90 protein-coding genes, 1 tRNA gene and 2 pseudogenes (1 of these 93 cut by a window edge) are annotated in these 115,343 nt (G+C 36.7%); 62 read left to right on the forward strand and 31 right to left on the reverse strand.

The features are described 5' to 3' along the window. Window positions 1-3: 3 nt before the first annotated feature. The 12 genes from WH188_RS19755 (at window position 4) to WH188_RS19810 (ending at window position 14,337) form a co-directional block, all read left to right on the forward strand. Window positions 4-465 carry a hypothetical protein gene (locus WH188_RS19755; RefSeq protein ID WP_168126346.1) on the forward strand — a complete coding sequence of 154 codons (462 nt, stop codon included), beginning with the start codon at window positions 4-6 and terminating at the stop codon, window positions 463-465. Between the two features lie 169 nt (window positions 466-634). Next, window positions 635-1,405, forward strand: coding sequence for a hypothetical protein (locus WH188_RS19760; protein WP_168126347.1), 771 nt, complete (start codon window positions 635-637; stop codon window positions 1,403-1,405). Window positions 1,406-1,604: 199 nt separating this feature from the next. After that, window positions 1,605-2,504 carry a helix-turn-helix domain-containing protein gene (locus WH188_RS19765; protein ID WP_168126348.1) on the forward strand — a complete coding sequence of 300 codons (900 nt, stop codon included), beginning with the start codon at window positions 1,605-1,607 and terminating at the stop codon, window positions 2,502-2,504. Between the two features lie 192 nt (window positions 2,505-2,696). After that, a complete protein-coding gene (locus WH188_RS19770) occupies window positions 2,697-3,854 on the forward strand; it encodes an efflux RND transporter periplasmic adaptor subunit (RefSeq protein ID WP_168126349.1) in 1,158 nt (385 codons plus the stop codon). A 22-nt stretch (window positions 3,855-3,876) separates the two neighbouring features. Beyond that, the gene (locus WH188_RS19775; protein WP_168126350.1) at window positions 3,877-7,041 is read left to right on the forward strand and encodes an efflux RND transporter permease subunit; all 3,165 of its coding nucleotides are present in this window, start codon (window positions 3,877-3,879) and stop codon (window positions 7,039-7,041) included. A 32-nt stretch (window positions 7,042-7,073) separates the two neighbouring features. Beyond that, window positions 7,074-8,492 carry an efflux transporter outer membrane subunit gene (locus WH188_RS19780; protein ID WP_168126351.1) on the forward strand — a complete coding sequence of 473 codons (1,419 nt, stop codon included), beginning with the start codon at window positions 7,074-7,076 and terminating at the stop codon, window positions 8,490-8,492. A 221-nt stretch (window positions 8,493-8,713) separates the two neighbouring features. Continuing rightward, a complete protein-coding gene (locus WH188_RS19785) occupies window positions 8,714-10,039 on the forward strand; it encodes an inositol-3-phosphate synthase (protein ID WP_168126352.1) in 1,326 nt (441 codons plus the stop codon). A 65-nt stretch (window positions 10,040-10,104) separates the two neighbouring features. After that, complete coding sequence (locus WH188_RS19790) at window positions 10,105-10,818, forward strand: nucleotidyltransferase family protein (protein WP_132840354.1); 714 nt, start codon at window positions 10,105-10,107, stop codon at window positions 10,816-10,818. After that, window positions 10,815-11,723, forward strand: coding sequence for a hypothetical protein (locus WH188_RS19795; protein ID WP_132840352.1), 909 nt, complete (start codon window positions 10,815-10,817; stop codon window positions 11,721-11,723). Before WH188_RS19790 ends, WH188_RS19795 begins: the two co-directional genes overlap by 4 nt. Then, window positions 11,716-12,651, forward strand: coding sequence for a CDP-alcohol phosphatidyltransferase family protein (locus WH188_RS19800; RefSeq protein WP_168126353.1), 936 nt, complete (start codon window positions 11,716-11,718; stop codon window positions 12,649-12,651). The genes WH188_RS19795 and WH188_RS19800 overlap by 8 nt, the downstream gene beginning before the upstream one ends. Further along, window positions 12,632-13,633, forward strand: coding sequence for a lysylphosphatidylglycerol synthase transmembrane domain-containing protein (locus WH188_RS19805; RefSeq protein WP_168126354.1), 1,002 nt, complete (start codon window positions 12,632-12,634; stop codon window positions 13,631-13,633). The genes WH188_RS19800 and WH188_RS19805 overlap by 20 nt, the downstream gene beginning before the upstream one ends. Continuing rightward, window positions 13,630-14,337, forward strand: coding sequence for an HAD family hydrolase (locus WH188_RS19810; RefSeq protein ID WP_237682718.1), 708 nt, complete (start codon window positions 13,630-13,632; stop codon window positions 14,335-14,337). The genes WH188_RS19805 and WH188_RS19810 overlap by 4 nt, the downstream gene beginning before the upstream one ends. 74 nt (window positions 14,338-14,411) lie before the next feature. Here WH188_RS19810 and WH188_RS19815 read toward each other — a convergent pair whose 3' ends face one another. Continuing rightward, entirely contained in the window at window positions 14,412-16,529 is a 2,118-nt protein-coding gene (locus tag WH188_RS19815) for a hypothetical protein (RefSeq protein WP_168126355.1), read from the reverse strand. Between the two features lie 378 nt (window positions 16,530-16,907). On the opposite strand from WH188_RS19815, the gene WH188_RS19820 reads away from it, so the two are divergent. Then, window positions 16,908-20,045: a GH92 family glycosyl hydrolase gene (locus WH188_RS19820; RefSeq protein WP_339424580.1), complete on the forward strand. Its 3,138-nt coding sequence runs from the start codon at window positions 16,908-16,910 to the stop codon at window positions 20,043-20,045. 84 nt (window positions 20,046-20,129) lie between these two features. Here the strand turns inward: WH188_RS19820 and WH188_RS19825 are convergent, their stop codons facing one another. The 3 genes from WH188_RS19825 to WH188_RS19835 are packed head-to-tail and all read right to left on the reverse strand — an operon-like array spanning window position 20,130 to window position 22,674. After that, the gene (locus WH188_RS19825; protein WP_168126357.1) at window positions 20,130-20,759 is read right to left on the reverse strand and encodes an NAD(P)H-dependent oxidoreductase; all 630 of its coding nucleotides are present in this window, start codon (window positions 20,757-20,759) and stop codon (window positions 20,130-20,132) included. Then, complete coding sequence (locus WH188_RS19830; RefSeq protein WP_206368239.1) at window positions 20,756-21,712, reverse strand: alpha/beta hydrolase; 957 nt, start codon at window positions 21,710-21,712, stop codon at window positions 20,756-20,758. Before WH188_RS19830 ends, WH188_RS19825 begins: the two co-directional genes overlap by 4 nt. A gap of 14 nt (window positions 21,713-21,726) precedes the next feature. Continuing rightward, window positions 21,727-22,674: an NADP-dependent oxidoreductase gene (locus WH188_RS19835; protein WP_168126358.1), complete on the reverse strand. Its 948-nt coding sequence runs from the start codon at window positions 22,672-22,674 to the stop codon at window positions 21,727-21,729. A gap of 83 nt (window positions 22,675-22,757) precedes the next feature. On the opposite strand from WH188_RS19835, the gene WH188_RS19840 reads away from it, so the two are divergent. After that, complete coding sequence (locus tag WH188_RS19840; RefSeq protein WP_206368241.1) at window positions 22,758-23,591, forward strand: AraC family transcriptional regulator; 834 nt, start codon at window positions 22,758-22,760, stop codon at window positions 23,589-23,591. A gap of 88 nt (window positions 23,592-23,679) precedes the next feature. Here WH188_RS19840 and WH188_RS19845 read toward each other — a convergent pair whose 3' ends face one another. Beyond that, the gene (locus tag WH188_RS19845; protein ID WP_168126359.1) at window positions 23,680-24,180 is read right to left on the reverse strand and encodes a hypothetical protein; all 501 of its coding nucleotides are present in this window, start codon (window positions 24,178-24,180) and stop codon (window positions 23,680-23,682) included. A 120-nt stretch (window positions 24,181-24,300) separates the two neighbouring features. Further along, the gene (locus WH188_RS19850; RefSeq protein ID WP_259192630.1) at window positions 24,301-24,426 is read right to left on the reverse strand and encodes a hypothetical protein; all 126 of its coding nucleotides are present in this window, start codon (window positions 24,424-24,426) and stop codon (window positions 24,301-24,303) included. A 42-nt stretch (window positions 24,427-24,468) separates the two neighbouring features. Between WH188_RS19850 and WH188_RS19855 the strand changes: the two genes are divergently transcribed. From WH188_RS19855 to WH188_RS19870, 4 genes are all read left to right on the forward strand, one after another. Next, window positions 24,469-26,223 carry a sensor histidine kinase gene (locus WH188_RS19855; protein ID WP_168126360.1) on the forward strand — a complete coding sequence of 585 codons (1,755 nt, stop codon included), beginning with the start codon at window positions 24,469-24,471 and terminating at the stop codon, window positions 26,221-26,223. A 4-nt stretch (window positions 26,224-26,227) separates the two neighbouring features. Further along, entirely contained in the window at window positions 26,228-26,986 is a 759-nt protein-coding gene (locus WH188_RS19860; RefSeq protein ID WP_168126361.1) for a LytR/AlgR family response regulator transcription factor, read from the forward strand. Then, on the forward strand, window positions 26,983-28,518 hold the full coding sequence (locus WH188_RS19865) for a TlpA family protein disulfide reductase (protein WP_168126362.1): 1,536 nt from the start codon (window positions 26,983-26,985) through the stop codon (window positions 28,516-28,518). Before WH188_RS19860 ends, WH188_RS19865 begins: the two co-directional genes overlap by 4 nt. Before the next feature lie 117 nt (window positions 28,519-28,635). Further along, window positions 28,636-28,872 carry a hypothetical protein gene (locus tag WH188_RS19870; protein ID WP_132767691.1) on the forward strand — a complete coding sequence of 79 codons (237 nt, stop codon included), beginning with the start codon at window positions 28,636-28,638 and terminating at the stop codon, window positions 28,870-28,872. Window positions 28,873-28,961: 89 nt separating this feature from the next. On the opposite strand, the gene WH188_RS19875 is transcribed toward WH188_RS19870, so the two are convergent. Beyond that, the gene (locus WH188_RS19875; RefSeq protein ID WP_168126363.1) at window positions 28,962-29,516 is read right to left on the reverse strand and encodes a tetratricopeptide repeat protein; all 555 of its coding nucleotides are present in this window, start codon (window positions 29,514-29,516) and stop codon (window positions 28,962-28,964) included. 448 nt (window positions 29,517-29,964) lie between these two features. Between WH188_RS19875 and WH188_RS19880 the strand changes: the two genes are divergently transcribed. Further along, window positions 29,965-30,828: a GLPGLI family protein gene (locus WH188_RS19880; protein WP_168126364.1), complete on the forward strand. Its 864-nt coding sequence runs from the start codon at window positions 29,965-29,967 to the stop codon at window positions 30,826-30,828. Between the two features lie 14 nt (window positions 30,829-30,842). Here WH188_RS19880 and WH188_RS19885 read toward each other — a convergent pair whose 3' ends face one another. After that, window positions 30,843-31,202 (reverse strand): bleomycin resistance protein, encoded by a 360-nt coding sequence (locus WH188_RS19885; protein ID WP_132767697.1) that lies wholly within the window; start codon window positions 31,200-31,202, stop codon window positions 30,843-30,845. Between the two features lie 209 nt (window positions 31,203-31,411). Between WH188_RS19885 and WH188_RS19890 the strand changes: the two genes are divergently transcribed. Together WH188_RS19890 and WH188_RS19895 are read left to right on the forward strand one after the other, a co-directional pair. Continuing rightward, complete coding sequence (locus WH188_RS19890; protein WP_168126365.1) at window positions 31,412-33,715, forward strand: WG repeat-containing protein; 2,304 nt, start codon at window positions 31,412-31,414, stop codon at window positions 33,713-33,715. A gap of 53 nt (window positions 33,716-33,768) precedes the next feature. Then, complete coding sequence (locus WH188_RS19895; RefSeq protein WP_168126366.1) at window positions 33,769-36,249, forward strand: WG repeat-containing protein; 2,481 nt, start codon at window positions 33,769-33,771, stop codon at window positions 36,247-36,249. Between the two features lie 130 nt (window positions 36,250-36,379). Here WH188_RS19895 and WH188_RS19900 read toward each other — a convergent pair whose 3' ends face one another. Together WH188_RS19900 and WH188_RS19905 are read right to left on the reverse strand one after the other, a co-directional pair. Then, window positions 36,380-37,006 (reverse strand): sulfatase-like hydrolase/transferase, encoded by a 627-nt coding sequence (locus tag WH188_RS19900; protein WP_260291964.1) that lies wholly within the window; start codon window positions 37,004-37,006, stop codon window positions 36,380-36,382. A gap of 28 nt (window positions 37,007-37,034) precedes the next feature. Further along, a pseudogene (locus WH188_RS19905) lies at window positions 37,035-37,817 on the reverse strand (sulfatase-like hydrolase/transferase). Between the two features lie 263 nt (window positions 37,818-38,080). Between WH188_RS19905 and WH188_RS19910 the strand changes: the two are divergent. Then, on the forward strand, window positions 38,081-38,953 hold the full coding sequence (locus WH188_RS19910; RefSeq protein ID WP_168126367.1) for a hypothetical protein: 873 nt from the start codon (window positions 38,081-38,083) through the stop codon (window positions 38,951-38,953). A gap of 104 nt (window positions 38,954-39,057) precedes the next feature. On the opposite strand, the gene WH188_RS19915 is transcribed toward WH188_RS19910, so the two are convergent. Further along, complete coding sequence (locus WH188_RS19915) at window positions 39,058-40,125, reverse strand: DUF6688 domain-containing protein (RefSeq protein WP_168126368.1); 1,068 nt, start codon at window positions 40,123-40,125, stop codon at window positions 39,058-39,060. A 257-nt stretch (window positions 40,126-40,382) separates the two neighbouring features. Here WH188_RS19915 and WH188_RS19920 point away from each other — a divergent pair, with 257 nt between their 5' ends. Next, the gene (locus WH188_RS19920; RefSeq protein ID WP_132767706.1) at window positions 40,383-40,775 is read left to right on the forward strand and encodes a hypothetical protein; all 393 of its coding nucleotides are present in this window, start codon (window positions 40,383-40,385) and stop codon (window positions 40,773-40,775) included. Window positions 40,776-40,938: 163 nt separating this feature from the next. After that, window positions 40,939-42,354 carry an aminotransferase class I/II-fold pyridoxal phosphate-dependent enzyme gene (locus tag WH188_RS19925; protein WP_168126369.1) on the forward strand — a complete coding sequence of 472 codons (1,416 nt, stop codon included), beginning with the start codon at window positions 40,939-40,941 and terminating at the stop codon, window positions 42,352-42,354. Between the two features lie 115 nt (window positions 42,355-42,469). Here WH188_RS19925 and WH188_RS19930 read toward each other — a convergent pair. The 3 genes and pseudogenes from WH188_RS19930 to WH188_RS19940 all read right to left on the reverse strand — a co-directional run bounded on the left by WH188_RS19930 (window position 42,470) and on the right by WH188_RS19940 (window position 46,463). Continuing rightward, window positions 42,470-44,119, reverse strand: a pseudogene (locus WH188_RS19930) (FAD-binding dehydrogenase). 142 nt (window positions 44,120-44,261) lie between these two features. Next, on the reverse strand, window positions 44,262-45,083 hold the full coding sequence (locus WH188_RS19935) for an aminotransferase class IV (RefSeq protein WP_168126370.1): 822 nt from the start codon (window positions 45,081-45,083) through the stop codon (window positions 44,262-44,264). Window positions 45,084-45,434: 351 nt separating this feature from the next. After that, entirely contained in the window at window positions 45,435-46,463 is a 1,029-nt protein-coding gene (locus WH188_RS19940; protein ID WP_168126371.1) for a hypothetical protein, read from the reverse strand. 438 nt (window positions 46,464-46,901) lie between these two features. Here WH188_RS19940 and WH188_RS19945 point away from each other — a divergent pair, with 438 nt between their 5' ends. After that, entirely contained in the window at window positions 46,902-47,777 is an 876-nt protein-coding gene (locus WH188_RS19945) for a helix-turn-helix domain-containing protein (RefSeq protein ID WP_206368247.1), read from the forward strand. Window positions 47,778-47,842: 65 nt separating this feature from the next. Continuing rightward, window positions 47,843-49,009: an iron-containing alcohol dehydrogenase gene (locus tag WH188_RS19950; RefSeq protein WP_168126372.1), complete on the forward strand. Its 1,167-nt coding sequence runs from the start codon at window positions 47,843-47,845 to the stop codon at window positions 49,007-49,009. A gap of 143 nt (window positions 49,010-49,152) precedes the next feature. On the opposite strand, the gene WH188_RS19955 is transcribed toward WH188_RS19950, so the two are convergent. Both WH188_RS19955 and WH188_RS19960 read right to left on the reverse strand, forming a co-directional pair. Next, window positions 49,153-50,031 (reverse strand): AraC family transcriptional regulator, encoded by an 879-nt coding sequence (locus tag WH188_RS19955; RefSeq protein ID WP_168126373.1) that lies wholly within the window; start codon window positions 50,029-50,031, stop codon window positions 49,153-49,155. Window positions 50,032-50,751: 720 nt separating this feature from the next. Beyond that, on the reverse strand, window positions 50,752-51,348 hold the full coding sequence (locus WH188_RS19960) for a GrpB family protein (RefSeq protein ID WP_168126374.1): 597 nt from the start codon (window positions 51,346-51,348) through the stop codon (window positions 50,752-50,754). A 211-nt stretch (window positions 51,349-51,559) separates the two neighbouring features. On the opposite strand from WH188_RS19960, the gene WH188_RS19965 reads away from it, so the two are divergent. From WH188_RS19965 to WH188_RS19990, 6 genes are all read left to right on the forward strand, one after another. Beyond that, complete coding sequence (locus tag WH188_RS19965; protein ID WP_168126375.1) at window positions 51,560-54,808, forward strand: SusC/RagA family TonB-linked outer membrane protein; 3,249 nt, start codon at window positions 51,560-51,562, stop codon at window positions 54,806-54,808. A 13-nt stretch (window positions 54,809-54,821) separates the two neighbouring features. After that, on the forward strand, window positions 54,822-56,342 hold the full coding sequence (locus WH188_RS19970; protein WP_339424581.1) for a RagB/SusD family nutrient uptake outer membrane protein: 1,521 nt from the start codon (window positions 54,822-54,824) through the stop codon (window positions 56,340-56,342). Window positions 56,343-56,361: 19 nt separating this feature from the next. After that, window positions 56,362-57,597 carry a YdcF family protein gene (locus WH188_RS19975; RefSeq protein WP_168126377.1) on the forward strand — a complete coding sequence of 412 codons (1,236 nt, stop codon included), beginning with the start codon at window positions 56,362-56,364 and terminating at the stop codon, window positions 57,595-57,597. Window positions 57,598-57,695: 98 nt separating this feature from the next. Then, window positions 57,696-59,756 (forward strand): glycoside hydrolase domain-containing protein, encoded by a 2,061-nt coding sequence (locus tag WH188_RS19980; RefSeq protein WP_168126378.1) that lies wholly within the window; start codon window positions 57,696-57,698, stop codon window positions 59,754-59,756. Window positions 59,757-60,002: 246 nt separating this feature from the next. Further along, entirely contained in the window at window positions 60,003-60,410 is a 408-nt protein-coding gene (locus tag WH188_RS19985; RefSeq protein WP_168126379.1) for a hypothetical protein, read from the forward strand. 615 nt (window positions 60,411-61,025) lie between these two features. Continuing rightward, window positions 61,026-62,198, forward strand: coding sequence for a peroxiredoxin family protein (locus WH188_RS19990; protein ID WP_168126380.1), 1,173 nt, complete (start codon window positions 61,026-61,028; stop codon window positions 62,196-62,198). 147 nt (window positions 62,199-62,345) lie between these two features. Here the strand turns inward: WH188_RS19990 and WH188_RS19995 are convergent, their stop codons facing one another. Both WH188_RS19995 and WH188_RS20000 read right to left on the reverse strand, forming a co-directional pair. After that, the gene (locus WH188_RS19995) at window positions 62,346-63,032 is read right to left on the reverse strand and encodes a DUF6624 domain-containing protein (RefSeq protein ID WP_168126381.1); all 687 of its coding nucleotides are present in this window, start codon (window positions 63,030-63,032) and stop codon (window positions 62,346-62,348) included. A gap of 71 nt (window positions 63,033-63,103) precedes the next feature. After that, window positions 63,104-63,916, reverse strand: coding sequence for a helix-turn-helix domain-containing protein (locus tag WH188_RS20000; RefSeq protein WP_168126382.1), 813 nt, complete (start codon window positions 63,914-63,916; stop codon window positions 63,104-63,106). A gap of 427 nt (window positions 63,917-64,343) precedes the next feature. Between WH188_RS20000 and WH188_RS20005 the strand changes: the two genes are divergently transcribed. The 8 genes from WH188_RS20005 to WH188_RS20040 all read left to right on the forward strand — a co-directional run bounded on the left by WH188_RS20005 (window position 64,344) and on the right by WH188_RS20040 (window position 77,031). Next, window positions 64,344-66,824: a phosphocholine-specific phospholipase C gene (locus WH188_RS20005; protein ID WP_168126383.1), complete on the forward strand. Its 2,481-nt coding sequence runs from the start codon at window positions 64,344-64,346 to the stop codon at window positions 66,822-66,824. Between the two features lie 207 nt (window positions 66,825-67,031). Further along, window positions 67,032-67,496: a GyrI-like domain-containing protein gene (locus WH188_RS20010; protein ID WP_168126384.1), complete on the forward strand. Its 465-nt coding sequence runs from the start codon at window positions 67,032-67,034 to the stop codon at window positions 67,494-67,496. Between the two features lie 465 nt (window positions 67,497-67,961). Next, entirely contained in the window at window positions 67,962-68,513 is a 552-nt protein-coding gene (locus WH188_RS20015; RefSeq protein WP_168126385.1) for an RNA polymerase sigma factor, read from the forward strand. A 55-nt stretch (window positions 68,514-68,568) separates the two neighbouring features. Next, a complete protein-coding gene (locus WH188_RS20020) occupies window positions 68,569-69,648 on the forward strand; it encodes a FecR domain-containing protein (RefSeq protein WP_168126386.1) in 1,080 nt (359 codons plus the stop codon). A gap of 131 nt (window positions 69,649-69,779) precedes the next feature. Continuing rightward, window positions 69,780-73,274, forward strand: a complete 3,495-nt coding sequence (locus WH188_RS20025; RefSeq protein WP_168126387.1) for a SusC/RagA family TonB-linked outer membrane protein — start codon at window positions 69,780-69,782, stop codon at window positions 73,272-73,274. A 10-nt stretch (window positions 73,275-73,284) separates the two neighbouring features. Beyond that, on the forward strand, window positions 73,285-75,111 hold the full coding sequence (locus tag WH188_RS20030) for a RagB/SusD family nutrient uptake outer membrane protein (RefSeq protein ID WP_168126388.1): 1,827 nt from the start codon (window positions 73,285-73,287) through the stop codon (window positions 75,109-75,111). A 10-nt stretch (window positions 75,112-75,121) separates the two neighbouring features. After that, a complete protein-coding gene (locus WH188_RS20035) occupies window positions 75,122-75,505 on the forward strand; it encodes a BACON domain-containing protein (RefSeq protein WP_168126389.1) in 384 nt (127 codons plus the stop codon). Beyond that, window positions 75,502-77,031: a sulfatase family protein gene (locus tag WH188_RS20040; RefSeq protein WP_168126390.1), complete on the forward strand. Its 1,530-nt coding sequence runs from the start codon at window positions 75,502-75,504 to the stop codon at window positions 77,029-77,031. The genes WH188_RS20035 and WH188_RS20040 overlap by 4 nt, the downstream gene beginning before the upstream one ends. A 443-nt stretch (window positions 77,032-77,474) precedes the next feature. Here WH188_RS20040 and WH188_RS20045 read toward each other — a convergent pair whose 3' ends face one another. From WH188_RS20045 to WH188_RS20060, 4 genes are all read right to left on the reverse strand, one after another. Then, complete coding sequence (locus WH188_RS20045; protein WP_168126391.1) at window positions 77,475-78,314, reverse strand: DUF5694 domain-containing protein; 840 nt, start codon at window positions 78,312-78,314, stop codon at window positions 77,475-77,477. Window positions 78,315-78,623: 309 nt separating this feature from the next. Next, window positions 78,624-79,316 (reverse strand): 3-keto-disaccharide hydrolase, encoded by a 693-nt coding sequence (locus WH188_RS20050; RefSeq protein ID WP_168126392.1) that lies wholly within the window; start codon window positions 79,314-79,316, stop codon window positions 78,624-78,626. A 138-nt stretch (window positions 79,317-79,454) separates the two neighbouring features. Beyond that, complete coding sequence (locus WH188_RS20055; protein WP_168126393.1) at window positions 79,455-80,477, reverse strand: hypothetical protein; 1,023 nt, start codon at window positions 80,475-80,477, stop codon at window positions 79,455-79,457. Window positions 80,478-80,549: 72 nt separating this feature from the next. Further along, window positions 80,550-81,164, reverse strand: coding sequence for an MCP four helix bundle domain-containing protein (locus WH188_RS20060; RefSeq protein ID WP_168126394.1), 615 nt, complete (start codon window positions 81,162-81,164; stop codon window positions 80,550-80,552). Window positions 81,165-81,384: 220 nt separating this feature from the next. On the opposite strand from WH188_RS20060, the gene WH188_RS20065 reads away from it, so the two are divergent. The 5 genes from WH188_RS20065 to WH188_RS20085 all read left to right on the forward strand — a co-directional run bounded on the left by WH188_RS20065 (window position 81,385) and on the right by WH188_RS20085 (window position 86,991). Beyond that, entirely contained in the window at window positions 81,385-81,879 is a 495-nt protein-coding gene (locus tag WH188_RS20065) for a hypothetical protein (RefSeq protein WP_168126395.1), read from the forward strand. A 952-nt stretch (window positions 81,880-82,831) separates the two neighbouring features. Next, window positions 82,832-83,953: a vWA domain-containing protein gene (locus WH188_RS20070; RefSeq protein WP_168126396.1), complete on the forward strand. Its 1,122-nt coding sequence runs from the start codon at window positions 82,832-82,834 to the stop codon at window positions 83,951-83,953. Between the two features lie 59 nt (window positions 83,954-84,012). Further along, window positions 84,013-85,479: a sigma 54-interacting transcriptional regulator gene (locus WH188_RS20075; protein ID WP_168126397.1), complete on the forward strand. Its 1,467-nt coding sequence runs from the start codon at window positions 84,013-84,015 to the stop codon at window positions 85,477-85,479. A gap of 279 nt (window positions 85,480-85,758) precedes the next feature. Continuing rightward, complete coding sequence (locus WH188_RS20080) at window positions 85,759-86,283, forward strand: hypothetical protein (protein ID WP_132767736.1); 525 nt, start codon at window positions 85,759-85,761, stop codon at window positions 86,281-86,283. Window positions 86,284-86,439: 156 nt separating this feature from the next. After that, window positions 86,440-86,991, forward strand: coding sequence for a hypothetical protein (locus WH188_RS20085; protein ID WP_168126398.1), 552 nt, complete (start codon window positions 86,440-86,442; stop codon window positions 86,989-86,991). 284 nt (window positions 86,992-87,275) lie between these two features. Here WH188_RS20085 and WH188_RS20090 read toward each other — a convergent pair whose 3' ends face one another. The 3 genes from WH188_RS20090 to WH188_RS20100 form a co-directional block, all read right to left on the reverse strand. Beyond that, the gene (locus tag WH188_RS20090) at window positions 87,276-87,509 is read right to left on the reverse strand and encodes a TIGR04139 family peptide modification target (RefSeq protein WP_021189922.1); all 234 of its coding nucleotides are present in this window, start codon (window positions 87,507-87,509) and stop codon (window positions 87,276-87,278) included. 365 nt (window positions 87,510-87,874) lie between these two features. Then, complete coding sequence (locus WH188_RS20095; RefSeq protein WP_168126399.1) at window positions 87,875-88,903, reverse strand: helix-turn-helix transcriptional regulator; 1,029 nt, start codon at window positions 88,901-88,903, stop codon at window positions 87,875-87,877. Beyond that, window positions 88,903-89,883, reverse strand: coding sequence for a helix-turn-helix transcriptional regulator (locus WH188_RS20100; protein WP_021190293.1), 981 nt, complete (start codon window positions 89,881-89,883; stop codon window positions 88,903-88,905). The genes WH188_RS20095 and WH188_RS20100 overlap by 1 nt, the downstream gene beginning before the upstream one ends. A 404-nt stretch (window positions 89,884-90,287) precedes the next feature. On the opposite strand from WH188_RS20100, the gene WH188_RS20105 reads away from it, so the two are divergent. Beyond that, window positions 90,288-90,776 carry a hypothetical protein gene (locus WH188_RS20105; RefSeq protein WP_168126400.1) on the forward strand — a complete coding sequence of 163 codons (489 nt, stop codon included), beginning with the start codon at window positions 90,288-90,290 and terminating at the stop codon, window positions 90,774-90,776. A gap of 81 nt (window positions 90,777-90,857) precedes the next feature. Here the strand turns inward: WH188_RS20105 and WH188_RS20110 are convergent, their stop codons facing one another. Next, window positions 90,858-91,082, reverse strand: a complete 225-nt coding sequence (locus WH188_RS20110) for a DUF1456 family protein (RefSeq protein WP_232789260.1) — start codon at window positions 91,080-91,082, stop codon at window positions 90,858-90,860. A 331-nt stretch (window positions 91,083-91,413) separates the two neighbouring features. Continuing rightward, window positions 91,414-91,731 carry a hypothetical protein gene (locus WH188_RS20115; protein ID WP_156169723.1) on the reverse strand — a complete coding sequence of 106 codons (318 nt, stop codon included), beginning with the start codon at window positions 91,729-91,731 and terminating at the stop codon, window positions 91,414-91,416. 314 nt (window positions 91,732-92,045) lie between these two features. Between WH188_RS20115 and WH188_RS20120 the strand changes: the two genes are divergently transcribed. The 6 genes from WH188_RS20120 (at window position 92,046) to trxB (ending at window position 98,564) form a co-directional block, all read left to right on the forward strand. Continuing rightward, window positions 92,046-93,050, forward strand: coding sequence for an NAD(P)H-dependent glycerol-3-phosphate dehydrogenase (locus tag WH188_RS20120; protein WP_168126401.1), 1,005 nt, complete (start codon window positions 92,046-92,048; stop codon window positions 93,048-93,050). 6 nt (window positions 93,051-93,056) lie between these two features. Further along, window positions 93,057-93,956 carry an oxygen-dependent coproporphyrinogen oxidase gene (gene hemF, locus WH188_RS20125; protein WP_168126402.1) on the forward strand — a complete coding sequence of 300 codons (900 nt, stop codon included), beginning with the start codon at window positions 93,057-93,059 and terminating at the stop codon, window positions 93,954-93,956. Between the two features lie 19 nt (window positions 93,957-93,975). Beyond that, window positions 93,976-95,229 carry a M16 family metallopeptidase gene (locus WH188_RS20130; RefSeq protein ID WP_153197844.1) on the forward strand — a complete coding sequence of 418 codons (1,254 nt, stop codon included), beginning with the start codon at window positions 93,976-93,978 and terminating at the stop codon, window positions 95,227-95,229. Next, window positions 95,219-96,523, forward strand: coding sequence for a M16 family metallopeptidase (locus tag WH188_RS20135; RefSeq protein ID WP_168126403.1), 1,305 nt, complete (start codon window positions 95,219-95,221; stop codon window positions 96,521-96,523). Before WH188_RS20130 ends, WH188_RS20135 begins: the two co-directional genes overlap by 11 nt. A gap of 92 nt (window positions 96,524-96,615) precedes the next feature. Continuing rightward, a complete protein-coding gene (locus WH188_RS20140; protein ID WP_021190300.1) occupies window positions 96,616-97,566 on the forward strand; it encodes a 3'-5' exonuclease in 951 nt (316 codons plus the stop codon). Window positions 97,567-97,613: 47 nt separating this feature from the next. Then, a complete protein-coding gene (gene trxB, locus WH188_RS20145; RefSeq protein WP_021190301.1) occupies window positions 97,614-98,564 on the forward strand; it encodes a thioredoxin-disulfide reductase in 951 nt (316 codons plus the stop codon). 71 nt (window positions 98,565-98,635) lie between these two features. Here the strand turns inward: trxB and rnhA are convergent, their stop codons facing one another. Beyond that, window positions 98,636-99,139: a ribonuclease HI gene (rnhA, locus tag WH188_RS20150; RefSeq protein ID WP_021190302.1), complete on the reverse strand. Its 504-nt coding sequence runs from the start codon at window positions 99,137-99,139 to the stop codon at window positions 98,636-98,638. Between the two features lie 107 nt (window positions 99,140-99,246). Here rnhA and WH188_RS20155 point away from each other — a divergent pair, with 107 nt between their 5' ends. From WH188_RS20155 to WH188_RS20200, 10 genes are all read left to right on the forward strand, one after another. Then, window positions 99,247-101,088 carry an alpha-L-fucosidase gene (locus WH188_RS20155; RefSeq protein WP_168126404.1) on the forward strand — a complete coding sequence of 614 codons (1,842 nt, stop codon included), beginning with the start codon at window positions 99,247-99,249 and terminating at the stop codon, window positions 101,086-101,088. A 42-nt stretch (window positions 101,089-101,130) separates the two neighbouring features. Next, the gene (locus WH188_RS20160) at window positions 101,131-101,577 is read left to right on the forward strand and encodes a hypothetical protein (RefSeq protein WP_156169724.1); all 447 of its coding nucleotides are present in this window, start codon (window positions 101,131-101,133) and stop codon (window positions 101,575-101,577) included. A gap of 14 nt (window positions 101,578-101,591) precedes the next feature. After that, the gene (locus tag WH188_RS20165) at window positions 101,592-102,293 is read left to right on the forward strand and encodes an SIR2 family NAD-dependent protein deacylase (RefSeq protein WP_168126405.1); all 702 of its coding nucleotides are present in this window, start codon (window positions 101,592-101,594) and stop codon (window positions 102,291-102,293) included. Between the two features lie 177 nt (window positions 102,294-102,470). After that, window positions 102,471-104,096, forward strand: coding sequence for a beta-N-acetylhexosaminidase (locus tag WH188_RS20170; protein ID WP_168126406.1), 1,626 nt, complete (start codon window positions 102,471-102,473; stop codon window positions 104,094-104,096). A 10-nt stretch (window positions 104,097-104,106) separates the two neighbouring features. Next, entirely contained in the window at window positions 104,107-105,609 is a 1,503-nt protein-coding gene (locus WH188_RS20175; protein WP_168126407.1) for an alpha-L-fucosidase, read from the forward strand. 86 nt (window positions 105,610-105,695) lie between these two features. After that, window positions 105,696-106,820 (forward strand): DUF2891 domain-containing protein, encoded by a 1,125-nt coding sequence (locus WH188_RS20180; RefSeq protein ID WP_132767765.1) that lies wholly within the window; start codon window positions 105,696-105,698, stop codon window positions 106,818-106,820. A gap of 4 nt (window positions 106,821-106,824) precedes the next feature. Then, window positions 106,825-107,685 carry an energy transducer TonB gene (locus WH188_RS20185; RefSeq protein ID WP_165905818.1) on the forward strand — a complete coding sequence of 287 codons (861 nt, stop codon included), beginning with the start codon at window positions 106,825-106,827 and terminating at the stop codon, window positions 107,683-107,685. 129 nt (window positions 107,686-107,814) lie between these two features. Beyond that, entirely contained in the window at window positions 107,815-109,704 is a 1,890-nt protein-coding gene (gene htpG, locus WH188_RS20190) for a molecular chaperone HtpG (protein ID WP_132767769.1), read from the forward strand. A 115-nt stretch (window positions 109,705-109,819) separates the two neighbouring features. Further along, a tRNA-His gene (locus tag WH188_RS20195) sits at window positions 109,820-109,893 on the forward strand. A gap of 243 nt (window positions 109,894-110,136) precedes the next feature. Next, entirely contained in the window at window positions 110,137-110,823 is a 687-nt protein-coding gene (locus WH188_RS20200) for a hypothetical protein (protein ID WP_132767771.1), read from the forward strand. A 139-nt stretch (window positions 110,824-110,962) separates the two neighbouring features. Here WH188_RS20200 and bglX read toward each other — a convergent pair whose 3' ends face one another. The 3 genes from bglX to WH188_RS20215 form a co-directional block, all read right to left on the reverse strand. Next, a complete protein-coding gene (bglX, locus tag WH188_RS20205; protein WP_132767773.1) occupies window positions 110,963-113,251 on the reverse strand; it encodes a beta-glucosidase BglX in 2,289 nt (762 codons plus the stop codon). Window positions 113,252-113,284: 33 nt separating this feature from the next. Continuing rightward, complete coding sequence (locus tag WH188_RS20210) at window positions 113,285-114,631, reverse strand: glucoamylase family protein (protein ID WP_021188400.1); 1,347 nt, start codon at window positions 114,629-114,631, stop codon at window positions 113,285-113,287. A gap of 86 nt (window positions 114,632-114,717) precedes the next feature. Next, a protein-coding gene (locus tag WH188_RS20215) for a RagB/SusD family nutrient uptake outer membrane protein (protein ID WP_021188399.1) crosses the window boundary here: on the reverse strand, window positions 114,718-115,343 show its end. 802 nt of this gene lie beyond the right edge of the window; only the last 626 of its 1,428 coding nucleotides appear in the window; its start codon lies beyond the right edge, outside the window; it ends in the stop codon at window positions 114,718-114,720.

Genomic DNA, 115,343 nt, shown 5'->3' on the forward strand with positions numbered 1-115,343 from the left:
TATATGAAAAGCATATTTTTTTTGGCAGTTTTGCCATTGTCCATTTTAGCAAGTTGTACGTCTGGTAGCAAGGGGAGTGAAAAAACTAAAACGGGTGATTCACTAACGGTAGAATTTATTGGTTCAGCACCGTTAGATATAAAAAATCCAGAAGGTAAAGTACAATTATATGCTGTTGCAGAGAATATAGCTGATGTACCAGCAACACTGTTGGAAGAGAAAAATATTCAACAGTCTGGTGTTCCTTTCACAATTGATTTTGTTTTACCAAAAGATCATAAATCGCATATAAAGCCTGCGGTAGCCGCACATGAAGCAGTCAAATATTATGTTACTGTTAAATGGGATTCGGATGGTAACGGAAAAGTAGAAAAAGGAGATATTATGATTGACTATGACAAACAGTTCCCAAATGTAAAACTAGGAGCAGGAAAGCAACAGGTTTATTTGACCGTTATTAAATAATAGTGAGGTAGCACCGATCGCATGTATATATCCATTAATGCTATTTTAAATTTAAAATGATTAGTTTCTAACTGCTTTTCAGAGTAAATAGTAGCTATTTTTATGAATTGTGATTTTTAGGAAGTATCATTATTTTAAAAAAATTGATGACCATTTAACGCTAGAAAATATGAAAAAAATAATCACATTATCGTTTGTTATGTTGACAATGATAAGTTGTAGAAATAGGGATTCAAAAACTGAAAACCGTAATGCTGCTTTTGAAGAAATGACAGGCAAAACAGTTACTTTCTCAGAACCGGCATGTTATACTTACAATGACGGCAATAATCATATTTCGTTGGAATTTACTGATATAGGACCAACTCTTAAAGGAAACCTTACGTACGCTTTCGCCGAGAAAGATAAGAATACTGGAACTTTCGTAGGGCAGCTGAAGGATAATGTGCTGCTCGCAGATTATACTTTCCAGTCAGAAGGAGTAACTTCTGTTAGGCAGGTTGCATTTAAAGTAAGTAAAGACACATTGATTGAAGGATATGGTGATATGAATGCTGAAGGTACGGCTTTCAAAGATATAAAGCACTTGAATTTTACTTCAACCATGCCCTTGATAAAAGGAGATTGTGTTGAAAAAAAACAAGGTTGCCTGTTTGAAGATGGAAAATCATACTCAGAATTGGAACAAAGGTGCATTACATTAGCCACTTTAAAAACAATCTTAAATCCTTTGAAGGATGGGGCAAGAACGGAAGGTAAACAAGCCTATGTGTACTTTAGTTCGGACAATTCTAAAGCTGAAGTTTTTTTGCCCAATTCTAATAATGGTATAGTATTGGAAAAAAAAGGTGAAGGAAACTGGGTTTCTGGAAATTACATCCTCATGGCATGGAAGGGATATGTGTTACAGGATAAAGGTGTAGCTGTATACGGCGGATAATTATTTCAGTTTAAAATACAAACAATTACAGCAACCTTGCATGAAAGATTGCTGTTTTTTTATGCTCATCGTTGTAGTATAACAACTAACCAATATGTATGTTTGACTTTTGACAGAAAATTGTCAAAAAACAAAAAGAGTAAAACAAAGATTATTTTAAATTTTAACTTAGACATGCTATTTGTTAGCGTTTAAGATTATGGATCGTCGAATTACATTTTTTACTTTAAAGGAGTTTGTTGCCGAGCAGATGAACAAACAACAGTATGAGGGATTTACTATCTGTCATTTACAGAAAAGTAATATGACTGACATTCGCTCTTATGAGCCTATGCGAACTGACAGCTTTGGAATGAGTATTATCCTAAAAGGAACGCTCGGTATGCGGATTGGTTTTTCTGAACAGAAAATCCAGGAAAATATGGCATTCTTACATTCACCGACTACAATTATTGAGTTTTTGGAAAGGAGTGATGATCTTGAAATGATTAGTTTCATGTTTTCTTTAGATTTTGCTAAAAAAATAGGCATGTTTTTTCAAGGCAGATCGTCCTTAGATTTTTTGTTTGACAATTATTTAAAGGTATTTTCCTTACGTGAACCTGTAGTTAAGCGATTTGTAGTTTATCTAGAACATTTAAGAGAAGTTAATCTGAGTCCTACACCAACTAAACATCAGGCGGAAATTATTAAAAGTACTTTTGCACTACTCAACTACGAAATAGAATCCGAACTTATGGATCATGTTATCGGTCAGGTCGTACTCAGTGGCCGAAAAGAGAAATTATGTTTGGATTTCATTACGCTGGTGGTAGATCAATTTCATGTTCACCGTTCAGTCCAGCATTATGCCGATTGCTTATTTGTGAGTCGAAAATACCTCAGCAGGGTTATAAAAGAAGTTACAGGGTTAAGCCCGCTGCAGATTATTGAACAAACGTTGATGGCTGAAGTGACAGCTAAATTACGGTCTAATTTTTACTCAATCTCAGATATCATGCAACAATTGAATTTTAGTGATTTACCAACTTTTAGCAAATTTTTTAAAAAGAATACAGGTCAATCCCCGATTCTGTATCGTAAAGAATTATTAACTTAAATTTATCCCGAACTTAATTTAGTGTCTTTTTGACAAGTTAAAGCTCCCTTTAGACTTTTTAACCGATTTAGTCAGATATATATTTGTATTAATTGTACATGAGGAGAAAAGATGGGGTCTGAAGTCCAATATTTTAGTGACTAACCCTTCTTTTCGAATCTTTAAATATAGCGAGAACATAATATATTTTAAATGAATCGGAAATTAGTTGTTCAATCAACATTGCTTGGCTTAAGCCTAGGATTCCTAACAAGTTGTGGTCAAAAACCAAACCAGGAAGGGGGGGCACCCGCAGCCTTAGAAGTTCCAGTGATGACACTTCAAGAAGAAAATGGAATATTAACAAAAACTTATGCAAGCAGCATTGAAGGAGTTGTAAATGTTGAAATCCGTCCACAAGTTTCCGGTTATCTGGCTAAGATCTTTGTTGATGAAGGTGCATTTGTCAGGGCTGGGCAGACTTTATTTCAAGTGGATGATCGTACCTACAAAGAGCAGTATAAAAATGCGCAAGCATCTATTTTAGCAGCTAAAGCGAATCTGTCCAATGTTAAAATAGATTTAGATAGGAAAAAAGAATTAGTAAGTAATAAACTCGTATCTAATCTACAGGTTGACCAAGCACAGGCAACGTACGAAGGTGCGCAAGCGGCTTTAGCGCAGGCAAATGCCGTTTTTGAAACAGCGAAAATTAACCTTGAATTCTGTACAATCAAAGCTCCGGTCAGTGGCACTATAGGTCGTATTCCTTATCGATTAGGAAGTCTCATTAATCCTGCTGCAGTCGAGCCCTTAACGCTCTTATCAGATACGCATGCCGTATTTGCATATTTCTCAATGAGTGAAAACGATTTTGTTAATTTTCAGGCAGCATTACCGGGAAACTCTGTTGCTGAAAAGTTGAAGCAAGCCGCTCCTGTAACTTTAAAAACAGCTAATGGACAGGACTTTCCACATTTAGGGAAAATTGATGCTATTGAAGGTCAATTCGACAAGAATACAGGTTCGATCAGTCTTCGGGCAAAATTTGAAAACCCGCAAGGACAATTACGAACAGGTAACACAGGGAAAATAGCATTAGATCAACATATTGAGCAGGTTGTTGTAGTTCCGATAACAGCAACGACAGCCATTCAAGATAAAATTTATGTATTTACGATCAGTAAAGAAGGAAAGGCGGTACAGACGCCAATTGAAGTAAGCGGTAAACAAGAATCTCAATACTTCGTCAAATCAGGTGTTACAGCAGGTGATCAGATAATTACAAATGGACTTAGTTTCCTTCAGAATGGTATGCCTGTTAAGGTGAAATCCGCAACCACAGTAAAAGATAGCGTGAATAAATCTTAACAACCATTTATCCTTAGTCATTATGTTAAAAAAAATAATTAAAAGGCCAGTATTGGCTACAGTTATATCCATATTGCTGGTTATTCTGGGAGTCGTGGCTATGCTCGGTTTACCCATTACCAAATTTCCTGAAATCGCCCCACCAAGTGTTACCGTAATGGCGACTTACCCAGGTGCCTCTGCCGAAGTAATTGCTAAGGCAGTAGCACCGCCATTAGAAAATGCCATCAATGGTGTAGAAAATATGGACTTTCTTACTTCTACATCCAGTAATGACGGTAGTTTGATGATTACTGTTGTTTTTAAATTAGGAACAGATCCGGATCAGGCTGCAGTAAACGTACAGAACCGAGTATCGCAAGCAACCAGTATGTTACCTGCAGAGGTTAATCAGATCGGTGTAAGCACACTAAAAAGACAGAATAGTATGGTGGCCATGGTTACGCTATACTCCGATGATAATAAATCAGACGAACTTTTTATAGAGAATTATGCTAAGATTAATATTGTTCCAGAGCTAAAGCGTATTACAGGAGTCGGTGATGCACAGGTATTCGGTAACAAAGATTACTCGATGCGCGTTTGGCTCAATCCTGCTCAGATGGCTTCCTATGATATCACGCCGCAAGAAGTGTCTGCTGCGATCCAGACTCAGAATATTGAAGCTGCTCCAGGAAGATTTGGAGAGAGTACCAAGGAAGCTGTAGAATATGTAATCCGATATAAAGGAAAGCTGGCTGAAGCAGCCGATTACGAAAATATTATCATACGCGCAAATGCTGATGGTTCCGTGTTGCGTCTGCAGGATGTGGCTAAAGTTGAGTTTGGGTCGTACACCAATACGGTTGCCACAGCGTATAATAAGAAACCGGCGATTATGATTGCCCTTTATCAAACAGCTGGTTCAAATGCCAATGCAGTAGAGATAGAGATGCAGGAACGTTTAAAGGAGCTTTCAAAGTCATTTCCCGCAGGTATTAAATACACTACGCCGTACTCTTCTAAGGAATCTTTAGATCAGTCTGTTGCTCAAGTTATCACCACCTTGCTAGAAGCTTTTGTACTCGTTTTTATTGTTGTATTTATCTTTTTACAGGATTTTAGATCGACATTAATTCCAGCGATTGCAGTTCCGGTTTCTATTGTTGGTACATTTTTCTTTATGCAGCTGTTTGGATTCTCGATCAATCTATTGACCCTTTTTGCACTCGTACTAGCGATCGGGATCGTTGTCGATGATGCCATCGTTGTCGTAGAAGCAGTACATGCTAAAATGGAGAAGAAAAAGTTAAATGCAAAAGCGGCGACAATGTCTGCAATGAGTGAGATCACAGGCGCTATCATATCGATTACGCTTGTGATGTCGGCAGTATTTATACCCGTTGCTTTTATGGAAGGCCCTACAGGTGTGTTTTATCAGCAGTTTGCTTTGACTTTGGCAATGGCGATTCTGATCTCAGCAGTTAATGCACTAACCTTAAGTCCTGCATTATGTGCGTTATTATTAAAATCGCACGATGGGCATCATGAGGAGAAGAAAACAAATTTTAAAGAACGTTTTTTCGCAGGATTTAATGCAGCTTTTAATAAACTGACATTTCGTTACGGTAAATCTGTCCTTTTCTTAATAAAACGTAAAACTTTGGCATTCTCAGGACTGGCAGTGCTATTGGTATTGTTTGTATGGATGTTCCGTACCACACCGACAGGTTTTATACCCGATGAGGATCAGAGTTTTTTAATGGCCATGGTCAATACGCCACCAGGTGCATCTTTGGATCGGACAACTAAAGCCATAACCGATGCAGAATTAGAAATTCAGAAGCATCCTTCTGTAGAATCGGTGATCAGTATTTCGGGTTTAAATATGATGAGTTTTAGTACTTCATCTTCTGCAGGGGTATTGATGATCCGTTTGAAACCACTCAAAGAAAGGGGAGAAGTTAAAGATATCAATCAAATTTTAGTTGCTCTTCAAGGACAGTTACAAGGAAATCAAAGTGCAAACTTCTTTGTATTGGGTATGCCGACTGTATCGGGGTTTGGTAATACTTCAGGATTAGAAGTTGTTCTACAAGATAAAACCGCGGGCAGTTTAAGTAAATTTAGTGAAACGGCCAATGGATATATGGGCGCATTGATGCAACGACCTGAGATCGCATTTGCCTTTACCACATTTAATGCATCCTATCCACAATATGAAATGGTTGTTGACGAAATGAAGGCCAAACAGCTTCACGTGAATGTCTCCGATTTAATGACCTTGATGCAAGGATATTACGGAAGTATGCAAGCATCCGATTTTAATCGTTTTGGAAAGTATTACCGTGTTGTCATCCAGGCATCTCCTGAGTTTAGATCAGATCCTTCTTCTTTGGATGGAATTATGCTTAAAAATCAATTGGGACAGATGGTACCGATTAACAGTTTGGTACAATTAAAGCCTGTATCTGGTCCAGAAACAGTAGAGCATTTTAATTTATTTAATGCCATTAACATTACCGCGATGCCAAAACCTGGATATAGTACTGGTCAGGCCATGCAAGCTATAGATGAAGTTAGTGCTACTTTTTTACCCAATGGTTTTGCGCATGATTGGAAAGGAATGAGCCGTGAAGAAAAATCATCCAGTGGCCAGACTGCTGCTATTTTTGGATTATGTATTGTTTTTATATACTTCTTGTTATCAGCGCAATATGAGAGCTATATTCTGCCTTGGGCAGTTTTGATCAGCATCCCCTGTGGTCTGTTGGGCGTATTCGTAGGAATTGGTTTTGCAGGTCTATCCAACAACATCTATGTACAGGTTGCTTTGGTTATGTTGATCGGACTACTGGCCAAAAATTCTATTTTGATTATTGAGTTTGCTATTCAGCGCAGACGCGCAGGAAAGAGTATCGTAGCCGCCGCTGTTGAAGGTGCAAAGGCAAGACTTAGACCGATTTTGATGACTTCACTCGCGTTTATAGCTGGTTTGATGCCGTTGTTATTTGCAGTAGGGCCTTCGGCGATCGGGAACCATTCCATCGGTTATGCCGCAGTATTTGGTATGCTTGCAGGAACTGTGTTCGGGGTGTTTTTAACACCGGTCTTGTTCGTCGTTTTTCAATACCTGCAGGAACGTATGAGTGGAAAGCCTGCGGAAGAAAGCGATTGGGAGTATGAAGAAACAGAAGTTTCACATTAAAAGTAAATCAAATGTTAAGCATTAACATAAATATGAATAAAATAAATATGACTTGCCTGTGTCTCACCTTAATGGTAACGGCTGCCTGTAAGTCTGTGAAATATGTTCCTAACCCAGTAGCAGTACCTGCAACATTTACGCAGGATAATCGAGTGATTGAAAGTGATAGCAGTTCCATTGCATCACTGTCATATAAAGAGTTCTTTAGTGATCAGATTTTATTAGATCTTATCGATACCGCGCTTATGAACAACAATAATCTACAGGTGGCTATTAAACAGATTGATATAGCAACCGAATCTATGAAACAGGCAAAATGGGGTTATTTACCACAGATTGGATTGTCAGCAGGAACGGGAACGGTAACCAGACCATCTGATAATAGTATGAATGGTATGATGGCTGGTCAATTTATGGGAAAAAAATACATGGAGGATTACACAACTGCAGTAAATATTTCTTGGGAGGCAGATATCTGGGGTAAGATCAAGGGACGTAAAGAGATGGCGCTGTCCAGTTATTTACAGACTCAGGAAGCCAGTAAGGCAATTCAAACACGCTTGGTTAGCACCATCGCACAGGGATATTATAACCTGCTGATGCTTGATTTGCAAAAAGATATCAGCTTGAAAAATTTGAGTTTAATCGACAATATTTTACAGATGACGCGGGTACAGCATGCTCTGGGACTCACGACACTTTTAGCAGTGCAGCAACAAGAAGGTAACCGAGATCTTGTGTTAAAATCTATTCCGGTATTGGACGAGCAGATTATCATTCAGGAAAATGCTTTGCAGGCATTGGCAGGTCGCATGCCGGGTCATATAGAAAGAAAAACTTCTTTAGTCACTTTAAAGGCAAAAGATCATCTCGCAACAGGTGTTCCTGCTATGATGCTGGCTTTACGTCCGGATGTAAGAACTGCAGAACTGGAAGTCCAAAAGTCATTCGCACAGGTGCATGTTTCTAAAGTAAGCATGTACCCGAGTTTAAATATTACAGCACAAGGAGGATTAAATGCTTTTAAAGCAAGTGATTGGTTCAATATCCCAGGTTCGTTATTTGGAGCCTTAACGGGTTCACTGACGCAACCAATAGTACAAGGTCGACAGCTAAAGACAGCTTTCAATCAAGCCAAAATAGCAAGTGCACAAGCGGAAATCCAGTTTAAAGAAAGTGTATTACAGGCAGTAGGAGAAGTATCCAATATTCTAGCCAGTATGGCATCTTTAAAAGAGCAGGAAGAAATATCACGCGGCCTGGTTGCCCGCAATCAGGAGATGATTAAAAATGCAGATATTCTCTTTAAGAATGATATGGCAACGTATTTAGAGGTGATAGCAGCGCAGCAGAGTAAGTTGCAGGCCGAACTCGATAATGCAGCTATTAAGAGTCAAAGGCTCTACACCGAAGTCAATTTATACCGTGCCTTAGGAGGGGGTAGACATTAAAAGAATAGTACGTGGTAAGTCTATTATATCTGTTTAACGAGTGTCCTGAGCCCTAGCGCTTAGGACATTTTTAACCGTGAAAAGATAATTAAATTTTATTTAAACACAACAAAATCAAGTAATAAGTGTTTAACGATGTACTCTGGTAGCTTAAGACCAGAAAATCAATAATAACGAGAATTCTAATCCATTAATTTTAAATATCACTTAAATACAACAAAATGAAACAACAAGTGAATGAAGCAAAAGGTAAGCTGGGAATATTAATTCCGGGTTTGGGTGCAGTAGCCACCACATTGATCGCAGGTGTCGCAGGTATCAATAAGGGGTATTCAAAACCCATAGGTTCAGTATCACAATTGAGCCGCATTCGTTTAGGAAAACGTACAGAAGATAGAAATCCTTTGATTAAGGACTTCGTACCCTTGGCAAAATTAGAAGATATTGTGTTTGGAGGATGGGATGTATATGCCGATAATGTCTTTGAAGCAGCTTCAAAAGCACGTGTTTTAGAACCTTATCAATTGGAGCAAGTACGGGCGGAGTTGGAGCAAATTAAACCTATGAAGGCTGTTTTTGATCGTAATTTTGTTAAGAATCTCGATGGAAAGCATATTAAAGAGGGACTTACACGAAGAGCTTTGGCCGATGCTGTACAAGCTGATATCCAGAACTTTAAAAAAGAAAATAACTGTGACCGTATCGTAGTACTTTGGTGTGGCTCAACTGAAAAATATATTGAAGGAAATGCTATTTTTGATAGTCTGAAAAATTTTGAAGATGCTTTGGATCAAAATGATCTGCGTATTCCACCTAGTATGATTTATGCATATGCAGCTTTAAAGCAGGGCGCACCTTATGTTAATGGCGCACCAAATTTAAGTTGTGACGTTCCTGCCATTGTGGAGTTAGCACAGTTGATGCAAGTAGCAATAGCGGGAAAAGATTTTAAAACAGGTCAGACTTTGATGAAAACAATTGTTGCTCCCGGTTTACAGGCTCGCGCATTAGGAGTTGAAGGCTGGTTCTCAACCAATATTTTAGGAAATAGAGATGGACTTGTATTAGACGATCCGGAAAATTTCAAAACAAAAGAAGTTTCCAAGCTAAGTGTGCTTGAAGAGATTTTGGATGCTAAGAAAAACCCAGAGTTGTACGGTAATCTATATCATAAAGTACGTATCAACTATTACCCGCCACATGGCGATAATAAAGAAAGCTGGGATAATATTGACATTTTTGGCTGGATGGGATACAAAATGCAGATAAAAATTAACTTTTTATGCCGTGATTCTATTCTGGCCGCGCCTGTCGCATTAGATCTAGCGTTATTTATAGATCTGGCACAGCGTGCAGGTATGTTCGGTATCCAAGAGTGGTTATCGTTCTATTTAAAATCTCCACAGACTGCTCCTGGATTACCTCCAGAACACGATATTTTTAAACAGCTCATCAAGTTGCAAAACACGTTGCGCCATATGATGGGGGAAGATCTGATTACACACTTAGGTCTGGATTACTATCAAGAGCTAGTGGATAGCATGTAACGCATTATACAATTTACAACACCCTTAAAGTATTTTTAAATACTTTAAGGGTTTTATCAATTAAGATGGAGTACGCAATTATAGCTGCCGGTGAAGGGCAGCGATTAAAGAAGGAAGGATTTAAGAAAGCAAAGCCTTTGTTGCCTTTGTTAGGTGTTCCGATGATCGAGAGACTGATCAATATTTTTGCAGCGCAGGGGGCCAGATCTGTTTTCATTATTATCAACGGAAAGAATAAAGAATTACATAAATTTTTGGTCAAACATGAATTTAAAATTCCTATTCATTTGTTGATCAAAGATACCGTGAGTTCCTTACATAGTTTTGTTGCTCTGCAAGAAGCATTTCCCCATTGGGATTCCTGCTGTCTTACAACGACAGACACGGTGTTTGAACCGGATACCTTTGGCCAATATGTAGAGGCATTTCAGCAGGGAGATATGGACGGATTATTTGCTGTTACTCCTTTTGTTGATGACGAAAGCCCTTTATATGTGACCGTAAATAGCGATAATAGAATTGTTTGTTTTTCAGATAACAAATATCCGCAGGCAGCATTCGTATCGGGTGGTATTTATTGTTTACGAAAGAAGGCCATGCAGGCTGCTGTTGAATCCTTAGCCGCAGGCAATCAGCGCATGCGAAATTATCAGCGATTCCTTATCGATAAAGGATTTATGATCAAAGCGTATCCTTTTGCCAAAATTATTGATGTGGATCATCTACATGACAGGGAGACGGCTGAATATTTTTTAATGGAGCAAAAGAGCCAATCATGAGAGTATACGCAATACTAAGGAAAAATGATTTCTCGCCAAATCATGTTAATAATGATACAGCAATTTTTCAAGCAGTAATCGGATTACTGGAAAAAGAAGGTGTTAATATCACCCAGGTAACAGAAGATGATTTTCTTTCTCTGAAAGGTTATCAAAAAGAACCCATTATCACAATGGGAAGATCCAAAGCATTAGTGCGTTATTTGCAAGAGCTGGAGCGTAATGGCGTTTTGATTATCAACTCATCATTTGGAATCCAGAGCTGCTATCGGACTATTATGACAGAAAAACTGTTAGAAAATGATGTGCCTTATCCAGCGAGTGTAGTTGTTAATACCCACGATGATATAGGAGATCTGTTTGATCATTATGGCTTACCGGGTATATGGATAAAAAGAGGCGATTTTCATGCCGTTCATAAGGAAGATGTCAGTTTTGTAAGCACTAAGGACGAAGCAAATAATATATTGGCAGAATATGCTTTGCGTGGTATTGATGACGCTGTCGTATCGCAACATTTATTTGGCGATTTGGTAAAGTTTTATGCAGTCTCTGGGACCGATTTTTTCTATTGGTTTCATCCTTATGATCTAAATCATCATAAATATGCCGCTTATGAGCAAATAAACGGTGCAACAGCACATTACCCTTTTGATAATGAGGCTTTAAAACAGGCAGCGGAACGAGCAGCTGAAGTTTTGGGAGTCACTATCTATGGTGGAGATGCTATCGTACAAGCTGATGGAAGTTTTCATATTATAGATTTAAACGATTGGCCAAGCTTTGCGCCCTGCAGAGAACAGGCCGCAGAAGCAATAGCCACTCATATTTTTGGAAAATTTTCTGAATTTATAGATCGGATGATCTTTAATGAAGAAGATAAAGATGATCGGAATTATGTCTAAATCAGAACATACATTATTTGAACAGTCACTCAAATCGAATGACACAGAAGAGCGAATCGATATTTGGTTCTACAGGCCGATAGGTTACCGTATCGCTAAGTTTTGTGCCCGAATAGGAGTGACACCCAATGCCGTGACGATCACCAGTATATTTTTTGGTGTAGGAGCCGGGATTCTGTTTTATTACGGTGATTTATGGATCAATATCATCGGCATGCTATTATTGGTATTTGCCAATTCTTTAGACAGTGCAGATGGACAGTTGGCCAGGATGACTGACAATAAAAGTCGGTTCGGAAGAATTTTAGATGGATTTGCAGGAGATTTCTGGTTTGCGGCCATTCATATTGCTTTATGTTTACGATGTATGAATGAAGGTTGGTCTGCCTGGATTTGGGTACCAGGTGTTTTAGCTGGAGTATCCCATGTATTTCAATCAGCAATGGCTGACTATTATCGCAATGTCCATTTGTATTTTATAAAGGGAAAAGCAGGTAGTGAACTAGATAATTCGAAAGAGCTTCAAGCAGAGTTGGACAAAATGAGCTGGAAGAAAGACTTCTTTCAAAAATTCGTATTGAACGGTTATAAGAATTATACCACCATGCAGGAGAATTTTTCGCCAAAACTGCAACAGTTATTGCAGATGGTTAAGCATAAGTATGCCGACCAGATGCCAGCATCATTTGTCAACGCATTTCGTATCCGTAACCGTCCATTGATGAAATATACCAATATCGTACAGTTTAATACACGCGTACTGTTTTTGTTTCTATGGATCTTTATTGATCAGGTCTGGTTATATTTCTTTTTTGACATATTTATTTTAAATCCGATACTGATCTATATGTGTAAAAGGCAGGAGCAAGTAAGTGCTCATTTCATCGATCAATTAGCGACAAATCAATATGATGAAAAACATATATAAGCTTATTTTCTTGATCATTGGAATAGCTACACTTGCTTATATGATTTTCAGTATTGGTCCAGTAAATATTTGGAACAATCTGTTGCAGACCGGGTGGTGGTTTGTGCCCATATTGCTAAGTTGGTTGGTGATCTATGTAATGAATGCTTTTGCTTTTAAATCAATCATTGAAGAACCGAACGTTCCTGAAACGAAACTGCCCTTTATCAAAATTCTACAGTTGACAGTAAGTGGCTACAGCATTAATTATGTTACACCCTTTGTCGCTTTAGGAGGCGAACCTTACCGGATCATGGAATTGAAACCACATTTGGGAGAAGCAAAAGCGAGCTCCTCGGTGTTGCTGTACGGTATGGTGCATATTTTATCGCATATTGTTTTTTGGCTGGTTTCCATCTTTTTGATTCTAGCAGTAGTCCCCTTAAGTGCGAGCATGCTGATCGTCTGTTTATTTATTTTATTCTTTGGACTCGGTATTTTTTGGTCCTTTTCAAAAATTTATAAACGGGGATTTACAGTCACTATCGTACGCTTTTTTCAAAAGATTCCATTTGTAGGTAAGTACGCGCGTACATTTTATGAAGATAAAAAAACAGTACTCGAGCATGTTGATCAGCAGATCCAAGATTTATATACACAGCGTAGACCACAATTTTTTGTAGCACTCTTTTGGGAATTTTTCGCTCGGGTTGTCGGTTGTGCCGAACTTTATTTTATTGGAATAGCACTGGAACTCGATATGAGTGTGATTCAGGCTTTTATTGTTAGTTCAGGATCTTCGCTTTTCGCTAACCTGATCTTTTTTCTACCTATGCAATTGGGTACACGTGAAGGAGGATTGGCAATGGCAGTCACAAGTATTGGTTTCTCCGCATCGGTAGGTATATTTATGGGATTGGCAACCCGTATTCGTGAAATTATTTGGATTGGTATAGGGTTGATTTGGATGAGTATTGTCCGCAAAGATTATAAATTAAGATGATGAAAATAACAGGTATAAAGGGATTATTATTTGATTACGGCGGAACATTGGATACCAATGGAAGACATTGGGCAGCTGTTTTTTGGGAATATTATCAATTTTATGGAGTAGCGACCGATAAGTCAGGTTTCTACGATGCATATGTATATGCTGAACGAAAAATGGCTACAAATCCTATTATAAAGCCACTTTTTAATTTTAAAGATGTGCTTTTAGCTAAGATAACAGCACAATTTGAATATTTAAATATGACCTCTCTGGTAGATAGTGTCGGATTGCAAATTGTTAATGCCTGCAATAAATTAGTAGAAGATTGTCTTGATCACGTTAGGCCATTACTTGATACTTTATCGAAACAATATAAAATGGTGATGGTATCTAATTTTTATGGAAATCTGGAACATGTTTTAGATGATTATCAGTTGCTGCATTATTTTGAGGCCGTTGTCGAATCTGCACGAGTTGGAGTACGTAAGCCTAACCCTGAAATCTATACTTTAGGTGTTTCAGCTTTAGGTATACCTGCAAATGCATGCCTGGTGATTGGAGATTCCTATACCAAAGATATGGAACCAGGAAAAGTGAACGGTTGTCAAACACTTTGGTTGAATGGAGAAGGTTGGGAGGAACAACCGCTTCATTCAACTTCATCAGCAGACTATACCATAACAGATATAGCACAACTGAAGGAATTCTTGGTATAATTTCTTTTGTTGTATTTTGGAAATCTCCTTCACTGTTGGCTTTCTTGATTTCCGCCGACAGTGATTGGAGATTTTTATTTCGCTATTATTTTAAGTGCTGGTAAAGGATTGAATCCTTCGGCACGAATTGACCAATTTCCATCCTTAGGGAATCCAGGATTTTTTGAGGATGAACCATCCCAACCACCGGCCATCATGGCAATTGCAGTTAGTAATCCACCATTTGATGGAAAATAGGGAAATGGACCACCTGTGGCTAAACCATGCTGGTCAAATTGAAAATTATTACTAGGGTGAAGTAGCAAATCGATCGCCAGTTCCGGATAGCCACAACGAGCAGCAGCCATAGCTAGCATGGGAAAGTCCCATCCCCATGTGCGATCAAAGTTCCAGGTTTCCAACACTTTTTTAAGTGTACGTTTGAACGTTTCTGGATCTACACCATCTCCAGGAAGCATACCATAAGTACCAATTAGTCCAGGGTGTTCGTAATTATATTTTTCCCACATGTCTGGTATATTTTCATAAGTTTCATATAAGCCGTTTTTTTGAGGTAGGGGGGCGAGTTTATCCTGTACATTTTTCCATTTTTTATTTATTGGCATGCCAAGTCGCTCGCGCCACTGTTGTGCTAAGCGTAGTCCTGTACGCCAATAGCTTAATTCAAATGTCGGGTTTTTGGTTACTAATGGATCAGAATTTTCCGATACTAAGTATAGAGGAGGACCTAAATCAAATTGATTTTTTGTTTTGTCATACGAAGCATAATCTGCCATAAAATCTGCAGTTGCAAATACCACATCTCTCCATTTCGTTAATGTTTCCTTGTTCGTATGCAATCGGTAATCGAGTTCCGCAAAATAAATGGGATGGGGTTGTTGCCATACAAGTGTCGCATGAATTAAGTCTGGCCATTCTCGATCGATATCACCAGTACACTTGGGCCAGCGTACTCCTTGATATCCTTGATTGAGTGCCCTTTCTGTTGATGTTTTTAAAAAATTTTGATATGTCGAAAGACTTTTATCCCACAATGCCCATCTGTTCCAGAGCGCATAATGTACGCAATGCCACCAAATCATTTCAAAATGGAAACGACCAAACCAGCCATTATTGACCAGACCACTTTCTTGTGGAGGTAAAGAGCCCGACTCATTTAGTCGCATCAGGTATTGCGATAGTACAATTCTTCGTTCCAACTCTTTCCATCGCCGATCTTTGCTCTCAGATAGATCGATAGCAGCTCCAGAATTCCAGAATGCTTTCCATGATTTTTCACTTTCTTCAAAAAGGTTTGAAGTGATGGGTACCTGAATATCGTTAGTTTGATTTGAATAAAGACAAGTGAAGGAAAGTTTTGCTGTATCTTTGGGTATAAGTTCAAAACGATGCATTTGTTTTGTCTTTATCATCTGAGCATCAGTCGCCCATTTAATGGAAGCGCTATAATGTGTGCTATTCATTGTACGGTCTATACGTACAGAATTTTTTTCTAAATTATGAAGTGTGGAGGTATGTTGATCACCGCCATCATATACACCTAGGTAATTCTCATATCCCTGTTCTATGGCATAAGGAAATGCAAAGAAAACGGCAAGTTGCCCCTTCCCGATAAGTGCACTTTCAATCGATACCCCAATTGCATCGCTATCGGGATGACAAGCTGTTTTAACATGGACTGGTACACCTTCAAATACAAAACTGCTGCTAATGATTCCTGTCCAGAGATCAACTTCTTGATGGGTATGTGAAATATCATTCTGATTTGCCAGTTTACCATCATTTCGAATTAGTTTGAAACCTATACGCCCTAAATTGAAACGATGCGGATTTGCTGCAAGCCAGTTGGATAGTTGTTCCTGTTTTGGATTTGGAAGATCGTAAGGAACATCTTTGCCATTGGTTTTGAGAGTAGTCTTTTTGAAGTCACTTTCCTTCATACCTTGTGGTAAAGGACTACTGTGCCAACTCCAGTTTGATAAAGTGTTAAATGGTACAAATGTTTGTAAACCGGTAATATCCACTGCAAAAGCAAATTCACCATTACCAACCTGTGCTGGACTCAATAGATCAAGTTTGTTGGTTACAATCCGATGTCTATCTACTACTGCTTTTCGATCAATAGCAATTTGTCCAGAGGTTTGATGTAGAAAAAAAGGTATACATAGTAAGCAAAAGAAGAATCTTTTCATTATAATCGGTTTTGGACAATAAGATAAGGAATAAAACCCATTCCATTGTTAATCCAGTATGAATAAAAGGCTGTAATTTCCAATTTTTACAAGTATGTATGTACAATCTAGTATTTACCCTTGCATATGTACGTACAAAGTTTTATTATTGTATTATAGATGAGACGCGTGATGCATATTAAGTGTAGTTAAATTTTAATTATACCTGCATGGCATCGATTGAAAAATCGATATTTATTTTAAATCTTGTCAAATAATTACCTTTTAAACCAGTGATGATTGTGTCTATTTTTAATTAAATATTGTCGTTATGATCCCATTTTTGAATTGGATCAGAAAGCAGATGTTTTTTTAAGAATAACCAATAAACTAAACAGTATGAATAAACGAAATAAATTTTTAGTAGCAACAGGATTATTTTTTCTTGCTTTTGGACAGGAGGCCTTAGCACAGCAAAATGTAATTTGGCAATTGGGTAAACCTGATGGTTCGAGTGCAGAATTTGCATTAGCACCAGGAGATTATAAGAATTTTTTGGCTCATGATATGGGATATGAAGACAGACAGGTGATCATTGGTCAAAGTCAGCTAAATACGGAATTGCCCTATGTTCTTCCGGGGCCCGCAAACGAATGGGGGGGTACAGGGCCTACTTCAGGTTTACGGACTCATTTCCTTAATTTCTATTACGCTTTGGATAAAGCATCTGGCAATGAGCCTTATGTATTGGAAGTAGACCTTGTGAATTCGGATCCTAAAAATCATCCAACCTTGCAGCTATCTATTAATGGTCGAAATTATAATTATGATATTACTAATGGAGCCGGTACAGGACAACCTGGAGTTGGAGCTTTGGGGAAGAAGAAGCTCATCATAAAACCTGATCCGTCTGTAATTCGCGCAGGATATAACCATATCACTTTAACCGTTTTGAAAGGTGGATGGGTTGAATTTGATTCTTTTCGTTTGCTGGGGCCAGCAAAATCCAAATTGATCACAAATTATGATGCTTTGGTAAAGCAGATCAAGGTTGCTGATTTCGAATCTAATGGTCCTAAAGGACGTGTGCAGAATCTTTTGGTAGAGGTGCTTCGTCTAAAAAATGCCCAGCGTATCCGGGTTCTTATAGATGGTAAATCTGTCTATCAAGGAAGTTTAGACAAGGGCTTATCCATGCTCGAAGTTCCCCTTGATCCCGTAAAAAAACGAAAGCAAAGTATATGTGAAATTTACATCAATGATAAATTAACAGATCGTTTGCAGGTGACACGAGAACCGAAAAGACTTGGAGGTGCCTCCGACTATGTTAATACCATGATTGGTACAGCGCATTCGCGATGGATGATTGCCCCGGGACCCTGGATGCCATTTAGTATGGTGAAGATCAGTCCTGATAATCAAAATATTGGTTGGCAGGCAGGTTATGAACCCTCAATAGAATCGATCGGTTCCTTTAGTCATATCCATGAATGGACAATGGGAGGGTTAGGAACCTTTCCTACATCAGGAAAACTGCAGGTTAAGGTCGGAGATCAATACGACCCCGAATCAGGATATCGCTCACAGATTGATAAGACAACCGAACGTGCTCCATTAGGATCCTATCACGTCAATTTGACCGATCACGATATCGATGTGGACATAACACAGACAACGCGAGCAAGTTTTCAACGTTATACTTTCAACAGATCCGATACAGGCCGGGTGATGATCGACCTCAAAGCTAACGGCGAGTATCCATACCAGATTTTAGATTATAAACTAAAGAAAGTATCAGACACTAAGATCATTGGGTATAGCAGTCAGCTATCTGAAAATGTGTGGTCTACCGATGCAAAACAAGATTACATTGTTCATTTTGCAATCGAGTTTGATCGTCCCATTATCAACTTCGGAACATGGAAAGGTGGCCAGGTCAGTTCTGGCCAAGATGGCGAAGGTAAGCAGGTGACAGAAGCCGGCATGTTTGTTGAATTTGATGTCAGGAAACAAAAAACAGTTCAATTGCGCACAGGCATATCCTATGTTAGTATCGAAAATGCCGAAGAGAATTTGCATCAGGAAATCACCCAACCTTTTCAATGGTCTTTCGATCAGGTTGTAGCACATCAACACGATGTCTGGAATGAGTTACTCGACCGCTTGGAAATCACCTCCGACGATTATTTGGAGAAAGAGAAATTCTACACCAATATGTACCGTGCACTTGCCAGTAGAAACACATTTAGCGATATTAACGGGCAATGGCGAGATTCACGTGAAGAAGTTCGTACACTCACTAACAGGAATGATCTGGCACTTGGATGTGACGCATTCTGGAATACCTTTTGGAATCTGAATCAATTTTGGAATTTGGTGACTCCTGAATGGTCAAACAAATGGGTTAAATCACAATTAGCGATGTACGATGCCGACGGCTGGTTAGCTAAGGGACCAGCAGGAATGGAGTATATACCAGTGATGGTTGCAGAACATGAAATTCCGCTGATCGTCGGAGCATATCAGATGGGAATTCGTGATTATGATGTAGAAAAGGCTTTTACAGCCGTTAAGAAAATGCAGATGACCAGCCCGCTGAAATTTGAAGGCGGATTTGCGGGCAATAGAGATCTAGATGTGTATTTAAAATATAAATATGTACCATCAGATCTGGGCCGTTTTTCCAATAGTTTAGAATATAGCTATGATGACTGGACGGTAGGTCAATTTGCCAAATCATTAAACAAAACTTACGATTATACATATTTTAATGACCGGGGAACCTGGTGGAAAAATGCAATCGATCCATCAACCGGCTATGCCCGGATGAAAGATTCAAAAGGCGAATGGTTAAAAGACTTTGATCCATTTAAATCTGGAGCAAACCATCATTACGTAGAAGGTAATGCATGGCAATTAACCTTCTTTGTCCCTCAGGATCTACCTGGGCTTTCCAAATGGATCGGTGAAGATGTGCTGTTAAAGCGATTGGAATGGGGATTTGGAGAAAGTGAAAAATGGCGTTATAATGGGCCAAATGATCAATACTGGGATTACCCCGTTGTACAAGGTAATCAGCAATCGATGCATTTTGCCTATATTTTTAATTACATGAACAAACCTTGGCTCACGCAAAAATATAGCCGTTCTATCGCCGAAAGGTATTATGGACAAGGCATTTCCAATGCCTATCTCGGTGATGAAGATCAAGGACAGATGAGTGCATGGTATATCATGACTGCAATCGGTTTATTCCAGATGGATGGAGGTACGCGAAGCAATCCGGTATATGAAATTGGAAGCCCCATGTTCAAAGAGATCAAAATTAAACTGGATAACCGATACGGTAGAGGAAAGCAATTCGTGATCAAAGCCAATAACAGCAGCAAACAGAATATCTACGTGCAGGCCGCAACCCTGAATGGAAAGAAACTTGATACATTTTATTTTGATGCTTCCGAGCTTCTGAAAGGAGGAGAGCTTGTCCTAGAAATGGGGTCTGAACCAAATAAACAGTGGGGGCTTATGCATCATTAAACCATTGATTCAGGTAGGTTATGTATAACCATCATTAAAAAGCTCATCTGCAATAAAATACAGATGAGCTTTTTAATGATGTGTTCATCCAATGCATGGGATGCTATCATCAGCTACTATGCCGATAGGTAGCGCTTTTGCATCATCTATCGCTAAATCAGCAACATCGTTTAATGCTTTCAATCGATCAGCTTCATCAAAATTTTCAAGAGGTCCAATAAAACTACTTTGAATCGAAGTGATACCACAGTATTCCAGAATACCATTTTTCAATTGAAGCAATCCACTGGATCCATAAACCTCTTTATAAGTTTTTAGGTTTAGATCACCCGCTGTAGTTATGATTCTAGCAGTCTTGTTTTGAAGTAAGCCCACATTTAGACCCTGTTTAGACTTTCTAAATGTAATACCGGGTAGAAATGCTCGGTCAAAAAAACCTTTCATCAGAGCAGGCATGCCGAGCCACCAGAGTGGATGAATCCATACCTGATGCTCACCCCATTGAATGGTTTGCAGCGCTTGGAGCAGATCGGGCTCCAGTTCCATTCTCTGCCTATAGCCAAATTGTAAATTAGGATTAAAGTCCAAATCCCCAAGAGCAATATAACGTACTTCAGCACCTGATTCTTTCGCCGCTTTGATATAAGCATTTGCCAGAGCACTATTGAAACTTAATTTATCCGGATGCCCGTTGATAACAACTATTTTTTTCATTTTTTCTGATTGATAATTTTCTTAAACAGTTCGATTTGCTGTGCATAAAAGGTTTCCGATAATAGACAAGGGAAAAAATCAAAGGCATGTACTGCACCTTTTATTTCCAATAATTCGACCGAAGTGCCAGCTAAACATAATTTTTCCGCATACAATTTTCCTTCATCTTTTAAGGGATCAAATTCACAGACAACGATGGTCGCATGGGGTAAATGATGAAAATTAACTTCACGCAATGGCACCCCGTATCTGGGGACATGGGTTCTGCCGTTCCATAAATAATGCTTCCACATCCATGTAGCCGCTATTTTTGTTTGCATCGGTGCTTTTGCTAAACTGTCCATCGATGGACTCTTCAACGTATCGCACATAGGAGGATAAAGTAAATATTGATGTTGGATCATCTTATTCTTTTTATCCCGGGCTAGGTGAGTAATCGATGCAGCGATTGTCGCACCTGCACTGCTGCCACCGATAATGATCATATTTTTATTTCCATCCAGTTTGCTCGCATTTTCATAGAGCCATAATAAGGTATCGTAGCCGTCTTCAATAGCTGCAGGGAAAGGATATTCTGGAGCTAATCGATAATCGACAGAAACGATAAGCATACCCACTTCAAGTGCTAATTCAAAGAGTATAAAATCATACTGCTCCGGAGTTCCATATATAAATGCGCCACCATGAAAATATAACAATACCGGTAAATCTTGCTTAGCTTTTGGTTTGTAGATTCTCAAACGTATCGGTTCTTCAGACTGGGAAGAGGGAATTAGCATATTTTCAACAAGTAATTGCTCTGGTATAATCAAAGGCTCTTCGTTTAAAGACAAACGTAGTTCTTCCGCTCTGATTTTTGTAGGATCGTTTTGTAGCAGATATTCATATTTTATTTTACTGTAAGGACTAGCAGCAATAGCCTCTAATAATTCTGGATCTATATTCCCCAACATGATTTCAAATTGCTTTAAAATTGTACAGCCACTTTACCTACCGTTCTCCCAGATTCAATTTGCAGATGCGCTTCTCTCATCTGATCAAAATTGAAAACATGTGAGATATGAGGTTTCAGAATACCCGTTTCTAATAAATGCGCAATTTGTTGCATAGCCGCTCCATCACTATAGACAGACATAAAAAAGCAGGCGTGAAGATTTTTTTCACGAGCTTTTAACTCATCATCTTTCGTATGTCCCGATGGCAGGGCTACGATAGTGCCAAAAGGTTTTAAAACCTGAACTGATTTTTGAAAATTAGCACCCCCCACTGACTCCAGTACAAAATCGACATTCGAAAGGACCTGTTCAAATTCCGTTGAGTTGTAATCAATATGTTCATCAGCCCCTATGTTGAGCAAAAAATCACGATTCTGTACCGATGATGTCGCGATGACATAAGCGCCCATATATTTTGCTATCTGTACTGCGAAATGACCAACGCCACCAGATGCGGCATGAATCAATACGACATCATGAGTGCGCAGTTTTCCATATGTGGTAAATGCTTGCCACGCTGTTAATGCAGCCAAAGTGCTGGCAGCAGCTTCAATATGACTGATCCGATTAGGTTTTAAGGCAAGATGCGATTCCGGTGCCGCAACAAATTCAGCATAAGCACGTCCATGTCCGACGAAATTGACCATTCCAAATACTTCATCACCAATCCCAAATTTTTTAACCAAACTTCCAACCTCTATTACCACTCCAGAAACATCCCATCCCAAGATCAATGGATCATACCTGATTAAATCTTCTGCAAGAGGAGCTTGTCTACTGCGGACCTTAACATCCACAGGATTGACACCAATTGCTTTTACTTCAATCAGTACTTCATCCGGTTTTAATATAGGCTTTTCAATATCCTTATAAATCAGATTTTCTACCTCGCCAAATTTTTCTAACACAATTGCCTTCATATCTTAATTTTTATTAGCAAAAATAGACTGAAAAAGGAGGTGAAAACAGGTACAATTAAGTGTTATTTGGGTACCTTTGCATCATGGCAAGAGAAAATATCTATCAATCCTTAGAAGTTTTTTACGAACAAGTTTCAGTATGTCCTTTACGTGATCGACAGTTTAATTTCTTTGAACTCGTATATGTTATCTCCGGCAACGGAAAACACGGTGTCAATGGAAATAAATTTGATTATTTTCCAGGAGACTTATTTCTTTTGACACCACATGATTGTCATGAATTTGATCTCGATGGAATGAATGAGTTTATGGTCGTACGCTTTGGCGAAAACTACATAAAAGAATATCAATGGAAAAGCATCGACCATATAGAATGCTTATTATACAATGCCTCTCATTTGTCGGGATCTGTGCTCGTCAATAAGGAAGACAAGCAGATGGTCAGCTTGCTGATGCAAAATCTTCAACAGGCATGCGAAGAGCATGGGCATTATAATGAAGATTTGAGAAGGCATCTGGTCAATGCCATTCTTGTCATAGCAGCAAGGAATATTGCGATTGTTAAACCAGAGCATATTTCACAGACTGCAGATACACGCATACTGCAATTATTGGATTATATACAGGAAAATATACGGCAACCCGAATTTTTAAAAATAGGAGTAATGGCCGAAAAATTTGGACTATCTTCCACTTATCTCGGAAGCTATTTTCGTAAACAATGTCATGAATCTATACAACAGTATATCTCTTCGTATCGGATCCGCTTAATAGAACATCGATTAAGGTTTAGTGATAAAAGAGTTCATGAGATTGCACATGAATTTGGATTTGCGGATGAAAGTCATATTAATAAGTTTTTTAAACGCCATCATGGACTGAGTTTAAAAAAATATAGAGAGAAAACGGCTGGATAACAAAATAGAAGCAGATATTTGAACGTAAGCTTATTGATTAAGAAAGAACTGAGTATGTAGTGTATTAAATTTACGGTGCCCCAATATACTAGTTCGTTATTTTTTCACTTGAAATCATTTTTAAAATAGGGTTATCTTGACTATAAGGATTATTGACCAATGTAATTGAGTCAGCCGCATTAACTAAAAATTCAAAACTATATTTATCATCATTCGTTACAAACTGCCATAGTGTGGTGTCATTCTCACCTCGTAACGTATATCTTTTACCTTGTGCTACGAACAATTTTTTATTCCTGTTATCAAAGATACTGATAGAGAACTGTCCATCACCACTATATTCTTGATTTAGAACGATTAATGTGTATTGAGAAGATGAAGCATCTTTTCCTTCAAAAGTACGGATCAATAATTTTCCCAGAGTGGAATCAGTTTTAACCGGTTGTATGGCGGTTAAATTGCCGATTATTGAACTATCTGTCACTTTGGATAAGCTATCAGTTGTCTTTTTATCGTTTACTTTAGTAGTTTGATTTGTACATCCCAAGGAGATTATACTTAAGAAAAGGATGGTATTTCGTATAGTCATCTGTTTACGGAATTAATCTTATAAATAGTCTCTATTTGCGTTCTTTAAGGTATTTTATTTTTTTAAGTACTTCTCACAAGGCACTTTCGAGCACGCTCTACACTTTATAAATATAACAAATTAATCCGAAAATAGGATGTATGTCTTGATCTTCAATTGATCAGGATTTAAATCTTTATAGGAATATTTTACTCTTTTCTCCAGATACTCAATACATCCTGCCAATTGCTCATTTTCTTTTTTCATTCCAATTAATTTGAGCATTTTCGATCCATAAACCAAATAGAAATGAAAAGAACACTTTTATTATTGCTGCTACTTTTATTTTTTAAAACCTGGGCACAGGACCAGCAGGGGAATGACTACTTTTTCGGAGATAATTTTCATTTTCATGGTTTTTCAACAGATAAGCGGATGATGGTACGCAATGATATCGTCTATGTCAAATCAGCTAAATATCTATGGCATGTCTATGGTAATTTTGATAATAAAGTAAAATTACCTGGAGCTGGCCTGAATAATGTTCCCAATTCCCCAATATTGCTCGGTATAAAATTGAGCCCTAAACTTAAAAACTATTTTACGGCACCTGTTCAAAACATATCCAAAGTCTACTATAGTTATATTGTACCCGATAGTTCCGATGCTATCATTGTCGCTATGGGGATTAATAAAGATAATTATAAGGATTATGTCTACCGGGTCGTAGAGCATGATAGCATCGAACTAGTTCCCTGGTCTCCGATACCTAAATTGTCAATGGAGTATGGAGCCAAAGTCCCTTATGGTGCTATAGGCACTTTTAATTATCCCGGAAAACAGATCCTTGTAGAGGTCAGGCATAAGAAGAATTACGGCATCAGAGATGGTTATATCATTGACTGGCGTAAAAATAATCGCCCCGTACTGAAGCAGCTGGTAGCAAGAGGATCAGGAGAATACGGGTATTTCAATGTATTAAACGACTCTTTGAATAAGGGGCAGGTTCAATCCTATGATACGCATACTGGAGTTCCGGTAGGATGGACCTTTCAGAAAGATAGTATTACTGAATTTGATCTAGAATTTGAGAAGCATGAGACCGTTCCTTATTCCATTCATTTAATTAAAAATAGCAATGGTCAGGTGGATACAGTTCGTCTGGAGTGGTGGACACAGTTAGACAAGTTTACCATTTCAAATCAATATTTGAATGAAGTAGGTCAGTATGAGCTGCTGGTGCATAAAACCGGAGATCTTTCGGAATATAAAGATAGCGAGATCTTGCGCATTTCCTATCAAATAGTGCCGACAGCAATAAAGACCACACAAGCGGTGTGGCCTATCATATGGCCCTATCTTTTAGCCGGTTCAATTATGGTATGTGCTGGATTCTTCATGATGAGGTCTCGAAGTCGGAGAAAGATGAAGCAAGTACAGCAGCAAAAGCAGGCGGTTACACTACAGATCAAGAATATTCAGGCACAGTTAAATCCCCATTTTATGTTCAATGCTATCAATTCCATTCAAAATTTGATTCAAAAGAATGATTTGATCGGAACCAATCATTACCTAAGTAAATTTGCATCGGTTACTCGCGCAACATTAGAAAATGCAGAAAAAGAAATGAATCCACTAAGTGAAGAATTACAATTATTGGACGATTATTTACAAATGGAACAGTTAAGGTTTGGTTTTCATTATCAGATAGAAAATAAAATTTCTGTTCATGCAGATCTCATTGAAATACCAACTATGTTATTACAGCCTATAGTTGAGAATGCCGTAAAACATGGTATCGCTATATTAGGAAATACAGGTATGATCAGTATTATCATTGATCAGCTTGGACAGACCATGCGTATTTGTGTCGAAGATAATGGAGCCGGATTTGATTATACGGTTGAAAATAATGAAAGTGGATATGGTCTTCGATTGAGCAAAGAACGTCTAAATTTACTTAATAAGCTTTATCCAGAAAATACATTTCATATTGAGATTAAGACTACTAACAATAAAACTCAGGTCTGTATCCTAATTTCTAACTGGATTTCTAAAAATTAATCAGATGATCAGATATGTAATTATAGACGATGAGGTAAACAACATCGAAATATTAAGTTCTTATTTAGAAAAGTATAGGGATAATCTACAGTTGGTCGGTACAGCTACCCATGCTGACGAAGGTGTTTTACTGATAAAAAATACACAACCGGAGTTAATTTTTCTAGATATTCAAATGCCTCAAAAAAATGGTTTTGATCTGTTACAGGAAATAGGAGAGCGTAGTTTTGAAGTGATTTTTGTAACGGCTTATGATAAATTTGGAATTCGGGCTGTTAAGTTTTCAGCATTGGATTATCTGCTCAAACCATTGAATATACAAGAGTTGGAAGAAGCATTGTATAAAGCCGTTGAAAAAATTAAGCAGAAGAAATACAATGCCAATCTGGAGAACTTAATCCAGAATCTCAATAACAAGCAACATGATGAAGATAAAATTGCTTTAAGTACTGGAAGAGAAACCCGGTATATTGCCGTTGCTCAAATTGTTCGATGTCGTGCAGATGATAATTATACCGAGATCTACCTGTCGGAGGGAGAACCAATTGTGATCAGTAAGACCCTTAAAGAATACGATGAAATGTTAAGTCAATATGGATTTATAAGAACACATCAGAGCCATCTCATAAATCCGAAGCATGTGTTGGGGTATACTAAAGGAGATAATCCGGCAGTTCATATGCAACATAATTTTTTGGTACCAATTGCCAGACAGAAAAAAGAATATGTATATCAAATTTTAAACCAGATTATAAAACCATGAAAACTCTTATTATTTACTTTTTTAGCATCGTTTTTCCAATAGCTTTATTTGCTCAGGGAAAAACTCATCCAATGCCACTTACAGATGCGGCTTTTGATACACAATCTACTCATCAAGTACAAGCTCAGATAAAGGGAAAAGTGTTACATGCAAGCCCGCCCGATCTCGAAAGAATTACGATTAAATATAGCATCGTGAATGCTGGAAATCCTTTTCAATCAAGTTATACAACCAAAGTAGCTCCAGATGGCACTTTTAGTATTGTCATACCAGATAAATTAATGAATCAGCAAATATGGTTCACGTTTGGAGAATATGCATATATCTGTATCTATTTAAATGAAGAACTGGAGCTCACCTTCGATCTGGACAAATTGAAAAAGAAATTTGTTTACTGGAATGGCGAGGGAGTTACTTTTGGTGGTAAAGATGGTAAAAAAAATGAGGTGATGAATAATTATATATTATTCGATAAAAAACATAATGAAAGTTTTTCAACGAAATTGCAGGATCTAAATAAAAAAGATACAGCATTCTTAACTAATCTAGATAGCTTATTTGCTGTTCAGGATCGTGTTAATGACATGTTCTATACTACATATGGCGATACTTATCAATATTTAGTCAAAAGTGAAACAGCGGCCAGTTATTATGAAGAAAAATTGAAATATTTACTTGAAAACAATATTCAAGTAAAACAGATAGAAGACTTACTGACTCCTGTTTACGCGATATCAAATAACTCACGGGCATATATACAATTTTTGAATTATTATGTAAGATCCTCTTTTAAAACTACCGGTCAAAAATATAGTCATGTCAATCTTGCTAATTACTGCGATAGCATATTACCGGCAGCTTACGCAGATTTAATCAAGTTACAGCTAGAAGATAGAGATGTTAAACTTCAGCGTGATCTTTATAAACAATTAGCACCGACCCTGCATTTCAAGTGGTCTAGCGAGTATGTACGATCTCAGATTGCCATGTTGGACAGTAAGATTGAGAAAATTGATTCAATCAACCAGGCATCAACTGTTAAAGAAAATGTCAAAGAAAATGTTGCATCAACGCTTGGAAAACACATATTAAAAACCGGATCTGGAGCATTACTTTATATCGATGAACATCAATCTGGGGCTGATTTTTTGCGAGATTTGAAATCTACATTTCCAAATAAACTTGTTGTAATTGATTTTTGGGCAACCTGGTGTATCCCATGTATTCAAGCAATGCCTTATAGTAAAGAGCTACATAAACAAGCAAAAGAAGCTGATTTACCAATTGAATTTGTCTATATCTGCACATCATCCAGTTCAAGTGAAGAGAAATGGAAAAATAAAGTGCTTGAAATAGAGCAGCCCGGTATTCATGTATTTGTTAATGAAAAGGTGACAAGCGAAGCGATGAATTTATTTAATAAAGGTGGTTTTCCTTCGTATATTATGCTAAAACCTGATGGAAGCTATGATTCCGAAACGATTACCAGTATGCAGGGATTATCGTTAGATATGTTGAAAGCACAACTCTGATTTAGAGATCATGATGAATAGGATGATCATGTAATTCAGACCATTTATTATTATCTTTTGTGTTAATAGTTTAAAATGCCTTTACTCTTCGTATCTTTGTCCCATAAATATAATAACATGCCAAGAGAAACAAAAAGAGGGCTATATCAAGGAATAATTGAGCAAGACGAAAAGGGTAATTACTTTTGTGGGCCATATTTATTGGACTATCAGTTAGTAGAACTTCATTTTAGATTAGGAGATAAAGTAAGCCTTAAAAAAGTAATTGGTAATACCAGTAGAAAAAGTTTTGATGATTATCCTCAAAAATCAATCAAGTTCTCGCTAGCTGGAGAAGACCATGATGAAGATTAGTCATTAAATTATACAGATCAGCTGCGATATCCTCAATGTTGATCTGTATCTTAAATCTTTTCCTCATCATAATCCTTATCTACACCATATCAGTAGGAGTTATGGGAATTTTTTAACATCGCTTGGATATTCTGGGCACTTCTGTGATCTCGGTCTATGTTAGCCATATTTAAGAGTTTTCTTGCTTTTGAAAGAGACCTGGGTAAGTGAATTCCTTCCAAATACAATTTTGCCAATATATAATTAGCCTCTTCAAATTCGTAGGCGGAATAATACTTTTCTAACCTTAAAATAGATTTATAATAACAAATTGCCCTTTTAATGTCCTGCTTGGTTCCAATTCCATAATAATAACACGTTCCTATTTCTAATGCACAATATTTACCCATATTGTCCGCTAGATGATAAAACTCAAATGCTTTTTTATATTTCCCATTCGTAGTATACAAACGAGCTAAATTAAAAGCACCTAAACAGTCATTTGCTTTAATCGCTTCTTTATATAGTTTTTTTGCTAGCGCTTCGTTTTTGTCACAGGCATACCCAACAGATAAATAATTGGCGTAGCTTATCATAGCTTGTTTGCTACCATTCCTATAGGCCGCTTCTGTTAAATCGAATGCTTCTTTTTTATCTTGTTGCAAGATGGGTTCTTCATCAATCCATAATGCATCATCATAATAATTTGCAAGTAATTATTGACTATCTGAATCTCCATGTTGAGATTTATGCATAATTTCTTCCAAATCTTTAAGTGAAAAACGCTTACTTTTGTATCTGTACATGATGTGATGTGTTATAAAACAATTTCAATTTACATAATTCTAAAACACTTTTATAGTACAGCTTTCCGCAATATTTGATTTATAGTCATACACTTTACCCTCAGTTTGAAAGCTTTCCCCTATTGATTATTAATTTTTTGTTACTTTATTCTAGAATTCATTGTTTTTAATAACCTTATTATTAACCCTAGTACATACTTTTTTATGTGGTAAATAATTTTGTCATTACAAGAGAAATTGTTAACTTCAAAAAACCAATGTTTTCAATGTGTTTAGAAAGTAGACTCAATCAATACTCCACATAAATATGAACTTAAATAAACGCGTAAAATTATTATCATTATCAGTTTCAACTGTTGCATTGTTTTTCAGTACGGCTATTTATGCCCAATCTGATCGTTTGAAAGTACATAAAAAGGTACTGTATAATATGACTTTTCAAATGGATAGTTTAAATACAGCATCTAAAACTACCGAGTTGACCGAGTTGCTGTTATCAGATACGGTTTCTTTATTTAGAACACTTCATAAAGCTGAGCAAGATGCCACTTATGCAGCTTATATTAATAATAAAGTTATCCAACTTTCTGCGCCAGTGGTTGTGACAATTGGAAAGATCAATAACCTGAATTATCAAATATTAAAATCTAATACTGGACAGATCAAAGTCTATGATGAATATTCAGGCAGCAATTTAAATCATGTTAAAGAAATAAATTATTATACAGAGCCTGCTACAGCAATGGACAGTTGGAAATTATCTTCAGACACAATTACCATTGATCAGTTTCTTTGTCAAAAAGCTGAAATAGACTTTGGCGGTAGGCATTGGACAGCTTGGTTTTCAACAGAAATTCCAATATCGGATGGGCCTTACAAATTCGGGAAATTACCGGGACTAATTTTAAGATTAGAAGATTCAAGTAAAACATGGAAATTTGAATTTCAGTCTATTCAAAATGTAGACGAGGATATAGAATTAAACAAAAAAGAAAATGTTGAAATTAAAAAAATCAACAAAGATAAGCTGTTCAAAGATAGAAGGTACTATCAAAAAAATATGCTTTCCATAATGGAATCAAATGGCGGAAGTATTGCTGAGGATAGAAAAGCGGCTCAAGAAAGGTTGAATGAGGTGATAAGAAAAGATAATAATTGGATTGAGCTTTAAATTGTATTATAAATTCAATCGACACCTTGTCCAAAAGTTAATAGATTGTTGTCAGGATCGAGCAACGAAAATTCTTTTTGCCCCCACGATTTAATTTCCAGAGGAGCATTTGGATGAATAGCGACATTATTGTCTAAGAACTGCTGATAAACGGTCTCAATATTGTCCGTTCTAATGTAAACCTGGCCATAATTTTCTTTCGGATCAAGTTCTTTAAATTCAAAAAAGTGAATTTCAATACCTTCTTTGAAAAGCATTAAATAACCTTCATAGTCGTGGTCGCCGAAAGTTTCAAAACCTAATTGCTTGACATAATAGTCTTTTGTTAGCGATTTATCGCGCATAGGTAACTTCGGATGTATTGCTGTTAGCATAGTTTTATTCTTTATTTAGCGATGTTAAACCTGTATGTATGACTAGAAAACTTTAACATCATATATACTGTATGTATAAAATTAACGATTTATTTTTGAACAATGATATACAGCCATTAATTATGAGGATGTTAAAAGAATAAAATTAGCGGATTTCAGGGGTGTATTTTTCGGTTGAAAATCTAGATATTTGGAGAAACGGGTTATCAATGAAGCATATTCTTATTTTTTCACTCTTATTATCAACTGTTTTAGGTTTTTCGCAGACAGTTCAGACTGCAGATGCGATAGGCTTCGGAGGTTCGATGTCTCCTTTAGTAAAAGTCAAAAAAGATAGAAAAGAATATTTTTATCATCTGGATGGCAATCATTTCATAGATGATGTGGAAGAACATGATGCAGATCTATTTGTTGTCGTGAAGAAGGGGCATTATGGTGTCTTGAATGATAAGGGAAACATGGTCGTTCCTATCGATTATGATGAAATTGAGCTCGCTACGGAATACGAAGGACAGTGGTATGCGGGAATACCATACGATTACAAATACATCATTTTAAAAAAAGATGGTAAAACCGGAGTCGCTGATGATAAGGGCAACATCATTATTCCCTTAGAATTTCAGAATACCACAGTTATTAATAAAAATAGTATTGGAATTGCCAAAAATAATCTTTGGGGCTGGGCTTCAGCCTCTGATGGTAAATTAGTACATGAGCCTGAATATGAATATATCACAAAATTTTTTTCTGACGAGTATGTGGAGGTTCGCACGGCGGATAAAAGTGGACTTGCCAAAGCTAGCGGGCAAGTTATCATCCCCGTCGAGTATGATGACTATTTAAGGTATATCGTAGGGGGGCAGCAGACCTATATTGAGGGAACAAAAAATAAACAGCTTTATTTAATGGATACTACAGGTACCATATTACTTTCAGGAAATACGGACTATAAAGCAATTGAAGGATCAAAGCTTCTGATATTTAAGCAAAAAGACTTGTTTGGAGTTATTGATCCCACTACCCAAAAAGTAATTGTATCGCCTGCATTTGAATCATTGGATCCTTTTATTAGAAATCTGGGAATAGCCAAAAAATCCGGTAAATACGGAGTGGTTGATATGCAGGGAAAAACACTTTTGGATTTTCAATTTGAGGAGATAAGATTTTTAGCGGCAAATGGCCATCATAAATATGACACCGGCTCCGATGCATTAACCGAGAAAATGTTGGCCAGAAAACCTCCAGAAGATGTCAGATTGAAGTTAATTTATGAGCAGCAGATAAACCAGGCACCCTATTTTATAGAAGTCACGAAGGCTGGAAAAAAAGGGCTGTACAGCTGGAACGGAAAAACAATTATCCCATGTGGTAAATACAAGAATATACAATTTCACTATTACAGAGGTAAGTCATTCTTTCTTGTAGACTCCGAACTAAAATCTGGAATTGTGGATGAAACTGGAACCGAAATATTACCAGTTCAATACACATTTAATGATTCTTATCAATATTCCAAAGAAGCAGTACAAAACGAATTCGATCTCGCGAATCGTTTTATTGTATTCTCAGAAGGAAAAGAAGAAGGAAGTATTGCATTAAAAATTGGATTGTTTGATCTGGATCAAAACGAGATTATTTTTGCAGCGCATGAACAGTATATTACATTACTGAATCACCGTTTCTTTCTACTGCGGAAACTGATTGCCGATTATAATTACGAGTTTTTACTCTATGATATCAAACAACGTAAGCTTCGTAAATTAGGAGCTGATATTACCGATGTACATGTGGTGAATGACAGTTTTCTGCAGATCGAAACGAAAGAAGGTGTTTATCAATTGACCACTTTTGATGGTACGAAGATCTATGCGAACCCTTCATGGAAGGTAGAGGGTAATTATCACCTTATTCGTTTCCCCAATTATAATAAGCATACTTTGAGTGGGTTTTATTTTGGGCTGAAAAAGATATATGCGGGAGAAGGAAATCTTTTTATTGATACCTTAGGTCAGGAGAAAAGATTTACGGGCATTGATCAAGTTGATTGTTTTTACGATGGATATGCTGTTGCAGCAAAGAAGATCGAAAACAAAGAAGCCTCTAGTGGATTCAAATACTTGAAAGGAATGATTGATTTGGAAGGTAAAACAGTCGTTCCATTTGAGTATAATGAAGTGTATGCCGCTGGCGCAGATGCTGAAATGTTAGTTTTTGCTAGAAAAGATAGCCAGATGTTAGTACGACGAGACGGTACGGTTATTTTAGGAGCAGAATACCATGACATAGAGACAAGTAGTGCAGATCCTAATTTTACCTTTGCGAAAGGGAGCAAGTATGGATTGGCAGATTGGGCTGGTAATATCCTTGTAGCGCCCCTATATGATGATATTCGTAGGAATTATGAAGGAGATCAAAAAACCTGGCCCTTATTGGTAAAAGAGGGTGACTGGTATTACTTCGTTGGGAAAGATGGTCAAAAGTATTCCATAAAAGCAAAAGAACGCTCTTATTAATCTAAATATAATCGCTTATGACATCATTTTCATCATATTTAAAATACAAGAATTTGAATTTTATACTTACTGCATGCTGTTTTGCTGCAACACTTTGTTTTTCAAATCCTGCAGCAGCACAAATAAGCAGTTCATATGTTGAAGAAGATCGTATGGCACCTTTTAGAAATGGCTTCGCGAAAATAACAGATAAAGGTCGGGTTTATTATATTAATGTGCATGGGGAGAAAATTGAACTTGCAGAAACTACCCCCGTAAGTTTTAACGATGCGTATTCAGTACAAGATTATCAACGTGAGATTAAAGAGGAAGCAGATTTTCTTCCAAAAAGTGTATTGAAGTATCTGAAAAATGGAAAAATCGGAATTATTTCGCCAAAAGGAGATCTTTTGTTAGCAGCAGACTACGATGATATTGATATCGAATTTCGGCAGTTCTGGAAGGTAAAGCGCAATGGAAAGGTCAGCTTATTTTTAGCTGATAAAACTTTTTTACCTTATTTCGATGATATCGGATATTTAGATGGTGAATATTTTGATGTTAAACAAAATGGGAAATGGTATTTATACAGTAAATTGCAAAATAAAGTAACGACCAGTCAGGGCTATGATGCATTTGATTATTGTGGTGGATGTGGCAATGGTTCAGCCTATGTATATGCACAGCAAAATGGTAAGTGGGGAGTCATGGATTGGAGTGAAAAAGTGCTCGTTCCATTTAAATACGAGCATGCACATTGGAATATGCGGAGTGATAACTGGGTGGCTTCCTTTTCAAAAAATGGACAACCGCTTATCATACATATACCATCAAAAAGAGAGTTTGTTGATGCCAAAATATTAACAGGTGTTTTACTTGTAAAAGAAAATAACAAGTATGGTGTATACGGGCAGGACGGTGATCTGAAAATACCATTTGATTTCGATAATATCGAACTGCCTAACGATAATTCATATTTAGGTTATTATGGAGAATATCTGTTGACCACAAAACAGCATAAAAAAGGAATTTCAGACCTAACAGGGTCAGTTATTATACCAAATGAATATGATGATATAAAAGTATACGACGATTATTTTGTTGTTAAAAAACAGCAAAAGTCTTATCTGATGGATAAGATGCGGAAGGTGCTTTTCGAAATCGAGAATGGAGAAATAACACATGTCAATGATTACTTTTACTCATCCGGCAGTAATAACCTAGCTACTTTTAAGATTAAAAAAGGCGCATATTATGGTTTGTATTTTGCCAATACAAACATCTATATTGAGCCACAATATTATAAGATTGATCTTTTTAAGTTTAAGAACAACGAACCAAAAGAGCAATATATCATTACCGAGAAAAATAAAATCTCCAGCCTATTTGATCAAGATGGACACCTGATGTTAAGCGATTTTGAAGGGATTTCCGAACTCTATGATGCGCCGAAAAATCTGATGACATTCATCAAAAATGGACAAATGGGCATTTACGATTTAGATACCAGAAAGGAAATCATTCCACCCGTTTACGATAGCTTTATTATGGGGAAATTCGGGAATAGAAACCTTATAAAAGCAAACAATGTCCGGAAAAAAGAGGCGGATGATATGGATAATCAGAGTAGTGATCTGTATGATCTTGCAGGAAAAAAGATATTGGAGACAGCTATTCAAGGAATAGACACCATAGGAGTTAAATACTGTTTAATAAAAGATATAAAAGGAAAATATCTTTTACTCAATATGGATGACATGGAGCTGCAGGCGTTTGATTATCAATCTGTTTATCCGATCAATAATCCCAATCTTCTATTAGTGTCGAAAAATGACAAAACCGGGGTTCTTTATGATATTAAGGCAAAAAAAGAATTCAAAGGAGCATTTAGTGTAACCTATGTAAAAGAAGGTTATCTGCCAAAGGATCCCGGTAAGGAAACGGTGATCTTGCCCTATAAAGGTGACATGGCTTTGCTATACAACGAAAAAGGATATGGCTATATCAACAATATGGGTGAGGTAATCGTCTCACCGAAATATGTTTGGGCATTTGATTTCCGGGGCGATGCCGCTATGGTATGTCAATCTGAAAACTCAGACAGCCGTGCACTGGTTTTTAAAATGGGTTTTATCAATAAAAAGGGAGCATTGATCTTTCCCCTGACATATGATCTCACAAATTCTAGGCTAAACCACGAAGAATCTGTGTTTATTAATAATTCAGTCTTTTTACCAAAAGTAAACGGTTATGAATATCTGTATGGATTGGGAGATCTTACCACAGGAAAAGAGGTGCTACCGGTTGAATACACACAAATTCGGGCCCTTCAGAATGGAACTTATTTTCTGCTTCAAAAAAATAACAAATTTGGCATATCGGATGCTAAAGGAAATGTAATCGTGCCTATTGAATTTGAAGAAATCTTATTTGATGCACCCACCTTCTTCGATTCACCTTTAGATACAAAGCAAAACATCTTCCCGTTGCTGGTTTATCGGGAAGCAGTCTGGAAATATATCGATGAAAAAGGAGATTATCTCAAAATAAAATAAGAGTTTTAGATTTAAAAAGTCTTGTAAATTCTCACGCTGTGAAAACATCTTCAATTATCAATTGAAGATGTTTTTTATAAATAATTAAAGCAAGATATGATTAAATTTAGTGATGAGTGTATATCCTAATTTAATTTTTCTCTTGCTTAAATAATGCCTCTAGTATGGCGGCTTGTTCCTGAAATTGATCGAATACATTTATTTCTTCCGCAAGATCTTCTTTAAGATTGTAGAGTTGAGGACCATTTTTTCCAAATGGAGGTATATACTTCCAGTCTCCAGATACAATAGCAAGGTTGCTATATCCTTCTTGTATCAATGTCTTTCTTCCTTGTTTCGCGTTGCCAACAAAGGTATCCCATAAATTTTGACTATCAGATGCTTGTCCATCTGGAAGTTTTTGATTGAAATAACTGGCAAAACTGGCAACGAAATCAATCTGACAAACCAATTCTTGACTTACAGCAGGTTTAATGTGTGCGGGCCAGCTGATAATAAAAGGGACACGGGTTCCACCTTCATATAGGTCCGTTTTCCATCCCCGTAGTGGACCTGCGGGACTGTGAATTCCGTTTAGTTCTTCTGCTTTATCAGCATATCCATCATCCAGTACAGGGCCATTGTCACTGCTGAAAACGATCATCGTATTCTGTTCAATACCAAGTTCATGAAGTTGCTTTGTTATTTGACCAACGATCCAATCCATTTCCAAAATAGCATCACCCCGATAGCCTAAGTTGCTTTTACCCTTAAACATGGTGGCAGGCATTCGCGGCACATGAATATCATGCAGTATACAGGAAAAATGGTTTCTTATGATTTTGCGCTATGAAATCCTGAGCTTTAGCTAAAAACGTAGTTCCCAATTCTTCGTCTGTCCATCTTGTTTGTTTTCCACCGGACATATAGCCAATTCTTCCTATACCGTTTACGATCGTATGGTTATGACCAACAGAAGATTGTAACTTTAACAATTCAGGATGTTCCTTTCCAGTAGGATCATTTCCTATTTTATTTTTATAATTGACGTTAATAGGATCTTTGGGATCCAGGCCTATTATCCGATGGTTCTCCATAAAGACGGTCGGAACTCTGTCAGCTGTTGCAGGAAATATATATGAATAATCAAACCCGACCTCATTTGGTCCTGGTTTAATATCCGCATTCCAATCCTTATTAATTTGGTCACCTAATCCTAAGTGCCATTTACCAATGATAGCAGTGGTATAACCTTCATTTTTAAATACCTTAGGCAAGGTAATCTGATCTGTTGGTATAATCAAAGCTGCATCTCCGGGAAGAATATTTCTTCCCGGTTTTCTCCAGGGATACTGACCGGTCATTAAACCGAATCTGGAAGGAGTACAGGTTGCAGAGGTTGCATGTCAACGCGTAAATCGCAGTCCATTTGTGGCCAATTTATCTGTATTTGGTGTCGAAATAGCCTTTGCACCATAACAGCTTAAATCACCATATCCCAAATCATCTACGTAAATAAAGATAACATTTGGTTTGCTCTTTTTATTTTGTGCAATTATACTAAGCGGAATAAAAATACCCGCGATCATAAGGGTTAATAAATGCCTTTTTTTTAAGGTATAGTGTTTCGGTTCAATGCAAATATAATAATCAATCTAAGAAAATTGTGAAATGCTTTCAGAATAAAATCGGTGTAATAAGCGTATAAATAATTGGAAAGGACAAATAATATTATTTTTACTACATACTTCAAAGGTTTTTTATGAAAAAACGGTTAAAATATTCACGATCAACTTGTAATATAAAGCTTTAATTCTTATTTTTGAGTAGACTCCCAAGTAAGACTTAAATTATGGTTAGAAAAATCTGCTTATTACTTTTAACAAGCTGTTTACTAATTTCATGTTCTGACAAAGAACTTGGTTCACTTGTCGACGAAATTGATGTCGAACATCCTACTGGCGAAGAAGAAAAAGTGCCGATCAGAATAGTTGCAGATAAGAGCAATCAAAATTTCTACGAGATGGTGATGTTTGAACTAAAAGATAGTACTTATAATGGACCAAACGGATCAATGCTAATTCCCTTAAAATATCAAAATTTAGATTCGCTGACATGGGAGGTTGAAGGAAGTCCCAAGAAACTGGATCTTGTCGTTAAACAATCCGGAGGATATCGGTTTACTACAGCTTGGGGGCATTATTTTTATTTACCAGGAAATTATAAAACCTACTTAAAGGGGTATAGAGGAAAGGACTTAGTTGTAAAAGATTCTGCAGCAATCCATATTACTGGAGATGGAGACTTTTTGCACCTTAAATGGAGTGAGCTGAGTGGTGATCCGAATCAAAACATAGGCTACACCAACAATGGAACACAAGATTATGAATTCCAAGTCTACAGCAATAAAATCGGTAAAGAAATTTTCTCGAAATTAAATGTGCGATTTGAGCATTTGGATTATAGAAAGTTTAATCCTGAAATAGGAAAACGAGAACTGGAAGTATTGACAACACATATATCCTCCCTATATGGAGAACCTAAATATGATGAAACCACTAAAGGTATATATGCCAAGTTCAAAAAGCTTTTTAAGAAAGGTGTAAGAGCGGAGCAGGTGATCAAAATCTGGCTCGGTAAAACTTCAAATATGGCTCTTTTAAAAAAAGATTCCTGGAAGGAAAATGGATTCGGTTATGAAATTCATGCTGAACCAAATCATTAAATGGATTAATAAAATTTGATCGGAATTATCTCTGTTTACATTTTAACAGTAAAAATAACCATGATAACTGCGATATAAAGTTGATTTAAAAGCGCTGTTAGTGTCTATAAAGCATATTGTTTTGCGATCTTCTCTTCAGGTTTTTCAGTGAATAAATACAAACAAAAGATAAAAAAGTACTCCAGAGGTTTCATCAATCTGTATACCAAATTAGATTTTTGAGGCGTATTAATCTTTTTTGATAAAGGATAACCAAAACGATCATAAAATCTTCTGATGACTTGATGTACAGATGGAAAATGATCTGAAATTAGTTCCTCGAAAGCATTGGCAACGAGTAGTTGTCTGTTGACAACAATTTCATTTCCATACCTTTTCCCTAAGCGAAGTGGTTTTACAATCGTTGGATCTCCACAAACAGCTACAGTACATAAGTAATGTCCCCTATGATCTAAAAAAGGTGGGTGAGTTTTGGTAGAAAAATTCCATGTAGTCGTTTCCGTAAATACTTTTGTAATGGAATTTACTTCCTGTCCAAATAAAACTAATATTGCAACAATAATCACAAAAACAGGAATAAGAAAGACCAGAACGTAAACGGGTTGATGGCTCACATTCGCCATTTTCGTATTCAGGTAGTTAAGAAATTTATTCGAGTAATGTTTATTTGTTGCGGATATAGCTTCTTCTCCGATACATCTAAAAATTAAAATAAACGCCGTTACCGTATATGTGACGGGTAGGAAAAAGAACAACCAGGAATCGTAGAATTGCGTATTCGATGAGATCTGTAGTAAGACAGCAACGCTCATAATTATTCCGATAATGACAAAGATCAGTGACAGTACAAATAGAAGTGGAGGTGCTGATCTTCCTTTTAACCATAGCTTTATAATTCCAAACATGGCAAGTGCAAAAAAAGTAACTAATGTCAAGCTATGTTCTAAAGCAAATGGCGAGTAACCGCCGTCGACAATATCTATTGCTTCCTTATAGTGCGAGCCATAAAGCATAAGTCCGAAAACAAATAGTAGAATCGAAATACAAAAAGCCACAATGATAAGGTATTCCGTAATTTTAGTAGAGGTATTAGCTTTCTTTCGCAACTGTTTATAAACCCAAAATCCTAGTAGTGGAAATGAAATTAGAAAAAATATGATCAGAAACTCCATTGGCTTTTCTACTTTAGTTTATAGTTAAGGGGTACAATTTTTCATGAATATAATCAAAATAAGGAAAGGTATTGCGTTCTCAATGAGTTTTATTACTGATTATATTCTTTTTCCTAGATGCCGTTTTAAAATGTGTAAAATTAATGGTTAGGACTCGTATAAAAAATACTAGCTGTACCTATGAAAATTAGTATTTCTGTATCTGTACCCAAAGAAATAGAGTCTTTAAATTTGCTTATCACCAATACAACAAGAAGATGAAGACTAATGAAATTAATGGATTTAAGATTGTAAATTTTTATTTGTCCGAACTCAGCCCTGTGGTTTCTTTATATAAAAAACACAAGGAGAAATCCGATTTTGAGGGAAAGGACGCAAGGATAAATATTTTGACCGCCGAATTTGGACTCCCTTTAGCTGTGATCATGCAGGCTAAAGAAGTTATTGGCTATGCATCTGCAATTATTAATCATTCAAACAAGGTGGAAATGACTTGTTACTTTTTATCAGAATTTCATCAAGTCGAATTTAAGGAAGCATTAGAAATCAAAGCAAAAAGAAATTTTATCCAGACATTCGGAGATGATGATCATAGCATCTCTAAACTTAAATTGGCGATTGAACGACTTATTGATTGGCTCAACCTTTAAACTGAATGAAAAAGTGAATATTTAAAACATATAGCATAGGTGCTGTTGGATACATATGATATCCTAAAATATGTAAATTGCAGCGTGTTCAATATCCAACAATTTGAAGGCAGTGAATAATAAGAAAAAAATAGCGGAAGATAATTTATTAGCATATAAGTCCATGAAGAAAGAATCCTTATACCTCAAGATTGCTCATATTATTGAAGAACAGATTGTCTCCGGAACGATGCAATTAGGTGATAAACTCCCTTCGCTGCGTGTGGTTCAGAAGATGTATCATGTGAGTATCAATACGGTTAAACAGGCCTTTCTAGAGTTAGAAAGCAGGTCTCTGATTGAATCTAGACCTCGATCTGGTTATTTTGTGAGTAAAATAGCGCAACGACGTTTATCACTTCCCTCAGTTGGTCGATTACAGGCCTCGGATAATGAGCACGACCAGGAAGATCTGATTGATAAAGTTTATAACTCGCTAAAAAAAGAAAATCTGACACAGTTCTCTTTAGGCGTTCCTGCACAAAGCATGCTTCCTATAGCAAAACTAAATAAAGGAATTGTGAATGTGATACGAAAACTTGACGACGGCGGGACCAGTTACGAACCTGCGCAGGGAAGTATTAATTTAAGAAGAAGCATAGCCAAATGGAGCATGGAGTTTGAAGGACAACTAACTGAAGAGGATCTGGTGACCACTTCCGGAGCCATGAATGCCATTTTTAATTGTTTGTTAGCCGTGACAAAGCCAGGCGATACGATCGCAATGGAAACACCTGTATACTTCGGGACAATTCAAATAGCCAAGTCACTTGGACTTCATGTGATCGAAATACCTTCCCATCCGATTTGTGGGATCGATATGGACGCATTAAAGAAAGTTATTTCTAAAATAGATGTATGTTGCCTCACCGCAAATTTCAGTAATCCATTAGGCAGTCTTATGCCAGAAGAAAACAAAATCGAACTGGTGAAGATGCTTACCGAACGAAATATACCGTTGATCGAAGATGACCTGTATGGTAACCTTTACTTTGGCACCAATAGACCTAAGCCCTGTAAAGCCTTTGATGAAGCTGGAATAGTCATGTGGTGCGGTTCCTTTTCAAAGACACTGGCACCGGGGTACCGTGTAGGGTGGGTAGCGCCGGGAAAATTCAAGAAGAAGATCATTCGGCAAAAACTGCTGCAGACCATCTCAACACCTGTTTTATATCAGGAGGTTATTGCAGATTTTATGGAGCATGGCCGTTATGACCATCACCTTCAAAATTTTAGAAATAAGCTGTATTCAAACTGCTTTCAGTACCAACGGGCTATCGAAGAATATTTTCCGGACAATACTAAAATATCCGACCCTCAGGGCGGATTCGTGCTTTGGCTCGAATTGGATAAAAGAATTGATACAGCATCCTTGTTTGATACAGCTATCCGCCAGAATATAAGCTTTGCGCCAGGTAGAATGTTCACACTTCAGGACCGTTATCATAACTGTATGCGGTTAAATTTTGCTTTAGAGTGGAACGAACGAATCCATACCGATCTGAAACGGCTGGGTACGATCGTGAAGAATGCTTTTTAAACACTTCTTATTCGGTATTCTTCCGGTGGTAAGACTTTATATGGTCTGCTTTAATGATTTGATTTTTAGTTGCATTTAGATTAAAAATCAGATTTGTTCGGCCTAGGCTATCTCTTTATTGTTTTGCTATATATTGACCAGTTTTCATTCCGGTAAAAATACATCCCCCTAGAAAAGTTCCTTCCAGAGCCCTGTAACCGTGCATTCCACCACCTCCAAATCCAGAAGCTTCTCCAACAGCAAATAATCCCGGCATGACATGACCTTCCGCGTCAAGCACTTGACCATTTAGATTGGTTTCAATGCCACCTAGCGTTTTTCGAGTCAGAATATTCAGACGTACAGCGATCAATGGACCATTTTTAGGATCTAGAATTTTATGTGGTTTTGCAGTTCTGGCAAGTTTATCGCCGAGATATTTTCGCGTATGCTGGATGTAGTTGATCTGTATGTCCTTGCTAAATTTATTGTCAAGTTGACGGTCCCGGTCCTGAATCTGTTTTTTTATCGTATTATAGTCGAGCAGTTCGTTTCCTGCTTTCTGATTCATTTTTGTCACCAATTCCTCCAGATTTGTTGCGACAATAAAATCATCGCCATGAGTTTTAAAAGCTTCCACAGGCGCTGTAGCAGCTTTCCCAAAAAGTCTGCTCAGAATGAGTCGATAATCTTTATTGGTCAGGTCTGGATTTTGCTCAGAACCAGAGAGTGCAAATTCTTTTTTAATAATTTTTTGAGTGAGAATAAACCACGAATAATCGTATCCCGTAGCTTGTATAAATTTCAACGTACCGAGCGTATCAAAGCCAGGAAAGAAAGGAGCGGGGAGCCGATTGCCCGTTGCATCGAGCCAAATTGAAGATGGCCCCGGTAGAATACGAATTCCGTGGTTCGACCAGATGGGATTCCAGTTTTTTAGACCTTCAGTATAATGCCACATCCTGTCTTTGTTGATGACGTGTGCGCCAGTCTGTTCCGCGATTTCAATCATCTTGCCATCCACATAATCTGGAACTCCACATACCATATGTTGAGGTGGAGAGCCCAGTCGAATCGGCCAGTTTTTTTTCACAAGTTACAGATTGGCTCCAATTCCACCCGAAGCGATGACAATGTGTGCTCCACGAAAACAGAACTCACCGATACAATTTCTATTAGTTTTCTCACCCCGTTTTTTATCATCAGCTTGAAGAATATCACCTTCGACACCGACAATAACTCCATTTTCGATCAATAACCGCGACACACGGTGTCGAAATTTGAACGTAAGCAAACCTTTTTCTTGAGCTTCATATGCTTTGTCAACAAAAGGCTTGACCACGCCAGTTCCTGTGCCCCATGTAATGTGGAATCTGGGTACAGAATTGCCATGTTCCGAAGCTGAACCAGCACCACGTTCAGCCCAGCCGACGATCGGAAAAAACTTCATTCCTAATTCCGAAACATAGTTGTATTTTTCTTCTGTTGCAAATTTAACATATTCAGAAGCCCATTTACGAGGCCAGAAATCTTCAGGACGATCAAACGAAGCCGTACCTTCCCAATCCTGATAAGCAAGTTGAAAAGAATCTTTAATCCCCAAAATTCGTTGTTGTGGAGAGTTTACGAAGAAAAGACCTCCAAATGACCAATATGCTTGGCCACCCATATTCGTTTCAGTTTCCTGATCTAAAATAAGCACCTTTTTACCGGCTTTCGTCGCTTCATATGCAGTAACGAGTCCTGATAATCCACTTCCAATGATAATTGTCGCATACTGTTCCATGTCAACATAATTTAGCTTTCTTGAAGTTAAGAAATTTTGAACAGTATGATCTTATTTTTTTAGAACTGTGTCAGTTATTGTGGTATAGCATAGAATTTTATAAATACCAGCGTCGTCCGCTTACCGGATAAATGATGAATTATTAATGACCGTAAACCAATTCCTGTAGCAATTCCTGAAGGCGCTTTGTTAAAGGTCCTGCTGCTGGGCTAAACTCTTTATAACCCAATAAAGCAGTTACAGGAGTAATATTTTTAGTAGTTGAACTAATAAATGCCTCACTTGCCGATGCAATGTCCTCAATGCTAATATTGCGGACTTCAACCACCATGATAGTTTTTGCCAATTCGATAATTTTTTTACGGGTAATACCTTGTAAAACATCTTCACCAGCAGTTAACAATTTGCCATCTTGACTTATTAAAAAGAAGTTAGCACGCGGGCATTCCGATATCAAGCCGTTTTGTATGTAAACCACATCGTCAGCCCCCTGCGATTTAGCTGCCTTAAGTGCCTGTATACCCATCACATAATCGATAGATTTGACGAGACTAAATGGACGGTGATAGTGAAAAGGAAGTAGTTTCAGACCCTTACTTTCCAACACTAAATTTCTTTTTAAAGCTTGTTGACTGATAATTAAATTGGGCTCACCAATACTATACCCATCATTACTATATCCGCCGGTCAATAAAATTTTAATACCAGAATCCGGAATCATATTTGCTTCCATCAAACTTTTTATTTGAGCTTTCAGTTCATCTCTGGAGTAATTTACAGGTAGATCCATCAGCTCAGCAGATTGATAAAATCGATCTAGATTATCTTCTAGGAATACTGGAATACCGTGTACCGTTTTGAAAAAATCAAAAATACCGTAGCCGCGCACAAGAGCAAGATCCGTAATTGATAATTTTGCTTCGTTTTCAGGAATTAATTTTCCGTTGAAGATCAAATAGCCCATTTGCATATACTTTTTTATATTGAATGTTTAGCGAACACAAACCTATACAATCCTCCATTGAAAAACAAGTTCTAGCCACGTGTTTAATTTGAACTTTACCCGCAAAGTAACCTGTATTTGGTAAAGAATATCACCTTTAATTTAAGAGATTTAGCGCGAACTATATTGTTCATCATGCGCAATGGTCGTTTTCAAAAAAATCAAACTCATTCTTTTTTATTAATGATTTCAGATCAAATTCACCATTTTCATAACTTTTTACAAGTCCCATTCTATGGTATTCGACGAGTAACAGTTCAGCGTTAAAATAGATGAGCTCGCAGATTATCTTTTAGCCGAGTTTATATATACTTACAGCCCTAGATATGCATTGTAAGCTTCGATAAGCGCTTGTTTTTTTGTTTCGTCTTTTACAAACTTATAGATTGGAATTACACCATCTTTTTTAAAAAAATCAACCAGGGTAGGAGCAGTCTTCGAAATATTATTCCATTCCTGAGAAACAATTTTTTCTCCGGTGTAATTCGTGACATCGATCATCCAAAAATTGGGCGCTAGTTTATTTCCTCCAACCAGTTCAACAGCTAAATTCTGTTTTAATGGAGCGGCTTCTTTCGGTGTTTCTGTCCAAGTAGAAGGGGTGGGCATAAAATATTTATACATCGTTGGTATAAACCACTTTCTTCCATTAGACGCTTGATTATGACGATAGAGGTAATCCATTCGTTGTCCAACATCAATTTTCTTTAAAACATGTGTTCCATAAAGAGCTATTATTTCTTTGGCTGTTTTTGTCTCCAGATCATTTTTAAACGCTGAGGTTAGATACTTAGATTGAAATTCATTGAGATCCATTTCAAAGATTCCAAAAGTAGCATATACTAGTACTTGAGAAACCCCTTCATATTCATAATCTATTGATCTAAATGTTGTATCATTCTTAAATGCTGATTTGAAAGTCTCTCTAAAAATATGTTTATATTTAGCAAGTTCCTCGCTGCTAAGCCCCGCTCTTTGCCCCATCGTCTGGATACATGTTTCTTTTTTTCCACTTATTTCTAATTTAGGACCACCGCTTGAACTGAAACTTTGAAAGATCGTTCCACCATCCTTGTCAAATGCTTCAACATCGATTACTTTGTTTCTAGTAGATGCAGGATGCGCATATTTACCCGTAATATCATAACCGTAGCCGAGCATATAATAGTTGTCTGTAAGATCCTTAGTTCTCCAATCTATATGAGCAGTATTAGATAGATCTATACCTGTAAAATAAGGGTTGATTTTTTCTTCGTGAGTGATTAGATTATCTTCCTTTGCTTTATTACATGAAGCAAATAGAAATAAACATAGCGCTATCAAGGGTAATTTATTTATCATGTTATTGATTTGAAATTCAAAGATAAATAACTTCTTTACATTTTATGTTTTTTTTACGAATGATTTAATTAGTTATCGCTACTTGGAAATCGATATTCAGATTTTGATCATGACTTTACGAAATACTAGGGTTAGTTTTTTAACAATTTGATCTATCTTATGCTGCTAAGCACTAATTTTTTACATATCGGTATAAAATAAGACAAAGATTCAACGATAGGGAATTTATGGCAGGATGAATTTAGTAGTATGATTAGTTTTTGACGTAAAGTACTATATACTATTATAAGGTAAAGATGAAATCATCAGATCAGTTGCTGCACTTCTTTTTTTAATTTCGTATCCTTTGAATCGAGGACGTTTTAATTTTTTACGTTTAAGTGTCATTAGTTTTTTTAGATTTACCGCCCCGATGTATTAGAAACAAAGCGAAGGATTTTGAAGAAGTTAAAAATAAAAGATAATCAGCAAAAGAAGGAAGACCAGGATCTGTCTTTTAGAGTGTTTGATTTAACCAAAGAAAATTTGAATCAATATACAATAGCGCATAAAAAGGATCATTTTTGCATCTATGTGATTGAAGATGGTACCATGCAAATGAGTGTAGAAGATAAAATCCATAAACTAAAAGCAGGTAAGATTGCCGTGATATTTCCAGAGCAGGTGAGTTTAATCGCAAATCAAAGTATAGATCTAAAAGGTAAGATCATCCTATTTGAAGAAATATTATTCTGTTCCGATATTTTGAAAAATGAATTGAGTACATACAATGTTAACCTTTCCACCCAGCTCAATTGCACGATGCTTGCCGCAGCAGATTTTCAGCGGAGTCTCGGGATGATCAATATTATTCAAGATGTTTATCAGAACCCCTCTCTAGTTAAAAAGGAGCAAGCCAGATTTTATATTAAAATTTTACTACTCGGATTAATTGAATCTGTCCATGGTTTACATCCCATAATGTATCAGGAAACTAGCGATAAGCCCATTTATATCAAGTACAAGAAATTGTTGAATATACACTACAAACAACATCGTACAGTTCAGTACTATGCGGCGGAACTGATGATAACGACAAAAAAATTAAATGCCATCACCAAAAAACATTGCGGTGAAACAGCTATTCAAACTATTCATCATCGTATTTTAATGGAAATTAAAAGGCAATTGATGTTTTCCGATCTAGCACACAAAGAGATAGCTTTTGATCTAGGGTTTAATTCGCCATCAGCATTGAACAAGTTTGTGCGCTCCAAATTAAAAGAAACACCTACACAGCTGCAGCAGGAACTGTCGCAAATTTATAACGGATAATCCCATTTGTATAACAGTGGTAATTCCTGCTCATGTACTTTTGTCAAGTACAAAAAAATATAAACATGAGTAAATTATTTATTGCAGGTGAGGTTTTCCATGGTGCTGGAAGTCTTGAAGAGCTGAAAAATATCAAAGGTCAAAAAGCTGTAATCGTAACCGGTGGCAGCTCGATGAAAAAAAGTGGTACTTTGGATAGAGCCATTTCATTTCTTGCAGAAGCAGGGGTAGAAGTAAGTGTTTTCGAGGGCGTTGAAGAAGATCCTTCTTCAACAACTTGTTTAAAGGGAGCAGCGGAGATTCAAGCATTTAAACCCGACTGGATTATCGGATTGGGAGGCTGTTCTGCTATTGATGCAGCTAAGATGATGTGGGTTTTTTACGAATATCCTGATATTGATTTTGATAGTATTATAAAACCTTTTACAGTTCCGGTTTTAAGAAATAAGGCCAAATTCATAGCGATTCCCTCAACAAGCGGTACAGGAACAGAAACAACAGGCCTTGCTGTGATTACAGATCGTGAGAAAGGTGTCAAATATCCGGTTGTTTCTTACGAACTTACACCAGATATTGCTATTGTTGACGGAGAAATCTGCGCGTCTATGCCTGCCCATGTGACAGCAAATACAGGTCTTGATGTATTGACCCACTGTGTTGAAGCTTATGTTTCCAACATTGAAAACAATTATGCTGATGCATTATCAAAAGGCGGTTTAGCGCTTGTATTTGATAATCTTAGCGAAGTTGTCGTTCATCCGGATAACATTACAGCACGTCAAAATATGCATGATGCCTCATTTATGGCCGGTTTGGCTTTCAATAACGCTTGGTTAGGAATTGTACACTCGCTATCACATCAGGTAGGAGCATTATATGGAATACCTCATGGAGCTTCCAATGCGATTTTTCTGCCCAATGTAATCCGCTATAATGCCCAAGTAACTACACGTTATCCAGATTTAGCGAAAATAGTAGGTGAAGAGACAGCAGAAGGATTAGCACAAGCTATTGAACGTTTACGCTCTGAAGTGAATAACAAAGCTTCCATCAAAGATTTTGGTATTTCAAAAGAACTTTGGGAGAAAAATTTGGATTTTATTGCTCAAAATGCACTGGTAGATCCATGTACAGGATTCAATCCACGTCTTCCTTCTTTAGAAGAATTGAAGGCAATTTATAATGCTTGTTACGAGGGAGTTGTGTTTTTGGAAGAAGTTGTAAATGCTTAATACGATCAGCATTCTTTACAATAGTTTTGCATACAGGCAGAACCATTGTAAAGAATTTAAAAAACAGGGAGTTTATATGATTCCCTGTTTATTTTCTTAAACGCAGAAGAGATGGAATTTAAGAAGCAGTTTGTAATACGAGTTCATGAAATCGTAGTCACTTCATAAAGAGCATTTTTAAACTCACTGGGAGTTTGGTTTTTAATCGTCTTAAAGACTCTATTGAAATTTGATAAGCTATTGAAACCACAATCGTAAGCAACTCTATGTATTGAAAGTTGATTTTCTACAATTAATTTGCATGCCTGCATGATGCGTACTTCATTGACAAATTGCACAAATGTTTTTTGAGTTTGAGTTTTGAAATAACGACAGAAAGCATTTTTGCTTAAATTCATTGCTAGAGCGATTTCCTCTAAACTGATTTCTCTCGAATAATTGGTCAGTACATATTGAACTATCTTATCAATTTTTAGAGCGTTGTTAGGAAAGTGAATATTTGAGTATTCAATGTGACATAAAACATTTTTGTCCGATGCATCTTGTAGTTTTTCGATGATTTGCAGAAATATAATTATTCTTTTCAATCCTTGAGCATCCAGAAGCTTGTACAATAATTTTTTGATCTGCTCTTTGCATTTTCCTTCATAGCGTATCCCCCTTTTAGATAGAAGCAGAAATGCCTGTAATTTCTCAGTATCATGAAATGATGATAAGATTTCCACTAAACGGTCCGGATCAAAAAACAAGGCAATAGAATGAGCATGATGTTCCTTCTCCGATTCAATAACATCAGTAAACCATACATGAGGGAGCTCCGTCCCAGTTAAGGTGAGGTCTTCACTTATAAAATAATCGAAATGATCACCAATTAAACGTTTACCTTGGCTCTGCACAATATAAGTCAATTGACATTCTTTATGAAAATGATAATCGGTAGAGAATGCTTGCTGCTGTGTTACCCGTACTGCAAACAAATCTTCCCCCACCGTTTCCATTACTTTTGCAAAAATGGGTTTCATAACAAGGTTGTGTGTTTTTTCAATATAAAAAAATAAGAAATCATTACAGCGAGATTTTTATTGTGACTTACAAGATCGAACAGGTAAAATTTTCGTAATGTGAATGAACAAGATACGCGCGAGCAAGCACAACGATCGTACTACATCTATGTAAGAATTCTCTTATGTGAAAATCATCAAAAAAAATTATCCTTACTACTGCTAATTTGATTTATTCTAATGTTTTTTTGCAATGCACTATAGAATCTCACCACATAGTTTTTAAACCGGGAAATATATTTTTGCACTATTAATATTATTTTAAAAAAATGATGCCTATCTTAAGACTGTAAACCACAATTACAATTTAAGAAACACGGTTAGGAGAAGAAAGGTTATCATTGATCATAATTGTAGGTGTCTTTTTCGACGAAAGATAATTACTTTGAATGGATCTGTTATTTTTTCTAAAAGATGTAGAGCACTATACTGATAAACTAAATTGATAGAACAGCCCAAATTATAACATTATGAATAAATATTCGAAAATCATTATTATAGCTTATATTTTATTAGAAACCGTTAGTATAGTTCTATTTTCTATAGGAGAAATAGGTTTACGAAGTTTTCTGCTATCAACAGCAGTGTGTGCGCTTGGGATATTCGCGCAGATATTAAGCACAAATAAAAAAAGAAAATTAAACGATATTAGACAGTAGAATTGTATTCGATCTACATATGCTATAACTTCATAGCCTTATTTTGCAGTTCTATTTGTGATAAGACTTCTTGATCGAAACCTGACTTTTTCAAAATTTGAAGAATAAAGGCTGTTTTTCCTTCTACATAATGATCAATATCATCAGGATACTTTGCCGCTAGTTCGGTTTTTAATCGACCATAGTCTTGTGCTTCATTCAGATTTGCGCGGAGATAATCCCTTAACAATAAATGATTTTTTAAACTTTCACTATTTTCAACACAAACATATAAATGATGTTCATACCAGAGGTAGCCGGAACCATCCATAGGCGTTAATTGGTCATCTCTTTTAAAGGCCTCTCTTCCAGGAATACCCATTTCACCACAATAAGTATAACCTAGTTTTTTGAGTGTACTTTTGATCTCATCAAATTTTTCTTTATTGCTGATGATAATATCAATATCGATAATAGGTTTAGCGGAGAGACCAGGTACAGCGGTGCTGCCAACATGTTCAATGCCGCGTATCAGCGTTTTCAAACAATTCTGGAAAACTGATTTAAGTTTTTCAAATTCAGTAGCCCAATTTACAGAATAGGGTACCACAACGACCTTTTTTATCTTCTTATTTTCCATGCTTGGAGTCGGTTTGAATTCCAAAATTAAGGAATAAGTTTAAATTCATGTTATGCACGATCATCAAGACTTGTTTTTGTTCTTGTGCGGTCTTTATTTCCAGTTGCGATGCACATGATTGTTAATCATTTCATAAGCTTATGGTAATCCCTATTTAACACGCAACGTATAGCTTTGCCGCTAATCAATCTTATTTGTAAAGGCAAAACTCATGTACTTTAAATCATCTAGACTATTGTGGCTGTTATTACCACTTACATGCCACTCACTACCTACAGAAGCAAGCAATTTAAGAATAGCATTGTTGAAAAGTGAACTTAACATTCAACAGCAGCTATCCGGAACCGTGCTCGATGAAGCTGGTCAACCCATTATTGGCGCGACTGTCCGCAATTTGCGCACCCAACAAGACTATCAGACAGATCATAACGGTCGATTTGTGATGGACGGAAAAGTCGGAGATACCATCTCTATTCGATTTATTGGATATACGACCACACAACAGACCATTACTTCCCAAAGTGGATTTCAGATTAAGATGACCTCAGAAGGGCAGCAACTCGAGGAAGTAATGGTTTCCATAGGTTACCAAAAAATCCGTAAATCTGATGTGACAGGAGCTATTGCAAGTGTAAAAGCAGAAGAACTCAACCTGACATCACCTAAGCTGTCGCAAGCTTTAGTCGGTAAAATAGCAGGTGTGCAAGTTATGCAAACGAGTGGCGCGCCTTATGAAGGAACAAAAATTAAGGTACGTGGAATGGGATCTATCAATGCAGGATCGGATCCTTTGTATGTCATTGACGGCTATCCTTCGGGAAACAACTTAAATATCAATCCAAATGATATTGAAACCATTGATGTCCTTAAAGATGCCGCTTCTGCCGCAATCTATGGTTCTCGTGCCGCTGGCGGTGTTGTCCTTATTACGACCAAACGAGGTAAAGAAGGTCGTAGTAATATCGATTACGAAGTATTAGGTGGTTTTGGACAATTATCAAAAAAGATAGATCTATTAAATTCTGAAGAATTTATCGATTTACTGATTGATGGTCGAAATAATGCCTATAAAGATTTAGTTACAGGAAGAGGATTGGTTTGGAATGAAAATATGCGTTTAGATAGCAATGCCGACCGTGTTGCTCGCGTAAGTAATGGCGGTTCAGTATCGATTCCAGAAGAATACTACGATTTTTCGACAGGTTTGGCCAAGAAAGCAAAATATGATACCGATTGGCAAGATGCCTTATACCGAAATGCACCTTTTCAAAGACACAATATATCTGCCTATGGTGGAAACGATAAAAACAGATACTTTTTAAGTACTTCATATCAAAATCAGGAAGGTATTATGTTGGGTACAGGGCAGGAGGTTTTTAATTTTAGAGCCAATACCGATGCTAAGGTAAGTAAGCGACTTACTGTCGGAGCCAATGTCTCTTTCACCTACAACGATAACAACGAAGTGACCACAGGCCGCTATGATAGGAGTCCTTCTATGGCCGCATTAATTTATTTACCTACACTTCCTGTTTATAATGAAGATGGTAGTTACGCTAAATTTTTGATGGCAAATCTTTCAGGTAACAACTATGGCGTCCAAAATCCAGAAAATCCATTGGCCTACGTCACTGAGATCAAAAATAACAGACGCGGAAAACGCGGTTTATATAATGCTTTTGCAGATTTCTCAATCTTTGATGGTTTGAGCCTAAAAGTAAATGGTGGATTAGCAACTTATGACGAGAAGTACGATTATTATAGACCGACAAGTATTTCAAATGGTAATAATGCACCCTATTCAAATTCTGCAAAAGCCGCAGCATATGCCGACGCCAATACGCTTAGTGAAATTGATAAGTTAGTTGAAACGACCTTAAATTATAATAAGACATTTGCAGAAAAACATCAAGTGACAGCCCTGTTAGGTTATTCGGCTCAAAGGACAGATATCGATTACATGTCTGTTCGCGCCAATGGATTTCAAAACGATGCTATTGAAGAGATTACCAACAAAGGTGCAGATCCATCAAATTTTCAACTACTCGATGCATATAAAAGAATTACAACACTGCAGTCGTATTTTAGCCGCGTAAACTACAGTTATGCATCCAAATATTTTCTATCTGCATCTTTCCGTACGGATGGTTCATCTCGTTTTGGACCTAACACCAAATGGGGAACATTTCCTTCCGTTTCTGCAGGTTGGACCATCTCTAAAGAAGATTTTTATGATGCATGGCTAGGAGAGGGGTCTACTGCGAAGCTAAGAGTAAGTTGGGGTAAAAGTGGAAACAACAATATTGGTGAATATAAGGCTAAAACCACATACAATTCACCTACAGGTGTGATTATTGGTGACAAAGTGGAAACATCACTTGCTCCCGGAGATTTACGTGACCCGAAATTGGGTTGGGAAACCACCTCACAATACAATGCTGGCTTGGATTTAGGACTTTTCCGAGGACGCTTGAATATTATGAGTAATATTTATTTGAGTCGTTCGTCCGATATGTTGTTCGATCAACCGATCACCGCAGTATCAGGAGCAACAACGATCTTGACCAACTTGCCTAATAGTAAAGTTGAAAACAAAGGATTTGATCTTCAAGTCGATGCTGCCTTAGTGCGTAAAAAAGACTTTGATTTAGGTATTAGCGGTAACATCAATGTCAACCGCAATAAAGTACTGGATCTTGGTGGCGGATCTACCATTATGACAAATGGGGCAGAACGCTCATATATCACGCATATTACACAAGAGGGCAGTCCTATTGGTATGTTCTACGGATTCAAAGTATTGGGAGTAGCTACCGAAGAAAACTATAAAAGTGTTGCCCCATCTGCAGGATCAACTAATCCTTTGCAACCAGGAGATCTTTATTTTGAAGACGTTGACGGAAATGGCATTGTGAATGATGAAGACAAACGTGTTATCGGAAGTCCACATCCTGATTTCACCTACGGATTTGCGATCAATACACGTTATAAAAACTTTGACTTGAGAGCCTCATTCAATGGATCACAGGGAAATAAAGTATTGGATGGTTACGACTATTACTTATATAATATGGAAGGTTCAGGCAATCAATATGCAGACGTTGCCCAACGGTACAGATCGGCATCAAACCCAGGCAATGGTGAAGTATATCGTGCTTCAAGGGGTGGTACGCAGAGCAACAGCACCCGTCTATCTACTTTTTACCTACAAGATGGATCTTTCCTTAGGATGACCAATATTATATTAGGTTACAGCTTACCAACTGCAACTGCCAATAAGTTAGCTCTTTCAGGTGTAAGGATATCCGCAAGTGTAGACAATCCATTTACCATTAGCAAATATAAAGGTTACAATCCAGAGCCCGACTACAATCAACGCGGTAATCTGACTCCTGGGGTAGATTACGGTTTGTATCCTTTGGTGCGTACATTCAATCTTGGATTAAAAGTTACATTTTAAAAAATCGATTATCATGAAAAAAAGATATTTATTACCCTTCGTTCTTTTAGCACTATCCTCCTGCGATAAAGGTTTTTTAAATCAGGATAACCCCAACGCGGTTACTATTGGCGCATATTTCAAGTCAGAAAACGACGTTTTATTGGCTGTTAATGGTTTATACCAAGCATTACGCTCGGGAAGCACTATCGGTGAGTCCAGTGCGCTTTACAGTGAAGAGCGTTCGGACAATACAGGCCGTGATGATAACCAATCTAATGCAGGCGAACCCTTTCAGTTTAATGATTTCTCCATACTACCGAGTAATTCCTATATCAAAACACATTGGTCAGCGATGTACGATGGCATTGCACGTTGCAATACTTTATTATCCAATATCGACCGTGTAACATTTGCCGACAATGCGGTCAAAGAACGATACATTGCCGAGACCAAGTTTGTTAGAGGCCTCTTGTATTTCCATATGGTACGCAAATTTGGTGATATTCCGTTGTCAACCGTCGAGATCACGACTAAAGAGCAAGCGGCCGAAATTGCGCATAGACAGAAAGAAGCTGTTGTCTATCAGCAGATTGTTGCCGATTTGACAGAAGCACTCAACAGCAACCTGCCCAATGTACAGTGGCAGTATGCCGTAGGTCGCACTTCCAAGGCCGCTATCAATGCTATATTAGGACAAGTTTACCTGACTATGGGAGCTACATTAACGGGTGACAAGCAGGCTAATTTTAAAAAAGCAGAGCAATATCTCGCGGCATCATACGGCATGCGTACTTTTGGCAAACTCACTGAGATCCCTTATGCAGATGTTTTTGATGTCAGCAAGAAAAGCACCTGTAAAGAATTAGTTATGCAAGTTCAATATTTACAAGGTGATCAAAACTACAGTTCCAGTATTGCACGCAATAATCAGGCAAGGGGAGAAAACATCAACTCCAAATTTGTATCAACCGGTATCGGAGGCAATGTCAAGCATGATCTTGTAAAAGATTATGAAGAGCAAGATTTACGAAAAAGTTTCTCTATCAAGTTTGCAGAACACGCTCAGGTTAAAGATTGGTTTATTACCAAATTTAGAGACAACAGCGAAGTAGCTGGTACCGAAGGAAGAGGGGGGAATGATTGGATATTAATTCGTTATGCTGACGTGATGTTGCTTTTAGCAGAGGCAAAGATGAATTTAGGTAAAGATGCAGAAGCGATTGCTTTACTCGATGAAGTTAGACTTCGAGCAGGCTTACCATCATACGCAAGCTCAAGAACTAATGCTAGCTACTTCTCTAAATACCCCACATTGAAAGATGCTATTTTACACGAACGTCGTGTAGAACTTGCCTTTGAAAATCACAGGTGGTTTGACCTTATCCGTAATTACGATGCAAACGCTCTGGTCGATTATTTTAAAAAGAAGAATCAGTCCGATTATGGAAATGCCAAGCTATCCAATATCTCGATCAAGGATCGCTATTATCCGATTCCATTTGACGAGTATAAGTTAAATCCTGAGAAAATGTATCAAAACACAGGATATTAAATAGTAACAAATCATTCTAATGATCAATACCATCACCATATGGCTTCTGACCCTAGGTATATTCTTTTCGAGTGTATCCTTGGGTCAGGAGTTTCATAGCGATAGAACCCCACAAGATTGGGTGATCGCCAAGAACTATTACGCCACCTATATTTTAAGTCAAGACAGCGTATTGACCGGAGAATTATTTTCCCTGCCTGAAGTTCAAAATCTACTAAAACAGCGACATACGCGCTACCTCAATAATGCTAAATGTCCAGACGTCGCCTGTTTTATGGATGCTTTCAAGTGGAAACAAGAGGAGATTGATCTCTTGGTCAACATTTTTGCTGCAAACACTAAAAGCCAGACAGGGCAATCATTCCGCAAGCGTCTGATGGATTCACAGACCTATGGGCTGTCACAAGGAAAGAAAGCCGATGAATACCTTGCTAGAGCCTTTAGGCAGGATCTAGAAGCAATGAACTATGTTATCGATGTTTATGCCGGAGGTAGGAAACCAAATTATCCGCGTATTGATTCGATTTCTTTTAATATTACCAATAAATCATATTTATACTTGCTTAAAGATGTGGCCCAAGACGTTCTCAAAGATGTGCAACAACCTAAGTTAGCCTTCTACGAGTCACTTTGGACAGCTGTTAGGCTATTGGAAGTCAACGAAAGATGGGACGTGGCACAATTGGAACCTTTGATGGAGTTGGAAAATAAGAAAGCATATGAAGCGATCCGAAAAACAGATTTTAGTCGCTATCCTTACAGCCTGTTATTGACTTTAGGAGCAGGACCAGATCAATACGGTCAACCTATCAGCCCCGGCGGAATGTTGCGTTCCAGAATGGCGGCACGGAGTTACTTCGATGGATTGGCTCCCTTTATTATGGTTTCAGGTGGGCGGGTACATCCCTACAAGACACCCTATATCGAAGCATTGGAGATGAAAAAATACCTGATGCAGGTACTCGGTGTACCCGAAGAAGCTATTTTGATCGATCCACATGCGCGCCATACCACCACCAATCTACGTAATACTTCCCGAATCCTGTTGACTTATGGATTTCCGCAAGATAAATTTGCAATTGTTAACAGCAGTGTACCACATATCGATGCCGTTCAAAATATGGCCGATCGCTGCATGCGAGAATTAGGATATATTCCGTATGAGCTTGGAAAACGCATCAGTGACGTCATTGTGGAGTTTAAGCCTCGTATAGAATCTCTAACTATAGATCCGGATGAACCGCTAGATCCTTAGCTGTTTTTGATTCTTTCTTCAATTTTTATATATTCCCATTGTTCAACCCATAATTACAGTAATTTACAGGTCTCTTTTAGAGACCTGTAAATAGCGTTATGAAAAAATACTTGAAACACTTATCGGCCAGCTTTCTAATAATATTAAGTCCTGTCTTGGCACTCTACGCACAGTCAAAGACTGAATTGACAAATGTATTTTTAGGATCTTCCGGAGATCACGGGCAATTATCTCCGGCAGCATCTTCACCTTTTCATCAGATGAGTATCGCTCCTCAAACCTATCCCACGTTGCATATGGGTTATGAGCACCTAGCTAAAGAAATACTGGGGTTTACCCACAATAGATTTGAAGGTGTAGGTTGTAAGGGGAGTGGAGGTCTCATTTTGGTAAAGCCATTTCTGGGACATCAGGATGATGGCACACCTCTGATTAAAGAGCAGGAAATGGCCGGACCCGGATATTATGATATTGCCTTAAGGGATCGTATAAAAGCACAATTTGCAGTGCATGAAAACTTTGGAATTCATCAATATACTTTTCCTGAAGGAGAAAAAGGACTGACATTAGATCTTGCACATGCAGTCAATGGTGCATTTGTATCCAACACCTATACCATTGACAAGAATGGTATCATCAAAGGAACTGTCAGATCAAAAACAACGTGTGGTGTAGGTATTTACAGCGTGCATTATGCAATCTCCGCCACATCTGGCAACCTTTGGACAGGAACGGATAATCTCTTGACGCTTCATCTAGAAAAGCAGGTGAAAAAAACAATATTACGGATCGCTTTTTCTGCTGTAAGTCCAAATTATGCTGAGGCCACTTTAAACGTTAATAGCAATAAAACTTACGATCAGGTAAAAACTTCTTCCGATAATCGCTGGGAAAGTTATCTGTCAGGTATTATAGTCAAAGGAGATCCTGAGCGCGAGAAGCTTTTCTATTCGTTGCTTTATCGTACCCTTCAGTCACCCTATCAGATTGATGAATCAGACGGCACCTATAGAGGCACAGATGGACAAGTTCACCAGTCCAAAGGCAGACGTTATCATGGATGGGCCATCTGGGACAATTACAAAACACAGTTGCCCCTGTTAGAACTGCTCTATCCTAAACAGTATCAGGATATTGTTTCTTCGGTTTCAGATCTTTATCGTTATGGAAAATTTGATTTTGCAGGACCAAACGAGCCAGCAAACTCTGTTCGAACAGAACACGCTGCGGTAGTGCTTTTAGATGCCCATAAAAAAGAATATGATATAAATCTAACCGCTATCCGTGACTCCTTGGTGCACGACACGCTGCGTTTTGATTTTTCAAAACCAGATAAATATTTAGAAGCCGCTTATGATATGTGGGCTATGGCAGGTTTACTGCCAGAAGACAGGAAGCATTACCTGGACCGGGCAAGTAGTTACAGAACAGTTTGGTTAAAAGAATTTAAAGATCTCAATCGTCCGGATGTAGACCGTATGTCAGCAAGAAATATGTATCAAGGTACAATCCGTCAATACCGCTGGAATGTACCCTTTGATATGCAGGGATTAGTAGATCTGGCGGGAGGTAAAGAAGCATTCACGGAACAATTGAATGATTTTTTTGATCATCATTACTTTAATCGCGCCAACGAACCCGATATACAATCACCCACATCCTATTATGCCAGCAGTAAGCCATCACGCTATCAATCATTGATACGGGAGCTGGCTCTGGATACGGTAATACAATATTACTTTAATGACAATAGCCGTGGTATCGATCCCTTCATAGATCGAATCTACAAGAACCAACCTAAAGCATTTGTACGTACCATGGATGACGATGCCGGCGCCATGTCAGGCTGGTTTGTATTGACGGCACTGGGTCTACATCAGCCTTTGATCGGACAGCCTATTTATTATGTCAGCGTCCCTTTATTTCCAGAGATCGTTGTACAGCGGGGAGAGCAGAAACTTAAGATTAAGGTGCTCAACTATAACGATAAAAACAACTATGTCAAACGGATTTTGCTCAATGGTAAAGATATCAACAGAATTTGGTTACATCATGAAGAACTTGATAAAGGTGGATTACTGGAGATAGAAGCCAGCGCCGAACCTTCTACTTATGGTACAGCCAATATCTGGGTTTCAGATTTAAAACAGCGAGATTAAGAGCTTATTAAACTGATTAATAAACACCCGTTTTGGATCACCAAAAGGGTGTTTTATGCATCTGGTATTGGCACTGAAATGAGCTTATAAAAAGAGATTTCAATCGTGTTGATTTAGGGTAATTTGAGGTGAACCAATCAATTTAATAATCGTCGATAGGTTTAGCTATCTGTTGAAAAAGTATTCGAAATTTATTTTGTTAATCACTTGATTATTTGTAAATTAGAGAGGTTAATTTAATATATTATGGGATTAAAGGTATTAAGTTTTGTTTTGGCATTTATTTTTTATAGTTTCCATGAGCCAACAATAAAGACAGAAGAATTATTAAAAGGAAATTGGGAAAATCAGAGTGAAGGATCTTTAAAAGGTATAAATTTTTTAGGAGATAACATTGTCACTTTTCAATTCGTTAAAAATCAACAAGTTTACAGTTATCAGAAGCTTTATAGAATAAAGAAGTCTGATTCAAAAGAACTTATCCTGGAGATTTATTCTAAAGAAGTATTTAATTCATTTAAGGACAAAGTTGATGGGAATATAAAACTTATTAAAGTTGAACTGCCAGCTCCAAAAATAATGAAAGTTTCTTTTGGTAAAGAAGACAATCAGAGTTTTAATTTAGTTCGTAAAGACCTAGCTATCTTTCATTGATCAATAAGAAGCTATTAAGTTTCTGATATGTTCTTTTCTTATTAATCAGAATTGCTTTTTCAAATCGTAGGCGATTGTATGGCTGTCGAAAGAGGGCATCACGATTATGATGATAACAAATAATTATACTAATTTTATGAAGTACGGTGATGTGAGCTCCGTCTAAGAACTCCGAAGCGTGCAGCTTAATGAAATCGTACAGCTTGTTTAGTGATATTTGCATTCTTAGGATCAATATCAATTTTCGTCTGTTTCTTTACAAATTAAACTTAAAATAAGACTTATAGGAAATTTCTCCTTATAAAAGTGTTCAGAATAAACCTTTAATAGTGATCACCATTTAGTTCGAATAGGCGCTAAAATAGTTGTTTTGTTTAACACTTTATTAACACGTTAAAAATTTGAACATTCATGTATTGCTATTATCTTTATTGATAAGATTTAGCTAAGTAAAAAAGTGTAGATCATAATAATTACCAATTGTTTTTTTTTATTAAAATTTTTACTACTGTTAATCCTGATCAATAATCAAATTGATGAGTTGCTTTAAACGCGATATTTAAGTCAACCTTCTAGGCTACCTAAACCGTATTTTATGATCAAATTCAGAATTATATGAGACAGTTATTTTATTTAATCATTCTTATATTTAACATTTTTAGTACAACTAATATCGCTGCGCAACATCAAACAGATTTAAGGTCGGTCAAGAAATTTGTTGATGAATGGAATTCTTTTAAAAGTATCAGTTATGTCGCGAAAACTTCAGAGAAATCACTTTTTTCTGAAGATACTTTGCAACGTGTTCATCATACCGAATTGATTTTAGACTCTTCTCGAAAAGTCATAGCATTAAAAGAACACATAAAAGCAAGTGAGTATGAGTTTACTAATTTATTTAATGGTCAACAATCATTTTATCTGGGGAACAATAACACCTATGAAGTTCGCAAAAACATTAATCTTAGAAATGAGGTATTTGGATTAGCTGGTAAAATAGATTCCATCTCTTATTATTTAAAAAATAATTCCAATAAGATTCAGCTTTTAGCAGACACCCTAATAAATGGGGTTAACTGCTATTATTTTAGATTTGTTCAGTCCGATGTTAAGACACCCGAAAAACGAACTTTTGAATATAGTTTTTTCGCTTTTAATAAGAATAATTTTAGTCCGGTCTATTATAAAAATATGCTAAGGGGAGAGGTTTCCGCCGGAGGTATTTCTCTTGGGGTTTTGAATTTATATTCTGAAACATTATTTAGCAATGTACAAAAGAATAATCTTGAATATGACCTCACTAATTTTAGTACTCCCTCATCTGCGCAGATTGCTAAAAATGATAAGAAAGAATTACTTAAGAGCGGTGAGATGAGTCCTGCATGGGCAGCAGAAGGACTTGATGGATTGAATTATAGCAGTTCCCAATTTTTAGGTAAAAATACCCTACTTTTTTTAACGGTTATAGATTGTCCAGCCAACCAGCTTTCCATAAATACTATTAACAATATAATTAATAAATATCCGCAAGATAAAATTCAAGTTATTGGACTGTTTGCAGAAAGTAAAGATAGAGTTCAGAAATATAGTGAATCTAATCCGATCAAATTTCCAATTATATCCAATGCAAAAGAAATCAAAGAAAATTATCATGCTTTTGGTTCACCCTATTATTATTTGATTGATAAAGAAGGTAAAGTTTTTAAAAGTAGTTTTGGGTATTCAGATGGTTTAGAAAAGCAGTTGATTGATTCTCTTGAAGAGATGATGACTATGTCAGTTAAATAACCATCCTTTCAATGTAGAATAAGTTGATTAATAAATTTCCTGCCTATAAATAGAAATCCATTATCTGTCACCTTGACTTGAAAATCACTTAACAATTTGTTTTAATCATTCGTCAAAAGAAGCTCACATTAACAGTAAAAGATACGTTTACTTATTTTTAATAATATCATTTATTTGCTTTTGTGTATATGATTTATAAACCACCCCGAGTCTTTGTGCATTTTCTTCTACTGTAGAATCAAAACCAGCTTTTTTGCGTCTCTTATTTACGTTTTTAGCATCTTTAATAGGCATTACATATTCAAATGGCTCTTTTTTACCCGTTTTTGGATTATTCACCATTTGCATATATACTTGGGTACCGTATATCTGTTCTTTTCCTTCGCTAGTAAGTTTTCTGTCCAGCATCATAGCAACATACCGAAAAGGTAATTCTTTATTCTTTCCTGCATTTTCAATTAATTTATAATACTTTGAGATTTTATCTGAATGCTGTACCACATAAAAAACAGCTGTATTTTCAGGTTCACCAACTAATGTTTTACCTGGGTAACCATATTTTTCAATGATATGCTCGACCTTTTCAATATTTATTGAATCAATTTTTTGCATAATTTTCCAGTTACTTTTATCGAGTAAAGCTCTCGGGTAATTGAGGAATTGCGCAATGGTATCTTTCCTTTCATCTGTAACCTGCGGATCTAAAAATTCCCTTATACCCTGATCTGTTCTTAGAATGGTATCCAATTGTTTCTTTAATTCCAGATTTAATGGCTTTTGAGCATAACAGCTTATGCTAATGAGTGCTAATACTGATAGGAATACTTCTTTCATAATTACAACTTATTTTACTTATCAAAAATACATGATAGGAAAAAACTAAAAAGGTATAAATCGGACAACTTTCACATCAGTTTAAATACTGAACTCCCATTTCCAGGCAGGAAAGTGCCTTTTTTAAAGGATCTCAATGCACAACCCGTAAATTGTACAAATTCTTTTCTGAAATGCGATGAATCGTAATAGTCTTCAGTAATTAAAAATCTATGATATGCGTTTGTATTTTTCGAGTATTGAGCATCAAGTGCATTTCTAAATCTAATTATTTTTTTAAAGAGGGAAGGATTGCAACCAACATACTTTTTAAAGTACCGTAGGAAATTTCGTTCAGACATACAGGCGGTTGCTGCCAGCTCTTTCACGGTCAATTTATTGACTTCAGAAGTGCTGTTATTAATTCTTTCTAATGGATCCCCTTTGTGTACGCTTAAATTCAATAAAAGAAATTCTTCGAGGCTTTCAATTCTCTTTTCTAAAGGAATTGCGAAGAGTTGTGAAGCAAATTTAGACCATTTGGATTCGCTCAGTAATTGATGTGACTGAGCTGCTATTTCTACAAATGGCAGCTCAAAAAAATAGTTGATACCGCAGGGTGTAAAATTAATTCCTATTTCGTCTACAGGATCATTAAACGTGATTAGTGTCGGTTGTGTTAATCTACCCAATACAATAATTTCAGGTCCATGGGTTTCATCTCTTATGAAGGTAACTTTGTTGGGCTGTATGGATATCGAGGTCTGATTAAATAGGGCTAGACATGTGCCCAAATTTGGAAACGCTGTATACCTTAAAGGAAAGGTCTCTCCATGGTGTGACACTGTAAAACAGGTAATATATTTTTTTAGTTGATCGGAAAATGGTATAATATTGGTAAACATAATAGTATATCTAAAAAAATTATAAAAGGAGATATATCTTAAAGATAATAAGATTATCGCGCACTTGCACCTATAAGAAGCACATTTCCAAAAGTTATCTCCCGTATGATCTTTAGTTTTTTCTTATGCCTCACTATCCTGTCTAACTGGTTATTTCTATCATTACAATCAATCTATGACCACGAAGATGGATAATAATACCAATTCCATCATTACTCAGCAACATGGAATTGATAAAAAAATAATATTCTATTTCCAATAATTAGTTTATAATTGCTGTTCATTATAAACAAGCTATAATTCGTATTTTCAAGTCTCACATGATATTACAACATTAAGAAGACACTGGCGCATTTTTGTGAGTAAGGGAAAAGTTGAATGGATGGGGCTGATTAAAGAATGATCATTTAAAAGAATAATTGATAAAATGGATAACAGGAGAGATTTTCTAAAAAAAGCGGCGATGCTAACAGGTGGTATGTCCTTGTCGCAACTGCTACCTCGATCTATTGCTAAGGCCATGGCTATAGATCCTAAATTAGGGAGTACGTTTTACGATGCAGAACATGTTGTGCTACTTATGCAAGAAAATAGATCATTTGACCATGCATTTGGCACCCTAAGGGGAGTTCGAGGATTTAACGATCCACGTGCTATCCGGCAGCCCAATAACCAGAAAGTCTGGTTACAGACACAAGCTGATGGTAAAACATATGCTCCTTTTCGACTGGATATTAAAGATTCTAAAGTCACTTGGATGGGCTGTCTGCCACACAATTGGACAGACCAGACCGATGCCCGCAATCAGGGCAAGATGGATCGCTGGCTGGATGTCAAACGTTCGGGATTTAAAGATTTTAAAGAGATGCCCTTAACATTGGGTCATTATACGCGTGAAGATATACCGTTCTACTATGCCATGGCCGATGCATTTACCATCTGCGATCAACATTTTTGTTCCAGTCTAACAGGCACCAATCCCAATAGGCTTTATTTTTGGACAGGCAATATCAGAGAAAAACTGACCGATAAAGCACTGGTGTGGAACGGAGATTCCGAGTTCAGTGGTAAAGCCACATGGAAAACTTTTCCTGAACGCCTTACAGATAGCGGGGTGGACTGGAAAATCTATCAAAATGAAATATCGTCCAGTAGTGCCGGTTATAGTGGTCAAGAAAACAGTTGGTTGGGGAATTTTGGGTGTAATGTAATGGAATATTTTCCTCAATATGCTGTCAGATATAGCAAGCGTTATCAAGATCTATTGATTGAAAAACGAAAGCAGATCGACGCAAAACTTGAAGAGCTAAAGGAAAAAGATATTGTAACTGGGGAAGAGTATGAGAAATTGCAAAAGCGGCTGCAAGAAACCTTAAAAGAGCAAGAGCTGTATACAGACGAAAACTTTGAAAAGTTAAGCGCATACACAAAAGAAATCCATCGACGTGCATTTGTGAATAACAGTGCTGCTCCAGACTATATGGAGCTCGAGCAGATGGAATATCAAGAAGGCGATGAGACCCGCCAACTCCAAATACCGAAGGGTGATATCTTGTATCAGTTTAGAGAAGATGTGGACAGTGGCAAACTGCCTACGGTATCTTGGCTAACGGCACCGCAGCTTTTCTCGGATCACCCCGATTCACCTTGGTTCGGAGCCTGGTATGTCAGTGAAGTTCTGGAAATCTTAACCAAAAATCCAGAAGTATGGAAAAAGACTATCTTTATCCTTACTTATGACGAAAATGATGGTTATTTTGACCATGTGGCACCTTTTGCGGCGCCAAACCCTTATCGTCAAGATTCAGGTAAAGTTTCTCAAGGCATCGACACACGGTTGGAATATGTAACAAAAGAAGAGCAATATCATCCCGAAAGCGGCCGTGAAAGTAACATCGGCCTTGGGTATCGTGTACCGATGATCATCGCCTCTCCATGGTCCCGTGGAGGTTGGGTAAATTCACAGGTGTTTGACCACACCTCACCATTACAGTTTTTAGAGCGGTTCATTAATCACAAAACACGTTCTGATATCAAAGAGACTAATATTACAGCATGGAGGAGGGCCGTTTGTGGAGATTTAACCTCCGCTTTCAGACCATATAAAGGGGAAGTTATAGCAAAACCCGAATTCGTTCAGAAAAAGCCATTTATTAAAAGCATTCATCAAGCACAATATAAAGATGTGCCCAAAGGATTTAAAGTCTTAAATCAAGCTGAAATAGAGCAGATAGAGCAAGATCCTCGAACTTCGCCCAACTTCCCGAAACAGGAGAAAGGGAATAGAGATTCATGCGGACTACCTTACGAACTCTATGTTGATGGATATTTTGATCAAGAAAATGTAGCATATAAGATCTCCTTTGAGTCTTCAAATCGCATATTCGGTACCGCATCAGCAGGAGCAGCATTTACCGTTTACAGCGAAACTTCTTATCATAATGAACAAGGAAGAAGTTGGAATTATGCTACCGTTGCAGGAGACCGGTTGCAGGATAGCTGGTCATTAGAAGCCTTCGAAAAGCCTGCTTATAAATTAAGCGTTTACGGTCCCAATGGTTTTTTCCGAAGATTTGCTGGAGGTAAAGAAAACCCAAAAATTAAAATTTCTTGTCGTTATGAACGCGATAAAAAAGGTAAAGGATTTACAGGCCGATTGCTGGTTGAGATCGCGAATCATGAAGACAGTCAGGTTGAAGTATGGCTTCACGATAACAGCTATGGACAACCAGAGCGTAACATTAAGGTGCGTGCCGGTTCGACCTCGGTTGCCGAAGTTGATTTATCCAAACAGCATTTTTGGTATGATATAAAAGTAAGCTGTACTGGATACTTGAACTATTTCGAGCAATTTGCAGGACGTATTGAAGTTGGACAAAACGCGAAAAGCGATCCATTAATGGCATAGAAGTCTTAACGATCCTTCTATTATTAAATAAAAAGCATCATACACCTCAAATTGTATGGTGCTTTTACTTAGATGCAAATTAATAGCGTACCATTCTATATCTGATTCCTTTTATCGGCTATAAGTTTAATTCAATGTGGCTATTACTGCTGACATACCGCTGTCACCCGTCATCGTTATCTTCGTTTAAATATTAAAAATCAAAAAATGAACAACATTACTATTGAAGAAAAGAAGATTATCGGTATGACCATTCGAACTACCAATGAAAATGGACAATCTGCAAATGATATCGAATTATTATGGCAAAAGTTTTGGAAAGATGAAACCATACATCAATTCGAGCAAAAGATAAATAACGACATCTATGCCGTTTATACAAATTATGAAACAGATTTTACAGGCCATTACGATACCATTATCGGATATGAAGTAAGTACGTTAACGGTGGTTCCAGAAGGACTTGTCGGTCTAGTAATCGAAGGGGGAGAATATGCTGAATTTGTGTCCAAAGGAAAGATGCCAGAAGCCGTATTCAATACTTGGTTGGGCATTTGGGGTGATGAAGAATTTAATTCAAAAAGAGCCTACAAAGCAGATTTTACCGTACATGGTGAAAAATACAATGATGGTCCTGAGGCAGAGGTAGAGACCTTTATCTCTGTTAAGTAGTGATCTTTATAGTTTTTTGTTTTTGTAGCGGTACCAAAAAAATATAAATAAGATAGTATTAAAATAAAAGCCGTTTGGAATGACCAAACGGCTTTTTATATGACCTTATTTTTGATGCCGTATTTTGCTTCAACTTTTTGAAAATCGAATAGTAAGAGATTCATGCATCATACAATATGAAGTATAACAGCAATATTTAGGTTGTTGCTAAGAAGTAAAATGTTTAAAACACCTTTTTAAACACGTAGATTATTAATCAAATCAAAAGATATTAAATCAAGTGGACATGTTTTCATTTAAAAGTTTAGTATTGCTTTTGGTAGTTATTACCAAATCTCTTAAATTATTCCAGCGGTTCAGAAATTCAGTCGGGAAGCTGAAGTAAAATTCTTTAAATTTTTTCAATTGTTAACGTTTTATGTATGATTTGTTTATATTAGTCAAGCCAATCAACGAACCATAAACATGTACGATATTAAGGATTTTAGTGAAGAGCAAAAACATAAAATCGCCATTATGCGTGATGAATATGTGTTTAAGGAGTTCTTCATTAAAAATTTAGAAATTCTGGAGGAATATGCCTTATCCATTGTTAAAGACGATTGTCACGCTGAAGATGTCGCTAGCGAAGTATTTTGGGAGATCTGGAATATGGGTCCAAAGCTTATGGAGATCAAATCAGTGTCTGCCTACTTATACCGGGCAACAAAAAATAAATGTCTCAATCTATTACGAAATAAAATAGTTCGTTACGAATCTGTTGAACTGCATTGTAATACCTTAATCGACGACCTATCTCCTGAAGCACTTCTAATATCTACCGAGAAAACCAAAGAGATTGAATTTGCAATCAATCAATTATCACCAAAAACCAAAGAAGCATTTCTTTTGGTAAAAGACTGCCAGATGACCTATAAACAAGCGGCCGAAAGCATGGGTATCGCAGTCAAAACAGTAGACAGACACATGCAGATTGCAATCGAAAAATTATATTTTCTATTAAAAGCAAAAAAATAACATATCGTATTGGGGATTTTGCTCTTTTCATGTGTCTTGCTATTAAACCATGAATATGTCATCAGCAGATCAGCAATATTTACAATTGATTCATAAAGTTTTGAACCAGTCGATTTCGGGTTCAGAATTGGATGAGCTGTATCGTCTAATGGCTGAAGATGAAAATAGAATCGATCTCTATCTCTTTCTAACACAGAGCAAAAGTATATCTGGAAAAAAAACAATCCCCAAAGAAACACGCTACGAAAGATCAAAGCAAAAATTTATGTCTGCTGCTGTTTCCCAAGAACCTGTAATAGCACAACCAATAGAGCCTGAACGTAAAGTGCGAAAATATAGATTCTCAATAGCAGCAGTGATTATATTTTTCATTTTAGCAATAGGAGTTACTTACATCTATATGCCAGTAGCTAGTAATGATAGCATCACACTTGTATCCGCCAAGGGAGAGCGTAAATTCTACAGGTTAAAAGATGGTACGGAAATCTGGTTGAATGGCGAGAGCCAATTGGAATATAACACGTCATATGGACATAGTAACCGTGATGTGAAATTATCCGGTGAAGCTTACTTTAATGTTGCAAAAAACAAAAATCTACCTTTTCATGTCGATTCTTATGGCAACAGAATTGAAGTATTAGGTACTCAATTTAATGTCAGAGCCTATCCTGAAGAACAGAAAATGGAAACAGCATTGATTGAAGGGAAGGTCAATCTACAAATAAAAGACAATGGTAAATATCGTCAATATATTATGCTGCCGGGAGACAAAATCGAAGTAACCAACATCATGACCAATGCCATGCGTATCAGTAAAAATCGTCAGAATACTTCTCCTGATAACACACAAGTAATTATTGATATGAAAAAAGCTACCGCTACAAACGGTGAACAACTGGATATTCTTTGGACTAAAAATAAGCTTGTTTTTCAAAATGATCCATTGGAACTTATGACAAAAAAAATGGAACGGTGGTACAATAAAACGATTGTCATAGAAAATGAAAGACTCATGAATGAGTCTTTTACGGGTGTATTTGAGGAAAAAACCTGTAAAGATTTACTTGACCTGTTAATTAAAACAGGTGTCAATTTACATTACACAGAAAAACAAGACAGTATATTAATTTATTAAAAACCCAAAATTATGAATCAAACCTTTACAAAAAAGGGTATATCGTAACGATATACCCTAAAAGATGAATGAAAAAGCACAAAGCCCTAGTAAAGTAATGTGCTTAATTACTAACTTCTAATATCTAAATTATGAAAAAAAATTCACATGTCGTCAGTCATGTGCCAATTCTTTATTACCTAAAGTGGCTCTTCATGGTAAAATTTACGCTGTTGCTTATTGTAGCTTTGGGCTACAACAGTTATGCAAATTCGACACTTGCGCAAGGCAACATTACTTTAAAAAACAAAAGCATAAAGTTTAAAACTTTACTACAGCTGATCGAAAAACAAACTGATCTACGTTTTATCTACAATGACAACCAGATTGACAAATTTGTGATCAGCGATGTAAATGCAATTAAAAAACCATGGAATGAATTGTTAGAACCTATTTTAGAAAAAACAGGTCTTAAAATGCAGGAGATCAATGGTGGCCGGATTATTATTTCACCAATCGTAGTACAGGACCCCAGGTTTCATGGTAAGATCATCGATAGCAAAGGCGAACCTTTACCAGGAGTATCCATTAAGGAAAAAGGATCTGATAGGAGTACACTTACAAATGAAAAAGGAGAATTTACGATTGCGGTTAAAAATACACAAAGTACGATCTTAATCAGTAGTGTCGGTTTTGTATCAAGAGAGGTATCGTACTCATCTGCTTTTCAATCTATTCAGTTAGCCGAGGATCTTGCTCAACTTGAAGAAGTCGTTGTCGTTGGTTATGGAGCACAAAAGCGCGTCAATTTGACCGGTGCCGTTTCCGCAATTAGCGGACGTGAACTTGAAAACAGGCCCGTTGTCAATGCAACACAAAGCTTACAAGGGATCGTACCGGGACTGAATGTCAGCGTTGGAGGAAATACTAAGCCTGGTCAAAGTTTCAATCTCAATGTACGCGGAGTTGGAAACATCAGCGGAACAGATGGCCCATATGTACTTGTAGACGGAATGGAGATGTCACTTGCAGATATCAATCCAAGCGATATTGAAAACATTTCAGTACTGAAAGATGCGTCGGCATCTGCTATATATGGATCAAGAGCAGCATATGGAGTTATATTGGTAACAACCAAAAAAGGTACAGCTGGAAAAAAAGTAATCAGTTTTACCGGCAATACCGGAATTACTTCACCTGTTAGATTACCCGATATGGCTAATTCCGTAGAATTTGCCAACTTCTTCAATGCAGCGACCTTTAATGCATTGGGTACGAAGCAATATTCGGAAGACAAGATTGCGCTATTGCAACAGTATATCAATGATCCAAGCAGTCTTTCGATTTTTCCAGAAGTCAACACCAACAATTATGCAAGCTGGGAAAACAGTGCCAATGGAATTGCTAACACCAACTGGTTCAATCTGCATTATAAACCAACTGCTCTACGTCAGAATTATACACTAAACATGAGTGGAGGCAATGCAGGTACGCAATTTTACGTATCGGCAGGTTATTACAACGAAGAAGGAATCTTGCGGTATGCAGATATCGACTATAAACGCTATAATTTCAACAGTTCAGTTTCCTCAGATCTGACCTCTTGGCTAAAACTAAAAGCCAATGTTAAATATACCAGAAGCAATAACCAAACGCCTCTAGCAGGATATGAAGACATGTTCTTCCATAATTTAGCGCGTATGCGTCCCAATGTATCACCTTACGATTTTTATGGTAATTGGAATGAACAATCCATGGTTCCATATTTACAGTCGGGTACAAAAGACGATTTGACAAACAATACACTAGCAATATTAAGTGGTTTGGAAATAAGTCCTTTAAAAAACTGGAAGATATTTGCCGATCTCAATTATAGGTTAGATAATGATGCTAATGATATCTTAAAACTCCCAGGCACAATTTATGGCATTGATGGAGCTTCTTATCTTGTAAATCGTTCTGAATACAATATTCCATTAGGAGGCAGTTTTGAGCGTAAAATGAACAGCAACAATTACCTTACACCTAACATCTATACCAACTACAAATTATCGCTAGACAACCATAATTTTGATGTTACGGCGGGTTTTCAGCAAGAACTAGATCAGTTTAAAGAAATCTACACATCCGCTAGTGATTTGATTAGCTTCGATCGTCCGGGTATAGACCTGTCGACAGGAACCAAATCAAGTAAAGAAGCACGTAATCATTGGGCAACACGTGGTTTCTTTGCGCGTTTGAATTACAATTTCGACCAAAAATACCTCTTGGAAGTCAATGGCCGTTATGATGGTTCTTCCCGTTTCGCGCCCGACAATCGTTGGGGCTTCTTTCCATCGGTATCGGCGGCATACAACATCAGTGAAGAGTCCTTCTTTAAAGATGAAGTCAGCTGGGTCAATCAGCTGAAAATACGAGGTTCATACGGATCATTAGGAAATCAGGCTGGAGCAGGACTCTATGCGTACTCGGAAAACATGAGCATCATCGTACCAGGTGCCAACGGAGCAGGAGGAAGGTATTATTTTCAAAATGGCCGCGAGAGTTATATCAACGCTCCGGGTGCTTTCAATCCATTGATCACCTGGGAAACTGTACGTAGCGCCAATTTTGGTCTTGATTTTACGGCATTCAAATACAGATTGACCGGTGCAATTGATATCTATCAGCGCAACACCAAAGATATGCTCGGTCCATCTCGAGATGTAGCCGATCTTTTCGGTACAGTACCCGCAAAAAGTAACAATGCTGATTTAAGAACACGCGGTTGGGAAGTTAATGTCAAATGGTGTGATCAGCTTTCCGAAGACTGGAGCTATAATTTGGGCTTAATCCTCACAGATTACAAATCAATGGTTACGAAATATCAAAATCCAACAAAATTTGATCCAAGTGGACAATGGTACGAGGGCAAGACATCTGGTGAAATCTGGGGCTATACCGCCAATCAATTAATCCGTACACAGGCAGAAGCAGATGCTTATAATGAATTGGATCAGTCATTTTTGTCCGCTCGCGATTGGATCCCTGGAGATGTCATGTACCTTGATATCAACAATGATGGAAAAATCAATAATGGAACCAATCGCTTAGGTGATATGGGCGACATTTCCATTATCGGAAACAGCACCCCAAGGTATAGCTATAGTATCTCTGGTGGATTAACGTGGAAAAATTTATCGATGAATATGCTTTGGCAAGGTATTGGTAAAAGAGATTTTAGTCCAGCAGTGGCCGATGCTTACTTCTGGGGAGCAGGTGCTTTAGCGCAAGTGACCGTTTTCAAACAACATTTAGATTACTTCTCCGAAAGTAATCCCGATGCTTACTATCCCAATCCTTATGCAGCACCTGCAGGTGCCATTAATTCTTATATCAATAAGACCCAGCTATCTTCAACCCGTTATTTACAAAGTGCTGCATATTTACGCCTCAAAAACCTGACCATCAGTTATAATATCCCTAAATCACTGATCCAACGCTGGAAGTTCGAGCGTATCAATGTATTCGTTAGTGGCGAAAACTTATTGACTTTTAGTCCATTGGCGAAAATGTTTGACCCAGAAACCATCAATGGAGGTTCAGGTACAGGGAAGATATATCCCTTAAGTAAAGTGTATTCTTTTGGTCTAAACGTTAATTTCTAACCCGAGCAACATGAAACTATATAATTTATATTTATGCCTAATTACAGTGAGTATCACTGTGTTTTCAGGGTGTAATAGCAATTTTTTGGATCGAGAACCATTGGATCAATTATCCACAACAGGGAGTTTATCCTCGACCAATGAGCTAAAACTGTATGTCAATCAGTTCTATCAAACTTTACCCGGTCATCCGAATTTTACCGGTGGTATCGGGCCTGCTTTTGATGACGCACGTACCGATAACATGATATTTACCAGTGTAGATCCGAGACTTAGCGGACAGTTAACGGTTGCTAATGCTTCAAGTATCAGTGAATATACGCAAATAAGATCAATCAACTTTTTTCTAAAGCAATCAAAAAATGCAAAAGGAAATCAAACTGAGATCAACAAATATCTAGGTGAGGCATATTTCTTTCGTGCTTGGTATTATTTTGAGTTGGTGAAAAAATATGGCGATGTCACCTGGGTCAATCAATTGTTGAGTTCCGAAGATGAATCTACGCTATTAGCAAGGGACAGTCGTGTTATGATCGTAGATTCTATCCTCAACGACCTGAACCGTTCGGTCGATCTTTTACCTACTGTATCTACCAATGCGAGTATGCGTGTTCACCGTGATGTGGCCCTGGCATTGAAATCACGTGTTGGTCTTTATGAAGGAACATGGCAAAGGTACCATAAATTAAAAGGGACATCATTTGCGAGCACGGAAGCTACAGAAGATAAGATTAAGAGTTATCTGACTCAAGCACGTGATGCCGCCAAGACCATTATAGATGGTAATCGCTGGAAAATATATACCACTGGAAAATTCAATGATGATTATCGCAATATGTTTAATACGGCAAATCTTTCTACAAACAATGAGGTTCTATTATATCGACGCTATAATCCTTCAGAAAATGTCGGTCACGGTGTTTCCAAATATCTATCAACAGGAGGGGGAGATATCGGTTTGACCCAGAGTCTCGTGAGTGATTACTTAACAGCAGATGGTAAACCTTTTGTAGGTACACTACAGACCGAAGCGCAAAAAACATACAGCCAAGATTTAAAACCTACAGTTCGTGATCCACGATTAGCACAAACAGCAGTAGTGCCACAGGCGCCTTTACGACCTGATGCTGTTGCCGCCAATTTTCCACCGATCAATCAAAGTGGATTCAATCGTTCAACTACAGGTTACCCGATGTACAAATATGTCGAGTACAATAGTCTTCCTGCCGTATCTGATGATGGCATGAGTGCTGCTCCTGTCATTTATTTCCGTTATGCAGAAGTATTACTCAACTATGCCGAAGCTATAGCTGAACTTAAGGAAGATCCGAGTAAAATTATTGAAGCGGTACGACCGTTGCGTGCCCGTGTTAATATGCCGGACATGGATTTCGATCGCGAGTACAATACTGCAGCAAACTACCCATTTGCACAGCTAGACAAATTCGTACAGGGAGTAAGAAGAGAAAGACGTGTCGAGCTCGTAGCCGAGGGACATCGTTTACAAGATATTTTACGTTGGGCAGCGGCAGATCAATTGCTTGTTGGCAAAAGACCTTTGGGAATTCTGTTTACAGGAAGCAATATTGCGCAAGAAAATAACACTACAGGTTTTTACAAAGACAATCTGTTATACTATGACACTGCGCCAGCAGGAAAAACAGTCAATTTCTTTTTGTCCGGTAATCCTGGTGATGCTATGCGCTATATGGATCCTTATAAAGCAGTATTGCCAAATGGGTATCGCTTTAGAGTCGATCGAGATTACTTACTTCCCATCCAACAACGGATGATTGAATTGACAAATGGCAAATGGAAACAAAACCCAAACTGGTAAAATCACTATCATGAAGATATTCATTTATAAAAAAGGAAACATCGGTTTCCTTATACTCCTCATTTTATTCGCGTTAGTTGCTTGCAAAAAAGAAGACCTTCCTGCTAAACCTGTCGCTGGTCCATTTCAGATGACCAGTACCGTGACAAACGAAATAGAGAAAATAGCAAGTACTTATACCATAAGTATTGAGGGGACCACCAATGGTTGGTGGGTTACTTTACCTGCAAACGTACAGTGGTACACTATGGAACGCAAATACGGCTCTGGTAATGTCACACAGAAACTGACGATTAAGGCCAATGATTCAGGTCAAGATCGATCGGGCTGGGTCAAAATAAACTCGACTTCCAAAGAAGAAGTAATTATCAATTTTAAACAAAAGGGATCATGAAATTAAGTTTTATTATAATTCTAGCGCTTGCCTTGACTACAGGAAGACATGTTTATGGACAAAAAAAACCCAATGTCGTCATCATTATTTCCGATGACCATGCATATCAAACCATAGGGGCATATGGCTCAAAATATGGAAAAACACCCCAAATAGATCGTATCGCCAATGAGGGTGCTATTTTTAAAAATGCTTTTGTCAATAATTCAATATGTGGCCCCAGTAGGGCCACTTTATTGACCGGAAAGTATAGCCATAAAAATGGTTTTAAGGATAATGAGACCTCCGAGTTTGATTTTAGTCAAGATCTATTTGTCAAACAGCTCCAGCAGGTCGGGTACAATACCGCCTGGGTCGGTAAAATCCATTTGGGAGACAAATTACAAGGATTCAATTATTTTGACATTCTGGTCGATCAAGGCACATATTTCAATCCAGATTTTATCAGTAAACAGGGACGTAAACGAAGTGAGGGATATGTTTCAGATATTGTGACCGATAAAGCTTTAACGTGGCTCGATACCATAAATCAAGAACAACCTTTTTGCTTGGTTATCGGTCATAAAGCTACCCATCGTACCTGGATGCCCGATCCTGCAGATTTTGGCACCTATGACAGCGTCGATTTTAAATTGCCGGAAACCTTTTACGACGATTACGAAAGCCGTAAACCAGCCAAGCTTCAGGAGATGTCTATTGATAAGGATATGCGCATGGGCTACGATCTAAAGATGTTCGAATCTGTTGAAGCGATGATGCAGGATGGTAATTTCAAACGAATGACACCAGCACAGCAAGAAAAATACATCAATTATTACAGACCGATTTATGAAGAACTTAAGCAATCCAAGTTGACCGGAAAAGCTTTAGCCGAGTGGAAGTTCAAGCGCTATATGACCGATTACCTCAATACAGCACAATCCATGGATAGGAACATCGGAAAAGTATTGGACTACATAGACAATAAGCAATTAAAGGAAAATACAGTTGTCATCTATCTGTCCGATCAAGGTTTTTATATGGGCGAACATGGTTGGTTTGATAAACGGTGGATGTATGAAGAGTCCTTCCGTACACCAATGGTCATGCGCTACCCGCCAATTTTAAAACCCCATACTGAAATCAATGGAAAGGTCGTCAATGCCGATATTGCACCGACTCTCCTGGAACTTGCATCAGTCAAAAAACCGAAGGACATGCAGGGCGAGTCTTTTGTACATGTGCTCAAAAACCCATCAACAGAACATCGGAAAGATCTTTTCTATCATTACTTTGAAAATGGAGAACATGCTGTCAACCCACATTTTGGAGTACGTGATGACCGTTACAAATTAATCCGATATTATAAACGTCAGGAGACATGGGAACTTTTCGATTTACAAAAAGATTCTCAAGAACTTCATAATGTCTATCATGATCCGGCCTATCATTCCATCGTGAAAATGATGAAGAAAAAGCTAGTTAAGCAAATTCATCTTTTTGACGATACGGAGGCAGCTACAATCTATAAGATAAATATCGATTAGCACTGTATCTATAGTACATTCTGAACAATTTCGAAAATATATTCAAATATAAAATAGCTTAAAGGTATAATTTAAATCAATTTTAAAGCCGTTTGGTATTCCAAACGGCTTTCTTTAATAAATATTCTTGTTAAATAGTTCAAAATTTAAATGCCAAACGAAGATTACATTGATACACTTGTTATGGACCATGTTAGGCATTTCTCTTCAAGAAGTAGGTCGATGCTTACCAAATGATTTCTTCTCCATCTTCAATAGAAGCTGAGAGACTAATTCGGAAGAAATTCCGTATTTGTCGCATAAAATGGAAACGAATGGTTGCATACTTAAAGGTATAGAATAAATATCGTGTTTAACATAATAAAAAATGCCATTATCTTAAATAAATAATGACATTTTTTTATATAAAATTAGTTTATTCGCTATTTCTGGAGGAAGAGTTTTTACTTAGCATCGAAGACTTTCGTTAAGTCAACAAGTTCAAAGTTTTTATCGACCTCAAAAAACTGTCTTAGTATAGCAGCATGTCCACTCCCCACCAGAACAAGAATAGTTTTGGTATGAGGTTTTAATTGATTCTGAATATTAGCGTACATAACCAAATTCCTTTTATACCAGTCAGTAACGAGATTGGACCCTAAATAATCTTTATTAGTCATCACTTTATTAGCAAATGAAATATAAAAACCAATGTTTTTATCCAAGTTGGACTTTTTATTTATACATATAAATATATCACTCAGATTGCTTTTTTCTAGGCAGTTATCCGACAAAGAGGCATTAATTTTACTAAATTCTTCTTTCAAAGCTGGATTTGAATTTACCTCTTTTAATAAAATATCAAATCTCATTTCTATCATACTATCAATAGGATATAATTCTTGGTGTTCTAATTTTTTCGCTAATCTATAACCTAATTGAAAAGTTTCACCTTCGATATAATATCTTTTTAACCGTTCTCTTTTTATTGTATCTGTGAACTTGTGATATTGATCTTTTAAATATGATTGGTAGTTTGCATTCAATTCGTTCTTTTTGTTAAAATTACTCTCGACAAATATTTGATCGGGTTTATAAGCAGATGCCTTAATTTTATTCGTAATTTCTTCTAAATCTTGTTGGCTTTCTTTAGATAATATATTTCTGTCTTTTTGTTTGATCATATCATTTCCAGGATTATTAAAGTGATAAGTTCCTAATAATATGACTTTTACTTTTTCTTGAGCCGATACAAATGAGAGTTGAAAAAGTAAGAAAAATAAGATGAAGTTAATTTTGCCCATGTTTATTTATATTTATTTAAGTTATTGATTTTTTGCAAATATATAAAATCACTTGCTTGTTAAATATAAAAAAGGGTATAATTTATAAAGTAAATGGAGCCTTTTCGGATCTGGAAAGAGTTGCGCCTGAGACTATCGATTTTGAATGTAAACAGTAAATCTGAACAGAATGCTACAAAGTGTCATCAATCTAGAAAGCCATTCCGTTAGGAATGGCTTTCTAGATTTTCATTTTTTTATAGCAACTAACTAACTATTGCAAATGCATGATTGCTTAGACTTGCATGAATGCTTTGTTGTCATTATCATTTATTTAGAAAGTTGCGTTATTGGCGTTAGTAAAACCTTACGGAATTCAACCTCAGCACCTTCAGCTTGAAGCGCAATCTGACCACTGTTTGCGGTACAGTCGTAACCTTCATTTACAAGGTCACCATTTACCCATACTTTTATCTTCCGGTCTAAGCATTCAATCCTCATACTGTTCCATTCACCAAGAGGTTTCTCAGAATTGTCGGTAAGATTCAAAATCCGACGTTTTTTATCTTCTGTAATGCCCCATTCAGCAGGTTCACCTCGACGCTCAACCATATTTGGTACTTTAATGTCCTCCACAATACACCAAAAGTCTCCCGCATTTTCATGCATCATCTGTACTTCAATAGATTTTGGAAACATTCCATAAAGCGCGCGTGGAGTAGAGGCATGCACCAGTACACCGCAGTTTCCTGATTTTCCTGCAAAACGGTATTCGACATCCAGACTATAGTTTTTATACGACTTATCGGTTATAATATGGCCATTTGGATTACCCATACTTACCAGCATCCCATCTCTGACAAGAAAAGGGCTTTTTACAGTCGTATTTTTGTCCATTTCTGGAACATCGATATGCCAGCCAGCTAAGTCCTTGCCGTTAAATAGGTTTTTTGATTGCGCACACGAAGATAGGGAAAACGCTAAGCTGCTGACAATAAAAAGAGCAGAATAATAAAAGTTCATATTTGGTTTAGGTTTGAATGATTATCGTTAAAACAAACATACATAATAATTTTCATAGGAATATTAGTTTTTACTTAGATTCGATTCTCTTTTAAACGATTAAAATTGACAAGGTAATGTGATAGTCGTAAGCAATATTTATTTAACTCGGATTGGAACTGTATAATCCATATTTACTTCCATACCTTGCAACCGTCCGGGGTTCCAATTCCCCATTTGTTTTATTGCACTAACGATTTGCTCTCGTACTTTTAAAGGTACTTTTTCAGAAATTCGAAAATTATTAGTATTACCGCCACGATCAATAGTAAAGGTGACAGAAATAGATTGACTTGATACATCCTTTATGAGGTCTTGGGGTATGCTTAGATTTTTATATAATGACTTCATAAATACATCCATTCCTTTTGGATATGTAGCCATACTTCTTACATTTTCTTGAGAATATATAATAACTTCTCCATTTTTTTTAAATCTTTTCCCTTGAACCAATTGATTATCTTGGTAAAGTTCTTCATAAAAAGTTCCCATATTCCTACCTTTCCATTTTCCCACTTTTTCATTATTCTTTAATTCACCTTCTGTATAATCTTCTCTCGCATTCTCAATTCTTAAAAAACCATTTCCCCTTTTAAGAAGATAATTTCCAATGGAATCGAGATACAATAAGTAAAAAGGTTGAGTATCTGTTGTTCCAGAAAATATTTTTTTACCAATTTCCTCATGAACAATAATCATCTTTAGCTTACCATTTGGGTAATAATAATATGAAGAATCAATTGGCTCTGAATATTCGTTAAACTTTTCTAAACTTTCTAAATTGCCATTGGGATAATAAGAAACAAGTTCACCAATATATTTGAGACCAAATTCAAATGGATTATTAAGCCTACCACTGTAACCATTAGATTTTAAAGAATCTGTATCAGTATAATAGCTTGTGATATTAAATAGATTTAATGAATCGTTTCCATAAGGAACTATTTTTTGATAGGAGTATGAATCTTTCTTTGAAGTGATAATTTCTCCATTATTATTAAAATAGATATATGTCGTATCTGGGTGAGAACCATCTATGTTGAAATCTTCTCTTTTGTTCGCAAAGCAGATCTGTGAAAAAGATGTGAATAATATCAGAAATAGTAAAATAATATAATTCATAATTATGGCTATGATAATAAAATTATAAATTTTTGTTCAAAATTCATAATTACTCAAATGTACAGGAAGCAATTAATTTAAGTTATGATCTTTTGGAACTTTTGCACCCATCTCAACTTTAGCGGAAAACACCAAAATTTGAATTAATATTGCAATAACAATTAGGATCACGATTTCGATGTAAGACATTAATCTACTTCTGCTCGTCATACTGATTACTTCATCTAGCTTGACTTTTCCTTCCTCCAATTGAATCGAAGACAATGTTTCTAAAGTTTGTCGTGCTTGTTTGCTGATCTCAATAGCTTTAGCATGATCTGTGGCATTAACATTTTGCGCTATTTGTTGAATATAGATTTTAAATGTATTAAAATTGACATTTTCTTTATCTGTTAGCACAGTTTTTTCATAAAGTGTATTGATTTGCTTGATTTTATCTAGTTCCAAATTAACGTTTTTAGATGAATATTGAGGTGCAGATAGTAAGACAAGTAATTTCTCCATGCGATTTGAAAGCTTGTGAATATAATCAGCCACCACTAAGCGATCCGAATATAAAGAAGTTACCGATTCATTAATTCTTTTGACCAAGTGTTGCTCTTGAATATTGGTCAACATCACCAAACAAAGGACAGAGAAAAACAACATCGCAGCCTTAATTTTATTTTTCACTGTAAAAGTCCACATTGGTCGTATATTTTGGTAAAAAAACTGAAGAATAGCAATTTAATAAAAATTAAGCTAAAGAGGAAAAAGTAGTTTTTTATCCTTAGTTTTCGTCGTTGAAGCAATTTAGATGACGTAGAACAGAATTATAGTAACATCTACATTGTTTACTCACTTATTAGGGATTAAACCATGCTATAGACAATAGTCAAAATTGAATTATAACTCATACTATACAAAAATGAAAATTTTATTATTTATCGTTACATTATTCATTTCTCTTCATCAAGAGTTTAAGAAGGTTTATATTCTTATGGATAAAGATGATACATCAATAATTTATAATGAAGATCTTAAAAAGGTCAATCTTTATATAGATCATACATTAATACCAGATGAAAAACTTCAAATGGGTATAAAGCTATATATCGCAAGTTTTTATGTAAATAATAGAAATAATTTGTCCGCCGATTTTATTAAAATTTTTCAATGCTCTATAAGTGATTTTGGACGCATGAATAGAAAACCTATAAGTAAAGTAATTTATTATTTAGAACACGAGAATCATGGGAATTTGCCTTTCGTTTATCAAAATGATGCATATTTACTATTAGAAATAAATGAATTAAAACCTAATATTACATCGATAAGAGAAAAATTGGAAAAAAGTGGAATGCTTTTAATTGAAGGTGATGGGAATCTTCAACAGAAAAAATTAAAATGGCTTAAAAAGTGATAATATAATAGGTTCGTGACGATCCAATAATTGATATAGTTATTAAAATGGGCAAAATGAAAGATATTGAACAAGTAGTTAGGAACCCAATTTCAGAACAGGAAATGATTACTATATTGTCCAAACTCTCGTATAGAAGTGATTTTATTAATGAATATAATTTTTTTAAAGTGGATGCCACATGAAAATTTAGAAGAATTTTACAGATCAAGTAGATTTAAGAACAATAATCAAACACTTGATGATGCTATTGTACTAGTTGATAGTATAGATTATTGTTCAGACCATCTTTTGAAGATAATTAAAGTAATACTTTTTTCAAAAAAGAATTATTTTATTAATTATCCTGTTTAGATTATTTGTTAAGCCAAAATAGAAAAATAGATCATTCAACTTATATGATGTTAAATAAAAGATTCAAAAATAATTTAAATGAATTTCTAAAACTTCATGCAAATATTAATCTTTTAATAACTGAAAATAAACCAGAACAATATGTGATACAAATAATAAAATCTGCGCATTATCCAGATATTTTTTATCGCTTTTTTAATTCTATCAGTTTTAATACCTCGTCATTTAAAAATCATATAAATAGCGATTAAATATATCGCGTTTACCGAATATTCGAATCGCATAATTTTCCCCGAGCTGCTAAAGGCGAGATAAAGCTAATTTTTGCATTTATGATTCAACATTTTGAGAGATGATATCAGATTGTTAAGAATGATTTATTCTAGGCAATATAGATTCGATAGTATTTGTTGATGGAAGTGATCTAATCTTTGCAACAAAAAGGACTAGTTCAAAACCCTCTTGCCACAAAAATTATTCTTCATATCACAAAGAATCTTGAATTCTTTATAAGGATTTTTATTTCGTAAATTCAACCTGAGAAGTTATTCCGATTACAATATGCGAATAGCTTCATTTATGCTAATAAAATGAATCCATGAACAGTACGAAACGAAATAAGGGTTTTATCTTTAAGCAATATGACGAGCCGTTTCAAACGCCTTTTGACAAATTATTTGATATTTTCAAGGAACTGATTACACACACCTCCGGTGATTTTAATGAAGCTATTGATTGGTTGCGGCAATTGGACAAAGAGTTTAAACTGACCACTTCAGCATATACCGTTGACGATTTCATTGCAGATCTGAAGAATAAAGGATACATCAGAGAAAAATTGGAACTAGGCGGCAATGGTAGCTCTTCTATTACCTCAAAGCTGGAAAAAGCCTTACGGCAGCATGCTTTAGATCAGATTTTTGGAAAGATGCGAAAAGGAAAGTCCGGCAACCATAAAACCAATCACCAAGGGCGGAGTGATGAAAATATGGGCGATTTCAGAAACTATCAGTATGGGGACAGCCTTGAGAAAATAGCCTTGACGGAGAGCCTTAAAAATGCGCAGATTAATCATGGAATAGGAGAGTTCGCCTTATCAGAAAATGATCTCGTTGTCGAAGACACCCAGTTTAAATCACAGATGAGTACCGTGTTGATGATTGATATTAGCCATAGTATGATTCTATACGGTGAAGACCGGATCACACCCGCAAAAAAAGTGGCCATGGCTTTATCAGAACTTATCCTGACACGTTATCCCAAGGACTCACTGGACATCATCGTTTTTGGTAATGATGCTTGGCCTATAGCGATAAAAGATCTACCTTATCTGCAAGTAGGACCATTTCACACCAATACGGTCGCAGGCTTGAAGTTGGCGATGGAGATCCTCAGACGTAAACGGCATGCTAACAAGCAGATATTTATGATTACTGATGGAAAGCCGAGCTGTTTAAACTTGCCCGATGGTAGTTACTATAAAAATCCGATGGGTTTAGATCCTTTTATCACCAGCAAGTGCTATAGTATGGCCGCACAAGCCAGAAAGCTGGGAATACCCATTACAACCTTCATGATCACTTCAGATCCCTATCTGCAGGAATTTGTTGACGAATTTACGGCTTCAAATCAGGGAAAGGCTTACTATACAGGACTTGGAGATCTCGGAGAAATGATTTTTGAGGATTACGAAGAAAATCGTAGAAAGAGAATACGATAAACAATTACGTTAATAAGATATACATTTTGCGCAGCATTTGCGCTTCATTATAAAAACATATGGATTACACGAAGATAACAACATTTGGCGCACTAAAAGCTTCTGGCTATAAACCTAAAACGATAAAAGAAGAATTGCGTCAGAATCTGATTACAAAGATAGGCAACGGCGAAACCGTATTTACTGGAGTACACGGCTACGAGGACACCGTTATTCCAGAACTAGAAAGAGCTATCCTCTCCAAACATAATATCAATTTCCTAGGTCTTCGTGGGCAAGCAAAGACACGTCTAGCCAGACTTATGGTTAATCTATTAGATGAATATATACCTGTGGTACAAGGCTCTGAAATTAATGATGATCCCTATAACCCAATATCGCGTTATGCTGTAGAACTATTAAAGGAAAAGGGTGATGATACACCGATTGATTGGCTTCATAGAAGTGATCGTTTTGCAGAGAAACTGGCTACTCCGGATGTAACTGTCGCAGATTTGATCGGCGATGTAGATCCGATCAAAGCCGCAAATCTGAGACTGAGCTATGCAGACGATCGTGTGATTCATTTTGGCATGATTCCACGGGCAAATCGCTCGATATTTGTTATCAATGAACTGCCCGATCTTCAGGCGAGAATTCAGGTAGCACTTTTTAATATATTGCAAGAAGGAGACATCCAGATCCGCGGATTTAAATTACGTCTGCCGTTGGATGTCCAGTTTGTGTTCACTGCAAATCCGGAAGATTACACCAACAGAGGAAGTATCGTAACGCCCCTAAAAGACCGGATAGGATCACAGATATTAACACATTACCCCGAAACAGTAGCGATTGCGAAAACCATTACTGCTCAGGAAGCTAACTTGGAAGCGGCACAAAAAGAACAAATATATGTTCCAGAACTGGCTCGTGAATTGATTGAGCAGATCAGTTTTGAAGCCCGCAATAGCGAATATGTTGATGAAAAAAGTGGTGTCAGTGCGCGTATGAGTATTACCGCATTTCAAAACTTATTAAGTACTGCCGAACTGCGGATGCTCAAAAATGGAGCTCCGGCCACAGCAATAAGATTGAGCGATTTTATGGGTATTGTGCCGGCTATAACCGGTAAGGTTGAGCTCGTATATGAAGGTGAGCAGGAGGGAGCCGGTACTGTGGCAATTCAGTTGATTGAGAATGCCGTTAAAAGTATATTTCTTACTTTATTTCCAAAAATTGAGAAGTTTGAAAAGGAAAATGAACGCTATCCCTACGATGATATTGTCCGCTGGTTCTCGGAATCGGAGGGTATTGAATTATCCGATGAACTCACTGATGTAGATTACGAACATGCATTGGACGAAGTGACACCTATCCGCAGTTTGATACAGCAGTATCAGCCACAGACGAAGCCTGAAGATTTCTATTTTCTGACCGAATTCATCCTATGGGGACTTACGCTCAATAACAAGTTAAGTAAATACAGAGTAGGTAGCGGTTTGCAGTTTCAAGATAAGTTTCAAGAATATTTGAGAAACAATCTATAGCAAGCTAGCACTGGAAAATCATATATTTTTTTCATTACTTACGTAAATGATGAAAAAATATGCTTTGTTTTATTTGCTGTTTATTATCTTCACCGGGCGAGCTATGATGTAAAATTTTGATTCTAAATTTTGATAATATTAAAAATCAGCAAGTCACTTATATTGACTTGCTGATTTTTAACTTTTAGTGATTGTAGGCGCTCCTCCAAATCTGAAAAGAATAGAGTCTTTTTTTAGTAAGAATTGGTGGAAATAGTAAACTTTATATGAAATGCAGTGATGAAAATAGATTATGCTTTTGTTGTATTTTTATATGCTTATATAAATCAAATTGATTTGTCTTTGGATAGAAGTAGATGGGAATCCATTGATAATTTGAGGAATTTTTATAAAAATCAAATTTCACCCAAAAATATTGTTGCTTATCTAATGAATAGATTGAATCTAGAAGTCGAAAAAGTGGATAATTTAATTTTTCTTAAGGAAGAATCTTTCTGGGTGAGAATTAAAGATTCCTTGCTGTCTTCTTTTAAAAGAAATATATTTTTGGAACAAGATAATGTCTACTTTTTGTGTAACAGGCTACTTCTTTTTGATCAATTTTTAGAGATGGATATGCAAGTTCATCGACTAGAATTAGAAAAACTAAGAATAGATTTCTCGAAATTAAATTTTGATATATTAATGTGGAAATTAACCAAAAAAGATCGCTTAAGGGCATATAGAGTAGAACATTTTTTACAAAACACATCCGTAAATACTCTTTCTATCAGTGAATTTAGTAAGAACTATTTTAAAAATTAACTTGATCTCCTTCGAATAAATTGAAGTCTATTTTTTGAAAAAATTAGTGTTAATATCCGCCGTTCATTATCATTGGCAAAAAATGAGAAGTAAGATTAAGAAAATCAGCGTTCAAATTTAATTTTTATCATTTATTATAGAATAATATTAATAAAAATGGAAGATTCAGTAATAGAAGTGTTTTCTCCAAAGAATTTTAACTCATTAAAAAAATATCAAAATTTATTATGCCTCATAGCTTTTATAAATTTATCGATTGCATTGGTAATGGAATTTCCTTTTTCTTTTGAATCAATAAAAATGATGATTCAGACTATCTCATTAACATTATTTTGTATTTGCATATTTTTGTTTATTCTGATTTCCATAATATTGAGAATTTCCAAAAGAATATCTTATTGCTATATAAATAGTAGTGTTCTGTATTTAAAAACAGATAGTTGCCCAGAAGAAATCAGTATGGATAATATCAGTTTAAATATTAGTTTGTCCAATCTTGCTGACAAAGATTCGTACTTAGATTGTGGACATTTTATAGAAATTAGCACTTCAGACGACAAATGCCAGTTTCCAATAAAATTTAACGCCAGTCTTTTACATGTATTCCCTGAATCTAATGTGAATTATATGCGTAAAAGCCCGATTTTGATGTGTGAAACTAAAAATTTACTTAAAAACTTACTAGATTTGACTTGGGCCACATCATAGCATTTTGGAGAGGTTATTAAGATAACGGTTTATGTGATTTTAGATAGAATAGCATTGAAAAAGAATTATTTTTTACAATAATATTTTGGTCATCATATATAAGTAGTAAATGAAGACTTCGCATTTTGGTATACTTATTATTTTATAAAAAATCATCAAACAATCAAATATGTAATTCTTAGTTAGAATACATATTTGATTGTTTTACAAAGAAGAGATGCTCTTCTTGATTCTATTTGATTTTTTCTAGAATAGAATATTGAGATAATATATCCCTAAGTTTATTACCACGTATTAGCTTCTGAACAATCTGAAGAGTTATCCCAAATTCTGCCAGCAAATGCCCCATATTGATCATAAGTATCAATATCTTGTTGACCTTGTGCATTCAGGAAGTTCGAATAAACGACTGAAGCGCCAATAGAACGACGGCCCCCTTGTAGCATTTCCAAAGCTTTTTCATCTAACTTATTGTTTTCTAGTGAAGAGAAGCTCTTCATTCCACTTAACTTTTTCATAATTAAATTTTAAGATTTTATTAGCGATTACCTTACCCTGACCTAAGAGCTTTTGTTGCAATTGCTAATTATTAAATCTAAAATTCGTTATATACAGCAGGTGAAGCAAGCGAATACTGATATTCGATGGTTTTAAAACTATAACTGTCGTTTATTTATGGATATTCGTTATAGAAGCTATATTTTCGATAATTACTATTGGATTAGTGGCTGGTTTTCGGTATTCATGGTCTACCAATGCTCTTCTTGTGATTATTTTATATCAAGGAAATGCTAAAGGAGAATTTGAATGACTCTTTAAGTCAGTCTCTTGGCGAAAAAGTCATTCATCATGGGGAGAGTACTACGACACACCATCGACTACATTACTCTGTCGCTTCCTTGCAATTACGCAACGAAACAAAATCCTCATTTGGAAGTACACCATATCTCTTTTTATAAATAGCCGAGAAATAGTCAGATTTTGAATAGCCCAGAGCATAAGCGACTTCATATATGGTATTGAACTGACCACTTTTTACCATTTCTTTTGCTAATAACAACTTTTCAGATAGAAAGAAGCTATTCGGATTGCATTTATATATTTTTTTGAATAATCGGGTATATTTAGTCACAGACATACAGGCTATTTCGGCTAGCTTTTCAGTACCTGGAAATTTTTCAAGCAACTGTTCCATAAGGTAAACTTGACTATTCACAACTTGTTGTACATCAAATTCAGACAGCTTACCTACTACAAATTTCTGTTCACTTAACCTTTCAATAAGACTTCCAAAAGCCTGTAAGGCGGCTCCTTTGAGAAATAGTTCGTAGGAACTGTCTTCATATTGACGATCTTTCAGTTTTAGAAGTAACACCCGGGTACGGCTATCCATGTGACTATAGAAATATATGGTATTCTTTTTCGCATAAGTCTTTTCAACTATAGACTCAGGAACGATATTGCCCAGATGTTTATGAAGAAGCTGTTTCGAGATCAGTAACCGAAAAGAATACATTCGTTCTGAAATTGGGGGAATATAAGTACTGCTCAAACCCGCATCAACAAGCCCCATTCCTAATTTTGAATGATAACCAACTTTATTCTTCGTATCATTGACTTTGTGGATGCTGATTTGGTCACTGATATCATAGTATGCAATGCAGAAATCACCGGATGAGGCAACTTTAGTAAAGGATATGCTTTGATGAAAGGTGAGGTCTACCACAAGAACTGTCAAGCCAGGAATGACCTCCATAAGATAAGAGCCGCCGTTAGCTAAATTTTCAGGAAAAACCAATTGCCGTTGATTAAGGTATTTTGCTCCAAGTTTTTCGATAAAATCTTGCCTCCAGTCTGTATCCATGGTTACCGTATGAGAAAATTGAATACTATTTTTTGCAGATGTCTCCATTATAATTTTGTTAAGTAGTCCTTGGGTAAAACGCCAAAGTAATTTTTAAAGAGATGTGTTAAATTGGATGCGGTTGGGAACTGCAGTTCGTGGGCGACTTCTCCAATATTATAGTTCCCGCTTACTAGTAGATCACGTGCCAACTCCAGCTTGTTATTAAGGTAAAATTCATAAGGAGTAAGACCTGTGATCTTTTTATACAATTTTTTAAATTTTGTTTCGGACATCAAAGCATGTTCAGCAATTGTTTTGATTCCTGGGAAAGAATCTTTAAGCTTACTGATCAGAAATTCCTGAGAGGAAATGATAGCAGTAAAATCAGTGTCGTTAAGTTTACTGACAACAAGGTCTTTTTTGATCAGTTCATCAAGATATTCTCCCAATAAGTTATAGACCGTTGCACTAAGAAACAAATCAAAGGTTAGCGGGGCAATATTGCTATTTCGAAATTCATTAATATATTGTAAACTATTATTGCTCATGATATTATAGTGAAATATCGTATTTTGATTCTGATCAAAGACCCGATTGATCAGTTTTTTTATATGTCCAGAACCAATTAAATATTCTTTGAGAAGTGTTTTACGGAGGAAAATGCAAAAGTTGTATGTCTTGGTTCCAGCTTTAACACGGTAGTCGAGGTTTACACTGCTCTCAACAATGGCAAGATTGTAATTCCATCTTCCCATTGCCAATGCGTCATTATTTGTGATGTGAGAAGAGTCCCCTTCAGTGAGATTAAAATAGATGCCAATAAAATCTGAATTTGTATTGCGGAGCTTAAAGTGAATATCTTGGTGGTAGAGGACATCTGCAAACATAACCGTGATGTCTGGATTTACAGATAGCACATAGCGGGTTCCGGTATGGACGGTATCCGGAATTAGCATATGGTTACCGCTAATGTATCCACCTAAAGCTTTTGCCATTGGCTCTACCCAGTCAGTTTCTATACCAAACTCATGAATGATTTCTTTCATATGTAAATAATGACTGTTTTATGTGACTAAATATTTTATAACAGCTGTCGTATCCCATGGACTAGAATTTTGTTAGGTTGTTCTGTTTGTACTCAGGTTAAAAACCTTGATTTATAACGTATGAAAATTGGTACATGATACACTATACTTCTTGAAATATTGCTTTATAATGAAATACTAGCCTAGAGTTCTGATTATTAGTGCAATTATTTGACCATTATTTAAATAGTTGCAGTAAAAAAGAGTGTTAAAAGACTAAATTTTTATATACGTTTTTGGACAGAATCATAAATTAAGTGAAAATTGGTCTTCAGTTGATATTTTATAACGGTATGCTGGTATTGCTTCTTGGGAGTTGCATGTAATTTTGTCTTAAATAAAATTAATATATAAATATAAAGAATATGAAAACAAGAAAGATGCTCGGTCAATTATTATTAGTCTTAACAATAGCAATAGGAATTACAGCTTGTAGTAAAAATGATGCTGATGAATTGACTCCTCCCACAAATGCAATCACATCTGTAAGATTAGTATTTACAGATAGTACAGTCAATGAAAAATCAGCTGGATCAAAGGTAGATCTTACAAAAGTTGCTTCGGTAAAAATAAAATATGCAGTTACTGAAGGAGAAGTAGGTATAAATGTAGTAAGGGAAGCAACGCTGATGGTTAAAGGCGATAGTTCAAAAGTAAGTACTTTCGATCTTAAGACATTAACTTTTAAAGGTGGAAGTAAACTTACAATTTATGGTGCAACGTTATACGATAACAAAGATAAAGTAGTAGGTGGATGGTCAAAAGTGGACAATGATGCCTTTGAAGTAACGAGCCCCGAAGGTGTAGTGGTGATGGAGCGTATTTATGGAACAGTAGGTTTAGAGAGATTATAGTCGTTAATCTTATTCTAAAAAAGTGTCGGAAGGTTATGCTTTCGACACTTTTTTGCTTTTATTTATAATTTTAAGATTATATTATGCCTTCTGGTCATTATTTTTAGTTCGAGGGCCACGGTTATAGATTATTAATCCATTTAAGAAGTTCCGAAGTAACTGGTCTCCGCAAGGTTTGAAATTTGGATGATCTTCTTTACGAAATATGGCACTTAATTCCGTTTTCGTTGCCCTAAAATCGACTAACGCTAATACATTAATAATGTCGTCGTCCGTGAATTTTAAAGCTACTCGAAGCTTTTTCATGATATCATTATTGCTCATCTTATAAATATGTTACCTTAAAATTTTCTATATTTTATTATTCGTGCCCAAGCCAAAACGCTGTTAGAAATGAATATTCCTGTCAAACTTAGATATATTTGTCTTATTATACAATTATAATTACAGCTTATATTAACATAAATATCGGTTCTTTACGACCAATAATAATTATTTCTTGTGCGAAATCTCTAATATGTAAGTCTATATGAATGGATTGAGCAACATTCAAGAGTAAATCATAATCAATACTACTGTAACTATAATTGCCCTGAAGTGTAAGGCAGACCTTAATTTAAATATTATGCACAGTATTTTAGTTATCCTTAGACTTTACAAATAAAAGATATGCAAGTCGTTGTTGTGTAAAATCAGCACTTGGATAAATATCGCGTATAAGGTTTTTACAATCTTCGGCACAGCAGCCGGTGTCTAGCCGAGCGATGTATTCAGTGATATCTTCTAGATTGATGTATTTGATTGCCACAAGAGTGGCGCAACCTTTACTTTCTTCATTTAATGTAATCTCAAATACTTGCCCAGTCTTATACCGTTCATTGGGCATCCGTAATGTGGTAAATGCCTCGCAGTCCAATTTATTATTCCAGTTTTTTGAAAAGTTAATGTGTTCCATTTTGGTATTAGCGAGTAGTTATAGTGATATGACTATTTGTGTAGTCCGTCTTTCAATACAAATATAGGTACATACGGGTATGCTTTAAAATTTGGTCATTTATTCTTTTAATAATATTTAGCTATCACATTACGATTTAAATGAATACTTATATAAGTAATCATGATCGCCAAATAACATGTCTTGGTGAGTCTGTTGGAATTTCGTCAAAAATAACGTATTTTAAGGCATAATATACCAAGTTAGGGTTCAGGTGAATGTTAATTATTATATAATTAAGTATATTTGCTCAAACTGTCTAGTAACAAAATTTAATGCAAAAAAATAGAGTAGGGCTTATTGGTAGTGGTAGTTGGGCTACAGCAATGATTAAAATGCTGGGTGACAACGTCGTTGAAAAGGATATACATTGGTGGGTCCGTAAACAAGAAGATGTTGACTATATCAAAAAGCATAAAAAAAATCCAAGTTATTTAAGTGCTGTTGAAGTAAAACTGGATACAGATCATATTTCAACAAATGCAAGAGAAGTAATTCAGGTGTCAAATATTATTATTTTGAATACACCTGCCGCTTACTTGAAAGCAGCCTTAAAGGATGTGACAAAAGCAGATCTGGAAGGAAAAATTATTGTTTCTGCCATAAAAGGTATCGTACCAGATGAAAATCTGATTATTGGCGATTATTTACAGGAGGTATACGATGTCTCTTTGGAGAATATTTTAGTTGTCGGTGGACCGTGTCATGCTGAAGAAGTTTCTTTGGAGAAACTATCTTATTTGACTTTTGGTTCCAAATCTGAAGAAAATGCTAACTTAGTGGCATCTTTACTGGAATGCCGGTATATAAAAACAATCATTTCGGACGATGTGTATGGGATTGAGTATGGTGCTGTATTGAAAAATATTTATGCATTGGCGGGAGGAATATGTCATTCGTTAGGCTATGGCGATAATTTTCAGGCGGTTTTAATCTCAAATGCAATCCGCGAGATGGAAACGTATGTCGAGACCATTGATCCAAATCCTCTTCGCGATATTAATAAATCGGCGTATTTAGGCGATCTTTTGGTAACAGCATATTCGCAGTTCAGTAGAAACAGAACTTTTGGAGCGATGATCGGAAAAGGCTATAGTGTACAGTCTGCCCAGCTTGAGATGAATATGGTAGCAGAAGGTTATTATGCTTCTGCATGTATACAGCATTATATGCGTAAGCATCAGATTGCCTTACCTATCTGTGAAGCCGTTCACCAAATCTTATACCAGCATAAATCTGCTGCAACAATCATAAGCCAACTGGCTGAAAAATTAAGTTAATTCAAGATGATCGATAGATTAAAAATCGCTGAAACTTATAAAACAATTCAGGACGAGATATGTCAAGCACTTGAAAAGCTTGATGGTACCGCTAAATTTGAAGAAGAAATTTGGGAACGTGATGGCGGCGGCGGTGGCCGTACAAGGATTATGCAGCATGGCAATATCATTGAAAAAGGTGGGGTGAATTTCTCTGCTGTGCATGGAAAATTGCCGGAAATGATCAAGAAATCATTTGGTGTCGATGAAGATGAATTTTTCGCTACAGGTGTATCAATTGTTATTCATCCAAACAATCCATTCGTTCCTATTATCCACATGAACATCCGTTATTTCGAATTGAATGATGAAATTCGGTGGTTCGGCGGAGGCATTGATCTTACACCGCACTATGTTATTGAAGAAGATGCACAATTTTTTCATCAGCAGTTGAAAAACGTATGCGATATCCATCACCAAGATTTTTACAAAGATTTCAAAAAATGGGCAGATGACTACTTCTATGTACGCCATCGTGAAGAAACACGTGGTATAGGTGGGGTTTTCTATGATAAACTAACACCTGAAAAAACAGGTCTGTCATTTGAGGAAATTTTTCAGTTCTCATGTGACCTTGGACGTACATTTGCACCAACATATACCGAGCTGGTAAACAAAAATCGCCATAAAGACTATACAGAACACCATAAAAACTGGCAATACCTCCGTAGAGGAAGATATGTTGAATTTAATCTTGTTTGGGATTCAGGAACGAAATTTGGTCTTGAAACTAATGGACGTATCGAATCCATTTTAATGAGTTTACCGCCACAGGCAAATTGGGCCTATGATTTTCAACCAGAAGAAGGCTCGGAAGAAGCCAAAACACTTTCTCTTTTGAGAAAAGATATCAATTGGATACAATAAATTAATTTAAATAACCTGAATGGTTTCTTATCAGAAATTTGAACTAGAAAATGGTCTTCGCGTACTTGTTCATGAAGACAATAACACAGCAATGGCCTGTGTCAATATACTGTATGATGTCGGTGCGCGGGATGAATCTCCAGACCAAACGGGATTTGCACATTTATTTGAACACTTGATGTTTGGTGGATCAGTCAATATTCCCGACTATGATACACCTTTGCAACGTGTGGGCGGTGAAAACAATGCTTTTACCAGTAACGATATCACCAATTACTACATCACGCTACCTTCTTCAAATCTAGAAACGGCATTGTGGCTGGAATCAGACCGTATGCTGAGCCTTTCTTTCTCTGAACAAAGTTTGGAAACACAAAGAAGTGTTGTATGTGAGGAGTTTAAGCAGCGTTACCTCAATCAACCCTACGGTGATGTATGGTTGAAATTAAGACCCTTAGCTTACCAAGTACATCCGTATCGCTGGGCAACTATCGGAAAAGAACTTAAACATATTGAAGATGCAAAAATGGAAGATGTAAAAGCATTTTTCCAGAAGCATTATACACCACAGAATGCCATTATGGTTATTGCAGGTGATGTTAAGTTTGAGGAGATCAAAACACTGGTAGAAAAATGGTTTGCAGATATTCCTGCAGGAAATAAATACATGAGAAATTTACCTCAAGAACCAAAACAAATAGCAGAGCGTAGGGAAGTGGTAGAGGCTGATGTACCACTTGATAGTTTGTTTATATCTTTTCATGCACCTGCACGTATGGATGAAAACTACCATGCAATGGACTTAGTATCAGATCTACTGTCTCGAGGATCATCTTCTCGTCTATACCGTCGTTTGGTTAAAGAACAGGAACTATTCAGTGAGATCAATGCCTATGTGATGGGAAGTATCGACCCCAATTTATTCTTAATTGAGGGAAAACCATCAGACGGCATTAGTCTGGAACAAGCAGAGGAAGCCATCTGGAAAGAACTGGATATCTTAAAATCTACACCTGTTCCGGCAGAAGAGCTTGAAAAAGTGAAGAATAAGATTGAGTCTACACATGTATTTGCCGAATTGTCGATCTTGGATAAAGCCATGAATCTCGCATATTATGAGCTACTTGGTGACGCCAATGAATTAAACAATGAAACAGCCAAGTATTTGGCCGTTCAATCGGAGCATATACAGCAACAGGCAAACGAAATATTTAGAAAAGAAAACGCATCTATATTGTATTATAAATCAAAGGAGGTGGCAAATGCTGAATAGAGCAGTAGCACCTGAAGCCAAACCGATTGGTGATATTCATTTAAAAAGCCCAAAAGTACTTGCTTTCAACAATGGAATTCCTGTTTATGTCTTTCATTCGCCTGATCAAGAATTGGTACGCATTGAGTGGATTTTTAATAATGTCTTCAATGAAGATGAAAATCCGCTACTAAATAGTGCCCTAAGCGCTTTGTTAAAGGAAGGAACAAAAAACTATAACAGCGCTGAGATTGCGGATAAAGTCGACTTCTATGGGGCTTTTCTAATGCCAGAATACGGATTTGATATCACTTCGCTGACATTGTACACATTAAATAAACATAGTAATGTGTTATTACCTTTGATCAAGGAGATTTTAACAGAATCAGTTTTACCGCAGAAGGAACTGGATACCTATCTCAGAAACAATAAGCAAAAGCTTCAGGTTTCTCTTCAGAAAAACGATTATTTAGCGAGAAGAACCTATTATAATCATGTTTTCGGTTCGGGAAACCGTTATGGAAAAACGCCCTCTTTAGAAGAATATGATTTGATTTCTAGAGATGCTTTAATCGATTTATACCATAAGCAATTTACTCCATCTAATTGTCGTTTAATTATTTCCGGTAATGTATCTGAATCTTTGCTTCAAGAGCTTAGCTTATATTTTGGTGATCAATGGCTGGCTACAGACGAGGTACCATTGACCGAACCGAATTTAACTGCAGATACAGGACAATTGATTTATGACGAAAGAGCAGAGGCATTGCAATCTGCCATACGTATCGGTATGCCGAATATAAATCGTAACCATGTGGATTATCCCGCTTTGCAATTTGTAAATACGTTACTGGGCGGTTTTTTCGGGTCAAGGCTCATGCGTAACATTCGAGAAGAAAAAGGCTATACTTACAGTATCGGTTCAGCTGTGGGTTCTTTAAAATATGGAGGTTTTCTGACTATTGCGACAGAGGTTGGTGTAGATGTAACCGATGCGACATTGACGGAAATCGAAAAAGAAATTGAAATTTTAAGAACAGAATTAGCGACTATAGAGGAATTGGACTTAGTGAAAAATTACCTCTCAGGATCTATGCTAGGTTCTTTAGAGAGTATTTTTTCACATGCAGATAAGTTTAAAAATGTGCTACTTGCTAACATGGATTTGACTTACTATGACCATTATATGAATGAAATCAATGCGATGACTCCTGAAAAAGTAAAGGAAATCGCTATTCAGTATTTTGACTATAGTAAGATGATTAAAATTGTGGTTGGAAAAATGAAAACCCTAGAATTAGTCTCTGAATTGTAATTAAAGGCTGACAATAAATAATAAATCATTCATACTTTGTATTTTTGTTGTATACAATGATGTATGGAACAATTTAATAAATAAAATTCGTAATGGAATTGAAACTCAAGAAACCTTTAGCATTCTTTGATTTAGAGACTACAGGAATCAATATCTCAGCAGATAGAATTGTTGAAATATCAATATTAAAGGTGTTGCCTAATGCTGAGGAGCAAGTATATACGAAGCGGATTAACCCGCTTATGCCTATTCCTGCAGAATCATCCATGTTCCATGGTATCTATGACGAAGATATTATAGACGCGCCAACATTTCAAGCGATTAGTCAAGAAGTAGCAGATTTTATTGGTGACGCAGATTTAGCGGGTTATAACTCCAATAAATTTGATATCCCTATGCTGATGGAAGAATTCCTACGTTCAGGAGCTGATTTTTCGTTGGAAAATCGTGTTTTTGTTGACGTACAGAATATTTTTCATCAAATGGAACAACGTACTTTGAAAGCTGCTTATAAATTCTATTGCAATGAAAGCCTAGAAAATGCACACAGTGCAGAAGCAGACGTAAGAGCTACATATGAAGTTTTGAAAGCACAGTTAACCAAGTATGAAGGTGCTGTGTATGAAGATAAGCATGGTAAACAATCTGTACCTGTTGTAAATGACGTCGAAGCATTGTCAGATTTTACTAATATGACAAAACCAGTGGATTTTGCAGGACGGATTGTGTACAATGAAGACGGAGTAGAAGTCATTAATTTTGGTAAACATAAAGGACGTCCGGTTACAGAGGTTTTTGATGTAGAACCAAGTTACTATGCGTGGATGCAAAATGGCGACTTCCCACTTTATACTAAGAAATGTTTAGAAATAATCTGGAACCGTCATCGCTCAGCTAAAAAAGCAGCAAAATCAACAGAACCCATTCACGCGGCTGAAGATAAGAAGCAAGCTAAAAAAGAATTTCAAAAGCAAGAAAATAAAAGCCAAGCAACAGCGATCACAAATGATATGTTAGCAAGTCTAAAAAATAAATTTGGTTAGGTCATAGTACTCGTTAATTAGAAAACAATATTTTATAAAATAATATTATGTCTCAAGAAATAGAACACCTACAGTGTTTAATAATTGGTTCAGGACCCGCAGGATATACAGCAGCGATTTATGCAGCCCGTGCTGATATGAAACCTGTTATCTATACAGGGATGGTACCGGGCGGTCAGTTGACGCAGACAACAGAAGTGGATAACTTTCCTGGATACCCAAAGGGGATTACAGGACCGATCATGATGGAAGATCTACGTATGCAAGCAGAACGTTTTGGTACTGATGTCCGTTTCGGATATGCAACTAAAGTTGATTTTTCTGGTCCGGTACATCAGGTTGAAATCGACGGAATTAAAACTGTTACTGCAGATACAGTAATCATCGCTACAGGTGCAACAGCAAAATGGCTAGGACTTGATAGCGAACAAAAGTATAATGGTTTTGGTGTATCTGCATGTGCAGTATGTGACGGTTTTTTCTTTAAAAACCAAGAAGTAGCGATTGTAGGTGCTGGTGATACGGCAGCTGAAGAGGCTACCTATTTAGCAAAATTATGTTCTAAAGTACATATGTTGGTGCGTCGTGATGAATTTAGAGCTTCTAAAGCAATGGTTCACCGCGTGATGAATACACCAAATATCGAAGTACATTACAATTCGGAAACCAAGGAAATCTTAGGTGACGGTCAAGTGGTAACAGGTGTTCGTGTTTTAAATAACAAAGATCAATCTGAAAAAGTATTGGATGTAACAGGATTTTTTGTTGCTATTGGACACAAGCCAAATACAGAACTTTTCAACGGTATCTTAGATATGGATGAAACAGGTTATTTAATTACACAGCCAAATACGACGGCAACGAATATTCCAGGTGTATTTGCTTGTGGAGATGTACAGGATAATGTATACCGCCAAGCAATTACAGCTGCAGGAACTGGTTGTATGGCTGCTTTAGAAGCAGAGCGTTATCTAGCCGCTAAAGAGGATGTTGCGTAAATAATACGTAATCACATAAAAAGGCCAGGAAATTATTCCTGGCCTTTTTTATACCATATTCTTTAAAAATTTTATAGCTGAGCTTTAGCTTCTTCCATTTCATATACTGAATCAATCTTCCAAGAAGATTGATCTTTAGAAGCTTTTACAGCCAACTGGTCACACCGCTCATTTAAAGGATGGCCAGCATGCCCTTTTACCCATACTAATTTAACCTGATGTAGTTTGTATACCTGCATCAATCTTATCCAAAGATCTTTATTTTTCTTTCCTGCAAATCCTTTTTGAATCCAACCATATACCCATTTCTTGTCGATGGAATCTATAACATATTTGGAATCTGAATAGACTGTAACCTTTTGGTTGAGATTTTTTAAAGCTTCTAGACCAACTATTACCGCCATCAGCTCCATGCGATTATTAGTGGTCTTACGATAACCACCAGAAAACTCTTTCTCAATCAGTTTACCTTTATACGCTTCATTATCACCCGTATAAACTGTCCTTAATATCGTACCGTAGCCACCTGGTCCTGGATTACCGCTCGAAGCACCATCCGTGTATAATTCAATCATCAGTACAAAGATAAATTATTAAGCCAAAAAACCGACTTTAAGTTTGAATTGAACGAATAAATTCTTACTTTTCACCTTTTTAAAACCTGATATTTCAATAAGTAACTATGATTCGGAAGAAGTCAATATTAGCAGTGTTGTTTTTAGCGCTTTCTAGCTACAACGTTTTTGCACAAGAAACTAAAAACAAGAATGAGGACGTAAAAAAAATGGAATGGTTTGAAGATGCAAAATTAGGCATTTTTATCCATTGGGGAATTTATTCGGTTAAGGGGGTTTCTGAATCTTGGGCTTTTTTCAATAACTATATCAGTCATGAAAATTACATGAAACAACTTGGTGGTTTTACAGCCAACCAATATCAACCGGAAGAATGGGCAAAATTAATTCAGGAATCCGGAGCAAAGTATTCGGTCATTACAACACGTCATCATGATGGTGTATCTCTTTGGGATAGCAAATCGAATAATGCAATTACAACAGCGAAAGATGCTACTGCTAAAAAGGATGTTCTGACGCCTTTTGTATCGGCACTTCAGAAGAAAGGTCTTAAAACCGGATTGTATTACTCATTACCAGATTGGAGTCATCCAGATTATGATGTCAATACGAGAATAAAAAAACGTTATAACGTAGGCGATGATGCCAATCGGTGGAATAAGTTTGTTAATTACTATCAGGGACAGTTAGCAGAATTGTCTAAAGCATATAAGCCAGATCTAATTTGGTTTGATGGCGATTGGGAACACAATGATCAGGAATGGCGTGCAAAAGAAACATTGACGCAATTGCGTAAGTATAATCCAAATATCATTATCAATTCCAGACTGAATCAACATGGTGACTATGATACTCCAGAGCAGGGTATTCCGGTTGTAAAACCTGAAGCACGCTATTGGGAGCTCTGCTATACCATGAATGACTCTTGGGGATATCAGCATTTTGACCATCATTATAAAACTCCAAACATGATCGTCCGTACTTTGGTAGATTGTATTTCAATGGGCGGAAATCTTTTATTGGATATTGGCCCCAAAGCCGATGGGACAATACCTACAGAACAGGTGCAGATCTTGAAAGAATTAGGAAGATGGACTTCTAAACATAAAGATGCGATCTACGGAACGCGTGCAGGAGTGCAATCTCGGTTTTGGAATGATAAAAATGCTTTTTCTAAAGATGGAAAAACATTATACATCTACTTGGATAACGTAAAAGATAAATTAGTTTTACAAGGTCTGAAAACCAAACCTGCTTCAGTTAAATTTGTTGGAAACCCAGATAAGATAGATTATCAGTATGATGACTATACACTGGAATTAAATCTACCTACAGCTAATTTCGATCCAGCTGTAACTGTTGTAGCCATTACCTTTAATGAGAAGCCAGCTATTGATTTGGAAAGAAAAGAAGTGAGTTATACTGCTTATGAAATTGCAGGCCAAAGTCAAGTAGCGCATGCAATTGCAACAATTAGTAAATCTACAGCCATAGGATCCAATTTGTTTAAAGACAAGATCAGTGCAGACGGCGATATATTAGATAAAAACTTAAAATTTACAGCTGCCGAAATTAAAGAGTGGGTAACGAAAAATGCAGAAATCTTACATGATGCTGAAGCTGGAATTGCTGATGGACACTACGCGGGATTAAGTGCACTATCTAAAGATAAGCAGACACTTTATCTTTTCGTTGAAGGAACTCCAACGGGGCCTATTGCATTAAAGGGGCTTAAGAATACCATAGCACGTATACGCATCGTAGGTGAAGGTTCTATGATCGGACATGATATATTCAATAAATTATACTGGAGCTCGACACCAGGTATTGTGTATATTGATGTTCCCAAAGAACGGATCGATAAAAACATGACAATAATTGCTGTTTTATTAGATAAACCAATTGAATTGTATCGAGAGCACGTAGGAGCTATTGAAAGTAATTTATAAATTTGTAAAGAGGCAATTAAAAATGCCTCTTTTTTTATGACTATGAAATTTTTATTACCACTGTTATTTTTACTACTGCTAATTTCCTGTAATAACGGAAACGGAAGTAAAGCGCAAAAGCAACGTGCCGATTCACTTGCCCTGGAAGTGGTAGAGCAACGCTTGGATATTAGAGATCTCGCAAATTCCGATCATTTCATGTATTATGAGGATAGCCAAGCTCAAAATACAACTGATATAAAGAAACTTACTGGAATCGAAAAAATAAAAGCTAAGGTAGTGGCTTATCGGATCTATAAGAATCTGAGTTTGGAAAACAACCGTTATGTTTTTAAAGCCAAATCTCCCTTAGAATTGCATATACCGAATAAAATTTTTGTGAGTTTTGAAAGAGCATTTTTAACATCCAACAATAGTGTCATTAGCAGCAAAGACTCAATTAAACTACAGTTGCCAACAAATTTCCAAGATTCGGTATTAACTTGGTAATAGATAAAAAAGATATGAAGAAAAAAATCATCGTATTTACCGGAGCCGGTATCTCAGCAGAAAGTGGTATAAAGACATTTAGAGATGCCGATGGCTTGTGGGAGGGCCATGATGTCGAGGACGTTGCTAGTATTGATGGCTGGTACCGTAATCCCAAACTTGTTCAAGATTTTTATAACATGAGGCGACAAGTCGCTATGCAGGCTAAACCGAATGCTGCACACCAAGCTTTAGTTGTTTTGCAGAAATCATTTGATGTACAGATTGTGACGCAAAATGTAGATACATTACATGAACGGGCAGGTTCTGATCATGTGCTTCATTTGCATGGAAGATTAGATCAAGCTTGCTCATCGAAAGATAAAAGGTTAATCTATCCAATCGACGGTTACGAGATCAAAATGGGTGACCTATGTGAAAAAGGTTCTCAATTAAGACCTGATATAGTATGGTTCGGTGAGGCAGTTCCAAATATGGAGACCGCCATTTACATGGCACGAGAGGCCGACATAATGATTGTTATCGGGACCTCTTTGGCAGTATATCCAGCTGCTGGTTTGGTCGATGTCATAGCTCCGACCTGCGATTTATATGTTGTTGATAAACAAATTAACACATCGCGGATACCCAAAAGAGCCAGTACCATAGAAAGTACTGCATCGGAGGCAGTTCCATATCTGGTTGCCCAGCTCATAGAGCGATATACTACTTTGTAAGCAATTCATTACGCTAACGTTTTCGTTGTTTGCACAATCGTTTGCATCCTCGATATTCCCTGAGATGATCCGCAAGAAGCATATATTTAAATTTTATAAATCGAATTAATACGTTGTTCTTTCTGACCACACCTTGAGAAAATCAAGGCGTAGTCGTGATAGGTTTAATAAAATTTTATGATCACAAAAAAACTGGGCAAAGCAGCAGCATTTATCGTCTTGCTTACGATTAACTATAGTGTTACGAAAGCACAGCTATCCCTAATTCCAAAACCAGATTTTATACAGATTAGGGACGGGCTGTATTGCTTTCCTTCATGTAGTAAAATACAGATTGGAGATAAGGAGTTTGACGCTGTAGGTCGATATCTGCAGAAGCAGCTTTTATCAAAATTTGGTTATACAGGACTTGTTCATCATGATAAGAAGACGGTTTCAAACATTCGATTTGTTCATAAGGAAAATCTTGAAATTGAGGAATATGAAATTAAGACAGATAGCAATACGTTAATTATTTATGCAAGCTCTCCTGCAGGAGCTACTTATGCAGTAAGCTCGCTTTTGCAGGTATTGAGCTTTGGAAAAAAATCAACATCGGGAATCAGTGTAAATATTTTTGAGATCAAAGATAAACCTGCATATGTATGGCGAGGTTTTATGTTAGATGAATCACGTCACTTCTTTGGAAAAGAAAAAGTGAAATCAATTTTAGATTGGATGGCATTTTATAAGCTCAATAAGTTTCACTGGCACTTAACTGATGAGCCTGCTTGGCGGTTAGAAATTCAAAAATATCCACTTCTATCATTGATCGGTGGGGTTGGCTCCCAGACTGATCCATATGCTCCCGCGGCCTATTATACGCAGGCAGACATTACAGAGATTGTAGCTTATGCACAAGAAAGGAGCATCGAAGTCATTCCTGAAATCGATATGCCCGGCCATGCCACAGCGGCAAATCGAGCTTATCCCCAATTAAGTGGTGGTGGAAATGATAAACACCCAGATTTTACTTTTCATCCGGCGAAAGATATAACGTATTCTTTTTTAACTCAGGTGTTGAGCGAAACAAAAGCGCTGTTTCCTTCTTCGGTAATACATCTAGGGGGAGATGAAGTATCATTTGGCAGTGAGGCATGGAATTCAGATACCAAAGTGCAGGATTTGAAGCAGAAACATCATCTCAATGATAACAAGGCGGTAGAAAATTACTTCATGCGTCGCATGGCAGATTCGCTAAAAACAATGGATGCCACTTTGCTTGCCTGGGATGAAATGGTAGATGCCGATTTATCAAAAGAGAAAACTATATTCATGTGGTGGCGACATGATAAACCTGAACAGTTAAAAGAAATATTAAAGGCTGGCTATAAAACAATACTGACACCAAGATTACCGCTTTATTTTGATTTTGTACAGGAAGAATCACATAAGTATGGACGAAAATGGGGAAAGCTATACAATCCTTTGGAAAATGTTTATAATTTTTCTCCGGATAATTACGCTTCGTTGACCACCGAGAAAAATCAAATCTTAGGCATTCAGGGTAATTTATGGACAGAAACAGTTATCAATACCAATCGATTGGACTATTTAACTTTTCCACGATTAGCCGCTTTGGCGGAGGTCGGATGGACAAAAAGTTCAAATAAAAATTACGTGCAATTTTCAGAATCATTAAAAAAACATTTGAACTTGTACCGTGAAGCAAATTTATACTACTACGATCCATTTACGAATGCACATCCTGAACCTGTGGTGATAAAAAAGACACAACGTGCTTATATTGATAATCCTGAATAACCAACTAAATATGAATAACTTATTAAAAAAGTCTGTACTTGCTGTGGCATTGTTAGCTACAGTTAATTCAATACAGGCACAATGGACTGGACCTAAAATTAAATCAACAGAAATCAAAGAAATTAAGTATGGACCGTTGTCACCTGCCAATCGGACAGATGAGGCAATGGTTGCATTCCGCAATTATGGATTAGGTCAATTTATACATTGGGGTCTCTATGCAATACCGGGTAATGAATGGGAAGGAGTGAGTGCCCGTGGTGGTGCAGCAGCATCCGAATGGATCCGTTCATGGAGAGGATCATCAGCTCCAAAAGATTGGGTGAATACGTACGACAATCTTTACAAACAATTTAATCCCAAAGATTTTGACGCAAAGCGTTGGGCAAAGCAGGCAAAAGACATGGGAGCAAAGTATGTAATTTTTACGACAAAGCACCACGATGGTTTCGCGATGTGGCCAACCAAATATTCCCCTTATAATATCAGTAAAACACCCTATAAAAAAGATATAGTCAAAGAGGTAGTAGATGCTTATACTGCAGTAGGTATCGATGTTTACCTTTATTTCTCTGTATTAGAATGGAACAATCCAGATTACATGGGTAAAGAACCTAAAACGGAAGAGGAAAAGAAAAAGTTTGATAAATTCTTGAAATATACTAGAAATCAGTTACTGGAGTTGATGACAAATTATCCACAGATGAAAGGATTTTGGTTTGATGGCACTTGGGATCAGTCTTGGATAAAGTCTTATGATTTTACTTATAATCTTGAAAAAGAACTTCGGGAAAAGCACCCTGGTCTTATCATCGGCTCCCGTTTCCGAAATGATGAATTTGGGAAACGTCATTTTGATTCAAATGGTCAGATGTTGGGCGATTATGAACAAGGTTGGGAACGCAAATTGCCGGGAGATATTACTTGGCTAGAGGGACGTGATTGGGATTGTGTGATGACAATTCCACCAAACGGCTGGGGATACATGAAAGATTGGTCGGGTATTTATACCAAAACGACAGACGATATTATCGATATGCTGACCTATTCAGCATCCCTAAGTGGTAATTTTGTTTTAAATTTCGGTCCAGATGGCCAAGGAAATATGCATCCTGAGGAAGATAAAATAGCAAAAGAGCTTGGTGAATGGATGAAAATAAATGGTGAAGCAATTTATGGAGCCAAACATGCTGGGATGACCACTTCTAAACTAGGATACTTCACTAAAAAAGCTGATAACTTATACCTCACAGTTTTCAACAGGCCCGTCCACAATATTGTCCGGATATCTGTGCCCAAAACTGCGACAGAGGTTCCTGTGTCTGCCACGTTATTAGCGAATGGACAAATGTTAGAGGTGCGTCATTCAGATCTTGGTATTGATCTCGATAAAAACACCTATTATGACGTGCTATTGCCCAAAAGTTTCCAGTCGAATCAAGCGTTTGTCATTAAAATGAAAACCGGCGCACCTAAAGGAAAAGCAGAGAAACTAATGGATGCTAAGATGTAAAATCTATTATAAACGTCTAAAAAAGCCAAAATTTAATGATTTTGGCTTTTTTTTATTACTTTTAAAAATCAATTAATGCACCGCAAATGTTCAAAATATTAGTTACCATTTTTACTTGTACTGTTTTATTGTCATGCAACAATAACAACAAAAATCAAGGAACAACTTCTCAACAAACAGAAACAGAAAATAGCACAGAAGGAAAAAATCAACAGGTCGTACTGGATTCTACTGAAGCAAAAAGGATATTGGCACTGCCGTTACATTGCCTTGAACAGGAGTATCCAAATAAATTGGGGCAGGTCATCGGATCTGCTAAGGATCTAAAATCACCAAAACAATTACATCCCATTTTTTATGGCTGTTTTGATTGGCATTCATCCGTTCATGGTTATTGGTCCATCGTTAAAATATTGAAAACATTTCCTAATCTTAGTGAAAGTAAGCAGGTGAGACTGATCTTGAACGATAAAATAACTAAAACGAATGTTGATCAGGAAATTGCTTTCTTTCTAGACAGTAATAACACAAGCTTCGAACGCACCTATGGATGGGCGTGGCTCTTGCAGTTACAGGCTGAATTATTGACTTGGAATGATGCTGAAGGGAAACAGTGGGCCACAGCATTGCAACCTTTGGCAGATCTGCTCGTAAAACGCTACGAGGGGTACTTGCCTAAACTCGTTTACCCAATTCGTTCGGGACAGCATGATAACACCGCTTTTGGATTTACCTTATCAATGGATTATGCGAAGGTAACGCAAGATACAGCTTTTCAAAATTTAATTACACAACATGCAAAGCGCCTTTTTATAAACGATAAATCCTGCTCGCTCGCATATGAACCAAGTGGTAGCGACTTTCTTTCTCCTTGCTTAGAAGAGGCATTGTTGATGACAAAAGTTTTAAATGATGACGAATATAAAAAATGGCTAAAAGGCTTTATGCCTGATTTGTTTGTTAAAGAGTTTAAGTTAGAGCCGGGTATTGTTAAAGACCGTACGGATGGTAAGCTTGTTCATTTAGATGGACTGAATTTTAGCCGTGCAACTTGTCTAAATGGCATCGCGACAAAATTACCGGAATTAAATCATTTACATCAACAGGCGAATAACCACCTCACTTACTCGTTGCCAAATATCAGCAATGATGACTATATGGGCTCGCATTGGTTAGGAACTTTTGCATTATATGCTATTACACATCAGTAAGTTTATGATCAAGTTTATTTTTTCGATTATAATCGCATTGAGCATGATCAGTTCATGTAGCCCGATTTCTTTAAATAAGAAGGAGAGTGCTGCCGATGTTGTCGATCAGCATCCTTTACCACCTAAAGGTATGGATGAATTTATGCGCTATATTGGAGATAATTTTCATTATTCTAAGGAGATGATCGATAATCAAATTTCAGGTTTGGTGGAGATCTCATTTGTGGTTGAAAAAGACGGATCAATAGTCGACATGAAAGTTGAAAAAGATCTGGGGTTTGGTACGGGGGAGGAAGGAATACGGCTCATCAAAGAATATGGCAATTGGAAACCTGGTTATCAAAAAGGTAAACCCGTCAGAGTAGCCTACACACTTCCGATACGTTTAAATTTAATGGAAACTTCTGAAGCACCGTTGATTAATGAATCTATTAAGACGATATTTGATATGCCCTTATCGTGGAAAAAAGATGAAATCATCGGATTCGTAAATCAGAAGAAATTGTCCGTTCATGATCAAGGTCATACTGTTTTTGTTCCCAATTATAAATTCAAAGATCTAACAGCCAATTTTTTTGGAATTCGCGCTTCAGACGAAAAAAAGGTCGATGAGTTTGCACTCATGTATAAATTTTCTAATGATGGAAAAGACGAGATAATCTCTAATTACAATCGTTTTTTGCAAGAATTGATACTCCTTTATGGAGAACCTTCGCTTATAAAATTTAGGAAAATAGATCAGGATACCGATTTGAACCAATTGGAAGCAAATCCTGTTATTTGGAACTGTACAAATGCAGTAATTTCAATAGCATTTGATAAAAATGCAAATGAATTGTTGACGACAATAAAAAATAAAGATTAAGTCAAGCAATGAACAGCCCTGATATTGTCATTTTAACTTAAAATATGACATCTTGTCTCAAATTGACTGTTTGGAATATAGATTGATGTTTAACTGTGAAATCAATTAGCAATTAAATATAAAATATATATGAACACAGAAAAAGGATCTATTTCAATCCACACGGAAAACATTTTTCCTGTCATTAAAAAATTCTTATACTCTGATAATGAGATCTTCTTACGCGAGTTAGTTTCAAACGCGGTAGATGCTTCTCAAAAAATAAAGCGCTTAGCTTCATTAGGTCAATACCAAGGTGAAGTGGGTGATTTATTAGTTGATGTAAAACTTGATGAAGCAGCAAAAACGATTACCATTTCGGATAATGGTATCGGTATGACAGCTGACGAGATTAAAAAATACATCAATCAAGTTGCCTTCTCAGGTGCAACTGAATTTATGGAAAAATTCAAAGAAGCAAATGATGCAAATGAAATCATCGGTCGATTTGGATTAGGTTTCTATTCCGCATTCATGGTTGCTGATAACGTTGAAATCGAAACATTATCTTACCAAGATGGGGCAGAAGCTGCGCATTGGACATGTGATGGTAGTACTTCGTATGAAATTTCTGAAGGTACACGTACGACACGTGGTACTGATATCATTTTACACATTAATGAAGAGTCTTCAGAATTCCTAAGTCAATCGCGTTTACAGGAGATCTTGGACAAATATGCGCGTTTCCTTCCTGTAAATATCCGCTTCGGAACGAAAACAACTTCTGAACCAGATGGCGAAGATGAAGAAGGAAAACCAAAATATAAATCTGTTGAAGTTGATAACATCATCAACAACACAAGCCCAGCTTGGACCAAAGCTCCATCTGAACTGACAGATGCAGACTATTTGGCTTTCTATAAAGAGTTGTATCCATATTCAATGGACGAACCATTATTCTGGATCCATTTAAATGTTGATTATCCATTTAATTTAACCGGAATTTTATACTTCCCGAAAATTAAAAATGAATTAGAAATTCAACGTAATAAAATCAAATTATACTCACGTCAAGTATTCATTACCGACGAAGTAAAAGATATTGTTCCTGAATTTTTAATGTTGTTACATGGTGTAATCGACTCACCGGATATCCCGTTAAACGTTTCAAGAAGCTTCTTGCAGGCAGATAGTAACGTGAAAAAGATCAACAATTATATCACTAAAAAAGTAGCTGATAAGTTGCAGGAAATCTTTAAAACGGATCGTAAAGGTTTTGAAGAAAAATGGAATGATATCGGTCTATTTATCAAATATGGTATGTTGAGCGATGAGAAATTTGCTGAAAAAGCAAATGAATTCTGTTTATTGACCAATACAAATAAAGAGAACTACACAATTAAAGAGTATTACGAAAAAGTAAAAGATATTCAAGTTGATAAAGATGGAAATATCATTTATTTATATACCCATGATGCTGCTCAACAAGATAGCTTTATTGCTACAGCAAAAACAAAAGGCTATGATGTATTGGTTTTAGACGGACCTCTGGATACGCATATCACTTCTTATTTGGAACAAAAAGGAGGTGAAAAGGTACAGTTGAAACGTGTAGATGCCGATGTCATCGATAAGTTGATTCAAAAAGATGAGAAGCAAGAATTGTCAATTTCTGAAGAAGAATCTAAACAAGCCTTATCAATCTTTGAAAAAGCAATCAGCCGTCCTGACATGAAAGTTGAAGTGGATGCCTTATCTGCAGAAGAATTACCAGTATCAGTAACGATCGATGAATTTATGCGTCGTATGAAAGATATGGCCAAAACCAATGGCGGTATGAACTTTTACGGTAACTTACCTGATAACTATAAGGTAACGGTAAATGGTAACCACCCACTGGTAAAACGCATTTTATCAAGTACTGAAGAAGAAGGTGCACAATTGGCAAAACAAGCGTTTGACTTGGCTTTATTATCACGCGGTTTGTTAACAGGTGCTGCATTAACATCATTCGTGAAACGCAGTGTTGAGATGATCTAATAAAAATTAAAAAATAATAGCTTAATCCTCATTACGATACGTTGTAATGAGGATTTTTTGCTTAAAAACATTTGGAGTATATCAAATAAAATTCTACTTTTGTAGCACAAACACGGTAGATGTAGCTCAGTTGGTTAGAGCATCGGTTTGTGGTACCGAGGGTCGTGGGTTCGAGCCCCATCATTTACCCAAAAGGCGAAAGATTTATCTTTCGCCTTTTCTTTTTTTAAACTTTTATGATACTCAAAATCCGATATAAACGATATGTTTGTAAATGCACTCGAGTGGTTTAATTCTTGCATTGCTATACTTAAGGTTATGATTTGAAACTTAGTATTAAGAATGGTTATCTTTATTACGAAAGATTGTAGCCGTTTCTAATAAGTAACTAATTCGACAACCAGCAATTATAAGTGATTAGTATCCGATATTATGAAAGAATTCATTAATAAAAATCCAAAACTGATATTTGTCATACCATTAGGTATTTTTCTGCTTCTTGGAATCCTGCTATTATTTTTCGCCGTGAAATATCCAGAAAATGTACCGGTCTATGGATGGATTACCATTATCCTGTTTGTACTTTTGCCAGCGATCTGTATTTATGGTTTTATATTTGGTTTCCACTTATCTGAAAAACAACAGCGATCTAGTGAAGCACATCGGAATATTATCACTTATTCAAAACAAGAAATTTGGATTCATAAGCCCATAGTTGACGGCACCTATAGCATTAATTGGTCTATTATTGACAAGATCGTCTATTTCGATTATCCCGGCGATGATCATGCTTATTATACCTTTTATCTGAACGATTTCCCTGAATTTATTAAAAATGAGAAGCAATGGTGGTTAAATAGACTATTTCCGGTGAATGTAAAGATGAGAAAGTTTACTCTTTATAATGATTGTCAAAATTTTTATGATTTACCGGAGAAGTTAAACGAATATTTAAATGTGGTTACTGATATTGATTTTGCAGATCCGCGTAAAGGAATACTCATATCGAAGAAAGAGATCTATAAATCTGGATATACTGAAACGATTGAACATTGGCAGCCGAGTCGTGATATCAAATGGGAGAAAATTTTATTTCAAAGATCTGACAACAATGCGTAGGAGCGAAGAGCGAAACGTTCGAAATGGTAGATCATTTACTACCCTATAAGATTAACAATAAAGATCGATGAAGGCTTAATAAAATAAAAAAGGAGCTATCCGGTTAAAGATAACTCCTCTAATATAAGGGGAAATGATATTATTTTAATTCAAATTTAGTAGCTAAAAGATCCTGCGAATTTTTACCGATAAATAAGGTGAAATCTCCCGGTTCAGCGACAAACTTGAGATCGTTATTATAGAATTTTAAATCTTCTTCCGAAACAGTAAAAGTTACGACTTTAGATTCTCCAGCTTTTAAGAATACTTTTTGAAAACCTTTTAATTCTTTAACAGGACGTGTAATTGAACCAACCAGATCTTTAATATAAAGTTGAACAACCTCTTCACCGTCATATTTACCCGTATTACGCAACGTCACCGATGCTTGGATGGATTGTCCAGCTTTAAAAGAAGACGTATCCAATTTCAGATCTGAATAATCAAATGTTGTATAACTCAAACCATATCCAAATGGATAAAGCGGGCTATTGATCACATCAATGTAGTTAGATCTAAATTTTTGGAAAGAACCACCTTCTGCTAATGGTCTTCCAGTACTTTTATGTCCATAATAAATAGGTAACTGACCAACATTTCTAGGGAAAGTTGCCGTTAATTTACCTGAAGGGTTAACATCTCCAAATAATACCTCAGCTACAGCAGCTCCAGTTTCAGATCCACCAAACCATGCATTTAAGATAGCAGGAACATGTTCATCTTCCCAAGTTAAAGTCATCGGTCTTCCTGCAAACAAAACTAAGACAACAGGTTTTCCTGTTTTTAATAGCGCTGCTAAAAGACGTTGTTGAATAGCCGGAATACCAATCTCTGTACGGCTAGAACTTTCACCGGACATCTCCGAAGATTCACCTAATGCTGCTACAATCACATCTGCTTGAGCAGCAGTTTGTAACGCTTCAGCAATAATATCCGACTCAGGTCTATTATCTCTAGGGATCGTACGTCCAAACATGGTAGCATGTTCTTGATAAACAGGGTCTTCAAGTAAATTTGAACCTAAATGTGTAACGATCTTCACTTGGTTGCCCAATACCGACTGCATACCCTCAACCAAAGAAGGGGTATTCACTAAGTCAGAGCTTACTGACCATGTGCCCACCATGTTCGCACGTGTATTCGCTAATGGACCTATTACAGCAACTGTACCTTTTTTCTGTAAAGGAAGAAGCTGCTTGTCATTCTTTAACAAGACAAATGATTTAGTAGCCGCATCACGGGCAACTTTAAGATTTGCAGGCGTCAGTAACTCGGTTTTAGCACGATCTTCATTACAGTAACGGTATGGATCCTCAAATAAACCTAATTTATATTTAGCCTCTAATACTAAACGGCATGCGCGGTCTATATCAGGTTGAGAGACTTTCCCTTCTTTTAAAGATTTTTTTAAGGTATTTAAAAAACCTTCAGAAATCATATCCATATCCACGCCTGCTTTTAACGAAAGTGCAGATACTTGTTGTAAATCTCCTAAACCATGATCCATCAGCTCTGCAATACCGGTATAATCTGTAACCACCATACCGTTGAATCCCCATTCCTTGCGAAGAACATCAGTTACTAACCACTTATTAGCTGTTGCCGGGATACCATTGATATCATTGAAAGATGTCATAACTGTACCTGCACCAGCTTCTACAGCCGCTTTGTAAGGAGGGAAGTATTCATTGTACATGCGGTGCAGACTCATATCTGTGGTGTTGTAATCTTTTCCAGACTCCGCTGCACCATACAAAGCCCAGTGCTTCACACAGGCCATCATGGTATTGATTGCTTTTAAGTCATTGCCCTGATAACCTTTAACCATCGCGCTTGCAATCTGTGAGCCTAAGTAAGGGTCTTCTCCGGAACCTTCCGAAATTCTTCCCCAACGGGCATCACGAGAGATATCGACCATAGGAGAGAAGGTCCAGTTGATTCCATCTGCAGTAGCCTCTTGGGCTGCGATACGTGCAGTTTTTTCGATTAGAGGGATATCCCACGTAGCTGAAAGACCTAATGGAATTGGAAAAGTAGTTTTATAACCATGGATGACATCTAGACCGAAGATCATCGGTATTTTAAGTCTTGTTTTGTTGACAGCAAGTTCTTGAGCAGCACGAATTTTTTTAGGTGTAGTCATAGAAAAGATTCCGCCAATTTGACCAGCAGCAATTTTTGCTTCAACTCCAGTACTGGCAGTGGCACCTGTGGTCACCTCGCCTGCAGTAACTAGATTCAGCTGGCCAATTTTTTCGTCAACTGTCATTTTTTTCATCAGTTCTGAAACAAACTTATCCATTTTGGGATCTTGTTTGTGCGCCGGCTGTGTGAATGCCAGAGTCGGAACTAATGCAACAGCGACTAATAGGGAAGTCCATTGTTTCATGTTCTAGTAGTTATTTGTATGTGAATAAAATGCTTATAGATTCGGACCTTTAAAACCTAAGTTCTTCAATCCTGCTTTAACTTCGGGAGCCTGCATAAATAAATTCCAGATCAATCCAGTTCTGTAATTTTCAATCATGACAACAATAGGTCCCTGGTCAATTGCTAGATAACGCTGTGGATACCAGTTTTCTGTTTCTGAAAAAGCATCATAAAATCCATATTTACCAAAAAGCTCTGCACCTTTTTGTTCATAAAAATAGCGCATCGCTTGCAAACTCTCTTTAGGAGCATATGGAATTGATGATAGCGCTGCTGTAGGAGAAATAACACCTTTATCATTATCAGGATGGTGAGCATCGTATCCCTTTACAGAATAGCTCGCGGTCAATCCCCATGAGTTTTCGCCATATCCTTTAAATTGATGAGGATTTTGTTTAGCGTATTCAATGTTAATTTTAGTGTGATTAACGTTCACTTTCCAGTAATCAGCATATTCATCTTGTAAGCCCTTCGGATTTAAACCTAAGTAGGAGTAATGAGACCAGAATAGTGGACCGACAGCATTTTCAGGTGCATTGTGTTTTAGCACCAGTGGAATTCCAAACTTCTCAGCACTGGATACGATTGCACCACTTCTTGCCCAACCTTTATGATAAGTGGAGGCAGGGATTGGATGTGTCGGTGAGCTCGCGCCCAGCACATAGCTGATCAAGCATTCATCATAACCCTGTATCGCATGATTCATACCCCAACCATGTGTTGGACTCCAGTGCCAGTACAGAACATCTTTGCCATTGCGAAAGAAATTCCAATCAATACCTTTCCAAAGTGCGTCTGCTTTTTCAGCGACTTGTTTTTGTTGGTCGTTTCCATTTTGGTAATACTCACGTAGACAGATTAAGGCCTGGGCCATAAAAGCAGTTTCTACGATATCGGCAGCATCATCCTGATTTCCAAAAACCTTCGATTTTCCAGTAGGACCATCGATCCAGTGTGACCATGCGCCATGGTAACGATCGGCTTTTGCCAGAAAATCGACAATGCGATCAAACCTTTTAGTCGCTTCTTCAGCAGAGATAAAACCACGTTCGGCAGCTACGATTGTAGCCATTATACCAAATCCGGATCCGCCGACAGTGACAACATTAAAATCATTCAACGGATATTGACCATCGATATGGATTCTTTCCCTTGCCATTCCCGAATTAGGTTCTGCACCTTCCCAGAAATAGTTGAAGGTTTGCTTCTGTACCAAAGTCATTAAAGAATCATCAGAAATACTGGTCTTTTGCAAGGTCTGAGGTGTTTTACACGCAGTAATGCTTGTACCAATTAAGATTAAGCCTAAGATAAGCTTGGGATTAAATTTTAATTTCATAGTAGAGTAAGTAGAGCGATGGATATTAAAGAACTGGGACTTAGTGCTAATAAGTCCCAGTTTCGATGTTTTATTAAGATGTTGGCTTAAAAACCAGGATTTTGCACCATATCTGGTGTTTGTGTTAATTGTTCATATGGAATTGGGAACAAATAGTTTTTGTCGGTGAATGTTTTTCCATCCGCTTTCATAGCTTCAGAGGCTTGTTTCGTACGAACTAGATCAAACCAACGATCGTGCTCAAAAGCTAATTCTAGACGGCGTTCCTTCCAGATTGCTTTGCGCAAGTCCGCTTGATTGATCGCTGTGGTATTAGGCAATTTAACCCGAGTACGAATGGTATTAAGAGCAGCTGTCGCTTCTCCGGTGTTGCCCATTTCATTAGCTGCTTCTGCTAAGATCAAATATACCTCGCCTAAACGTAAATAGCGTACATTTTTATCCCCATCAGCCGCACCTGCATTTGCCGATGAGTATGCTTTCTCATTGTACATTGGATTTTCAACTCCTGTTCCAACAACACGGCCATCCCACAAAGTTTCTCCACGGAAGATAATGGTCGCGTCGCGACGGATATTATCTTTTTCCGCATTAAATGCGTTTAACAAATTCTCAGATGGTGTGTTGAATCCCCAGCCCCAGCCGGTAACACCACGTGCACCCTGTACTTCAGAATATTGTTGAACACCATGTGCAATCGCTTCTCCACGCG

It is taken from the genome of Sphingobacterium sp. MYb388, from assembly GCF_037479535.1.
GTDB lineage: Bacteria > Bacteroidota > Bacteroidia > Sphingobacteriales > Sphingobacteriaceae > Sphingobacterium > Sphingobacterium anhuiense.

What these genes read in the sequence shown, in the direction of transcription:
- WH188_RS19825 (WP_168126357.1), bottom strand. Translation starts at nt 20,759, where the DNA reads ATGAAAAAAATAGTTGTTATCAACGGGCATCCGGATAAATTAAGTTTC.
- WH188_RS20050 (WP_168126392.1), bottom strand. Translation starts at nt 79,316, where the DNA reads ATGAACTTTTATTATTCTGCTCTTTTTATTGTCAGCAGCTTAGCGTTT.
- WH188_RS19780 (WP_168126351.1), top strand. Translation starts at nt 7,074, where the DNA reads ATGAATAAAATAAATATGACTTGCCTGTGTCTCACCTTAATGGTAACG.
- WH188_RS20045 (WP_168126391.1), bottom strand. Translation starts at nt 78,314, where the DNA reads ATGGGCAAAATTAACTTCATCTTATTTTTCTTACTTTTTCAACTCTCA.
- WH188_RS20040 (WP_168126390.1), top strand. Translation starts at nt 75,502, where the DNA reads ATGAAATTAAGTTTTATTATAATTCTAGCGCTTGCCTTGACTACAGGA.
- WH188_RS19770 (WP_168126349.1), top strand. Translation starts at nt 2,697, where the DNA reads ATGAATCGGAAATTAGTTGTTCAATCAACATTGCTTGGCTTAAGCCTA.
- WH188_RS19805 (WP_168126354.1), top strand. Translation starts at nt 12,632, where the DNA reads ATGATGAAAAACATATATAAGCTTATTTTCTTGATCATTGGAATAGCT.
- WH188_RS19790 (WP_132840354.1), top strand. Translation starts at nt 10,105, where the DNA reads ATGGAGTACGCAATTATAGCTGCCGGTGAAGGGCAGCGATTAAAGAAG.
- WH188_RS19880 (WP_168126364.1), top strand. Translation starts at nt 29,965, where the DNA reads ATGAACTTAAATAAACGCGTAAAATTATTATCATTATCAGTTTCAACT.
- WH188_RS20105 (WP_168126400.1), top strand. Translation starts at nt 90,288, where the DNA reads ATGAAAACAAGAAAGATGCTCGGTCAATTATTATTAGTCTTAACAATA.
- WH188_RS20180 (WP_132767765.1), top strand. Translation starts at nt 105,696, where the DNA reads ATGTTCAAAATATTAGTTACCATTTTTACTTGTACTGTTTTATTGTCA.
- WH188_RS20185 (WP_165905818.1), top strand. Translation starts at nt 106,825, where the DNA reads ATGATCAAGTTTATTTTTTCGATTATAATCGCATTGAGCATGATCAGT.
- WH188_RS19920 (WP_132767706.1), top strand. Translation starts at nt 40,383, where the DNA reads ATGAAGACTAATGAAATTAATGGATTTAAGATTGTAAATTTTTATTTG.
- WH188_RS19830 (WP_206368239.1), bottom strand. Translation starts at nt 21,712, where the DNA reads ATGTTGGGGAATATAGATCCAGAATTATTAGAGGCTATTGCTGCTAGT.
- WH188_RS19775 (WP_168126350.1), top strand. Translation starts at nt 3,877, where the DNA reads ATGTTAAAAAAAATAATTAAAAGGCCAGTATTGGCTACAGTTATATCC.
- WH188_RS19870 (WP_132767691.1), top strand. Translation starts at nt 28,636, where the DNA reads ATGCCAAGAGAAACAAAAAGAGGGCTATATCAAGGAATAATTGAGCAA.
- WH188_RS20085 (WP_168126398.1), top strand. Translation starts at nt 86,440, where the DNA reads ATGGAAGATTCAGTAATAGAAGTGTTTTCTCCAAAGAATTTTAACTCA.
- WH188_RS19755 (WP_168126346.1), top strand. Translation starts at nt 4, where the DNA reads ATGAAAAGCATATTTTTTTTGGCAGTTTTGCCATTGTCCATTTTAGCA.
- WH188_RS20070 (WP_168126396.1), top strand. Translation starts at nt 82,832, where the DNA reads ATGAACAGTACGAAACGAAATAAGGGTTTTATCTTTAAGCAATATGAC.
- WH188_RS19865 (WP_168126362.1), top strand. Translation starts at nt 26,983, where the DNA reads ATGAAAACTCTTATTATTTACTTTTTTAGCATCGTTTTTCCAATAGCT.
- WH188_RS19955 (WP_168126373.1), bottom strand. Translation starts at nt 50,031, where the DNA reads ATGAAACCCATTTTTGCAAAAGTAATGGAAACGGTGGGGGAAGATTTG.
- WH188_RS19990 (WP_168126380.1), top strand. Translation starts at nt 61,026, where the DNA reads ATGAGACAGTTATTTTATTTAATCATTCTTATATTTAACATTTTTAGT.
- WH188_RS19975 (WP_168126377.1), top strand. Translation starts at nt 56,362, where the DNA reads ATGATCAATACCATCACCATATGGCTTCTGACCCTAGGTATATTCTTT.
- WH188_RS20060 (WP_168126394.1), bottom strand. Translation starts at nt 81,164, where the DNA reads ATGTGGACTTTTACAGTGAAAAATAAAATTAAGGCTGCGATGTTGTTT.
- WH188_RS19765 (WP_168126348.1), top strand. Translation starts at nt 1,605, where the DNA reads ATGGATCGTCGAATTACATTTTTTACTTTAAAGGAGTTTGTTGCCGAG.
- WH188_RS19815 (WP_168126355.1), bottom strand. Translation starts at nt 16,529, where the DNA reads ATGAAAAGATTCTTCTTTTGCTTACTATGTATACCTTTTTTTCTACAT.
- WH188_RS19960 (WP_168126374.1), bottom strand. Translation starts at nt 51,348, where the DNA reads ATGGAAAATAAGAAGATAAAAAAGGTCGTTGTGGTACCCTATTCTGTA.
- WH188_RS19950 (WP_168126372.1), top strand. Translation starts at nt 47,843, where the DNA reads ATGAGTAAATTATTTATTGCAGGTGAGGTTTTCCATGGTGCTGGAAGT.
- hemF (WP_168126402.1), top strand. Translation starts at nt 93,057, where the DNA reads ATGATCGATAGATTAAAAATCGCTGAAACTTATAAAACAATTCAGGAC.
- WH188_RS20010 (WP_168126384.1), top strand. Translation starts at nt 67,032, where the DNA reads ATGAACAACATTACTATTGAAGAAAAGAAGATTATCGGTATGACCATT.
- bglX (WP_132767773.1), bottom strand. Translation starts at nt 113,251, where the DNA reads ATGAAACAATGGACTTCCCTATTAGTCGCTGTTGCATTAGTTCCGACT.
- WH188_RS20200 (WP_132767771.1), top strand. Translation starts at nt 110,137, where the DNA reads ATGAAAGAATTCATTAATAAAAATCCAAAACTGATATTTGTCATACCA.
- WH188_RS19845 (WP_168126359.1), bottom strand. Translation starts at nt 24,180, where the DNA reads ATGACTATACGAAATACCATCCTTTTCTTAAGTATAATCTCCTTGGGA.
- WH188_RS19910 (WP_168126367.1), top strand. Translation starts at nt 38,081, where the DNA reads ATGGTTAGAAAAATCTGCTTATTACTTTTAACAAGCTGTTTACTAATT.
- WH188_RS19850 (WP_259192630.1), bottom strand. Translation starts at nt 24,426, where the DNA reads ATGAAAAAAGAAAATGAGCAATTGGCAGGATGTATTGAGTATCTGGAG.
- WH188_RS19890 (WP_168126365.1), top strand. Translation starts at nt 31,412, where the DNA reads ATGAAGCATATTCTTATTTTTTCACTCTTATTATCAACTGTTTTAGGT.
- WH188_RS20025 (WP_168126387.1), top strand. Translation starts at nt 69,780, where the DNA reads ATGAAAAAAAATTCACATGTCGTCAGTCATGTGCCAATTCTTTATTAC.
- WH188_RS19995 (WP_168126381.1), bottom strand. Translation starts at nt 63,032, where the DNA reads ATGAAAGAAGTATTCCTATCAGTATTAGCACTCATTAGCATAAGCTGT.
- WH188_RS20110 (WP_232789260.1), bottom strand. Translation starts at nt 91,082, where the DNA reads ATGAAAAAGCTTCGAGTAGCTTTAAAATTCACGGACGACGACATTATT.
- WH188_RS19925 (WP_168126369.1), top strand. Translation starts at nt 40,939, where the DNA reads ATGAAGAAAGAATCCTTATACCTCAAGATTGCTCATATTATTGAAGAA.
- WH188_RS20075 (WP_168126397.1), top strand. Translation starts at nt 84,013, where the DNA reads ATGGATTACACGAAGATAACAACATTTGGCGCACTAAAAGCTTCTGGC.
- WH188_RS19940 (WP_168126371.1), bottom strand. Translation starts at nt 46,463, where the DNA reads ATGATAAATAAATTACCCTTGATAGCGCTATGTTTATTTCTATTTGCT.
- WH188_RS19800 (WP_168126353.1), top strand. Translation starts at nt 11,716, where the DNA reads ATGTCTAAATCAGAACATACATTATTTGAACAGTCACTCAAATCGAAT.
- WH188_RS20005 (WP_168126383.1), top strand. Translation starts at nt 64,344, where the DNA reads ATGGATAACAGGAGAGATTTTCTAAAAAAAGCGGCGATGCTAACAGGT.
- WH188_RS19785 (WP_168126352.1), top strand. Translation starts at nt 8,714, where the DNA reads ATGAAACAACAAGTGAATGAAGCAAAAGGTAAGCTGGGAATATTAATT.
- WH188_RS20015 (WP_168126385.1), top strand. Translation starts at nt 67,962, where the DNA reads ATGTACGATATTAAGGATTTTAGTGAAGAGCAAAAACATAAAATCGCC.
- WH188_RS19860 (WP_168126361.1), top strand. Translation starts at nt 26,228, where the DNA reads ATGATCAGATATGTAATTATAGACGATGAGGTAAACAACATCGAAATA.
- WH188_RS19985 (WP_168126379.1), top strand. Translation starts at nt 60,003, where the DNA reads ATGGGATTAAAGGTATTAAGTTTTGTTTTGGCATTTATTTTTTATAGT.
- WH188_RS19820 (WP_339424580.1), top strand. Translation starts at nt 16,908, where the DNA reads ATGAATAAACGAAATAAATTTTTAGTAGCAACAGGATTATTTTTTCTT.
- htpG (WP_132767769.1), top strand. Translation starts at nt 107,815, where the DNA reads ATGAACACAGAAAAAGGATCTATTTCAATCCACACGGAAAACATTTTT.
- trxB (WP_021190301.1), top strand. Translation starts at nt 97,614, where the DNA reads ATGTCTCAAGAAATAGAACACCTACAGTGTTTAATAATTGGTTCAGGA.
- WH188_RS20090 (WP_021189922.1), bottom strand. Translation starts at nt 87,509, where the DNA reads ATGAAAAAGTTAAGTGGAATGAAGAGCTTCTCTTCACTAGAAAACAAT.
- WH188_RS20080 (WP_132767736.1), top strand. Translation starts at nt 85,759, where the DNA reads ATGAAAATAGATTATGCTTTTGTTGTATTTTTATATGCTTATATAAAT.
- WH188_RS19810 (WP_237682718.1), top strand. Translation starts at nt 13,630, where the DNA reads ATGATGAAAATAACAGGTATAAAGGGATTATTATTTGATTACGGCGGA.
- WH188_RS20210 (WP_021188400.1), bottom strand. Translation starts at nt 114,631, where the DNA reads ATGAAATTAAAATTTAATCCCAAGCTTATCTTAGGCTTAATCTTAATT.
- WH188_RS20165 (WP_168126405.1), top strand. Translation starts at nt 101,592, where the DNA reads ATGAAGAAAAAAATCATCGTATTTACCGGAGCCGGTATCTCAGCAGAA.
- WH188_RS20130 (WP_153197844.1), top strand. Translation starts at nt 93,976, where the DNA reads ATGGTTTCTTATCAGAAATTTGAACTAGAAAATGGTCTTCGCGTACTT.
- WH188_RS20120 (WP_168126401.1), top strand. Translation starts at nt 92,046, where the DNA reads ATGCAAAAAAATAGAGTAGGGCTTATTGGTAGTGGTAGTTGGGCTACA.
- WH188_RS20160 (WP_156169724.1), top strand. Translation starts at nt 101,131, where the DNA reads ATGAAATTTTTATTACCACTGTTATTTTTACTACTGCTAATTTCCTGT.
- WH188_RS20035 (WP_168126389.1), top strand. Translation starts at nt 75,122, where the DNA reads ATGAAGATATTCATTTATAAAAAAGGAAACATCGGTTTCCTTATACTC.
- rnhA (WP_021190302.1), bottom strand. Translation starts at nt 99,139, where the DNA reads ATGATTGAATTATACACGGATGGTGCTTCGAGCGGTAATCCAGGACCA.
- WH188_RS20100 (WP_021190293.1), bottom strand. Translation starts at nt 89,883, where the DNA reads ATGAAAGAAATCATTCATGAGTTTGGTATAGAAACTGACTGGGTAGAG.
- WH188_RS20020 (WP_168126386.1), top strand. Translation starts at nt 68,569, where the DNA reads ATGTCATCAGCAGATCAGCAATATTTACAATTGATTCATAAAGTTTTG.
- WH188_RS19900 (WP_260291964.1), bottom strand. Translation starts at nt 37,006, where the DNA reads ATGTTTAAGGGTAAAAGCAACTTAGGCTATCGGGGTGATGCTATTTTG.
- WH188_RS20135 (WP_168126403.1), top strand. Translation starts at nt 95,219, where the DNA reads ATGCTGAATAGAGCAGTAGCACCTGAAGCCAAACCGATTGGTGATATT.
- WH188_RS20030 (WP_168126388.1), top strand. Translation starts at nt 73,285, where the DNA reads ATGAAACTATATAATTTATATTTATGCCTAATTACAGTGAGTATCACT.
- WH188_RS19965 (WP_168126375.1), top strand. Translation starts at nt 51,560, where the DNA reads ATGTACTTTAAATCATCTAGACTATTGTGGCTGTTATTACCACTTACA.
- WH188_RS19835 (WP_168126358.1), bottom strand. Translation starts at nt 22,674, where the DNA reads ATGAAGGCAATTGTGTTAGAAAAATTTGGCGAGGTAGAAAATCTGATT.
- WH188_RS20170 (WP_168126406.1), top strand. Translation starts at nt 102,471, where the DNA reads ATGATCACAAAAAAACTGGGCAAAGCAGCAGCATTTATCGTCTTGCTT.
- WH188_RS19980 (WP_168126378.1), top strand. Translation starts at nt 57,696, where the DNA reads ATGAAAAAATACTTGAAACACTTATCGGCCAGCTTTCTAATAATATTA.
- WH188_RS20095 (WP_168126399.1), bottom strand. Translation starts at nt 88,903, where the DNA reads ATGGAGACATCTGCAAAAAATAGTATTCAATTTTCTCATACGGTAACC.
- WH188_RS20000 (WP_168126382.1), bottom strand. Translation starts at nt 63,916, where the DNA reads ATGTTTACCAATATTATACCATTTTCCGATCAACTAAAAAAATATATT.
- WH188_RS19885 (WP_132767697.1), bottom strand. Translation starts at nt 31,202, where the DNA reads ATGCTAACAGCAATACATCCGAAGTTACCTATGCGCGATAAATCGCTA.
- WH188_RS20155 (WP_168126404.1), top strand. Translation starts at nt 99,247, where the DNA reads ATGATTCGGAAGAAGTCAATATTAGCAGTGTTGTTTTTAGCGCTTTCT.
- WH188_RS19760 (WP_168126347.1), top strand. Translation starts at nt 635, where the DNA reads ATGAAAAAAATAATCACATTATCGTTTGTTATGTTGACAATGATAAGT.
- WH188_RS20140 (WP_021190300.1), top strand. Translation starts at nt 96,616, where the DNA reads ATGGAATTGAAACTCAAGAAACCTTTAGCATTCTTTGATTTAGAGACT.
- WH188_RS20175 (WP_168126407.1), top strand. Translation starts at nt 104,107, where the DNA reads ATGAATAACTTATTAAAAAAGTCTGTACTTGCTGTGGCATTGTTAGCT.
- WH188_RS19970 (WP_339424581.1), top strand. Translation starts at nt 54,822, where the DNA reads ATGAAAAAAAGATATTTATTACCCTTCGTTCTTTTAGCACTATCCTCC.
- WH188_RS19795 (WP_132840352.1), top strand. Translation starts at nt 10,815, where the DNA reads ATGAGAGTATACGCAATACTAAGGAAAAATGATTTCTCGCCAAATCAT.
- WH188_RS20065 (WP_168126395.1), top strand. Translation starts at nt 81,385, where the DNA reads ATGAAAATTTTATTATTTATCGTTACATTATTCATTTCTCTTCATCAA.
- WH188_RS20115 (WP_156169723.1), bottom strand. Translation starts at nt 91,731, where the DNA reads ATGGAACACATTAACTTTTCAAAAAACTGGAATAATAAATTGGACTGC.
- WH188_RS19840 (WP_206368241.1), top strand. Translation starts at nt 22,758, where the DNA reads ATGGCAAGAGAAAATATCTATCAATCCTTAGAAGTTTTTTACGAACAA.
- WH188_RS19855 (WP_168126360.1), top strand. Translation starts at nt 24,469, where the DNA reads ATGAAAAGAACACTTTTATTATTGCTGCTACTTTTATTTTTTAAAACC.
- WH188_RS19935 (WP_168126370.1), bottom strand. Translation starts at nt 45,083, where the DNA reads ATGGGCTATTTGATCTTCAACGGAAAATTAATTCCTGAAAACGAAGCA.
- WH188_RS20055 (WP_168126393.1), bottom strand. Translation starts at nt 80,477, where the DNA reads ATGAATTATATTATTTTACTATTTCTGATATTATTCACATCTTTTTCA.
- WH188_RS19915 (WP_168126368.1), bottom strand. Translation starts at nt 40,125, where the DNA reads ATGGAGTTTCTGATCATATTTTTTCTAATTTCATTTCCACTACTAGGA.